This window comes from Domibacillus sp. 8LH (assembly GCF_038806185.1).
Classification (GTDB): domain Bacteria; phylum Bacillota; class Bacilli; order Bacillales; family Domibacillaceae; genus Domibacillus; species Domibacillus indicus_A.
On the sequence record NZ_JAVJNG010000005.1, the window covers coordinates 57,672 to 159,999 of the forward strand.

General features: G+C 38.7%; 97 protein-coding genes and 7 pseudogenes (1 of these 104 running past the window's edge). 28 read left to right on the forward strand and 76 right to left on the reverse strand.

The genetic code is table 11. The features are described 5' to 3' along the window. Together RG959_RS09660 and RG959_RS09665 are read right to left on the reverse strand one after the other, a co-directional pair. Window positions 1–551, reverse strand: partial view of an FAD-binding oxidoreductase gene (locus RG959_RS09660; RefSeq protein WP_342796919.1) — the 5' end (the start) only. The gene continues 859 nt to the left of window position 1, outside the view; the window shows 551 of its 1,410 coding nt (coding positions 1–551); its start codon is at window positions 549–551; the stop codon falls past the left edge of the window. A 19-nt stretch (window positions 552–570) separates the two neighbouring features. Beyond that, entirely contained in the window at window positions 571–1,278 is a 708-nt protein-coding gene (locus RG959_RS09665; protein WP_342796920.1) for a FadR/GntR family transcriptional regulator, read from the reverse strand. 428 nt (window positions 1,279–1,706) lie between these two features. Here RG959_RS09665 and RG959_RS09670 point away from each other — a divergent pair, with 428 nt between their 5' ends. From RG959_RS09670 to RG959_RS09680, 3 genes are all read left to right on the forward strand, one after another. Continuing rightward, window positions 1,707–3,041 carry an MFS transporter gene (locus tag RG959_RS09670; RefSeq protein ID WP_342796921.1) on the forward strand — a complete coding sequence of 445 codons (1,335 nt, stop codon included), beginning with the start codon at window positions 1,707–1,709 and terminating at the stop codon, window positions 3,039–3,041. A gap of 697 nt (window positions 3,042–3,738) precedes the next feature. Further along, window positions 3,739–4,293, forward strand: a complete 555-nt coding sequence (locus tag RG959_RS09675) for a hypothetical protein (protein WP_342796922.1) — start codon at window positions 3,739–3,741, stop codon at window positions 4,291–4,293. Between the two features lie 819 nt (window positions 4,294–5,112). Then, a complete protein-coding gene (locus RG959_RS09680) occupies window positions 5,113–5,853 on the forward strand; it encodes an alpha/beta hydrolase (protein ID WP_342796923.1) in 741 nt (246 codons plus the stop codon). A 249-nt stretch (window positions 5,854–6,102) separates the two neighbouring features. Here RG959_RS09680 and RG959_RS09685 read toward each other — a convergent pair whose 3' ends face one another. From RG959_RS09685 to RG959_RS09705, 5 genes are all read right to left on the reverse strand, one after another. Beyond that, on the reverse strand, window positions 6,103–6,366 hold the full coding sequence (locus tag RG959_RS09685) for an HPr family phosphocarrier protein (protein ID WP_342796924.1): 264 nt from the start codon (window positions 6,364–6,366) through the stop codon (window positions 6,103–6,105). 222 nt (window positions 6,367–6,588) lie between these two features. After that, window positions 6,589–10,038 carry a pyruvate carboxylase gene (gene pyc, locus RG959_RS09690; protein ID WP_342796925.1) on the reverse strand — a complete coding sequence of 1,150 codons (3,450 nt, stop codon included), beginning with the start codon at window positions 10,036–10,038 and terminating at the stop codon, window positions 6,589–6,591. A 285-nt stretch (window positions 10,039–10,323) separates the two neighbouring features. Continuing rightward, window positions 10,324–11,685 (reverse strand): MFS transporter, encoded by a 1,362-nt coding sequence (locus RG959_RS09695; protein ID WP_342796926.1) that lies wholly within the window; start codon window positions 11,683–11,685, stop codon window positions 10,324–10,326. 344 nt (window positions 11,686–12,029) lie between these two features. Beyond that, complete coding sequence (locus RG959_RS09700; RefSeq protein WP_342796927.1) at window positions 12,030–12,725, reverse strand: RraA family protein; 696 nt, start codon at window positions 12,723–12,725, stop codon at window positions 12,030–12,032. 199 nt (window positions 12,726–12,924) lie between these two features. After that, the gene (locus RG959_RS09705) at window positions 12,925–13,863 is read right to left on the reverse strand and encodes a hydroxyacid dehydrogenase (protein ID WP_342796928.1); all 939 of its coding nucleotides are present in this window, start codon (window positions 13,861–13,863) and stop codon (window positions 12,925–12,927) included. 319 nt (window positions 13,864–14,182) lie between these two features. Between RG959_RS09705 and RG959_RS09710 the strand changes: the two genes are divergently transcribed. Next, complete coding sequence (locus RG959_RS09710) at window positions 14,183–15,061, forward strand: LysR family transcriptional regulator (protein ID WP_342796929.1); 879 nt, start codon at window positions 14,183–14,185, stop codon at window positions 15,059–15,061. Between the two features lie 271 nt (window positions 15,062–15,332). Here the strand turns inward: RG959_RS09710 and pheA are convergent. The 7 genes and pseudogenes from pheA to RG959_RS09745 all read right to left on the reverse strand — a co-directional run bounded on the left by pheA (window position 15,333) and on the right by RG959_RS09745 (window position 20,563). Further along, window positions 15,333–16,202: pseudogene (gene pheA / locus RG959_RS09715) on the reverse strand (prephenate dehydratase). Window positions 16,203–16,455: 253 nt separating this feature from the next. Continuing rightward, window positions 16,456–17,964, reverse strand: coding sequence for a tripartite tricarboxylate transporter permease (locus RG959_RS09720; protein WP_342796930.1), 1,509 nt, complete (start codon window positions 17,962–17,964; stop codon window positions 16,456–16,458). A gap of 9 nt (window positions 17,965–17,973) precedes the next feature. Beyond that, window positions 17,974–18,423, reverse strand: coding sequence for a tripartite tricarboxylate transporter TctB family protein (locus tag RG959_RS09725; RefSeq protein WP_342796931.1), 450 nt, complete (start codon window positions 18,421–18,423; stop codon window positions 17,974–17,976). Window positions 18,424–18,551: 128 nt separating this feature from the next. Then, entirely contained in the window at window positions 18,552–19,556 is a 1,005-nt protein-coding gene (locus tag RG959_RS09730; protein WP_342796932.1) for a tripartite tricarboxylate transporter substrate binding protein, read from the reverse strand. An 89-nt stretch (window positions 19,557–19,645) separates the two neighbouring features. After that, the gene (locus tag RG959_RS09735) at window positions 19,646–20,002 is read right to left on the reverse strand and encodes a DUF1932 domain-containing protein (protein ID WP_342796933.1); all 357 of its coding nucleotides are present in this window, start codon (window positions 20,000–20,002) and stop codon (window positions 19,646–19,648) included. A gap of 88 nt (window positions 20,003–20,090) precedes the next feature. Further along, window positions 20,091–20,414, reverse strand: a complete 324-nt coding sequence (locus tag RG959_RS09740) for an NAD(P)-binding domain-containing protein (RefSeq protein WP_342796934.1) — start codon at window positions 20,412–20,414, stop codon at window positions 20,091–20,093. Then, complete coding sequence (locus RG959_RS09745; protein WP_342796935.1) at window positions 20,402–20,563, reverse strand: hypothetical protein; 162 nt, start codon at window positions 20,561–20,563, stop codon at window positions 20,402–20,404. Before RG959_RS09745 ends, RG959_RS09740 begins: the two co-directional genes overlap by 13 nt. 631 nt (window positions 20,564–21,194) lie before the next feature. Here RG959_RS09745 and RG959_RS09750 point away from each other — a divergent pair. Then, window positions 21,195–21,359, forward strand: coding sequence for a hypothetical protein (locus tag RG959_RS09750; protein ID WP_342796936.1), 165 nt, complete (start codon window positions 21,195–21,197; stop codon window positions 21,357–21,359). Between the two features lie 761 nt (window positions 21,360–22,120). Here the strand turns inward: RG959_RS09750 and RG959_RS09755 are convergent. From RG959_RS09755 to RG959_RS09765, 3 genes and pseudogenes are all read right to left on the reverse strand, one after another. Then, window positions 22,121–23,354 (reverse strand): annotated as a pseudogene (locus tag RG959_RS09755) (MFS transporter). Window positions 23,355–23,799: 445 nt separating this feature from the next. Further along, window positions 23,800–25,110: an MFS transporter gene (locus RG959_RS09760; protein ID WP_342796937.1), complete on the reverse strand. Its 1,311-nt coding sequence runs from the start codon at window positions 25,108–25,110 to the stop codon at window positions 23,800–23,802. Window positions 25,111–25,349: 239 nt separating this feature from the next. Then, window positions 25,350–26,108: an MBL fold metallo-hydrolase gene (locus tag RG959_RS09765; protein WP_342796938.1), complete on the reverse strand. Its 759-nt coding sequence runs from the start codon at window positions 26,106–26,108 to the stop codon at window positions 25,350–25,352. Window positions 26,109–26,240: 132 nt separating this feature from the next. Between RG959_RS09765 and RG959_RS09770 the strand changes: the two genes are divergently transcribed. After that, the gene (locus RG959_RS09770) at window positions 26,241–26,651 is read left to right on the forward strand and encodes an Lrp/AsnC family transcriptional regulator (protein ID WP_342796939.1); all 411 of its coding nucleotides are present in this window, start codon (window positions 26,241–26,243) and stop codon (window positions 26,649–26,651) included. A gap of 200 nt (window positions 26,652–26,851) precedes the next feature. Here RG959_RS09770 and RG959_RS09775 read toward each other — a convergent pair whose 3' ends face one another. The 5 genes from RG959_RS09775 to RG959_RS09795 all read right to left on the reverse strand — a co-directional run bounded on the left by RG959_RS09775 (window position 26,852) and on the right by RG959_RS09795 (window position 31,048). Beyond that, entirely contained in the window at window positions 26,852–27,250 is a 399-nt protein-coding gene (locus RG959_RS09775; protein ID WP_342796940.1) for a topoisomerase C-terminal repeat-containing protein, read from the reverse strand. A 454-nt stretch (window positions 27,251–27,704) separates the two neighbouring features. Beyond that, window positions 27,705–28,244 carry a chromate transporter gene (locus tag RG959_RS09780; protein WP_342796941.1) on the reverse strand — a complete coding sequence of 180 codons (540 nt, stop codon included), beginning with the start codon at window positions 28,242–28,244 and terminating at the stop codon, window positions 27,705–27,707. Between the two features lie 18 nt (window positions 28,245–28,262). After that, window positions 28,263–28,877 (reverse strand): chromate transporter, encoded by a 615-nt coding sequence (locus RG959_RS09785; RefSeq protein ID WP_342796942.1) that lies wholly within the window; start codon window positions 28,875–28,877, stop codon window positions 28,263–28,265. Window positions 28,878–29,571: 694 nt separating this feature from the next. Then, complete coding sequence (locus tag RG959_RS09790) at window positions 29,572–30,756, reverse strand: ROK family protein (protein ID WP_342796943.1); 1,185 nt, start codon at window positions 30,754–30,756, stop codon at window positions 29,572–29,574. A 133-nt stretch (window positions 30,757–30,889) separates the two neighbouring features. After that, the gene (locus RG959_RS09795; RefSeq protein ID WP_342796944.1) at window positions 30,890–31,048 is read right to left on the reverse strand and encodes a response regulator; all 159 of its coding nucleotides are present in this window, start codon (window positions 31,046–31,048) and stop codon (window positions 30,890–30,892) included. 110 nt (window positions 31,049–31,158) lie between these two features. Between RG959_RS09795 and RG959_RS09800 the strand changes: the two are divergent. After that, a pseudogene (locus RG959_RS09800) lies at window positions 31,159–31,333 on the forward strand (MBL fold metallo-hydrolase); the annotation flags it as partial. 255 nt (window positions 31,334–31,588) lie between these two features. On the opposite strand, the gene RG959_RS09805 reads toward RG959_RS09800, so the two are convergent. The 14 genes from RG959_RS09805 to RG959_RS09870 all read right to left on the reverse strand — a co-directional run bounded on the left by RG959_RS09805 (window position 31,589) and on the right by RG959_RS09870 (window position 44,086). Further along, window positions 31,589–33,037: an MFS transporter gene (locus RG959_RS09805; RefSeq protein WP_342796945.1), complete on the reverse strand. Its 1,449-nt coding sequence runs from the start codon at window positions 33,035–33,037 to the stop codon at window positions 31,589–31,591. Between the two features lie 144 nt (window positions 33,038–33,181). After that, window positions 33,182–33,751, reverse strand: coding sequence for a YdhK family protein (locus RG959_RS09810; protein ID WP_342796946.1), 570 nt, complete (start codon window positions 33,749–33,751; stop codon window positions 33,182–33,184). 59 nt (window positions 33,752–33,810) lie between these two features. Then, window positions 33,811–34,428: a nitrite reductase gene (locus RG959_RS09815; RefSeq protein WP_342796947.1), complete on the reverse strand. Its 618-nt coding sequence runs from the start codon at window positions 34,426–34,428 to the stop codon at window positions 33,811–33,813. Window positions 34,429–34,953: 525 nt separating this feature from the next. Beyond that, window positions 34,954–35,172, reverse strand: a complete 219-nt coding sequence (gene copZ / locus RG959_RS09820; RefSeq protein WP_342796948.1) for a copper chaperone CopZ — start codon at window positions 35,170–35,172, stop codon at window positions 34,954–34,956. 78 nt (window positions 35,173–35,250) lie between these two features. Beyond that, entirely contained in the window at window positions 35,251–35,580 is a 330-nt protein-coding gene (locus RG959_RS09825; RefSeq protein WP_342796949.1) for a metal-sensitive transcriptional regulator, read from the reverse strand. A gap of 1,044 nt (window positions 35,581–36,624) precedes the next feature. Next, window positions 36,625–37,008: a DoxX family protein gene (locus tag RG959_RS09830; protein WP_342796950.1), complete on the reverse strand. Its 384-nt coding sequence runs from the start codon at window positions 37,006–37,008 to the stop codon at window positions 36,625–36,627. Window positions 37,009–37,145: 137 nt separating this feature from the next. Beyond that, window positions 37,146–38,006 (reverse strand): alpha/beta fold hydrolase, encoded by an 861-nt coding sequence (locus RG959_RS09835; protein WP_342796951.1) that lies wholly within the window; start codon window positions 38,004–38,006, stop codon window positions 37,146–37,148. Window positions 38,007–38,351: 345 nt separating this feature from the next. Next, a complete protein-coding gene (locus RG959_RS09840; protein WP_342796952.1) occupies window positions 38,352–38,687 on the reverse strand; it encodes a thioredoxin family protein in 336 nt (111 codons plus the stop codon). 130 nt (window positions 38,688–38,817) lie between these two features. After that, window positions 38,818–39,066 carry a ferredoxin gene (locus RG959_RS09845; RefSeq protein ID WP_242236276.1) on the reverse strand — a complete coding sequence of 83 codons (249 nt, stop codon included), beginning with the start codon at window positions 39,064–39,066 and terminating at the stop codon, window positions 38,818–38,820. Window positions 39,067–39,632: 566 nt separating this feature from the next. Beyond that, window positions 39,633–40,469 carry a hypothetical protein gene (locus RG959_RS09850; RefSeq protein ID WP_342796953.1) on the reverse strand — a complete coding sequence of 279 codons (837 nt, stop codon included), beginning with the start codon at window positions 40,467–40,469 and terminating at the stop codon, window positions 39,633–39,635. A 24-nt stretch (window positions 40,470–40,493) separates the two neighbouring features. Next, window positions 40,494–42,911 carry a heavy metal translocating P-type ATPase gene (locus tag RG959_RS09855; RefSeq protein WP_342796954.1) on the reverse strand — a complete coding sequence of 806 codons (2,418 nt, stop codon included), beginning with the start codon at window positions 42,909–42,911 and terminating at the stop codon, window positions 40,494–40,496. Window positions 42,912–43,026: 115 nt separating this feature from the next. Further along, the gene (gene copZ / locus RG959_RS09860; protein ID WP_342796955.1) at window positions 43,027–43,242 is read right to left on the reverse strand and encodes a copper chaperone CopZ; all 216 of its coding nucleotides are present in this window, start codon (window positions 43,240–43,242) and stop codon (window positions 43,027–43,029) included. 109 nt (window positions 43,243–43,351) lie between these two features. Then, a complete protein-coding gene (locus tag RG959_RS09865) occupies window positions 43,352–43,516 on the reverse strand; it encodes a metal-sensing transcriptional repressor (RefSeq protein WP_342796956.1) in 165 nt (54 codons plus the stop codon). 267 nt (window positions 43,517–43,783) lie between these two features. After that, window positions 43,784–44,086: a metal-sensing transcriptional repressor gene (locus tag RG959_RS09870; protein WP_342796957.1), complete on the reverse strand. Its 303-nt coding sequence runs from the start codon at window positions 44,084–44,086 to the stop codon at window positions 43,784–43,786. Window positions 44,087–44,197: 111 nt separating this feature from the next. Between RG959_RS09870 and RG959_RS25590 the strand changes: the two genes are divergently transcribed. Further along, window positions 44,198–44,533 carry a four-helix bundle copper-binding protein gene (locus RG959_RS25590; RefSeq protein ID WP_483298873.1) on the forward strand — a complete coding sequence of 112 codons (336 nt, stop codon included), beginning with the start codon at window positions 44,198–44,200 and terminating at the stop codon, window positions 44,531–44,533. Window positions 44,534–44,929: 396 nt separating this feature from the next. Here RG959_RS25590 and RG959_RS09880 read toward each other — a convergent pair. The 3 genes and pseudogenes from RG959_RS09880 to RG959_RS09890 all read right to left on the reverse strand — a co-directional run. After that, window positions 44,930–45,334: pseudogene (locus tag RG959_RS09880) on the reverse strand (NAD(P)/FAD-dependent oxidoreductase); the annotation flags it as partial. Window positions 45,335–45,512: 178 nt separating this feature from the next. Next, window positions 45,513–46,373 carry an alpha/beta fold hydrolase gene (locus RG959_RS09885; RefSeq protein ID WP_342796958.1) on the reverse strand — a complete coding sequence of 287 codons (861 nt, stop codon included), beginning with the start codon at window positions 46,371–46,373 and terminating at the stop codon, window positions 45,513–45,515. Between the two features lie 414 nt (window positions 46,374–46,787). Then, the gene (locus tag RG959_RS09890) at window positions 46,788–47,243 is read right to left on the reverse strand and encodes an OsmC family protein (protein ID WP_342796959.1); all 456 of its coding nucleotides are present in this window, start codon (window positions 47,241–47,243) and stop codon (window positions 46,788–46,790) included. Between the two features lie 206 nt (window positions 47,244–47,449). On the opposite strand from RG959_RS09890, the gene RG959_RS09895 reads away from it, so the two are divergent. Together RG959_RS09895 and RG959_RS09900 are read left to right on the forward strand one after the other, a co-directional pair. After that, window positions 47,450–48,127, forward strand: coding sequence for a GntR family transcriptional regulator (locus RG959_RS09895; RefSeq protein ID WP_342796960.1), 678 nt, complete (start codon window positions 47,450–47,452; stop codon window positions 48,125–48,127). A 484-nt stretch (window positions 48,128–48,611) separates the two neighbouring features. Further along, on the forward strand, window positions 48,612–49,832 hold the full coding sequence (locus tag RG959_RS09900) for an IS110 family RNA-guided transposase (RefSeq protein WP_342796961.1): 1,221 nt from the start codon (window positions 48,612–48,614) through the stop codon (window positions 49,830–49,832). 288 nt (window positions 49,833–50,120) lie between these two features. Here RG959_RS09900 and RG959_RS09905 read toward each other — a convergent pair whose 3' ends face one another. The 6 genes from RG959_RS09905 to cspC all read right to left on the reverse strand — a co-directional run bounded on the left by RG959_RS09905 (window position 50,121) and on the right by cspC (window position 53,764). Beyond that, complete coding sequence (locus RG959_RS09905) at window positions 50,121–50,726, reverse strand: NADPH-dependent FMN reductase (RefSeq protein WP_342796962.1); 606 nt, start codon at window positions 50,724–50,726, stop codon at window positions 50,121–50,123. Between the two features lie 104 nt (window positions 50,727–50,830). Beyond that, entirely contained in the window at window positions 50,831–51,193 is a 363-nt protein-coding gene (locus RG959_RS09910; RefSeq protein ID WP_342796963.1) for a DoxX family protein, read from the reverse strand. A gap of 28 nt (window positions 51,194–51,221) precedes the next feature. Beyond that, on the reverse strand, window positions 51,222–51,674 hold the full coding sequence (locus tag RG959_RS09915; RefSeq protein WP_342796964.1) for a MarR family winged helix-turn-helix transcriptional regulator: 453 nt from the start codon (window positions 51,672–51,674) through the stop codon (window positions 51,222–51,224). A 44-nt stretch (window positions 51,675–51,718) separates the two neighbouring features. Then, window positions 51,719–52,486: a pirin family protein gene (locus tag RG959_RS09920; RefSeq protein WP_342796965.1), complete on the reverse strand. Its 768-nt coding sequence runs from the start codon at window positions 52,484–52,486 to the stop codon at window positions 51,719–51,721. A 28-nt stretch (window positions 52,487–52,514) separates the two neighbouring features. Continuing rightward, complete coding sequence (locus RG959_RS09925) at window positions 52,515–52,868, reverse strand: DoxX family protein (RefSeq protein ID WP_342796966.1); 354 nt, start codon at window positions 52,866–52,868, stop codon at window positions 52,515–52,517. A gap of 692 nt (window positions 52,869–53,560) precedes the next feature. Then, window positions 53,561–53,764, reverse strand: coding sequence for a cold shock protein CspC (gene cspC / locus RG959_RS09930; RefSeq protein ID WP_342796967.1), 204 nt, complete (start codon window positions 53,762–53,764; stop codon window positions 53,561–53,563). Window positions 53,765–53,942: 178 nt separating this feature from the next. Between cspC and RG959_RS09935 the strand changes: the two genes are divergently transcribed. Beyond that, on the forward strand, window positions 53,943–54,152 hold the full coding sequence (locus tag RG959_RS09935) for a DUF3889 domain-containing protein (protein WP_342796968.1): 210 nt from the start codon (window positions 53,943–53,945) through the stop codon (window positions 54,150–54,152). Window positions 54,153–54,193: 41 nt separating this feature from the next. Here the strand turns inward: RG959_RS09935 and RG959_RS09940 are convergent, their stop codons facing one another. Further along, on the reverse strand, window positions 54,194–55,552 hold the full coding sequence (locus tag RG959_RS09940; protein WP_342796969.1) for an RNA-guided endonuclease TnpB family protein: 1,359 nt from the start codon (window positions 55,550–55,552) through the stop codon (window positions 54,194–54,196). Window positions 55,553–55,892: 340 nt separating this feature from the next. Next, entirely contained in the window at window positions 55,893–56,744 is an 852-nt protein-coding gene (locus RG959_RS09945; protein ID WP_342796970.1) for an HAD-IIB family hydrolase, read from the reverse strand. Between the two features lie 81 nt (window positions 56,745–56,825). On the opposite strand from RG959_RS09945, the gene RG959_RS09950 reads away from it, so the two are divergent. Then, window positions 56,826–57,812 carry a LacI family DNA-binding transcriptional regulator gene (locus RG959_RS09950; protein WP_342796971.1) on the forward strand — a complete coding sequence of 329 codons (987 nt, stop codon included), beginning with the start codon at window positions 56,826–56,828 and terminating at the stop codon, window positions 57,810–57,812. Between the two features lie 139 nt (window positions 57,813–57,951). Here RG959_RS09950 and RG959_RS09955 read toward each other — a convergent pair. Beyond that, a pseudogene (locus RG959_RS09955) lies at window positions 57,952–58,092 on the reverse strand (transposase); the annotation flags it as partial. Between the two features lie 1,470 nt (window positions 58,093–59,562). Here RG959_RS09955 and RG959_RS09960 point away from each other — a divergent pair. After that, a complete protein-coding gene (locus RG959_RS09960) occupies window positions 59,563–60,549 on the forward strand; it encodes a helix-turn-helix domain-containing protein (RefSeq protein WP_342796972.1) in 987 nt (328 codons plus the stop codon). Window positions 60,550–60,581: 32 nt separating this feature from the next. Then, window positions 60,582–61,154, forward strand: coding sequence for a hypothetical protein (locus tag RG959_RS09965; RefSeq protein WP_342796973.1), 573 nt, complete (start codon window positions 60,582–60,584; stop codon window positions 61,152–61,154). A 142-nt stretch (window positions 61,155–61,296) separates the two neighbouring features. On the opposite strand, the gene RG959_RS09970 is transcribed toward RG959_RS09965, so the two are convergent. From RG959_RS09970 to RG959_RS09995, 6 genes and pseudogenes are all read right to left on the reverse strand, one after another. Beyond that, window positions 61,297–62,004 (reverse strand): IS6 family transposase, encoded by a 708-nt coding sequence (locus tag RG959_RS09970; RefSeq protein ID WP_342796974.1) that lies wholly within the window; start codon window positions 62,002–62,004, stop codon window positions 61,297–61,299. 97 nt (window positions 62,005–62,101) lie between these two features. Further along, complete coding sequence (locus tag RG959_RS09975) at window positions 62,102–62,926, reverse strand: STAS domain-containing protein (protein ID WP_342796975.1); 825 nt, start codon at window positions 62,924–62,926, stop codon at window positions 62,102–62,104. A gap of 809 nt (window positions 62,927–63,735) precedes the next feature. Beyond that, window positions 63,736–64,816 (reverse strand): annotated as a pseudogene (locus tag RG959_RS09980) (RNA-guided endonuclease InsQ/TnpB family protein). Between the two features lie 365 nt (window positions 64,817–65,181). Next, entirely contained in the window at window positions 65,182–65,742 is a 561-nt protein-coding gene (locus tag RG959_RS09985) for a DUF2238 domain-containing protein (RefSeq protein WP_342796976.1), read from the reverse strand. Window positions 65,743–66,945: 1,203 nt separating this feature from the next. Next, on the reverse strand, window positions 66,946–67,152 hold the full coding sequence (locus tag RG959_RS09990) for a hypothetical protein (RefSeq protein ID WP_342796977.1): 207 nt from the start codon (window positions 67,150–67,152) through the stop codon (window positions 66,946–66,948). Continuing rightward, window positions 67,149–67,547 carry a hypothetical protein gene (locus RG959_RS09995; RefSeq protein ID WP_342796978.1) on the reverse strand — a complete coding sequence of 133 codons (399 nt, stop codon included), beginning with the start codon at window positions 67,545–67,547 and terminating at the stop codon, window positions 67,149–67,151. The genes RG959_RS09990 and RG959_RS09995 overlap by 4 nt, the downstream gene beginning before the upstream one ends. A 320-nt stretch (window positions 67,548–67,867) precedes the next feature. Between RG959_RS09995 and RG959_RS10000 the strand changes: the two genes are divergently transcribed. Both RG959_RS10000 and RG959_RS10005 read left to right on the forward strand, forming a co-directional pair. Beyond that, window positions 67,868–68,086, forward strand: coding sequence for a hypothetical protein (locus RG959_RS10000; protein WP_342796979.1), 219 nt, complete (start codon window positions 67,868–67,870; stop codon window positions 68,084–68,086). A 292-nt stretch (window positions 68,087–68,378) separates the two neighbouring features. Continuing rightward, complete coding sequence (locus RG959_RS10005) at window positions 68,379–68,549, forward strand: hypothetical protein (RefSeq protein ID WP_342796980.1); 171 nt, start codon at window positions 68,379–68,381, stop codon at window positions 68,547–68,549. A gap of 169 nt (window positions 68,550–68,718) precedes the next feature. On the opposite strand, the gene RG959_RS10010 is transcribed toward RG959_RS10005, so the two are convergent. Both RG959_RS10010 and RG959_RS10015 read right to left on the reverse strand, forming a co-directional pair. Continuing rightward, complete coding sequence (locus RG959_RS10010) at window positions 68,719–69,021, reverse strand: hypothetical protein (RefSeq protein ID WP_342796981.1); 303 nt, start codon at window positions 69,019–69,021, stop codon at window positions 68,719–68,721. Continuing rightward, entirely contained in the window at window positions 69,000–69,317 is a 318-nt protein-coding gene (locus tag RG959_RS10015) for an IDEAL domain-containing protein (protein WP_342796982.1), read from the reverse strand. Before RG959_RS10015 ends, RG959_RS10010 begins: the two co-directional genes overlap by 22 nt. Before the next feature lie 540 nt (window positions 69,318–69,857). Here RG959_RS10015 and RG959_RS10020 point away from each other — a divergent pair. The 4 genes from RG959_RS10020 (at window position 69,858) to RG959_RS10030 (ending at window position 72,516) form a co-directional block, all read left to right on the forward strand. Next, window positions 69,858–70,049 (forward strand): hypothetical protein, encoded by a 192-nt coding sequence (locus RG959_RS10020; protein ID WP_342796983.1) that lies wholly within the window; start codon window positions 69,858–69,860, stop codon window positions 70,047–70,049. Between the two features lie 358 nt (window positions 70,050–70,407). Continuing rightward, entirely contained in the window at window positions 70,408–70,524 is a 117-nt protein-coding gene (gene sda / locus RG959_RS25150) for a sporulation histidine kinase inhibitor Sda (protein ID WP_369335179.1), read from the forward strand. A 181-nt stretch (window positions 70,525–70,705) separates the two neighbouring features. Then, window positions 70,706–71,887 carry an IS200/IS605 family accessory protein TnpB-related protein gene (locus tag RG959_RS10025; RefSeq protein WP_342796984.1) on the forward strand — a complete coding sequence of 394 codons (1,182 nt, stop codon included), beginning with the start codon at window positions 70,706–70,708 and terminating at the stop codon, window positions 71,885–71,887. Between the two features lie 293 nt (window positions 71,888–72,180). Next, window positions 72,181–72,516 (forward strand): ImmA/IrrE family metallo-endopeptidase, encoded by a 336-nt coding sequence (locus RG959_RS10030; protein ID WP_342796985.1) that lies wholly within the window; start codon window positions 72,181–72,183, stop codon window positions 72,514–72,516. Window positions 72,517–72,600: 84 nt separating this feature from the next. Here RG959_RS10030 and RG959_RS10035 read toward each other — a convergent pair whose 3' ends face one another. From RG959_RS10035 to spoIIP, 10 genes are all read right to left on the reverse strand, one after another. Next, entirely contained in the window at window positions 72,601–73,935 is a 1,335-nt protein-coding gene (locus tag RG959_RS10035) for a sensor histidine kinase (RefSeq protein WP_342796986.1), read from the reverse strand. 192 nt (window positions 73,936–74,127) lie between these two features. Further along, complete coding sequence (locus RG959_RS10040; protein ID WP_342796987.1) at window positions 74,128–74,649, reverse strand: GNAT family N-acetyltransferase; 522 nt, start codon at window positions 74,647–74,649, stop codon at window positions 74,128–74,130. Between the two features lie 354 nt (window positions 74,650–75,003). After that, window positions 75,004–75,765: an ABC transporter ATP-binding protein gene (locus tag RG959_RS10045; RefSeq protein ID WP_342796988.1), complete on the reverse strand. Its 762-nt coding sequence runs from the start codon at window positions 75,763–75,765 to the stop codon at window positions 75,004–75,006. Further along, window positions 75,762–76,562, reverse strand: a complete 801-nt coding sequence (locus tag RG959_RS10050) for an ABC transporter ATP-binding protein (RefSeq protein WP_342796989.1) — start codon at window positions 76,560–76,562, stop codon at window positions 75,762–75,764. The genes RG959_RS10045 and RG959_RS10050 overlap by 4 nt, the downstream gene beginning before the upstream one ends. Beyond that, window positions 76,562–77,407, reverse strand: a complete 846-nt coding sequence (gene nikC / locus RG959_RS10055) for a nickel transporter permease (protein ID WP_342797016.1) — start codon at window positions 77,405–77,407, stop codon at window positions 76,562–76,564. The genes RG959_RS10050 and nikC overlap by 1 nt, the downstream gene beginning before the upstream one ends. Beyond that, window positions 77,407–78,351, reverse strand: coding sequence for a nickel ABC transporter permease (nikB, locus tag RG959_RS10060; protein WP_342796990.1), 945 nt, complete (start codon window positions 78,349–78,351; stop codon window positions 77,407–77,409). The genes nikC and nikB overlap by 1 nt, the downstream gene beginning before the upstream one ends. Next, window positions 78,352–79,866, reverse strand: coding sequence for a nickel ABC transporter substrate-binding protein (gene nikA / locus RG959_RS10065; RefSeq protein ID WP_342797017.1), 1,515 nt, complete (start codon window positions 79,864–79,866; stop codon window positions 78,352–78,354). It abuts the gene before it with no gap. A gap of 325 nt (window positions 79,867–80,191) precedes the next feature. Then, a complete protein-coding gene (locus RG959_RS10070) occupies window positions 80,192–80,323 on the reverse strand; it encodes a hypothetical protein (protein ID WP_342796991.1) in 132 nt (43 codons plus the stop codon). Between the two features lie 629 nt (window positions 80,324–80,952). Then, a complete protein-coding gene (locus RG959_RS10075; protein WP_342796992.1) occupies window positions 80,953–81,435 on the reverse strand; it encodes an SMI1/KNR4 family protein in 483 nt (160 codons plus the stop codon). 189 nt (window positions 81,436–81,624) lie between these two features. After that, a complete protein-coding gene (spoIIP, locus tag RG959_RS10080) occupies window positions 81,625–82,356 on the reverse strand; it encodes a stage II sporulation protein P (protein ID WP_342796993.1) in 732 nt (243 codons plus the stop codon). 845 nt (window positions 82,357–83,201) lie between these two features. Here spoIIP and RG959_RS10085 point away from each other — a divergent pair. Then, complete coding sequence (locus tag RG959_RS10085) at window positions 83,202–83,567, forward strand: hypothetical protein (protein ID WP_342796994.1); 366 nt, start codon at window positions 83,202–83,204, stop codon at window positions 83,565–83,567. A 219-nt stretch (window positions 83,568–83,786) separates the two neighbouring features. Here RG959_RS10085 and RG959_RS10090 read toward each other — a convergent pair whose 3' ends face one another. Next, window positions 83,787–84,269 carry a topoisomerase C-terminal repeat-containing protein gene (locus RG959_RS10090; RefSeq protein WP_342796995.1) on the reverse strand — a complete coding sequence of 161 codons (483 nt, stop codon included), beginning with the start codon at window positions 84,267–84,269 and terminating at the stop codon, window positions 83,787–83,789. 95 nt (window positions 84,270–84,364) lie between these two features. On the opposite strand from RG959_RS10090, the gene RG959_RS10095 reads away from it, so the two are divergent. Next, the gene (locus RG959_RS10095; protein ID WP_342796996.1) at window positions 84,365–84,952 is read left to right on the forward strand and encodes a helix-turn-helix domain-containing protein; all 588 of its coding nucleotides are present in this window, start codon (window positions 84,365–84,367) and stop codon (window positions 84,950–84,952) included. Between the two features lie 414 nt (window positions 84,953–85,366). Here the strand turns inward: RG959_RS10095 and RG959_RS10100 are convergent, their stop codons facing one another. After that, the gene (locus RG959_RS10100; RefSeq protein ID WP_342796997.1) at window positions 85,367–85,777 is read right to left on the reverse strand and encodes a YndM family protein; all 411 of its coding nucleotides are present in this window, start codon (window positions 85,775–85,777) and stop codon (window positions 85,367–85,369) included. Window positions 85,778–86,136: 359 nt separating this feature from the next. On the opposite strand from RG959_RS10100, the gene RG959_RS10105 reads away from it, so the two are divergent. The 4 genes from RG959_RS10105 to RG959_RS10120 all read left to right on the forward strand — a co-directional run bounded on the left by RG959_RS10105 (window position 86,137) and on the right by RG959_RS10120 (window position 88,176). Continuing rightward, window positions 86,137–86,457, forward strand: coding sequence for a hypothetical protein (locus RG959_RS10105; RefSeq protein WP_342796998.1), 321 nt, complete (start codon window positions 86,137–86,139; stop codon window positions 86,455–86,457). Between the two features lie 415 nt (window positions 86,458–86,872). After that, window positions 86,873–87,085 carry a hypothetical protein gene (locus tag RG959_RS10110; protein WP_342796999.1) on the forward strand — a complete coding sequence of 71 codons (213 nt, stop codon included), beginning with the start codon at window positions 86,873–86,875 and terminating at the stop codon, window positions 87,083–87,085. Between the two features lie 453 nt (window positions 87,086–87,538). Beyond that, window positions 87,539–87,814 carry a ferritin family protein gene (locus RG959_RS10115; RefSeq protein ID WP_342797000.1) on the forward strand — a complete coding sequence of 92 codons (276 nt, stop codon included), beginning with the start codon at window positions 87,539–87,541 and terminating at the stop codon, window positions 87,812–87,814. 23 nt (window positions 87,815–87,837) lie between these two features. Beyond that, window positions 87,838–88,176 carry a spore coat protein gene (locus RG959_RS10120; protein ID WP_342797001.1) on the forward strand — a complete coding sequence of 113 codons (339 nt, stop codon included), beginning with the start codon at window positions 87,838–87,840 and terminating at the stop codon, window positions 88,174–88,176. Between the two features lie 769 nt (window positions 88,177–88,945). On the opposite strand, the gene RG959_RS10125 is transcribed toward RG959_RS10120, so the two are convergent. Continuing rightward, a complete protein-coding gene (locus RG959_RS10125) occupies window positions 88,946–89,827 on the reverse strand; it encodes an ATP-binding protein (RefSeq protein ID WP_342797002.1) in 882 nt (293 codons plus the stop codon). An 829-nt stretch (window positions 89,828–90,656) separates the two neighbouring features. Next, a complete protein-coding gene (locus RG959_RS10130; RefSeq protein ID WP_342797003.1) occupies window positions 90,657–91,223 on the reverse strand; it encodes a GNAT family N-acetyltransferase in 567 nt (188 codons plus the stop codon). Between the two features lie 367 nt (window positions 91,224–91,590). On the opposite strand from RG959_RS10130, the pseudogene RG959_RS10135 reads away from it, so the two are divergent. Next, window positions 91,591–91,692, forward strand: a pseudogene (locus tag RG959_RS10135) (alanine:cation symporter family protein); the annotation flags it as partial. 215 nt (window positions 91,693–91,907) lie between these two features. Further along, the gene (locus RG959_RS10140) at window positions 91,908–93,341 is read left to right on the forward strand and encodes a carbon starvation CstA family protein (RefSeq protein ID WP_342797004.1); all 1,434 of its coding nucleotides are present in this window, start codon (window positions 91,908–91,910) and stop codon (window positions 93,339–93,341) included. Window positions 93,342–94,227: 886 nt separating this feature from the next. On the opposite strand, the gene RG959_RS10145 is transcribed toward RG959_RS10140, so the two are convergent. From RG959_RS10145 to RG959_RS10170, 6 genes are all read right to left on the reverse strand, one after another. After that, the gene (locus RG959_RS10145) at window positions 94,228–95,727 is read right to left on the reverse strand and encodes a PTS transporter subunit EIIC (protein ID WP_342797005.1); all 1,500 of its coding nucleotides are present in this window, start codon (window positions 95,725–95,727) and stop codon (window positions 94,228–94,230) included. Next, window positions 95,720–97,312 (reverse strand): glycoside hydrolase family 13 protein, encoded by a 1,593-nt coding sequence (locus tag RG959_RS10150; RefSeq protein WP_342797018.1) that lies wholly within the window; start codon window positions 97,310–97,312, stop codon window positions 95,720–95,722. Before RG959_RS10150 ends, RG959_RS10145 begins: the two co-directional genes overlap by 8 nt. A gap of 103 nt (window positions 97,313–97,415) precedes the next feature. Continuing rightward, window positions 97,416–99,239 carry a reverse transcriptase/maturase family protein gene (locus RG959_RS10155; protein ID WP_342797006.1) on the reverse strand — a complete coding sequence of 608 codons (1,824 nt, stop codon included), beginning with the start codon at window positions 99,237–99,239 and terminating at the stop codon, window positions 97,416–97,418. A gap of 563 nt (window positions 99,240–99,802) precedes the next feature. Then, complete coding sequence (locus RG959_RS10160) at window positions 99,803–99,940, reverse strand: hypothetical protein (protein ID WP_342797007.1); 138 nt, start codon at window positions 99,938–99,940, stop codon at window positions 99,803–99,805. Window positions 99,941–100,316: 376 nt separating this feature from the next. Then, window positions 100,317–100,649: a zinc ribbon domain-containing protein gene (locus tag RG959_RS10165; RefSeq protein ID WP_342797008.1), complete on the reverse strand. Its 333-nt coding sequence runs from the start codon at window positions 100,647–100,649 to the stop codon at window positions 100,317–100,319. Between the two features lie 380 nt (window positions 100,650–101,029). After that, entirely contained in the window at window positions 101,030–102,022 is a 993-nt protein-coding gene (locus tag RG959_RS10170; protein WP_342797009.1) for a LacI family DNA-binding transcriptional regulator, read from the reverse strand. Window positions 102,023–102,328: the final 306 nt, after the last annotated feature.

The following is a 102,328-nucleotide window of genomic DNA, read 5'->3' on the forward strand; positions in this document are numbered from 1 at the left end:
GTTTTTCCACCTGTTTTGATAATCTCCCCTTCCGGCGTGATCACTTCCAACCCAATCACATAATCTTTGGTTACTCCGTACTTTAATCCTCTAGGTCCGCCTGAATTTTCGGCCAGATTGCCACCGATGGTAGATACATGAGAACTGCTTGGATCCGGGGGATACATAAGCCCTCTTTGTTCTGCTGCTTGATGGATGGCAGATGTCAGCACCCCTGGAGAAACAACGGCGACTAAGTCTTCTTCATAAATTTCAAGCACGTCATCCATAACTGATAAATCAAACACAAGTCCCCCTTTTACCGGAAGAGGCCCGCCGCTTAAAGAAGTGGACTGGCCGCGGGGATAAACCGGAATCTGCTCACGGTTTGCCAGTTTCACAAGAGCAGCCAATTCTTCTACACTTTTGGTCTGAATAACTGCATCCGGCAAAAACGTGCCGAAAGAGCCGTCAAATGAATAACTAAAACGATCGCTTTCCTCGATTAAGACTCTTCCTTCTTTCACAATGTTTTGAATCTCTTCAATGTGTTTTGCTTTAACCGTTTTCATTTTTCATCTCCCCTTTTCCCTATACCGTATAGTCTCTTAATAATAAGCTTAATTTCTTTTCTGCATTTTTAAGGTGAATCACACATTGAATCTTGGCCAGTTCTGGTTCTTCTGCTTCGATGGCCATCAAAATATTATGATGCTCTTTATAAACAGCTTCACGCCTTTGTCTAAGTTCTGCATTGGGCCGAAGGGTAATGTCTAAAGCTCTCTTATATAAAGAAGATAAGCTTTCCAATGTTTGAACCATAATAGGATTGTGTGTAGCCAAAATAACAGAACGGTGAAAATCGATATCTGCATCAATGGCACTCATTCCTTTTTGAAGCGACTCATCTTCCATTCTTTTTAATATTTGTTTCATTTGTTCAAGCTGTTCTGGTGTACGTCTGAGTGCTGCTAAATAGGCTCCTTCAGGCTCCAAAATTTTTCTCATTTCAAAGAGATGCTTAATACTTTCTACATCGTCACTTTCCATTCGTACGCGCTGCAGCAATGTTGGGTTGGTTGCTTCTTCTACATAGGTCCCCCCGCCCTGACGTGAAGAGATCATACCTGCTGCCCGGAGCATACTCAGCGCTTCACGTATAGGCACTCTGCTAACACCAAACTGGGCAGTCAGCTCCATTTCAGTGGGCAGCTTTGATCCGGGGGGGAATGTTCCATTTTCAATCAGGTTCAATAATTCACGAGAGATAACTTGCGAGATCTTTTCCTTTTTTGACATGTTTCGTTCCTTCCTCTCTCTTCATCCTAACAAGAAGTGTTGCTTTAGTTACAACAAATTTGTATAACAAATTTTATTTAATTTGTATACAAACAAATGCTTATTTTCTAAAAAATTGATTTACAAAGGCTCTTATAGCCTCTATAATAAATAAAAATGGTGAGTATTTCAACACAATTCATGAAATTTGTATAACAAATTTTCTTGGATCTCGGAAATTAGTTATACAAATTGACTGTTCATTATGCTGCTACTCTACAAATAGGGTTATCGAAAGATTTTACGTCTATTCACTAATGTAAACCCTTACAAATATGAACAGAATTCATTACTGGATGATGAGATTGTTTTGTTTTGTGGACTTATTTTATTGCTTGTTTAAGCAGAAATCCACGACCATTTCATTATGAACATTAGGAGGAATCAGAGTGAAAGATTATTCAAAAGATGTAGAAAAACGAACCATCAAAAAAGTAACCATGCGCCTTATCCCATTCCTTTTTATTTTGTACATCATATCTTATCTCGACAGAGCAAACATAGGATATGCGGCCTTGGACATGAATGCAGATCTTGGCATCACAAGTGAAGTATTTGGATTTATTTCTGGTATCTTCTTTATTGGTTATTTCTTATTTGAAGTACCAAGCAACATCTTACTGCAGCGTTATGGCTCAAGAGTATGGATTGCACGAATTTTGATTACCTGGGGGATTGTTTCTGTTGCTACGGCTTTTGCTCAAGATGCTTTTCATCTTTATATTATCCGTTTCTTGCTTGGTGTCGCGGAAGCCGGCTTTTTCCCCGGCATTATTCTTTACTTAAATTCCTGGTTTAGAAAAAAGGAACTTGCCCGTACCATCGCTATGTTTATGACAGCCATTCCCGTGTCTTATATTATCGGCGGTCCATTATCAACATGGATTATGGATAACATTGAGTGGCTTGGAATTTCAGGCTGGCGCTGGATGTTTATTTTAGAAGGCTCTCCAGCAGTCATTCTAGGGATTGTTACGTATTTTTATTTAACCAATAAACCTGAAGAAGCAAAATGGCTTTCTAAAGAAGAAAAAACATGGCTGATTGAAGAACTTCGCAAGGATAAAGAAGAGCATGAAGGAAAGAAAGAAGTCCAAAATAAAGATCATAAAAAAGCGCTTACTGATAAAAAAGTGTGGTATTTGGCGATCATTTATTTTGTTTATATTTCGGGAAGCCTTGGTGTTGGGTATTGGATGCCTCAAATTATCAAAGAACTATCAAGCTTTTTAAGCAATACTCAAATCGGTCTTATATCAACGATTCCTTTTATTGTGGCTACAATTGCCATGAATTACTGGGCAGTACGCTCTGATCGAACTGGAGAAAGAAAAATGCATTCGGCTATTCCACTGGTCATTGGAGCTATTGCTTTAATTGGAGCCGGGTTAACAAGCAATCCATTTTTTTCAATGTTCTTTCTCACCCTGTCTCTTGCCGGGATGTATTGCTTTAAAGGACCATTTTTCGCACTGCCGTCCATGTTGCTAGCTCCCTCCACAACAGTTGTAGGTGTTGCCGTAATTAACTCTATTGGAAATCTAGGTGGTTTTCTTGGACCGTATGCTGTAGGAATGCTGAAGGATGCAACAGGCTCTACAGGTGCAGGACTTATATTCCTTAGCGCTATGCTCCTGATTGGCTTCGTATTAGTATTGTTTATCAAAAGCAGTTCGGTACAAGCAAAAACGACTAGCCAGAAAATAATCAAAAAATCAGTTTAGTTTAAAAGATATTCCTGTAACACATGCTTTCATAACATGATAAAAACTCGTTTCTTCGGCAAGTTATTGCATGCGCTCACACAAAAAAACATAGGAGCAGAAAAATTAAATTTTTCTATTACGCTGAATGATTAAACCTTTATTTGTGTATGAAGGAAGTTGACTTTTCTGAAGCAGTGGTGTTCTGTACACCGCATTTATGCGATCCCCTTTAAATGTCTTATAGTAAGGACAGGTTCACAAAGCACTAAAAGAAAAGCAAACAGCCCAATTTTATGGAGCGGAGAACAAGGTAATCGAGCCTTGTTCTCTCTTTTATTTATAAGGGCTAATTGGATTGTCAACACTAAATCAAACAACTTTCTTAGAGGATAAGCAACCGAAAAAACACCCCAGATCTTTAAAATCCGGGGTGTGTCAAATACAACAAAATTGCATTTATGTTGTATTCTATTTTACTGGTCAACAGTAGACCAAATCTGTTGATGAAAAGGCAAACACGTCTTTAACTTCTAAAGGACAGGTAAAAGGGCGAACGATTCCTCTCATTAAAGAAAGCGACCTAAAAGAATTCAGAGAGCTGCACGAAAAGAAAATTTGGGAAGACCAGCTTTCACAGCGCCAGTATTACAATAAAAAAGCGAAAGAAGCGGTGTACCAGCGCTTTTCTTCCCCATCCATTCCGGAAGCAAGACTTATGCGCAAAGGTTTAGGTGACTGGTACTTTATTGTGCCGGGAACGGATGATACTTTCAGCTACATGGAAGGGATTTATACACACAGGTTAACACCCGACTATTCCATTGAGATGGGCAAACGCAGCACCAAGCCTGGATATACGGTGCTCAATCTGCCGGCAGTCTATTCCCTCACTTATCAAACGATGGATCTGCTTTATCAGCAGGTTCCTGTGGCCAATCTATATATGGAACGCTTAAAAGATCGATGGGTGATTCATATGAAAGATGCACGGTTAAATGGTGTTCCGGTTGAGTTAGCCGACTTTATTAAACGTGCGGCTAAACAAGGACGTGTTCGGTATGTTCCGGAGTATGAGGCGCTCAGCATTGAATCTCAGGAGGAATTGTTGTCGGTTTCGCTGTCTGTGGATATTAAGGATTGGCTTCGTAAGAAAGGTGAACAGACCGGCAAGAGTATGCAGGATATTGCGGCAGAGATCCTTGAGGAAGTGTATAGACGCGAGCAAGGTCAAAATAATGATTTTCAAGTACTCAATCAAAATCGTAGCTGAATTATCTGAGGCAACTAGTTCTTATTTCTTTATTAAATAAGTGAAAAACCTTCTTCAAAAGCTATGTGGAAGAAAACTACATAGCTTGTTAGTAATTAAGAGCTTTGTGTTTATCTTAAGTTTTCTACAAAAAGGCTATGCTCTGTTTGATTTGTATCAAAATAATAATCGAAGATCTTGAAGGTGAATGTGGCTCTAATTTTTTGTTCAACCATGAATTCGCCTCTTATATTGAATATTGTAACCATTAAGTCCACTACAGTAAAATTAAAAGTCGAGAACCCGATATAATACCAGACTCATGCCTAAACTGCTCAGCAAAATAACCTATCTAAATTTTGGGGCTCGCTTCAGGGAAAGATCGCTTTAGTGCATATTTAATCCAACTATTAGGCTTTCCTCTCGTGAAATTTCGTCGACTTCCGCTATGACGATTGATTTCCGAGATGTGGTTGATCCGTATAAACAACTAATGGAATGAGTTAGAAATTTTCGTTGGTGATGTCAATAATGCGGGTCAGTCCTTGGATAACCAGAAAAGTTCTTCTATATAAGTAGATAGGCATCCTTTCTAGCCTAATATCTTTTGAAAATGTAGTGTAAATTTGTTACCTTTTTAGTTTTAAAGAAAAATAGTTACAGCAGTGTAAAGCAGTAACAAAGACATTCCTAATCGAAATGACTTGTTGTATTAAATACTTTATTCTAGATCACTTTGCCAAAATAGAGTCAACAATATAATAAATATGCTTAAGGCTATTATAAAAGCCCTTCTATTATATGAAAGAATAAAAATCCTACATAAAAGGAGCTAGTACTATGAAAATCGCTGTACCTAAGTCGTTTACATATAAAGGCGGAGATAAAGCTGTTCTACTGTTACATGGATTTACTGGGAATACCCGGGATGTAAGAATGCTAGGGCGTTATCTAAATACACGAGGCTATACTTGCCATGCTCCTTTATACAGCGGACATGGATTAGAACCTGAAGAACTTATAAAGACAGGTCCAGAAACTTGGTGGCAAGATGCAGTCAACGGCTACTTTTTTCTAAAAAATGAAGGCTTCGGGAAAATTGCTGTGGCGGGTGTCTCCCTAGGAGGGACTTTTTCTTTGAAATTGGGAGCCGAATTACCAGTTCATGCAATCGTTTCGATGTGCGCTCCTGTGAAAAGCAAGAGCACAGATGATTTATATAAACGTGTCCTTCGCTATGCAGAAGGGTATAAAAAGTTTGAAGGGAAAAGCGAAGAACAAATTTTAAATGAAATAGAAAACTTAAAACAAGCAGGTATGCCCTCCCTAAAAGAACTACAGCAACTCATTGACAATACCGAAAAAAAGCTCAATTTAGTATCTTCTCCAACCCTCGTGTTACAAGGCCAGCTAGATGATACTATTTATAAAGAAAGCGCCAAAATTATATATCAAAAGATACAAACAGAACATAAAAACTTAAAGTGGTATGAAAATTCCGCACATATCATTACGTTAGATAAAGAACGTGAAACAGTATACGAAGATGTTTTTACGTTCTTGAACCGCTTAGACTGGTGATACATATAATGAGTTACTAAAAAACATCCTCCAGAATGGAAGGTGTTTTTGTTTGACTCACTCTATGGGGTCAGTCCCCGTTCAGCTAAACAAGGAAGTGTGCGGTATTCTCCAGAATTGAAGGCATTCGGCATTGACTCAGACTGATTCTCTTGCAGAAATAATGAATTTCCGAACGAATTACTACTATTCCCAATAAACTAAGGCGTTTCTTATAAAAGAAACGCCTTAGCCCTATAATCGTTTTATTTATTCATCAAATTTGTTAATAAGAATATCACCTAGTACATGAATTGCTTTTTCTTCATCCCGTCCATTTGTGATGAGCGTTACGCTGTCCCCTTGACGAATCGCTGACGCCATGATGCCCATAATGCTTTTCGCTGCTACCTTTTTTTCATTCTTTATCAGCAAAATGTCACTGTTGAAGGAAGAAGCTTTTTGGACAAAATGAGAGGCTGCTCTTGATTCAAGCCCAGGATCCAGCCCAATCACAATTTGTTTTTGAAGCATAGCTATCTCGCCTTTCTAAATTCACCAAGCGGTTATTATTCGGTTACTAATTTTCCTTAAACTTTTCAACTGCCATTTCTTGTTCTTTTGAATGCCAAACAAAACTTTGTAGGTCGCGACTTAATGCGGCTCGTCAAGATATTGGACGCTCTCCTTTTAAGTAACAAGGAGATTACTTGTATAAATGATAGCCGGAAAGTTTAGAATTACCTCATCTATTTTTCACTTCACTAATTCCACTAATAAATCTCCCGTGCTAATCGATTCACCATTCTGAATGTGAATACTTTTTATCGTTCCATCAAATGGCGCCTGTACCGTTGTCTCCATTTTCATCGCTTCGGTAATCATAAGATGATCCCCGCGCTTCACTTTATCGCCTTTTTCAAGGATAACTTTAATGACCGTACCCGGCATTGTGGCCGCAATATGACCCTCATTCTTAGGATCTGCTTTCACTTTCGCATTGACGGCTGATTTGATGCTTTCATCTTTAATCACCACATCACGCGGCTGGCCATTCAGCTCAAAAGTTAAAATGCGCGTTCCATCCGCCTGCGGGTGGCCGATCGAAACGAGTTTCACAATCAGTGTTTTTCCTGTTTCAATCTCAATTTCTTTTTCTTCACCGAGACGCATGCCGTACAGGAACGTTGGTGTATCGAGAACCGAAATATCGCCATACTGTGCTTTGACTTTTGCATAATCTGTAAACACTTTTGGATACAGGGCATACGCAATCACATCATGATCTGTTGGTTCTTCCCCGATTTCCTGCTCCAGCTCTTTACGTAGTGCATCGAAATCGACGTCTTCCAAAAGTTCACCCGGACGAACGGTAATCGGTGATTTTCCTTTTAAGATCACTTTCTGCAGCTGCTCTGGGAAGCCGCCAGCCGGCTGGCCAAGATAACCTTCAAACAGCTCAATGACAGAGTCAGGGAAATCAATTTTGTCGCCGCGAAGCAGTACTTCCTCTTCCGTTAGTTCATTTTGGACCATAAAGAGGGCCATATCCCCGACTACTTTAGAAGACGGTGTGACTTTAACAATATCGCCGAACATTAAATTCACACGGCGGTACATGTCTTTGACTTCATCCCAGCGGTCACCAAGACCGACGCCTTTTGCCTGCTGCTGAAGGTTTGAGTACTGGCCGCCCGGCATTTCATGCTCGTAAATTTCCGTATGCGGCGCAAGCATCCCGCTTTCGAACGGCGCATAAAACTTGCGGACATCTTCCCAGTAGTAAGAAACTTTTTCAAGCGCATCGATGCGGACAGACGGAGCCCGGTCTGTTCCTTCAAGTGCATAGTGAAGCGTGTTGGCGCTTGGCTGTGATGTAAGCCCCGCCATTGTGCTGAGAGCCGTATCGACAATATCCACACCTGCTTCAATGGCTTTCATGTACATCAGTACACCGTTGCCGCTCGTGTCGTGCGTATGCAGGTGAACCGGAATATCAACCGCTTCTTTCAATTCAGAAATCAGGCGGTAGGCAGCCTGCGGCTTAAGAAGTCCGGCCATATCTTTAATGCCCAGAATATGGGCACCCTGTGCTTCGAGCTCTTTCGCCATGTTTTTGTAGTATTCTACATTGTATTTCGCACGGGATGGATCATCGATATCTCCTGTATAACAAATCGCCGCTTCGGCGATTTTACCGGACTGGCGGACTGCATCGATGGCAACCTCCATGCCTTTCACCCAGTTTAAGCTGTCGAAAATACGGAATACATCAATACCGGACTCGGCAGACTGCTGGACAAACTCTTTAATGACGTTGTCCGGATAGTTTTTGTAGCCGACTGCATTCGATGCTCGAAGCAGCATTTGGAATAGAATATTCGGTACCTGCTTGCGAAGCGTTTCAAGACGCTTCCACGGATCTTCTTTCAAGAAACGGTACGCCACATCAAACGTCGCTCCTCCCCACATTTCCATTGAGAACAATTCTGGAAGAAGGCGGGCTGTTGCCGGTGCAATGTGTGTTAAATCTGTTGTACGAACCCGTGTTGCCAGCAAGGACTGATGGGCATCGCGCATTGTCGTATCCGTTAAGAGTACTTTTTTTTGTTCTTTTACCCAGTTTACAAGACCGTCCGCTCCCTGCTCGTCCAGGATCTGCTTCGTTCCGTGTGCCGGCTTTTCGGACAATTTCACTTTCGGGATGCGCGGTGTGTCAAACACAGGCTTTTTCTTCTGCTCCACACCCGGGAATCCATTCACGGTGACAGTACCGATATAATTGAGCATTTTTGTTCCGCGGTCTTTTCGTTTCGGGAAGACAAACAGCTCAGGTGATTTGTCAATAAAAGACGTATCATAGTTGCCTGAAATAAAATCTTCATGACGCATGACGTTTTCCAAAAACGGAATGTTTGTTTTAATTCCGCGGATCCGAAATTCCTGCAGATTACGCGCCATTTTCGAGACTGCCTGTTCAAATGTCATTGCATGAGTTGATACTTTTACGAGAAGCGAATCATAGTATGGCGTGATTACGGCCCCTTGGAAGCTATTCCCGGAGTCTAAGCGAACGCCGTAGCCGCCGCCGGAACGGTAAGCCATGATGCGGCCTGTATCCGGCATAAAGCCGTTTTCAGGGTCTTCTGTTGTAACGCGTGACTGGATCGCATACCCCATCGTGCGAATGTCTTTCTGCTCAGGAATGCCGACTTTGTCGCTGTGCAGGCCATGGCCTTCTGCCACAAGGATCTGTGTCTGTACAATATCGATTCCTGTAATCAGCTCGGTAATCGTATGTTCAACCTGGACGCGCGGATTCACTTCAATAAAGTAAAAGTCTTCACCTGCGGTTAAGAACTCCACGGTTCCAGCGTTCAAGTAGTCCACATTTTTCATCAGCTTCACAGCTGCTTCACAAATACGGTCACGCAGGTCTTCCGAAATCGAAACGGCTGGTGCAACCTCCACTACTTTTTGGTGGCGGCGCTGAACCGAACAGTCACGTTCATACAAGTGAACGACATTTCCTTCGTGGTCGCCGATAATCTGAACTTCAATGTGCTTTGGATTTTGAACAAATTTTTCTACATACACTTCATCGTTGCCAAAGGCTGCTTTGGCTTCAGACTTCGCACGGTCGTACGCCTCACGTACTTCTCCGAGGTTTTGAACAATCCGCATGCCGCGTCCGCCGCCGCCAAGGGCGGCTTTGATGATAATAGGGAAGCCATATTTTTTCCCGAATTCAATGACTTCATCTAAACTACCGACCGGTCCGTCTGTACCTGGAATAACGGAAATTTCCGCTTTTATTGCCTGTGTGCGTGCTTTTACTTTATCGCCAAACATATCAAGGTGAGCGGATTTTGGTCCAATAAAGATAATACCTTCCTCTTCACAGCGTCTCGCAAATTCGATATTTTCAGATAAAAATCCGTAGCCGGGATGAATGGCATCGACCTCTGCCTGCTTGGCAATTTCAATGATGCCCTCGATATCAAGATAAGCATCAATCGGTTTTTTTCCTTCTCCTACCAAGTACGCTTCGTCGGCTTTATAGCGATGATATGAACCTGAATCTTCCTTCGAGTAAACAGCTACTGTCCGGATATGTAGTTCTGTGCAGGCTCGGAATACGCGAATAGCAATTTCCCCACGATTTGCCACTAGAACTTTTTTGATTTTTTGGGTTGTCAAATCCATACTTAATCTGTCCCTTCACTAATAGCATTAATAGGAATAAAATAAACTGCTTCTCTTTTAAGAGAAACAGTTTACTTGTCTCATAAGAGGTCAATGAAAAAATGGTTAGATCTATTAACTTTTATATACAATATATCGATTCTTTTAGAGTCATAGCATCGACAAGTCCAACATTTTGATATAAATAACAGATACCTTAAACATTCATATCAAAATACAAGAATCGACTTAGATGAGCACATGCCCCATTAGAAAGCGATTACAATACGTTTTATATTAACTTAATTAGGGCATGGCTTTTTTATAACCTTCCTCTTCCATTTCTAGATCAAGCTTTTCCCTCGGTTCAATAATAGTGAAGAGAAGGATGAACGTCATTAAAGAGCAGGCTGATAAGAACATAAACACCGTATCCCAATTAAATGTATCTAAAATTAAACCTACTATGAATGGAGCAAAAGCACCGCCTAATGAGCCTCCTGTATTAACAATCGAAGCTGCAAGTGGTAATTTCTCTTTAGATGCGATTCCCATAGGATATGCCAAAAACGTAGAATATCCAAGGTTTAATAGGATACCAGTAACAAGAAGAAGGATACCTAAAAACATTGGGTCATTTGGTGCGTACAACAATGCATACATACTGAAAATAGTTGATGCTGCAGTCACGATCATAAGAGGCTTTCGACGTTTATTAAAGAGGTTATCTGAAAGCCATCCGCCAATTAGGTTTCCTAACATAGCCCCTATCCATGGAGCTGAAGCAACAAATCCCATCTCCATAATCGAATACTTTTTAACGTCTACCAAATAAGTAGGTATCCATGTCATAATGGCATAAACAATACCGACCATGAAAAAGTAACCTAGCGTACAACCCCATATATTCCATGAGAGAAAAACCTTCTTAGTTGTATCAAGAGAACCTACTTTCTTGGTACGAATAATTTTATCCAACCATTTCATGGAATATTTTTTCTTAGTTCCTTTTGATTTTACATCAAGAGTTGAAAGTTCCTCAGATCTGATATAATCTAGTTCCTCTTTTGAGCAGTACGGGCTTTCTTCTGGAGTATCCCTTACCAGCCAGAACCAAACTAGAGAGAATAATATACCCGGAATAGCAAATACATAGAAAACCTCACGCCAGCCAAAATGTAAAATAATAAACGCACACAACGGAGGAACGATCGCCGGAGCAAACTTGATGGCCGACATATAAATACCTGTCGCCGTCCCCTTCTCCTTCCCAGGGAACCATCGGTTAATAGTAGTAATAATTCCGACTGGAAGTGGTCCCTCTGCCACGCCTAGTAAAAGTCTTCCAATTTTAAGTTGGAGAGCTGAAGTAGCCGTACCCATAAAAAATGTTGCCACTGAAGTAACAATCATAGAGAAGGTAAATATTTTACGCGTTCCGAATTTACTATAGATAAACCCAGATGGAATCTGGATAAGAGCATATCCGAGATAAAAAAGACTAGCCATTGCACCAATATCAGTATTACTCAACTCAAATTCTTTTTGAAAATATGGAATAACCACACTTATATTAGCCCTGTCTGCCCCGGCAATCATGTAAGTTATAAAGATTACGGTCATGACTATCCAACGAAATCGAGTCTTTTTTTGTAATGAATTCTGCATTATGTTACTCTCCTTCTGATAAAGACTTCGCTGTAACATCGATTTCCTTCTAATTTATATAGTGAAAATTTCATCGTTATCATGTACTTCATTTGTAAGTTCCCTTAATATAAAGGTTTTCAAATGCCTTAAATCTAAAGAATGGAAAGCTCTAGTTTAACTTCCCAATCCCCTGATAAATGCCCGGGAAATTCTAGAGCAGTCCATAGAAAGCGGTTGCCATCAGCACTACTTAAATAGCTTACACTCTTGGAATAGTTGACGCCAGAATACGCAAGTTATCAAAACATAGCATACACCATAGTTAGTCTCAATAACCTTAATTCAAATTATTTAGACTAATTTCATTTTAAAGTGAATGACTTATCTGTAAACTCGCAGCCTCGGTCTTCAAGATTTTTATCAACCCATGTTCGGTCCCAATTCATATTACTGATAGCTTCCATTTCCTGTTGTTCTTTAAGCAGTTTAGCTTTAGATTTTTCTAGCAATTCATCCGTGTCCTTTGGATTAATGACCACAACACCGTCATCATCACCGACTAAAATATCGCCAGGTTGAACTACTACACCTCCACAAGAAATAGGAACATTAATTTCTCCAGGTCCGTCTTTATAGGGACCTCGCGGATTAACTCCTGCTGCGTAGATTGGGATGTCCATTTCTTTTAAAGCCCTTACATCGCGAATAGCACCATCAATTATGATCCCGCCTAATTCTCTTTTTTGAGCCCATAATGCCATTAATTCACCCATAATCGCATTCGTTAAATCACCCTGAGCATCCACAACTAATATATCGCCAGGTTGAGCGAGGTCAAGTGCTTTATGAAAAATTAGGTTGTCACCGGGACGTGTTTTAACTGTAAAAGCAGGCCCAAGTAAAGGCACATCATTAATTGGGCGAATTTTAGAATTCATGCAAAACATACGATTCATATTATCCGCAATTACAGAGACTGGCAAACCATTAAACTGCTTTATTACTTCTTTAGTTGGCCGATTAATATTTGAGTATACACGCATTCCAACATTAGACATAACTTAATTCCTCTTTTCTATTTTTATTTCATTTATTAAGTGTCAAACAGCAGGTGAAGTCGGTATCACTACATTGTCAGGCGTTGTTCCCTGCTTCGACTTTACTTATATTTTCAAAGGATACACGGAGTACAGTTTCTAACACATCTCTAGTCACGATCACAGGAAAGCGATTACAATTATTTCATATCTAACTTCATTAAGACATTACAACCCTGTTTAAAGATTCCTCATTACTCATCAGCCTAACGATTTCATCGACAGCCTCTGTTCCCATTCGAATAAGCGCATCTCTTGTATTCGCTCCATTATGCGGAGTTCCAATAAAGTTATTACATGTTAACAATGGATGCTCTTTTGAAACAGGTTCTTCGGCAAATGCGTCGATAGCTGCACCAAATAATTTGTTTTGCTGTAATGCATCATATAGATCCTTTTCATTGATCACTTTTCCTCTTGATGTATTAATTAGGACTGCATTTTCTTTCATCAAGGAGAGCTCACGTACGGAAATCAAATTCTCTGTATCCTTTGTCAAAGGTACTGAGACACTAACTATCTCACTTTCTTTTAGTACTTGATCTAAATGTTCGCACTTTACAAATCCTTCTTTTTCACAGATTGATTCGCTTGCGTACGGATCATATACAAGCACTTTCGTATTAAAAGCCGCTTTTAGTTTCGTACCTACTAATGTACCTATACGTCCCAGTCCAATTAATCCAACAGTTTTATTTTGCAGCTCAAAACCAGCCAATTCAAATGGAGAATTTTTTTCAATACCTTCTTTAACCATATTATGTGCCATGGTAACTTTCCTGGCACAGTTTAATGCTAGAGCAATAACAAATTCAGCAACTGAGTTCATATTCGCTTGAGGAGTATTTGTCACTATAATCCCTTTGCTCTTTGCATAATCCAAATCTATATTGTCTACTCCCACTCCATGCTTTGCGATTATTTTTAGGTTTGGCATTTGATCCATTATTTCTTTTGTCATTTTAAATGTCCGTACAATAACTGCTTCTGCAATAGGGTAGTCTTTACTCTCTACATTTCTCCAATCAACTATATCTAATCTCTCTATCGCGTATTCCAAGGCCTCTGAATCAATAGGGTCGAGAATTAAAGTTTTCATAAAATTCACCTCATATATAAAAGAATAAGATCCCGTAATTAAATATTTCACTTCATGTACTGCCTGCTCTTTTTCTACATCAATCAATTGAGCCTAGTATTTAACCTCTATGCCTGGACTTTTGAAGGCGTTTACTATTTATTGCATTACTTTGAATGCCCTTTCAAGATAAATGACTTTACAGTTCGATGTTATTTCTCTCCCCCATTCAATTAGACAAAATCTTTAATTAACTTTATATTAAATATTAATATAATGATTGTAAAACGAATAAATTACCTATTTAATAACATAAAAATTGCTATTCGGAGGCGGAATAATGGATTTTGATTCTATTGAAACTTTTCTCGCAGTTGTTCGAACAAAAACGATCAGCGGCGCAGCACAAGAATTACACGTAGCGCAAACGACTGTTAGTCAGCGAATTAAGGTACTTGAAAAAGAATTTGGGGTTCAATTAATTGAGCGTGGGAAAGGAATAAAACAAATCATGTTAACTCCTTTAGGTGAAGAATTTTATAAATTAGCAGAAGAATGGAGTCGTATAGAACAAGAAGCAAATCTGTTAAAAACTCAAGGTCCACGATTATCTTTAACCATTGGGGGAGTTGACAGCACTAATACCTTTGTTTTGCCAAGGGTCTTTAAAAAACTAAGTAACCATCAGCCTCCAATAAAGCTTCAAATCCATACTTTACATTCTGATATTTTATACTCAGAAGTCGAAAAAAGACATATTGATGTAGCCTACACCCTTAGAGAAAGAATTCATCCAAATGTGAATGTTGAAAAGTGCTTTATATCGCCTATGGTCGTTCTTAAGCCTTCTGATACGAGTGGCTATAGTTCAGAGAAACTTGACCCTAAAGAATTAGACTCTAATTACGAATTATTTATGCCGTGGGGGCTCGAATATCAATCCTGGCATCGCTATTGGTGGGATCCTTTGTCGATTTCCAGAACAAAATTAGACAGTACTCATTTACTTTTATATCTTCTCCAAGATCCCATGCAGTGGGCGATTGTCCCAAGCTGGATAGCTAATGAAGCAATTAAACGGGGGAATTACAAAATTTATGAGCTTACAGATTCCCCTCCAGATTATACAGTTTATAAACTTACTCACATAAAGCAAACACTGCTTAAGCAAAAGGCTTTAGAAACGTTGGATCATCTCTTTCAGGAAGAGTTTGGTTAAACGTTCCTGTCACCATTGGCAAGACTGGTGCTGGTATAAACCTAATAGCCTGCAGCAAATCAAACCAGTCAAATCCATTTAAAGGCGGCATCATAGAGGCTGCTAAATGGAAAGAACCGCTGATTTGCTATACTAGTGTATTTCATTTTTTTCCGGAGATGATTCGGGTAATGTAGGTAGAGAAACCAAATAACCAGCCGCCGGTTATACACCGGCAGCTGGCTGTTTAAAGGTCTTTTGATTCCTGTGCTAAAAATGACGGCAGTCTTTTTTATACTTTGCTTTCGGTTTGCCCAACTTCATACCCATAATAACTCCCAAGCACTTGTACCCGACAGCCGAGTGCTTCCATTTCAGCGAATGCACCAGGCACAAGCACATCATCCATACGCTGGGCAACATCTATAATGAAAAAGTAGTTGCCAAGACCGGTTTTAAGCGGCCGTGATTCGATTTTAGCAAGATTCAAGTTTCGCCAGGCAAAAGTTGCGAGGACTTGGTGCAGAGTGCCGGGCCGATCAGTCGGCAGTGTCACAATAATCGTCGTTTTGCCACCTATTTGAGGCAATGAAAATGTCAATTCTTCATGGGTTTTGGACAGCACCAGAAAACGGGTATGGTTAAAGTTGAAATCATGAATATCCGCCTGGGCCGTAAACAGTCCGTATTCTTCTGCCGATAATGAGTTGGCAATAGCGGCAATACACTGCTCTGGATGTTCTTTCACATATTTTGCGGCAGCGGCTGTTGATGTCATTTGCTGGACCGGAACACCATGAAATTCACGATGCAAAAATTTATGACACTGCGCAATGGCATGAGAATGCGACAATATACGCTCGGCCTTCGTCCAATGCAGGGCATGATTTGGATGAACGAGCAAGTGCTGCTGGATGGGTGCTGTTAACTCCCCTATAATTGTCAGATTAGCTTCATGAAAAAGATGATCGATGGTCATATTGACCGTGCCTTCAATTGTGTTTTCAATCGGCACAACAGCGAAATCCACCTGGTCCTACAGTACAAAATCCATACATTCCGGAATCGTAACACATGGAATGCGTTCATCATCCGGAAACGCACCTGAGACAACGCTATCAGTGAACGTTCCTGCCGGTCCTAAAAAAGCAATTTTTCTCAAGTCTTTCACTCCATTCCTATCATCCAAATAGTTTAAGTGTTCAACTGGGCTGTTTTGTTGGCTACTCCCTTTTTCTTTAAGTTTTTGAAAACTAGTATATAATTTTCCTTAGACTTTGACTGGCGTAATTGCCTTTTCATTTTTCAGAACTTTTATAACAGTAAAAGTTCCCAATCATTATCAGGAACTCTGTCATAGCTAGTTCACTTTTACAAGCTTCCTAGTAAGATTAGAAATTCATCAAAACTGATTATTACATTTCAACATCTTCTGTTACTAAACGTTTATTTTTTAATGATGAAATCATTGTAATAACAATAGCAATAATCGCAATGACCAAAATTGTTCCAGAGATAGGACGAATAAAGAATCCAAAAAAGTTTCCTTCAAAAATAGTCAATGACTGAAGTAATGTTTGTTCAAGCAGTTCACCTAGAACAAAAGCTAAAATAATAGGCGCCAGAGGAAAATCAGCTTTTTTAAGAAAATAGCCAATAATACCAAAGATCAACATTGCTCCCACATCAAATAAACTGTTATTTAAACTGTAAGTACCTACAAGAATAATCATAATGATGATCGGAAACAGTAACCGGAAAGGAATCATGGTGATTTTAGCCCATAAATTCGCCATTGGTAAATTCATAAATAACAGCATTACGTTTCCGATAAACATACTGGCAATAACTGCCCAGACAAAATCAGGCTCCTTTTGGAATAAGGTAGGTCCTGGAGTAAGTCCGTGCATTACAAACGCTCCTAATAAAACAGCAATAGTAGGAGAACTCGGTATGCCCAACGTAAATAAAGGAATTAAAGCGCCGCCGCTATATGAATTGTTTGCCGTCTCTGGTCCAGCAACTCCCTCTACTGCTCCATTACCAAATCGGGAAGGGTCCTTCGCGAGCTTTTTTTCCATAGAGTAGCTTAATATAGTAGGAATAACTGAATTTGTCCCTGGGATTAAACCGATAAAAAAGCCTAAGATACTACCTCTCCCTATTGATTTCATTGTAGGCTTCCACTCATCTCGTTTCGGAAAAAGCCCGCTCACTTTCGGCGGCTTTTGAGCATTTGCCCCCATTTGAGATTCAGCATTTAAAAACAGCTCTGATAAACCAAAGAGTCCCATCGCCACAGAAATAAAATCAATACCACTCATTAAGTGTGTCTGATCAAACGTAAAACGAAGGGCACCTGTACTCTGATCCATTCCAATAAACGCTAAAGTTAATCCAAATAGGGCACTGATTCCACCTTTGATTAATGATTTTCCCATTAGACCAAGCAGCAGTGCCATTCCCATAAACACTAATGCAAAAAATTCCGGAGGCCCAAATTGCAGTGCTACTCTTGCAAGAGCAGGACCAATTAACACAAGGCCTATGATTGAAACACAGCCGCCTAAAAACGAGCCAATAGCAGAAACTCCCAAGGCTACACCCGCTCGCCCCTGTTTTGCCAGAGGATGCCCATCAAAACAAGTGATTAGTGAAGCGGCCTCTCCCGGAGTGTTTATTAAAACAGACGTGATCGTCCCACCGTACATAGATCCATAGTATATACCTGAAAGCATAATAATCGCTGAAATAGGTTCAAGAGCAAAAGTCAGTGGAAGAAGTAGAGCCGTGCCAGCTGTGGGACCAAGCCCTGGCAATACACCAATAAACATGCCAAGAGAAACCCCGATCAAACAATAAAGCAAATTAGCCCATGTTAATGCTTCACCGAAACCTGATAATAGATAGCCTAGTGATTCCATTACATCCTCCTACCAACCGTATTTATTTACTGGCAACGGAATGCCGAGCAGACTTCCAAAAACCCAAAAAACTACACAAGCAACAACCGTAGACATTCCAAGTCCCCAGTACCACTTATAACCGCGACTGAATAACAGAGATAGCGTAAGAATGCTGCTTAAGAGAAAACCTGCATAGGGAACGATCACGATAAAAAGTAATAAAGACCCCATACTTGCTAGTAGACTTACCAAACCTGCACCTTTTGGTAAAACATTCTCAAATAGGATTTTTTCTTTTTTTAATGCAAGGAATATGTAGATCAGTGACAAAACAATGATAATTCCGCTTGTCCAAGCTGGAAGGAATCCAGGTCCTGGTCCATACTCGCTGTAATACTCAAGCGAGAGTGATTGCCAAAAAATAATTCCAGCGAAGACAAGGAAGAAAAGGCCTACGTAAAAGCTTAAGTTTTTCAAAAGACATCAGTCCTTTAGTATTTTTTCTACTATTATTTAGAGCACATTTAATAGAATTTAGTACGGAAATATAAGTGATAGGAAGAAAGAGCTTTCTCTTTCTCCCCCTAATTTACATAACTACTACTTTACCAATTCAATAGATCTTTAATTCCTTCAATTTCTTTTTCTTCTTTCTGTAAGGAAGCTTTATAAGCTTCAGGATCTTGATAGTTAACCTGCAATCCTGTCTCTTCCATTTTCTTAATATGCTCTTCATTTTGAATGGCTTTTTCAAATGCATCACGTAATACTTTCATTTTTTCCTCATCTACACCTTTTGGTGCAGCATATCCACGACTTGACGAAGAAACAACCCCTTCAAATCCTTCCTCTTCTAAAGTTGGGACATCAGGTAGAAGTGGTGAACGCTCTTTACTCATTACTGCAAGGACTTTGATTTCTTTATCATTGTACAATGTCGTCACATCACCAACATTTGCAAACAATACGTCTACATGGCCACCCAGTACAGCTGTTGTACTTTCACCTGTGCCACCGTTTTGAACAGCGTTAAATTTTGTACCAAAGGTTTTGTTCATTTTTAATGCTGCAATATGATCATCGCCCATAACACCTGTCGATGTAGTAGTAGTAGTCTTCTTCTTTGCATATTCCATTAGCTCTTCTAGAGAATTAAATCGATCTTCATCTTTCCTAATTGCAATTACTCCGGGATCAGTAATTTGATTTGCGATTAATTCAAAGTCGTCCAAGTTTTCGTCACGGCCTGCATTAGGGTCCATATAGCCCGTCGTTAAATTTGGTGTGTTAATAAGTGCAATCGTATTTCCATCTGGCTCAGAATTTAAAAGTTCTTCCCAGCCAACCCAGCCACCGCCGCCTGGTTTGTTTACTACAACTACTGGTACGCCAAGTTCTTTTTCTACATACTGCATAAGTGTACGTGTTCCAAGATCGGAACTTCCACCGGCTGAGTATGAAACGATTACCTCAATGGGATCAGAAGGATATGTCTCTGATGCGCTTCCACTTTTACTAACACTTTGTTTGTTCGAACAAGCTGATAAAACCAGAGTAAAACTCAAAAGCATAACACCAAGCATTTTAACTCTATTTATCTTTAAGAACATTTTAATACCCCCTTTTAAATTGTGAATTATATTTTGTTTTTCAAAACTTTTTAAACGATATCAGGCCAAGCCCTGTTGTGATTGCGCTTTTAAAAAGTATTTTCTTGCTGGCTTCTTGTATTTACTAATAAATAATGATCAAGAATTTTGCTGACACTCTTGGATTGAATTATCTCTTGGTCTATCTCGGTTTCCATCGAATTTGAGAAGAACGTTATTACTCCTTCTGTTACACAGGATTGGAGTTCAGCATTCTTAATTAATTCACAGCTGTCCAGAACTTCTTTATACCGACGGTTCTTATGAATGACATGGGTAGTAATAAGAGCCTCAGCAAAAGTACTAAAGTCATTATTGTTGATTGTTTTTGAAATGCTCTGCATGACTTTATCTGAAACTCCATAATGCTTAGAAGTAATCAGTGTTTCTAAGGTAAGCGCTTCCAACTGTTCGTAAAAATGCTTTTTAACAATTTAATACTGGCTGCTCTACCATTGGGATGATTTATAGCTTGAGCGTTAAATCCCACTGAGTTTAACAGTAATTCCACTTTTCCGAATGCTCTCCAGCTATCAGCAAGGGAACTCGCATCTGTTCTGTAGCCACAGTACCCATAATGGAAACGTCTACATAAATACCGTTATTAGATGCAATCAGCATTTCATTCTTTGTTTTTACTTGAGGAGTGCTTGTAGTAAGGTCTAAAAATATTGCACCCTTTTTTATTCCCTTGACCACTCCTTCCGCTACTGTTTGGGAAGCTGAACTGCTTACTAATGAAAAAATAACATCGCAATACTCTCCAATTTGTTCAATTCTTTCAGCGGCATTAACGCCTATTTTGCTTATTCTAACCAAAAAATACCATCGTTATTCTCTAATAAAATATCGTAAATCCATACTTGATTCTTACGTTCAATGAGTTCTTTGGCAAAAATTTGCCCTGCTTCTCCAAAACCGATAAGACCAATTTTTAGGTTTTTAATGTCATTAATTTCTAGATACATACAGACACCTTCCTATTTACATTATTGGCCGAGTGTTTGTATAAGAATGAGAAAATGAACAACTTTCCCGGCAACTGGCGAGAAGCAGAAACATACCTCTTGTTTTAAATTTTTCATTGTTTAAGAGCATGAATTCATGTTTCTTTTGATCTTTTGAAATAAAGGACTTTACAGTTCAAGGTCTTTTCTCCCCTTCCAGTAGACGAAATATTTAGATAACTTTATATTAAATATGCACTTAACTATTGTAAAACGATTTAATTACCTATTTAATATCATAAATATTGATATTTGAAGGCGAGAGAATTCATCCAAATGTGAATATTTAAAAGTGCTTTACATCATTTTCATTGAAGTGTGCAATCCCAGCACGAAGCCTGGGTATGCGGTGCTCAATTTTCCGACAGTCTATTCCCTGACCTATCAAGTGATGGATCTGCTTTAACAGCAGATCCCAGTGGCCAATCTGTATATGGAACGGTTAAAAGACCGGTGGATTATTCATATGAAAGATGCTCGGTTAAATGGTGTTTCCGTTGAGTTAGCCGACTTCATTAAACGCTCGGCTAAATAAGGGCGTGTAAGGTATGTTCCGGAATATGAGGCGCTTAGTATTGAATCGGAGGAGGAATTGCTGTCAGTTTCACTGTCAGTTGATATTAAAGACTGGCTGCGGAAAAAAGGAGAACAGACAGGCAAGAGTATGGAGGATATTGCCGCAGAAATCCTTGAACAATTGTATAAAAGTGAACAAGGACAAAGCGATAGTGTCGATCATATCCATGCATTCAATTAAAATCTCGGTTCATTCTCCTAAGCCAATTCTTTATTTTTATATTTTATAATTATTTTAGTTCCTGTTTCTTTATTAAATAAGTGAAAAACCTTCTCCAAAAGCTAGGTGGCTTCTCCACATAGCTTTTAGCAATTAAGCACTCTATATTTAACTTAAGATTTCTACAGAAAGGCTCCTCGCCAACTGCCAACTATGTTGGGATCTTTTTAAATAAATATGCTTTTGAATTTAACATACAGAATAAAAAACCAATACGTAGGATACGAGTGCATATATATGCAAAACGAATTACGATGATGTCAACATCATCTTGCTATTGATTACAAGTTATCACTACTTAGAAACGAAAAAGGTTCATAGGTACGAAGAGGTATTCTCACCTGTCTGTGATACGGGGAGCAAAGCACCTTTTAAACAGCCAGCTGCCGGTACGCCAACTGGCTACTTCTTTAACAGCCACTCCAGCTAGTCTCATCTGTGAGGCTTTCATTTTTATTTCTGCTGGATAACTCACTCTCATCTCCATAAAGAAAAACACCTCCAAGTTGTCTTTTTAGGTAATTACATACCCGCTTTTTCAACTTAAAGGTGTTTTTATTTGTCTCGCTTTATGAGGTCAGTTCCTTAATTCTGTCCCGTATGGACAAGGGGTTTTTGTTCAAATGTTCAAAGATAAGAGTATAGCTTTTCGAGTTAGATAGTTTTCTAACTCCACAAGGAAAGCTACTTTGTATGATCATCACAGGTACAATCTGGGCCTTTTATTGTTCCAAAGGTGCCTCGTGCTTTTCTAATTTTTTCTCTAAGCTTTCTCCCAATTGGTTTTCTTTCCACATAACTGTAATACCAAAGCCAATAACCATAATGACAGCAGCGAAAAGATAAGGATAATGGATGTTTACGTCAAATAATATTCCACCCATCGCTGGCCCACCGATATTACCTAAGCTTGTATAGGTTGAGTTCATTCCGGCAACAAATCCTTGCTCTTTCCCGGCAGCTTTTGATAAAAAAGTCGTCAATGCTGGGCGAAGCAAGTCAAATGCGAGGAAGATGAAGCAAGTTACCGCCAGCACTGCCAAAAAGCTAGAGATTACAGTGGACGCCACCGCCAATATTGCACCTATAATTAAACATAATTGGATCAGTTTCTTTTCACCCAGTATATCTACCATTTTTTCAAACATAAATACTTGCATAACAACTCCGAAGATTGAGCTGATTGTAATAATAGCTGCGATATCCTTCGGCGTGAAGCCAAATTTATGATCAGAAAATAGGCTGAAAACTGTTTCATATGCTGATAAACCGAAAGCAAGTACAAATACAATGATAAAGGCAGTAAAGTAACGCGGATTAAGTGATCTTTTGAACTCGCCTATAAAGTTTGTTTGCTTTGTATTAGCAGAAATTTCTGCAAGCTGTTCCTTTGTTAGCGGCTTTTAATATAAATATTGATGAAATGCATGCTAAAAAGGCAATAGCTGCCGCAAAGAAGAAGGGCATACGTATACCGTATTCTGCAATAAAGCCACCGATGCCAGGTCCGATAATAAAGCCAGTACTAATGGCGGCAGAAATATACCCTATCGCTTTTGACCGTTCCTGAACAGATGTAATATCTGCAATATATGCAGTAACACCTGGCATAATAAAGGCGGCACTAATTCCCCCTAGAATCCTTGATATATAAAGCACTGCTACATTTGTGCCTAAACCAAAGATAAGTTCTGAAACACCAAAAAGAAACAGGCCGATTATGATGATTTTCTTTCTACCATAGTGGTCAACCCATCGTCCTGCGAGCGGTGATATAAGTAGTTGTGCCACCGAAAGTACGGCGACAAGATAGCCCATCGTTTTTCCCGATAAATGCATAATATTCATAAAAGATGGCATAACGGGGACGATGAGACCTATACCTAGAAATGCAATGAATATATTGCTTAAAAGAATAATTAATACCAACTTTTGTTCTTTAATTGTTTTCTTCATATATAAACACCTCTTTCTGTATAATCATTGATGTGAAATACCTCTCCACAATACTGTCCAAGAGGCTTCTAATTTATCCTTCAACCATTTTTCATCATTACCGTATACAAGCTCTAGCATAATGGAATCGACTACACCTAAGAAGGCGAAGTTCGAAGTTTTTGCTACATCTCCGCTTATTACCTTAGCATCAATCCAATCCTAAAATTACTTTCCAATATCGCCTGCATCTTCACTTATAATTGGTACCTTGGATTTTACTGCAGTTAAAATTGTTCAAATAGGATTTCCCCTAATTGAACACGGGACGAAGAAATATGATAAAGGCAGCTTTCAACGTCTTACCGAAAGCTGCCTTTATTTATTAGGATATAATCGTATCTTGCTCGATAAAACTCTGTATTGATAGTCTAACTAATCAGAAGCTATTGCAAGTAGAAAAAATTTATATCAAATCTTTGCTCGGAGTCTTACGAGACCAAACAACTACAGGAATAAGCAATAGTGACAGAATTGCTCCAGAAAGAGATAGTGCCGCGTAGCTATAATGAGCGGCTACCACGCCTGATAACACACCACCTGAGGCACCCGATAATGCAAGCAGGACATCAACCGATCCCTGTGTTTTTGCCCGAACAGATGGGTGTGCTGCATCTATAATAAGAGCTGTGCCGCTTATTAAGCCAAAGTTCCAGCCAACACCAAGGAGTATCAGCGCGCAGATAAGCAGTGCCATTGAGTCTCCCGGCGCAAAAGCTGCCAGTATACCGGAGGCTAGAAGTGTAGCACCCGAAGCAACAGCCATTGCCGTGCGACCCACTTTATCTACCAGCAAGCCTGTCAAAGGAGAAGGCAGATACATGGCACCTATATGAAAACCGATGACCAGCCCAACCTCGCTTAAACTATGCCCATGGTGTCCCATATGAACGGGTGTCATGGTCATAATGGCTGTCATAACAAATTGAGTCAAAACCATAACAGCAGCGCCTACGACAATTCCTCTTTTGTTTATTACAGCACTTTCCTTATGTGATTCCTGCACTGTCCCATCTTTCTCCTGGGCATTTGCTATGGCTGTAGATACAACTAGAGGATCTGGCCGAAGAAAAAGTAAGAGAACCAGTCCGGCAAGGATAAAAGCAGCAGCCGCCAAGATGAAGGGACCAGCCAAAGCTGGAATCCCGATAGAACCTGCAAATTCCCCCATTACACCGACCAGGTTAGGGCCCGCTACTGCACCAAAAGTAGTCGAAACCATGGCCATGCTCACAGCTGTTGCCCGCTGTTTAGTTGTCGCCAGATCTGTACCGGCATATCGTGCCTGCAGATTTGCGGCGGTGCCAGCCCCATAAATAAGCAGGGAAGCGAATAAAAGCATAATGCTGTTGAGTAAGGCAGCGACGATAACGCCGATCGCACCCAGTCCGCCAGCAAGAAAACCGGCTGCAAGTCCTGTTCCGCGCCCAAAACGCTGTGAAAGCCTGCCTACAAGCAGGGCAGCCCCTGCAGATCCTAACGTAAGTAAGGCAACGGGAATCCCTGCTGCACTCTCTGTCCCCAGCATATCTTGTGCGAGAAGGGCGCCTACCGTTATACCGGCAGCAAGTCCTGCTCCTCCGAAGATTTGTGCAAGGATTACCACTCTTAATGTTTTCTTATAAAGTTGTTTTTGTTTTTCTGATGAATCAATATAACCTTGCAGCCAGGAAGGCTGCTGTTTTGCCCCTCTGGTGTCTTCTGTTTCCCTTATCATAAACTGCACTTCCTAACAAAATAAATTTCAGCTTTTTAAACTGTCTTTTGTCCATCCTCCTTTAGAAGGTCACCGTTTTATCAGCAGTTTGGTCAGCTGTTGACCAATAATTAAATAAATAAGAAGCTCGTGATTATATCATTGATAATCATGAGCTTCTTATATTTCGGAAGAGCAAATGAATGCTTAAAAATCAGACGAAATAAAAAGAAGACGACAGTGTCTGGACGTCTTTCAGTTTAAAATGTGTAAGATTCGCCGTCTTCTGGCACTAAAAGGCTCGCAGAGAATCCTTTTTCCTCAGTGAAGCTTTTTAATTCTTGTCTGGATAATGTCCAGTGGTTTACAGCTTCCATATGAACAGAAATGATTTTGGCGTGAGGGGCAGCTTTATGCACTTCATAGATATCATCTTTCCCCATTACGAGAGAACCGCCTTCTAGGAATTGATTGTCTCCGCCATTTACTACGATGATTTCCGGCTTATGGGCATCGAGCGCTTCCTGGATCGCTTCGTACCATACGGTATCTCCAGCTACATACAACGTTTTTTCGTCTTGATGCTTGAAAACAACACCGCACACAAGGCCAGCGAGCTTCAAGATTTCTCCTCTTCCATGCTCGCCTTTTGTTTTGATTAACTGGATTCCTTCAAAGGCAGTATCTTCCTGCAGTACCTCGACATTTTGGAAGCCGGCTTTTTTCACTTCTCCAGCATCTTCTTCATTTTGAACAAACATTTTGATCTCTTTTGGCAGTGCTTCTTTGGCTGCATCATCAAAGTGGTCTAGGTGCAGGTGAGTAACAATAACTGCATCCACGTTAATGATTTCTTCAATGGATGTGGGCAGGCTCACTAAAGGATTTTTTTGATCCTGTCTTAATGAATTAGGGAAAGGCGGGTAAGTCCCTTTTTCTGATAACATTGGATCGATTAAAAACTTCTTTCCCGCATATTCAACGACAATTGTTGCATTACGAATTTGATGTATATTCATATTTATTAACTCCTTTATCTTTTGAAATTTCTTCTGAACAATGTATAGTCTAAACTATGGACACATGACGGATACATAAATTAAGTAAAGTCTTTTGGCGGTTTGACTTTATTTATGAAAGGAGTTAAATAAATGTTAGATAACACAGATATGCATATCTTGAAGGAACTAACTAAGAACAGTCGGATTACAATGAAAGAATTGGGTGAAAAAGTCCATTTGACTGGACCAGCTACTTCAGCTAGATTGGCGAAATTAGAGGACAATGGAATTATTGAGGGGTACACCATTAAAGTGAATCAAGTAAAAATGGGGTATCTTGTTCACGCAATTATACATATTTATACGAAAAGCACGAATCATCAACCTTATCTGTCGTTTATAAAAGAACAAGATCAATACGTCATAAACAACTATAAAATCAGTGGAGAAAGTTGTTATCTTCTCGAATGCAAATTCCCATACAATGAAATATTAGATGAATTCTTAACAGGTTTGAGCAATTTGATGAGCTACAAATTATCCATTGTTATTAACAAGTAGTACATCCATAAACATGCGACATTGTGAAGGAATACACTTAAACAAACGGAGGCATTAATCCAAGATGAAACAATGCCCCCGCTAGCTTAAGTACAAGTTTTCACAAAGTCATTAAAGATAAAGAAAAGCTGAGTAGTAGCTTCACAGCATTACATTTTTCTACGGAATTCTCAAAAACCATTGCCGCGGCCGGTTCTTTTTTAACGGGTTTTTCTTTGTCTTAATTTCTTTGCTTTAGATGATTTAAAGCCTTTTATGACAGGAGTTATCCCTTTTTCTAGCAAGTCTTTAATGTTTTTCTCCGTCAATTTCTTGGAAGCAATGGTTTTTCCAATGGAAAACGTACATCCATTTGAATATTCCGAGCAGCCAATAAGCGTTTTCCGGTCTACCATGCGCCCTTTTTTACAAACTGGACATACGCAACTGGATTGCGCTTGTTGCTGTTGTACAGCCTTTTGAATCGTCGACCCATCCATTTTTTCGGGTATTGTTTCAATCAAATTCTGCACGAATTTTTTAATGTTCTGGATAAATGTTCCGGATGAACCAGAGCCTTCCCCGATCTTTCTAAAATAATATTCCCATTTTGCCGTCATAGAAGGACTGGATAACAAAGTCCCTTTAATTGCTTCATTAAGGATTGGCTTCGCAAGAAAGGTGAACAGGCAGGTAAAAGTATGCAGGATATTGCTGCGGAGATCCTTGAAGAAGGATACCAAAGAGAAAGGAACTTAAATAAACATATAGATTAAAATACACTGGAGTTGATCAAAAAAGGCAGCTCTGTAATTGTTTCTTTCACCAGTTTACTACAAGTATTGTGTTTGAATTTTATTTTTGAATTATACATATAGTTAATTATGTTAAAACCCTTTATCTTTAGTCTGCTTTAGCTAATTCTTATACAAATTTAGATACATATTCTCTTTTGTAAGAATTGCCAAAATAAAAACCTTTTCCTTCTATATTTTCAATTGGAAATATAGAAGGAAAAGATGACAAGACACAATATCCTTAATATTAATAACTGTTCGCTTCGTTATATACTTTTTATGAATAAAGTGCAATGCCAGCTAGGCCGGCAAAAAAGATAATGGAAGCAGGATGGGCCTTTAATTTTCCCAGTGCAACAAGAGAAATAAAGAAGATAATAATCAGGCTAATTGAGTGGATAGAAAGAGAGCCGATCATGTGGCTTGATAGAGCAAATTTAATCGCCGCATATGCGATTAACCCTACAACAATAGGGCGAAGCATGTAAAAAGCAGACTTAACAGTCCGGTTGTCATTTACTTTTGAGAAAAAGGCAGCTACGATTAAGATAATCGCTAGAGACGGAAGTACCATTGCTATGGCTGAAATAACCGCTCCTGCAATGCCAGATGTCTCATAGCCTACTACAATAGCACTGTTTGTCGCAATGGGTCCTGGCGACATACTGGCTACTGCAATAATATCTGTGAATTGGCGCGTTGACATCCATCCATACTTCACTACTTCCGCTTCAATTACTGGAATGATTGCATAGCCGCCTCCAAATGAAAGAAGCCCTGTTAAAAAAAATGTTTTAAACAATAACCATAGTGTCATCTCAAGCCCTCCCCTTTGTTATATATTAGCTCCCATAAAATAATCCAGCTTGTTCTCTCTGGCATCTATCGAAGTTTCCTTCCCTAACTTTGCTCTTATATTTACTAAAATGATCCCCAAAAAGGCAGATCCGATAATCAGAAGCATTGGATGAACCTGTAAAAAAAGCAGCAGGCAAACAGAAAGAATAAAAGCTATAGTCGTTGTTTTATCAATAAGAGCCGATCCTTTAATTTTGTACGCCGCAAAGGTAATCATCGCCACAACCGCCGGCCTAATGCCTTCAAAGGCTGCATCTACTTTGGGATTATCTTTAAAAGCAATATAGAAAATGCCCAGTAACAGCACAATTAAAAAGGTAGGAATCATCACACCAATCGTTGCTGCAAAAGCTCCTCTCACTCCCGCCACCCTATAGCCAGTAAACGTTGCTGAATTAATCGCAACAGCACCTGGTACAGAGCCGGCAAGGGCAAATACATCGGTTACATCCTTTTCTTCAAGCCACTGTTTTTTCGTTACGATTTCTCTCTCTATCACCGGAATCATGGCATAGCCCCCTCCGAATGTAACAGGAGCAATTTTGAAAAAGGTAATAAAGATATCCAACAGAAGTTTCCACTCCTTTTTCATTACGCCCTCTCCTTTTTTGAATTTTATAATCTCTTGCCTTTGGATTTATGTAGCTTATTAAGCTAAAATAAGACCTTTTTCGCTTCTATCTGCTTTTGAGTTGTTAAATAGCAGGAGCATTCATACTGACATCCTTTGTATAACTCTTATATTTAAATAAAATGTTAATTCTACAATTAACAAAAAACAAAGCATCAAGGAGATTTTTACTGGATAATTTCTTCTTTCTTAGCATACCACACTTTGTTCCAAAACGGGACAAAGTAGATGGACTTTTTCCCATTTTGGTATTAACTTTTGTAGAGCCCGCCAAATTTTATGTTTATTTTCCCTAAAAATAAAAGGCTAGAAAAGCTTCGGCCTTTTTTTGTTTCTTATTCAACAAATTTACCAATTTGTATTGAAGGTTCAGCCATCACTTGCCTATAATGGCATAAGCTAATTCAGTGGATTTAAACCAGTTTAAATCCACTGAAACCTTTATGTATCAAGAGTTAATGTAAAATCCATACAAAAAGTACATAACATTCCATTTATAATATGAAGGTTCTTCAACATTTCTCTTTTGGAATCTCAACTAATTTTTAAAACATTTATAGAAAAATATTGGTAGGCTATCAGTTGGGTTAGTTTAAAAAGGAAATCAATATTGTCCGTTAACGGAGCTCTTTTAAAATTAAGCTTATGCTTAAAATTAAAAGGATTGATCGTCAAACCATTCATAAAATACTTGCACTGCCGCCCCAATAGAGGCCGCATTTTCTCCCAGTGCTCCTTTTCTAATCACCACATGATCTTTTCGGGAGTATGTATACTGCTTAGCCGTTTGTATAACTTTATGATAGTAATCATCAGACTGATAAATTAACTTCCCGTGGAGTACTACTTCTGCTGGATGTAAAATATTGATCATATTTGCAATGCCAATCCCATAATAATAAGCGGCCTCCATTACAATATCTTGTATAGCAGAGTCCTGCTCTCTCAACCCTTTTAAAATAACTTCAGTAAGCTCAGATTGCGATTTGTTCGAGAAGCGTTCTCCTTCTAGTTTTTCAAAAATAGCATTTAGTGATGCATAAGCCGTCAAGCAGCCTTGGTTTCCGCACGCACATTTTCTGCCGCCTGGCTGAATAATCATATGGCCGTAAGAGTTGGAATCTCCTTCTTTGTTATTTAAAAAGCGGCCTTCACTTATATAACCGCAGCGAATTGCATAACCATTCATACAGTATAAGATATTGTCTTCATCTAACATCTGAAAATAGTATTCTGCCAGCGCAGCCATATCTGCTCCATTATTTAACGTGATCTTGCCCGAAAAAGTACGTGATAGGATTTCGTTAACAGGAACGTTCGTCCACCCATTCCCCAGAAATGCTTCAGGATTCAAAATAATACCCTTTTTACGGTCTAGTGGGCCAACTGCTCCAATCCCAATTCCAATTAAATCGTCTTTGGATAACTTTTGTTTTTCTTGAAAATCCTGAATGGTTTCCTCGATAAGCTTCATGGTCTTTTCGGGAGTGTATTCTTTCGTTAAAGAATAATTCCTCTGCATAATCATTTTGATCCTCATGTTAAATAAATTGATATTCATATGCGTCCGGGCTATTTCAATGCCAATTAAATACCCTGCATGAGGAACAATATCATAAAGAACAGGAGGGCGTCCTCCATTTGCTTCTCCATAACCCGATACTTGAATAAGACCCAACTGTTCGAGCTCATAAATCATTCGGGTTATTGTTGTTTTAGGTACTTGGAATTTTGTTAATAACTCTTTTTTTGAGATCGGACCTTGTTTATGAACTAATTTATATAATGATTTTTTAATTTCATTTTTTTTGGAAGTGTCTTCTAAAAACGCTCTTAACATTTTTACACCCTTCTTTCATTTCAACCATTCACTTTATTCTTATCTATGTTATAGGATTAATGGGTTTAAGACAACATCTAGAGCTTTAAATGTATACAGTTTATTCCGCCTTGAACTTCCCTTTAAATGAATATTAAGTCTGTAGATCCTCAATTTTTTCTTTTGATTCAAGTCCATTAATCGCTTCTATTGCTTCATATCCTGCTTTAACTAAATAAATTTTCACAAGGTTACGGATTTTTGTATCATCTTCTACAAGTAAAACCGATTTACCAATTAAACCATGTAGCATTAAAAGAAAATTCCTTTTCATAAGGTAAACAAATAAGAGATGGAATCCCAAATATCCTGTGCTTCTCTACTTCTTTTGTTTAACGATTAGAACATATATTGAGTAACGCGGCTGATATCTACGAAGTGCATAAAGCTGCCCCCCGACGCGCAAATTATTTCTGTCCATATGGAAGCTGTCAACCATTGGGCATTATCTAGAGAAGAACTAAAAAACTTCATTGAGGAAAAGGGCATTGCCTCTGCTGTTTTAGTACCAGATGACGGAGAAGCCTACTTATTTTAAGAGGGCAATCCTTTAGCCTTGTTGATTTAATAAAGAATTAACGATATCCTTAACAAACCTTTTACTTAATAGTAACCATCTACTGTTGTCCAAAAATTGGCTAAACCAGAAAGAGACTCATGATAATCAGCCAGTTTATCATGAGTCTCTTATATTTTTATTACACAAGATTAAGATTTACACCTGCTTATTTTATCTGCTTTTCCTGTAAACTACAGTATTCACCTATCCTATGAAAATAGACGAGAATAGTGATTACGACGTTGTAGACCCCTTTGATTTTGTTTCTCCTTCCGGTGAGCGAACAAATATAAGCGCCAATACAGCTCCTGCAAAAGCTACCATGCCGGACCAGAAGAATGCTTGTTGAAAGCCCTCGTTCAGAGCGACGACCGAGTCTCCTGCGGTACTGGAGGCCGTTGTCGCTGCAGCAATTACCACCATGATGGCTAGGCTAATCGCCGCACCGATCTGGGAAGTAGTATTGTATATGCCAGATACCAACCCTGACTCTTCCGGCTTGGCACCTGATATAGCGGCCGTTTGAGCTGGGATATAGGCTAGTCCCCTACCGAGAGAAGCCAATAGTAAAGCCAGTAGAACGTTAGCCAAATAATTTCCATCTACTGGTGTGTCGAAGGAAAACAAGAGCATGGAACCTCCAAGTGCGAGAAATCCAACAAATAGAACGGCTTTTAAACCGAATTTTTCAACCAATTTTCCAGCTATAAAAATCATAGTAATCGCTATTAGTATCGGCGCCGGAATTAAGGCCGCTCCGGCTTCGAAGGGAGAAAATTTCAATACCTGCTGTAAGTACAACATAATGAAATAATTGAATGGAATCCACATTCCATTTAGCATGATAAGCGCAATATTGCCCGCGGCCAAGTTAGGAATCTTAAAAATGCGAAGTGGCACGAGTGGCTCCTTCTTCTTGGCCTGAATAAAAATAAATATGATGAATAACAAGGCCCCCATAGTCAATGTCCATACAGCAGAGGGTGAACTCCATCCATTGTGTTCTGCGGTTACAATGCCGTAAACGAACAGGACTATAGCAGCCGTAACGGAGATAGCGCCAGTATAATCGATGCGGCCATTTCTACGTATACCTTTCTGTAGGAGCCCTAGGGACAAGACCAAAGCGAGAATACCGATGGGAACGTAGATCAGAAACGTCCACCGCCAGCCCAGCCACTCCGTAATGATGCCTCCAAGGAATACACCGGCCAATCCACCCGCCGCACCGGAAAGGCCCCAGAAAGCAAGCGCTTTATTCATTTCCTTCGGGTTTGCGGCAAACAGTTTCATTACACTGGACATTGCAGCCGGTGTAATTAAGGCGGAACCGGCACCCTGGAGTGCACGTGCGACGTTTAGCACCGAATCATTCCAAGCCAATCCTGCGAGTAAAGAAGCCAGGGTCAGGATTGAAAATCCCCACATGAATATGCGCCGTTGGCCGAACAAATCGCTCAACTTTCCTCCCAATAGCAGAAGTCCTCCGAAGAAAATAATATAGGCGTTCATCACCCATTGCAAACTCACCTGCGTATAGCCGAGCCCTTCTTTGATGGCTGGCAGGGCAACCTGCATGATCGTTGTATCCATGATAGTCAAGAAAAACGCAGTGCACAATAAAGCAAGTGCTTTCCAGCGCTTTGGATCAGGCTGTGCAAGCGTTTGTGGATTTGTTGACATAGTTCAATCTCCTTTAATCTTCAAATTTCATCGATTTTTTAAGTATAGGATACCTATGTATGGTATAAAAGACACGATTTTCTGCCCTTGGCAACAGCATGCATTCAAATAGTGCACATAATTCCCTAATGCTTTCTTGTACTCTTAATCAGCTGAGAGTTCACTTTCTGTGACCCATTTATGATTTGTCACTTTTTCTCCGTCAGTCGTTGATGAGTAATCAACCATATAAACTGTAGTTTGTTGAGCTGAGCCAATTATTGCCTTTGCCCCCTCCATGCCGTTCATGTGGTCTGCTTCTAAAACCACTTCATCTCCAGGTTCATATGGTTGGTCGCTGGCATCTTTAATCTCTTCATGGATAACCCATTTGTGGTTTGTTACTTTTTCTCCGCCAGTTACCGGTGTATATGAAACTGTATAAACTGTAGTGTCGAATGCACCGACAATCGTTGCTTCAGCACCTTCCATTCCTTCCATGTGATCAGAGTGAATCATCGCTTTACTTCCTACCTCAAACTTTGGATTTACTGCTTCTTTTAATCCCTTTGGCAGTTCACCAGAACTTGAATGATTCATATCATGCATCCCTTCATGGCTGTCATTGTGGTTCATATCAGCATGTTGATTTTCCTTATCTTCTTTGGAACAGGCTGCTAAAAATACGGTTAGGGTCAAGGCAAGAAGAAATAGGGTCGTGCGTTTAGTTTTCATCACGATCACTTCCTTTAACTTAATTATTTCACTGCCACGATAACATACAGAAACCTAGACTAACTTATTAGTTGGTCTCTGCCTATCCGTTTCAAAAATTTATAGAATGTCTCCCGTTTTTTACCCATTTGTGAATAGACCTCAATAACCTTTTCTACTGTCTTGTATAATTCTTCTGGTGTCAGATTTTCTGCCAGCAGGGAACCCACCTCAGCATCTTTCCCTTTTGCTTTTCCACCAACATATAAACTGTAATGATCTTTAATTTTCATAATCCCCAGGTCGCTTAACATTGGTTCACCGCAGCCTACAGGGCAACCTGTATAAGCAGCCTTTAAGGTAAATGGGACGGCTTTTCCTGCTATGCGGTGATTTAACTCTTTTGCCACAGGCATTCCTTCCTCTTTTTCCCCTTTGCAAAAATTGCAGGTTCTCAAGCTCTTTACGAAGTTCCCTACCGGATAGCAGGACAGCCCCGCTTCCTTAAATGTTTCTTTTACTGCTTCCACTTTACTTTCAGGAACCTCAATATAAAGCTGTTGGAAAGTGGTTAACTCCAATTCGTCACCCTCATTCATGTGCTCAGCAATCACAGTCAATTGTTTGGCATTTAGTTTTGCACCGAATGATATTCCACCGTTAACGGCCAGTTTTACTATTTTCTCTTTTTGATCCATTTATTATTCGCTCCTAGCCCTTTTTTCATTGGTTTAGAAAAAACCAACTATTTAAAGAATTTTCAGTTACTATACACTGGTAGGGTATTATTAGTGATTAAGCCTAAACCTACTCAGTAATATACTGTAGCAAATTTTAAAAACGCCAGCTGCCTATATTTAATATCTTCCTTATTTCATTTATATTTTGTTCAAACCCAATGAGGATTTTCGGTTTTCTCATCATCCTTATCAAAGATTGCTCTTTAAAAACAAATATTGGAACAATTCTTGTACCGGCTTGATGTGATAGCGTAAGTTCTTTAGCGTACTATCAGCAAAAACTTTATAGATATTATCTTTAAGCTCGACCTCTTACTCAAAAATCCAATTCCTTTTGTCTGTTGGATGTAAATGAAAATAGTTTTTTAGGTCTGCACTTAATTTAATAAGATTCATAATTTTCTCACGACTTACTTTTAGTTGAAGAACATTATTTTCGTTATCCTTAGATGATCTTGTTTCTTTTTATGGACAACTTTAATCTTAGCTTACTTGTTCCTCTACATCGTATCCCTGATCTTCAATAACATCTTTAATTTCTTTCAAGCTCACCACAGTTGAATCAAATGAAACATCTACTCTTCCTTTATCAAGATAGACCTTGACGGATTCAATACCACTTAGTTTGCCCACATTTCCTTCAATTGAGCTGATGCAATGTCCGCAAGACATTCCTTGTACTTTAAGTGTTATTTTTTGCATAAATGACTCCTCCTTAAGTGATTTCCTTAGCTTCTTTTATTGCCCTACCACTGTAGGGTATTTAATAAACATAAGAACTTATTTTGTTATTTTAGAAATGGTGGTTAAAAATTCTTTCACAACGGCCGGATCATCTTGTTTCAGCCGTTCAATCACGCACATGTTAATGTGACTCTCTAACAAAACCCGAGAAACAGAGTCTAATGCTGCCTGAGCTGCTGAGATTTGGTGCAAAATATCATCACAATAAGCTTTTTTCATCATCATATTTTTTATTCCTTTGACTTGTCCCTCTATCCTGTTCATTCTTTTAATGACCTTATTTTGCAAGTCATTGGAATAGTTTCCCTGTTCTTTTTTCTGGGTGCTGCAACATGTTTCCTTAGAAAGCACTGTAAAGTCTTCCAACTATCCCCGCCCCCTTAAAATACAACATCAACCGTTTGAACGATTATGTTAGCCTTAATTTATAATACCCCCTGTGGGTATGTCAACCTCTAAAGTATAATGCATATAAAAACAGCTGTGGTGTTGGTTACATATCCTCTTATTGCTTTCACAGTCATGTACGTTGTTATAATAACAAAAGAAATGAACAACATTTTTTATTTGTGCTATGCATTTAGTTATGTTTACGATTATGCAACGTATCCAACTCTATCCAAGTATTATGTAATAGAGATTTTTTAAGCACACTTTACATGTTCCACACATTATAGTGGCAGAAGTTAAAATAAAAAGCGAAATCAAAAAGGCTTGGAAGTCGCGTTTCCAAGGTCTTTATAAAGGGAATTTTCTCATTAATGAATGAAAAGGCTATTGTTGCACAAATGCTTCTTGGTCTCGTGAACCTCTCAACCTAAATCAAAGGCTTCCCTTATCTTGAATACGGTACGTCTTCACTTCAGTACCATACGGGGTTTATCTATTGCTCATGCGACTATTATGCGTTGGGTACATTAATATAGATCAAAACTAGATGAGCGAGTAAGACGACACCTTAAGCCGGCATACGGCTCTTGATGAGTAGGTGAGACATAATCAAAGTCAAAGTATAGGGGGGATGCCTTTGTATCGGACAGTTGATTCTGAAGGAGCATTCCCTCTATGAGATCAAAATCAATGGCTTTACTTCCTACATTAAACTTTGGATTCACAGCCTCACTTAGTCTTTTTGATACTCCGCCTAAGCCCTAGGATTCAAGTTATCCATTTCAGGATTTCATGAATCCTAGGGCTTGATAAAATAATAATAATCGAGTTTCATTGGAGTATTAAGAGAGAAATTAATATTTTAATACACTCTTTTGTTAATGATTCAAGAATAAAGCCATTTTAGACAAGTAACTTGTATTCATATTATAGAATCACTAGGATCTTTAAGACTCCAACTCAAATAAAAAATCTATGCTCTATCTACAATTTAATCCATCATTCCATGTTGTCTTATTATTATCCTTGATAACTTTGTTCTTTTTTTAGTGTTTTTGTTCGCCCGCCAATAAAAACGACTATCCCTAAAATCAAGAGAATTATTGAAGGTATTGTAACTCCAATACTTTGACCAGCATTTAAATGTGAAAACACGGCACCTGCCATAAGTAGCACTGACCCTCCAGAAGCCAGTAAAGTGAATTGTGATTTCCAAAACCCAATTAACAATCCAATCGCTCCTAGAATTTCAGATACGCCGACAATGTACATAAATTCTACTGAATAACTAAACGCTTCTGTAAACACCTGAACTTGTTGTTCATTACCAGTTACCTTCTTAACACCAGCAAGAATAAAAGCAATGGAAAAAAATCCTTGAATAATACGAAGCACCCATTTCATATAAGATCCCCTTTATATTTAATTTAATTCTTCAACGCTTAAAGTTGAAAAAACCAGCCGGACAGTAGCTAGTCGTCTCAACTCTTTTGTTCCACATCTCCGATAAAAAAAGCTATATAACTGACTACAGTGATTTACTACCTTAAACGTTCTCCTAAAAATTGTTTTATTAAATTCGTAATAACGTCTAAGTCCTCCTCTAAAGCAAAGTGTCCTGTATTTAATAAATGAACTTCACAATCTTTTAAATCTTTTTGGTAAGCGAGAGCTCCTTCTGGTCCAAAAAAAGGGTCATTTTTCCCCCATGCTACTAATGTCGGAGGCTGATGGATTCTAAAGTATTCCTGCCAGCTTGGATATTTTATGAGGTTATTTCGATAATCATAAAGTAATGAAATTTGTATTTCTTTGTTGTCCGTACGTTCCAAAACAAATTGATCCATATTCCATGCATCAGGACTAATTCGATCAGGGTGGCGAGTCCCGTGTGTATATAAATACTTTGTGGTATCTGCTGACAGGAGAGCGTATAAATTATTCTTATTTTCCTCGGTAGAATTCTCCCAATAAGCACGTACAGGATCCCAAGCAGACAATAACCCTTCTTCATACGCATTTCCATTTTGAGTAATAATAGTTTGGATTCGTTCAGGATGCTTGGCCGCTAATCTCAATCCTACTGGAGCGCCGTAATCTTGAATATAGAGACTAAATTTCTCTAGCTGCAGTTTTTCTACAAATTTGTTTATAAGAAGAGCCAGGTTATCAAAAGTATATTCGAATTCAGTCATTACAGGCTGATCGCTATTTCCGAAGCCTGGATAATCTGGTGCAATAACATGATATTCACCCATGAGTTTATTGATCAAATTTCGATACATATGAGAAGAAGACGGGAAACCATGAAGCAATAAAATGGTAGGATTACTTGTATTGCCGGCTTCTCGATAAAAAATATTAATACCATTAATACTTACTGTTTTGTATTGTACGAACATGCTTTCACCTCAAATTAGTTTATTATTTTGAGGACCTATTTTACAATATTTTGTAATATAAATAGCTTCTTTTACTATTAACAAATCTTAATGAGAATTCGTTATCAGAACCTGTCACAGATTTAATAGCAGCATCAGTACCAATCCCATTCGTTAATTCCATAATTGTTTCATATAATAACTTCTGCGTTTTCTAGTTGCGAAACAATAGCCTTAAGGTGTAGAAGCTGTTGTTTTAAGGTTGTAACTTTTAACCCTTACTCTTTGTGGATTTGTTACAATATTTTGTTCAATTTAACTTTCGTAATACCCATCTGAATTCATCGTTTTTTTAATATAAAGTGTTTACCGGGTATACATGTCGTAAATCTGATCTAGCTTTTTCTTTAATCGATCAAAACGAACAAACCGATCCTCTCGTATATATTCCTTTTGATCTATCATCAAAAGCATAATAGGAACTGTAAAAATCAAAAATTTTTCTGCTACTTCTTCTACCTTATTGGCATCAATATGCCCCAGGTGGATAAGTGGGTAATGACCCAGCAGTTCCCTCAGCTTATATAATATAGCGTGACACGTACTACACTCCGGTCTGGATATATACAAGAAGCTAAACTCATTATTTTCAAGAAACTCTTCCACCATCTTTAGCGTAGTTAGCTCATTTAGTTTTTCCATATTGATTCCCCATCTAAAGGTTTTCTAGATCCGCAAAATTGCCTTTCAGGTTCTGCTCCTGTAATTACAAGCGCCTTACCTATTTCCTTCTAATCTAAATTAATAAATGTTCTTTAACCAAAAGGTCTGTTTACTCGTATTTTAGAGAGTCACCGTCGAACGGGCTGCCTGCAACCTTAATAGAATCTGTAGGACATCCTTCAAACGCATCCATCATATCTTCATATAAGATTTCAGGAACTTCAGTCACCCCTTGGTTATCGTCTAATACAACAAACGCAATTCCTTCATCATCATAATCGTATATATCAGGAGCCGCCGCCCCACAAGCTCCACACGCAATACAAGTTTCTTTATCAACAATTGTATATTTGGACAATTAAATGAACTCCTTTCTATTTTCTATTGATTAATAATACAATACTAGGGGATGGTATCAAAATAGTTGGATATAACCTGCTGATCAATTCAGTAGCAGGATATATAATATCTCTATTTAACACCTTTCTTATTTTATTAATATTTTATTCAAATCCAATCAGGATTTTTGGTTTGTTCATAAACCCTAACAACAATTTATATTTAAGTTAAACACCATTTGTTCCTCGCTATTAATGGCTAACTTTCGACTGTTTTTTTCTTTTTTGATATAAGGCACCTGTCAGTGTAACGATAAATACTAAAGACCACCAAATCACTTTTAAAAGCTTCAATATGGTCCGCTCCTTTTTCTTTGGCTCTCACGTTTTTAAATACAAACGTCGGAACTATTCTCATATCAATTAATTTGATTATGTCCTCTTCTTTAGAAAGTTGTTTCGTTAAATCATTATTCAATATAAGATACGTTATTTTCGAAAAGAAACTCTTTCTTTGTCTGGCAATCTGAGCAGTTAGGTCTTGTATATAGCTCAAGTTGAACGTTTGTCATAAAAAATCCCTTTATTATTTTTTAACTTCTATAACGAATGGATAGACATTGACCTGTCCTCCAAATTTGAATTCAGCCCAAAGCTTATAAATACCTGGCTTAGCAAACTGCGTGCCAAATACAGTTTTATCATCCGCTACCGGGTGAACATGAATATATTTTTCTCCACCTTCATCTAAGATAACAACATGGCCTAAAGCGCCTAAATACCGGTCAGGCTTTGCGTCTTTCACATTAAAATTAAGAGTAATCTCCTTATTGACCTCAAATGAACGAGTGGTTAATTCAACTGTTTGGCCATTAATTGTCTTTGTAAATTCCATATCTGCCACAAGATCGTTTCCGCCATGTTCATGTGGAATATTACCAACATGCAGTTCAATCGGCTCAACTGAATAATTCAAGCCTTTTGGTTTGATGTCCACAAATACTTTATAAGAATTATCAGCTAAATTCACCTTCGTTTGATAAACTCCTGCGCTCTTTTTTTCAGGATGTAAATGATGATACTCTTGCAGGTCCGAACTGACCACTATTAAATGCATATTTTTTTCATGGGAAACTTCTAGTTCAGGAGCATGATTATTTTTGTCTTTTAACTCAATTATGATTTCTCCATTCACATAGGACACTGTGCGTGTAATCTCGCTAGGAGCGGCTGCACCATGACTGCCGTGACTGTCATGGTTGCTTTGATTATCCACAGCTTCCTCTTCTTGAACCGTCGCTGCTGTATGATCGGTGTGCTCATCCGCTTTTGGATTCATACTTGCATATACGCTGTATCCTGCGATAACAACTCCGAGATACAAAACAGCTGAAGCAGCCCAAACCATAATGCTTTTTTTCATAGGTACTTCCCCTTTCTACCCTATTTAACCCTTCAACTTAATCCGCTGCAGTCTTAGGGCATTGAGAACAACAGATACAGAGCTGAACGCCATCGCTGCACCGGCCAGCCATGGGGCTAGGAAGCCTGCCGCCGCAATTGGGACACCGAGGGCGTTATACGCAAGTGCCCAGAAAAGATTTTGCTTAATATTCGCGATCGTCTTCTTGCTCATGAAAATCGCATCTGCAATGCTCGTTAATTCACCACGGATGAGGGTAATGTCTGCAGCTTCCATGGCTACGTCGGTACCTGTGCCAATCGCCATCCCGATATCAGCCACAGCCAAGGCAGGAGCGTCGTTGATCCCATCGCCAACCATGGCTACTTTTTTGCCGGCCAGCTGAAGTTTTTTCACTTCTTCCGCTTTTCCTTCCGGCAAAACTTCTGCGATGACCTGCTTAATTCCAACCTGCTTTGCAATTGCCTGGGCTGTCTGGGTGTTGTCTCCTGTGATCATCACTACCTCTAAACCCATGTTCTGAAGACGGGCAATGGCCTCTTTTGAGGTTTCCTTAATGGTATCCGCAACGGCGACAATACCAGCATAGCGCCCATCAATAGCTGCTAACATAGCTGTTTTCCCTTGCTTCTCCAGGTTCTCCATTTTTGTTAATTCATCCTGCACATTGATGTTATACTTCGCCATCAATCTGCGGGTACCAATGAGTAATTGTCGGCCTTTTATCGTCGACTCGATACCAAAACCAGGAATAGCTTCGAACGTATCGGATGATCCCAGCTCAATGCCTTTTTCCTTAATGCCTTCAACAATCGCTTCGGCAAGGGGATGCTCTGAGTTTTTCTCCGCCGTGCCAACAAGGGCAAGAAATTCGTTTTCCTCAACACCTTCTGCCAGGATAACATCCGTTAAAGATGGCTTTCCCTTTGTAACCGTACCTGTTTTATCCAGGATGATCGTATCTAAACGGTGCGTTGTTTCAAGATGTTCTCCACCCTTAAATAAAATCCCAAATTCAGCTGCACGGCCTGAACCCGCCATAATAGAAGTTGGTGTCGCCAAGCCAAGTGCACAAGGGCAGGCAATAACCAATACGGCAATGAATTTTTCAAGAGCTTCCGCAAACTCTCCAGGGCTTACAGCGAAATACCACACAAGGAAGGTTACAATCGCTATGCCTACGACAATCGGCACGAAAATGCCGGAAATCACATCAGCCAGACGCTGGATCGGCGCTTTAGAACCTTGCGCTTCCTCGACTACTTTAATGATCTGGGCTAAAGCGGTATCTTTCCCCACTTTAGTCGCTTTGATTTTCAAGAAACCATTTTTATTAATGGTTGATCCAATCACATGGTCTCCAACCGTTTTATCAACTGGAATGCTTTCCCCGGTCAGCATGGATTCATCAAGCGCAGACCGGCCTTCCGCGATTTCTCCATCAACTGGTACTTTTTCACCCGGTTTCACAAAAACAATATCGCCTTGTAGAACGTCTTCAATTGGAATAATCATTTCCTGGCCATCACGAACGACTGTCGCATTTTTTGCCTGTAATCCCATGAGTTTCTTGATCGCCTCAGAGGACCGGCCTTTTGCCCTCGCCTCGAACAATTTGCCCAAAATAATTAACGTGATAAGGACAGCACTTGTTTCATAGTAAAGTTCAACTGTATGGGCATTTGATCCAATGGATACAATACTTAAATACAAGCTGTAGAAATAGGCGGCCGATGTGCCCAATGCCACAAGTACATCCATATTTGCACTTTTGTTTCTTAATGCTTTAAAAGCACCTACGTAAAACTGTCTTCCCACAATAAATTGAACAGGTGTTGCGAGGGCAAATTGTACCCAAGGATTCATAAACATATCAGGTAACCAAATGAAAGACGTAAATTCAAAATGGCTGACCATTGCCCATAATAAAGGAAAAGACAAAACGGCTGAGAAAATAAATTTACCTGTTTGCCGCTCGATTTCTTTCTGTCGGTGATCTACTTGTTCCCCTACTTTTTCTTGTTTTTGTTCAAGAGTATAGCCTAACTTTTTGATTGCCTCTTTCATATCAGCAATCGAGACTTGATCGGGGTTATATTCGACAAGAACCGATTCTAAAGCGAAGTTAACGGCTGCTTTATCAACGCCATCTAATTTGTTTAGCCTTTTTTCAATTTTATTGCCACAAGCAGCACAAGTCATTCCGGCAATATCAAATTCTACTTTATCCGTTACAATGGAATATCCTAAAGATTGAACTTTCTCCTTAAATTTCGTTATGTCTGTTTTATCTGGGTCGTATTTAATGTTTGTTTTCTCAAGAGCAAAATTCACGTTTGCTTCTTCTACACCCTCCACCTTTTTCAACCCTTTTTCAATTCTCGTTGCACAAGCGGCACAAGTCATTCCTGCTATTTGCAGGGTTGTTTCCTTCTGGCTCATATTTTACACTCCTATCCCTATATACTCCGTAGGGGTATATTTTTTCGAAAAATAAAACAAATCATGTCGAGAACGTCACGATCCGTTTTATTTTTGATGAATGATCAACTTACTCTTAAGCGGGCTGATCTACATCGTACCCCTGGTCTTCAATCACATCTGTAATTTCTTTCAAAGTGGTTGTATTTGAATCAAATGTAACGTCCACTTTTTTTTCATCAAGATGAACTTTAACAGAGTCAACACCGCTTATTTTACTTACATTTTCTTCAATTGATTTTACACAATGTCCACAAGACATTCCTTGTACATTAAGTGTCACTTGTTGCATAAAAAACTCCTCCTTAAATATTCATCTAATTTCCACATCTTTATCTTACCATACCCCAGTAGGGTAGCAAATAGAAATATAATTTATTTTGTTATTTTAGAAATAGTGGTTAACACTCTTTTACAATGTTTGGATCGTCTGTTTGCCTCAACTGTTTAATTACGCAAGTGTTGATGTGACTCTCTAAAAAAACTCGGGACACAGAATCTAATGCTGCTTGAACTGCTGAGATTTGGTGTGAATTATCATCATAGTAAGCTTTCCCTGTTCTCATTTTTTTATGCCTTTAATTTGACTTTCTATTCTGCTCATTCTTTTAATGAAAGTGACTTGCAAGTTTTTTGAATAGTGTCCACTTTCTTTTTTTGCTACGACATGTTTCATCAGAAAGCATTGCCAAGCCTCTCACTTGCATACCACATCTCAATAGAAAATAAACTACTTAAAATATTGGCTTGTTAATCAAATTAACCATACCCTCGTTGGGTATGCAAAAGTTTGAAGTGAAACGCCAGCACTAACATGACTGGCTTTATACTATTTAAGACTTTGAAAAACGTTCAAAGACCTCCATTAATTCTCTAATAGCTTCATCTGCATCTCCATCTTTTATGGCATCAGACACACAATGCTGTGTATGCTTTTCTAATAAATGAAGCCCTACTTTATTCATGGCTGCATTGATAGCAGAGATTTGTGTAAGAATATCCACACAATATCGGTCATTTTCAATCATATTTTGGATACCGCGTACTTGACCCTCTATTCGTTTTAATCGGGTAATTAACTGGTCTTTATCTTTTGTCGATCTATGTGTGGCCTTTGTCTCTTCAGAGGTGCTCATATAATTATCACCAACCTGCCTTTAAAATTTTCTATGCTAATCAAATATTCACCTATACATAACGGGGGTACCATATGATTGTAACATAAAATCTTTAGGAGGAATATGAAAATGAATGAGCAATTTAAAGAATGTATCAAGGAATGTCTTGCTTGCTTAACTGAATGTAATCATTGTTATGATTCATGCTTGAGAGAAGAAGACCTGAAAATGGTTGTAGAATGTATTCGACTTACCCGGGAGTGTGCTGATATTTGTGGTTATGCTGCCTCATCTATGTCTCGTGACAGTCAGTTTTCCGCTCAAATTTGTAAGCTATGTGCCGACATTTGTGAAGCATGTGCAAATGAATGCGCAAAACACGTTAACCATCACGAGAATTGTAAAAAATGTGCTGAAGCTTGCAGCAGATGTACAGATGTTTGTAGAAGTATGGCAGTTAGCTGATCAAGAAAAAAATTAAATTTTGGAGCATCTTTATAACAACTCAAAAGATCAAACAGGGTAAATCTTATTCGTTTAATCCTGTTTGATTTTTGATATACAAACATTCAATTTTCACTTTAAATACCTCCGATAATAGAAAAAAGCAAAACCCTACCTAATTTTAGGTAATTAGTTTTGCCTGATTAAACAGTTACAATCCGCCGCTTTATATGCTTATTTCATTTTAGCGAGTGCTTAATAAATTTTTACACCTATTCTGACAATTACTCGTAGGCAGTTGACGTCCCTAAATCCTTAACTGTAATACTCATATGGTCCATTCTTCCAGACATTGGGTAGCACGCTCATAACTGCAATCATACCTGCTGCCCAAATACCATCAATATTTGTTTTTCATTCTGGAGTTACATCAAGAATTGTTTTTAACTTCGGCTCAGTCCCCAATTTTGTGACTAATCCTGTTTTTTCAGCAATATCAACTAGCATGCCGGTGGCTACAATAACATGATTTTCTTCATATTCCTGTTGGTCAGCTTCAACTTTAAAACCATCTTCAGATTTAGTAATATTCGTTACTGTAGCCTCTACGATTTCAGCACCAAATTTGCGAATCTGGTCTTTACCTGCTTTGACTAAATTGGGACCGTTGATTTCTTTAACACCGTAATCATTTTCAATCCATGCTCGTTTGGTTACACTTTTATCATTATCAACGACTAGCGTTTACTTCCCGGCTTTTGCTGCAAATAAGGCTGCACTCGAACCAGCAGGGCCAGCGCCAATGATTACAACATCATGCATCTTAAAACCTCCAGTATTGAAATTTTAAAATCAATTGCTAATTGAGTTTTATCATCCAAGTACTTCTGTTCCATTAGCACCACGCGAATTTACAGCTTTAAGTAATTTGGATACAAACAATATTAACTTTTACCATGTCAATCTGTAACTCGCTGTCCCGATTTCTATCTTACAATTATTACTTTAGACGTTCTCCTAAAAATTGTTTTATCAGATTAGCACTAGTTTCTAATTCTTCTTCTAAAGGAAAATGTCCCGTATTTAATAAATGAACCTCACAATCTTTTAGATCTTTTTGGTAAGCCAAGGCTCCTTCTGATCCAAAGAAAATATCGTTTTTCCCCCATGCTACTAATGTAGGAGGCTGATATGTTCTAAAGTATTCCTGCCAGTTAGGATACTGTTTAAGGTTGTTTCGATAATCATAAAATAGTGCAAGTTGTATTTCTTTATTGTCGGGACGATCCAAAACGAATTGATCCATATTCCATGCATCAGGGCTAATCCGTTCAGGGTTACGAGTACCATTTGTATATTGATATTTTGTAAAGTCCGCAGATAAAAGAGCGTTTAAATTATTTTTATTTTCCTCAGTAGGCTTTTCCCAATAAGTCCGTATAGGATCCCAAGCAGGCAATAAGCCTTCCTCATAGGCATTTCCATTTTGAGTGATAATAGCTTGAATTCGTTCGGGATGTTTCGTTGCTATTCTGAATCCTACTGGTGCGCCGTAATCGTGAACATAGATACTAAATTTATCTAATTTTAATTTTTGTATAAAATCATTTAATAGTTGAGCTAAGCTATCAAAAGTATATTCAAATTCATCCATTTCGGGCTGATCACTATTTCCGAAACCTGGATAATCTGGCGCGATAATGTGATATTCATCCATCAATTTAGTTATCAAGTTTCGATACATATGAGAAGAAGACGGGAAACCATGAAGCAATAAAATTGTAGGATTACTTGTATTACCGGCTTCTCGATAAAAGATATTAATGTCATTAATACTTACTGTTTTGTATTGTACGAACATGCTTTCACCTCAAATTAGTTTATTATTTCGATGACCTATTTTACAATAATTTGTAATACTAATAGCTTCTTTTCATTTTAAAAATTATAATGAAAACCCGTTCTTACAACCTCTCGCAGATTTAACTGCTGCATTAGTACCAGATCTATTTGTTAATTTCCTAACTGTTTCATGCAATGACTTCTGAGTTTATCGATTAAATACACTTGCTGCTGTCAATCAGCTCTTCAGCTCTGACCAGATAAGCAATACTGTACTGAAGCACTAGTTGTCCGACCTATATTAGGCAAACACCCGTTACTCGCTTGCACCAATTGAATCTGAATTTTTGGTTTTCAATTCCTGTTTTGTTAGTAAGCCTTACAATTTCACCTTAATCTTTTTAGCAATATCCAATTTGCGGCTTCCGAGCATTTACTGATTTTCTTCTCCAGATGCTACAGATACTTTTCCCTCAAGATCTATTTGAACATCTGCTTTTTTTAACATATTTCCGATAGCACATCCTTTATCTGCAGCCAAAATTGTTCTATTAGCTGATTGGACCTGCTCTTCTGTTGCATTAGCAGAAAGAATAATATGCGGATAATGGATAATTTTAAATCCTTCTTCCTTTGAATTGGTTGCTTCTGAATCCATTGTCAATCCAGCTACAGGTAATTTTCTTGTTTCAAGCATGGCAACAAGAGTCATCGAATAACAGGCTGCCGCAGAGGTGACAAGTAATTCCTTTGGTTCTGTGCCTTCTCCACTGCCGCCTAAAGACTCCGGTATCGCGATGTTTGTTTCAAGATGAGCAGCTTTAACTTTTCCAGCACCTTTTGTATTTCCATTCCAAACAATCTTTAAATTCGTTTTTAAACCAACCATAAATGTCACTCCTAAATTATATATTTTTATGTTAACTAGTTAATTAGTTAACTGTACATAAATTCTATGTCTTAGCAGGATTGTTGTCAACTGCTCTTTATTAAACGGATGAAATATCCTGGAGGGGAACTTGATTTTTTAACATTTGTTCACTAAGCTAAACATATCTAGCTTGTTAGTTAACCCAGAAAGTTGGTTGTACAAATATGGAATATTCCAGCTCGCTTTTTAAAATTGATTCTCGGTCTCCTTTACCTATCAACGTGCAGATCAGAGAGCAGATCAAATGGTTAATCGGAAAAGATTTACTCAAACCGGGGGATACCCTTCCTTCGACCAATGAATTAGCGGAACAACTGTCCATTAACCGAAATACGATTCAGGGAGTCTATACTCAACTAAAAGAAGAGGGCCTTCTACTTATACAAAAAGGACGGGGAACACAAGTTGCCAGCGAGGAAGACATTGCGAGATTTAAAATCCAAAATCCTTATTTTTCTTTTGTAGAACAAACAATCAAGGATGCCTCTGAATTGGGTTTCAATATTGAAAATGTGCTGCTATCCAGCTTTGCCTACATGAAACTATTCGGTCAGGCTTCTAAAAAAAATTTGCGTTATCTCTTTGTTGAATGCAAATTAAGCTCGTGCATCTTTTATTTGGATGAAATAAAACGGATGACCTCTGCAGACATTCATACGATCGATGTGTCATCGTCAAGAGAAAATGCCCTTATTGAAGCCATTCATGATGCAGATGTGATTGTGACGAGAGCGGACCTTGCGGAGAAGGTAAAGAAATTTGCCAATGTCGCTCAAAAAACCGTTATCTCTGTGGGTTCCACAAATGATGTTTCACTTCTACTAAACATGATAAGACAGTAACATCCAGGAAGTATGGAGAAGATGCCCATCTTCCGACTTTGCTATAACCAAGCCGGGTCAGTCGCTCGAACGATTATAGGAAGATGACTCGCCACCCTTTACCCTGATCAAAGCTGGCGGGTCAAATACAATACCTGCTTCCGAAACATCAGATTATACTGAGCATGGATCATTTCATTGAGGAATTAGAAAGCTACATAACATACTACTATAGCCCAAACGCATTAAGGCAAAATTAAAACATACTAAGCTTAGTAGTACAGGCCAATACAATGGCTTGTGCTACTATTTTTTTATAGTAGAAGTGAAGAAGAGGTCGATCATGCCCTGGGACCTTGAGTTCGTAATTAAAACTGATCGCCTTCACTATCCTTATATAAATCAGTTTAGTATGTTGGATCCGTTGAGATCGTGTATAAGAAAAGGGATACGATAAGGAATTGTGAAGACTTCTATTACATTACATGATGAGGGAGAATCTATTATGCCACATGTACTTGCGTTCGATGTTAGTATGGGAAAAAGTTATTTCGTCATTTATGCCTCACAGAAGTCCTGTCTGTCAGAAGGAGAAATCCGTCATCAGCGCCTAGATTTTGATAAGCTTTATGAAATGATTGCACACTTGATAAAAGAAGCAGGTTCGTATCCAGAGATTGTATTTGAAGCAACGGGTGTGTATTCGGCACAGCTAGAACGCTTTATGAATGATCACGGTTTTCCCTATACTCTTCTAAGTCCCTTGGAATCCAAGCTTCAAATGGCTGGCATGCGTATTCATAAAACTGATAAAAGCGATGCACATCAAATCACACGCACACACTTTACAGCCGAGCGTCGCATAAAGTCATCACAGGACTCTTATTTCGAAGAAATGCGTGCCCTTTCCCGTTACTACGCTGAACTAGGAGAAGATTTATCAATTCTCCGCAACCGAATTCATGCGATGGTTCAGCTGAGTTTCCCCGAATTAGAAGCTTTATATAAAACAAAATCTGAACTGTACTACCAGTTACTCCTTCAATATCCACATCCTTTTTTTGTCCTCGCACAATCCAAAACGGTGCTCCGAAACCGTATTTTAAAAAGTACGGATCAAAACATGTCTGGAAAGAAAGCAGAAGAACGTGCAAGTGATTTGATGGAAGCTGCGAATGCCTGTTATCCAGCAATTTCAGAAACCGATCCCCGTCTTGACCAATTGCGGGATTATACAAAAAGGTATCTAGAACTTGTACATCAAAAAGAAGCCGTCATAAAGAAAATGGTAAACCTTTCAGAAGAGCGAAATGAATACAGGATTCTGACGTCTATTCCTGGTATCGGTGAGACTACAGCGGCCCGGCTCATCGCAGAAATAGGTGATATCAACCGATTTGATAATCATAAGCAGCTCAACGCGTACGCTGGCATTGATATTCGGCGCTTTGAATCCGGAACACTCTTTTACAAAGATAAAATTAATAAACGAGGTAATAAAGAATTGCGGAAAATCTTATTCAATATGGTTCAGAATATGATTAAAATGAGGCGTTTTGGAGGTAATCATTTTGTGGAGTATTACGACAGATTAAAAACCCAGCCCTATAACAAGTGTTATAAAGTGGCATCCATCGCATGTGTGAATCAGTTCTTGAAAGTGGCTTTTCACCTTATCACACACAAACTAGCCTACAACTATGAGACCGCTTCAACCTGCTTGTAATTAGCTAAAAAAGTGATAGCTTAAACAGCCTAGCGAAAAAAATGATAAGTCGTTAGGTGTATTTGATCTGCGCATATATATTTTTGAAGGAAGGGGTACCCCTTCCTTCAAAAATATATTAAAAAGATTGAGTAAAGTACTTGACTAGACGTAAGAAGGGCATGAGCCCGGTTCAATACCGGATTCATGCCCAGGAAGCTGCCTAATACTCGTGTCTAATTTTTTGGGTTCAGATCATGTTTTTCTGGCCCTTTGTTTTATTCCTTTTAGAATCCATTCGATTTTAAATTATTTTCTCAAGGTTTTTAATGCCCCGCTCCAAGCGATAACTTGATCAAGCATGGCATTTACATTATTAAGATGTAATTCAGCTGGCTTAAATGTAGTATAGTTTTCAAAGTCAGTAAATAAAGACAATGTAGGATGTACACGAACATCGGCAATCATCAATTCACCCATGATCCCGCGTAAATGTTCGGCTGCACGAGCACCGCCCGTTGAACCGTAACTTACGATACCGGCTGCTTTGTTATTCCAGGCTTCACGAGCTGAATCAAGGGCATTTTTCAGAGCTCCTGTTATGCTGTGATTGTATTCTTGAGCGATGAACACAAATCCATCCAGGCTGTTCAGCTTTTCATTCCAAGCTGCAATTCCTGGTTCTGTTCCATCCGTTGTTCCTACAAATGGCAGCTGGTAATCCGCAATATCTACGATTTCGTAGTTTGCATCTCCGCGTTGATCCGCAATATCTTTAATCCATTCTCCTACCTGCGGGCTAACCCGCCCTTGTCTTGTACTGCCTAGAATAATACCTACATTTAATTTCTCGTTTGTCATGGTTTCTGTCTCCTTTTTATATAAACTTCCAAATTTTTTGGATATAAACCCCATTTTAATTACCACCTATTATTTTTTACGTGTATTTGATTCGGAACTCTTGTTAACACAGGTGAAACCAGTACATAAAATTATAAGTTTCTTCCCTGTACCATTTTCTAATTTCTTAATTTGTCTGCTCTTTTCCCAAGAAAAACAACAAGGCTTAAGAGGAAGAAGACCAATGCAGGCATAGCTACTCCCATTCCCTGACCTGCCATAAGGTGTGAAATAGCAGCTCCAAGCATAAGTAATACAAGTCCTCCAGAAGCCAATACCGCTATGTTTTTCTTCCAAAATCCAGCCAAAAGCCCAAGAGTTCCTGCTATTTCACAGATCCCCACAAAATACATAAATCCTAATGGAAAACCTAACGCCTCAAAGGTTTGAACCTGCATTTCATTTCCTGTCAGCTTCATTAAACCAAAAGCGGCAAAACCAGCCACAAGTAAACCCTGAATAATCCGAATAACCCACTTCATTTTTGTTTCTCCTCTTGTCTTCTCTTTGTTATGGTTTTAAATTTTTTGCACCCAATCCTATTTGCTTTAATAAATGAGTAAGCTGCTCTTTCTCTTCGTTCGTAATAAATGAAAGGTTTTCTGAAATTGTTTCAACATGTTTTGGGAAGATCTCATCAAAAAGGGCTTTTCCTTCCTCGGTCAGAACGACAGTAGATGCCCGTCTGTCATTAGGGTTTAGCTCTCTTTTCACGAACCCTTTCTTTTCTAACTTATCTACGACATAGGTGATACTTCCACTAGGAATAGAGAGTGTCTCACTAATTTTTTGAACAGGATGAGGGCCTTTATTGTAGAGCAATTCAAGAATCATAAAATTCTCTATACTAATTCCGTGTCCTTTTATATCTTTTATGACATGATCAAAAATAACTTTACTTGCCTTCATCCAGACTCGGTAAAGCCGTAAATCAATCCGGCTTTGTTCATCTCCTTGATACATTCAACGAACCTCCTATTACGATAACTTTAAAATGACCATTTAAGTTATCTTGGTTTTCTGTATAGAGGATAATCTACTTCAACTGGCACCTCAATGAGAAATATTCGAAGGTCTTGGTCTGCAGCCTGAATGGCTATTTCTCCAGCCTGACCTGACTGCACGATCACAAAATCTTTATGTGCAAAATGGGCTGGTGCATGTGTGTCTAATGAAAAAGCGCCATTGCCTCTGATCGCTAAAGCAGCTAATGTCCGATTAGGTGAAAGAGCATATTTATAAGCTGCACCATTTCTAATTTCAACATCGTACATTTTAGCATCTGTCACGAGATTGATTGGTGAGTGTTCACCTAGTATCGTTTTAACCATTACACCGTTTTCTGAAGTAACTATGAAATCTTCATGAACGTATTTTGAGTAAGTAGGTGTTCGCTTTATGGCTTGACTTAAATGCGGCTCCAGCCAAATTTGAAACCCTTCATACGGCTCAAGAATAGATTCGGCATGATGCACACCTGAGCCAGTTTGCATCACTTGAACACCACCAGCACCTACTTCGCTAGTCGTACCAAGCGTATCCTGGTGACGACCTCTCCCCTTAATGACATAGGTTAATATCTCAAACCCCTGGTGGGGATGAAAGCCAATACCGCCTTCGCCTGTAGATTTTGCCCATGCCCAGTAAAATAATGGTCCCAGCCTATTTATTAGTGATCCTTCGCCAGAAAAACCAATCGGTTTTTGTTCTGTTATTTTTCCGTTATCGAATTCGCCATATGCCTGATCCTGCGGTTTAATCATTTTAATTTCCATGTTAATCCCCTCCTTTGTGTCAATAGGCTTAAATCAATGATCCAAAATTGATAAGTAATACAATGAGTCCAAGAATGAATAAAACGATCGGCATCATCATTTTGTTTGCAGGATCTTTCACTTTAATGTGTGTAAGAATAGCTCCCGCCATTGTTGCAACGATTAACAAACCACCCCATGCAGCCAGTTGAGTATTCCAAATGCCCAAAATGACTAATGCTGCCGCAATAATTTCAATCAGACCTGTAAATACCCTAAAACCTCCTGGAAGTCCATAACGCCCAAATTCATCTACCATTTGTTTGGAACCGAACTTCATAAAGCCAAACATTAGGAATCCTAATCCTAATAGGACTTGGAGAATGATCGACAAAATACTCATTAATTTTCTCTCCCTTTTTCGTCGTGCATTTTATCCTAATATTATTTATACTAACATTAGGATTAAATTTATCCTAACTATAGGATATTATTTTGTCAATAACATCTTAAATTTACTTTTTGAAAAGATTTTAGTCAGCTACTATCCCTAGAGAAAAAACAGGCGTCATGCTTTCATTAACAAGGGATGACGCCTGCTTTGGTTTGGATGCCGGTCTTTGAATGCAACATATTGGATCTTTATATTATATTTAATGTAACAAAATGAACGAAAAAGGAGGGATTTTTATGGTTGCCAGCAAGAGCAAAACAGCGTGATCCGATCTGAAGATTCTCTACCATAAAAAGTTTGTGAAATAATGTACTTAAAGTAACGGGGGCAAGAGTTTAAAAACCGGCTGCTGTTCCAGCCGGTCTTTTTTCTTCTTTAACTAAAGAGCAGGCTAGTGAAAAAAGAAAGAATAAAATGTAGTTGTATTCGAAAAGAAAAATGAATAACTTATATACATTCCACACATTGTCAATCCTGTATGTTATACTGTAAACAAACCTTTGAAGCTTTAAATCTTTTTCTATTACCTGTACCATCTCCCTACTCGAACGTTGAGTAGGGTTTTTTGTTGAGTATTTTATACAGAGAACATAAAAAAACAGGCCCTATATAAAGAGCCTGTTTGTATAAACGATTTAAGATTAAGCAGCTTTTTGAACGTTAGTTGCTTGAGCTCCACGAGCACCTTGCTCAACGTCAAACGTTACTTTTTGACCTTCGTCTAAAGATTTGAAACCGTCACTTTGGATTGCAGAGAAGTGGACGAATACATCGTCTCCATTTTCACGTTCGATAAAGCCAAAACCTTTTTCTGCATTAAACCATTTAACTGTACCTTTTTCCATTTTTGTTGCCTCCTAGTGCGTTACCACACATTGTATTACTATCCCTGCTCAAAGTATTTATCAAGACGAAAAGTCGATATTCATACTATCCTTTACACCGAACAAAAATAATTCTTCTTTATCATAGCAGGAAACGGAAATAATTGCAAATTAATATTATATTTAGCCATGGCATTATTTGTTAGTTCCGCCCCATGCAAGTTGGGGGAAACTTGCTATGGAAAAGGCAAAAGAACGTTACCCTAATTCTCAAGTTTATGATTATTTACATGTAGGAAGAGAAAAGCGCCTGAATTCTTCAGTTGAAACGTTCAAATTATGGATAAAGGAAAACAATAGAAAGTTTGAAGTGCTTGGTGAACCTCTCCACCTAAATCAAAGATTTTGATGGAGCATCCCTTATCTTGAATACAGTACAGCATCAGCGGATTAAGCTTCCTCCGGAAGCCCGAGTGCACGATGGAGACTAATGAACGAAGACAAGGTCTGTGATGTTCTTATTGCCAGCTCAGGAACTTTTGCCTGAAGAGACAACCATTTCGTTTCCGAAGTGGATTTTTGAAAAACCCGAATAAAATAACGGGCTCCGATATTATAAGAAGCGGATAAATCCGCATGATAGACTTTGCCGGTTGAAAATACGGCAAGATCTTTTTGGGGGTTCCGTTCTACTTTTCCAGAGCCGTCGAACGCCAGAGCACTGGTGTTTCGCGGATTGATCCGGGAAATGCGCATACCCAGGCAGTGCGCCATTTCTTCCACTTTGTTCTGAATACCTATTTTCCGCCACCTGTGAAGCTTGAAACGAAGTTTCCTGGCTCCATAAAACCCCTTTGGGATTTTCATTCTTCCCAAGTACTCGAATACGATAACGTCACAGCCATGTTTTGCCGCGAACTTTACAATTTCATGGCTTGTGTGGCGGACAATATGCTGCTGGTACCCATTGATCTGCCGCCAAAAATTCGGTGCATGAATACGGCCGCTTACCCGCTGGGCTTTCCGCAGTTTGTTCGTTAGCGTCTGCAGACGGTCTTTTTCTTTAGGCTGGTCAATAAATGTCCGGCCTAAGACAGTGCCTTTTGCATCGATAATTGAACAAACGGCAGAATTCGTCAGTCCGAGATCTACCGCACACACTTTTTGTTCTTGAATAGGCGTTTTTGTTAAAGCAACTTTGTTTTCATAGCTGACGGAGAGAAAGAATTTCTTTCCCCGCTTAATCAGCTTAGGATTGTTCTCTTTCCACTCCCAAACACCGCGTTTATAAAGGTCCTGCCCTTTAAATTCGATATCTGTCCATACCCAGTCATTCTGGTGGAACACCTTGATTTGCGCAGTCGTATCAGATGTTCTATTGAACATATTCCCTCGATAAAAAACAGGGAATTCTTTATGTTCTGCCTGCAGGCGCGGAGGCTGTTTCTTAAATCTTTTTCCTTCGGAAAGAGCATACTTCTGCTCTTCTTCCCAGTTTTGGTAGTTAGAGCGGAAGCTCTTTACTTTGCCGAAAGCAGACGCGATGGCACTTCTGCGGAAATAGGAAGGAAACTTGTAAAAACGCTCGTTAAACCCTTTGTATTTTGGAAGAGGGTTTGACTTGGTTGCGTGAATCAGTTTTTCCACTGCCGGCACAATCGACTTTGTTGTCAGGCGTTCAATATCATCAAATTCTTTGTCAATGACCTCAATTATATAAGCCAAAGCGTCATTGTAAATATCCAGCGTAGCATGGAAGATTTCCGTCTGGTTTGTAATTTTGTGCAGCAGCGACTTCGCAACTTTCATGATCAAACCCTCCTTTCCATTTTGTAGTCCTTATGATAGGTTGATCGTATCAAAGTGGAAATCAATTGTAAAACGAAAAGGGAATCAATATGAATGATGATAAGCAAGAAGAGGCAATGGGTCTAATATAAAAATATATAGCAGAATAGGAAGAATTAAGACCTTAGCGCCTAACCCCCGCTAAATCGGAGATTTTGAAGGGGAATGCGGTGCTAATTTTTTGTTCAACTATTTAGCAATGGCCTTACTAAAAAGTCATTTACCCTCCTCTTTAAAAAGAAGAGAAGGGTAAATGACTATATGCAAGAAAGCTCCATACTTTAAGAAGCAGGTAAAACGCTCATTCACGTGCTTTCTCAAAATTAAAAATAAGCTGGAGTGTTTCCATAATGCCTTTAGCGTAAGGAGAAGCAGTCACGTTAGAATGTAATTGTTTCGCTTCCGGTGTCGCATTTTTCACTAGATAACCATGCTGGACAGCTTTTAGCATATTAATATCATTTCCGCTGTCCCCAAATGCAATCGTCCATCTGATCGGCACATTATAATAATTGCTCATAAACTGAACCACTTCACTCTTGCCGGTACCAAGCGGGATAAAATCAACGTCAAAAGCATTTTCCGGATCGCCGGCTTTCGGATTGCATCGGTTAATATTCAAGCCAATCCCATTAATTCGGGCCAAATGCTTGATAATACTTAGATCGTACCGGCTTCTCGTTTCAGAACTTATAAAATAATAGTAGTTCCATTTGTACTTTTTTTGTCCGAACTGCGTCTGCTCGATCAGCTTAATTCCATATTGATGAAAAAGCTCACGCTCAAGCTCCACTATTTTCTTCCCGGAAAAGCCGGATTTTCTGATCTTTTTTTCCCACGACGAGTTGCTTTTTAACTGCCCTTGCTTATTAACCTCATACAGTTCTGTTCCAAGGTTACCTGCAATAAAGTGGGGGCTAAACGTCATTCGAGCTCGCTCCATCTTTTGAATAACTTCCGGTAGTCCGCTGCCCGTCACCCAGATAATTTTAATAAACTGCTCGCGTGCAAGCTCCTCAAGATACTCCTCCAGCTCGTAGACGTGTTCCAGTAGTTCCTGTGTACATGCATGCGGATAATACGTTTCATCAAAGTCAAAAAACAGGAGATGATCTGTTCTCTCATGGCCTGTAAAAGATCCTTTTACTCTCATACTTGACACTCCTTTCTACTCACTGTTAAAAAGATAATAAATGGGATCGATCCCATGTCAATACTTTATTTGAGGTGTTTTATGGTTAACATTTATGATATTGCCCGTCTAAGCGGCGTCTCAAAGTCAACGGTTTCAAGAGTAATCGCCAACCAACCGTATGTTTCAGAGGAAAAAAAGAACAAAGTAAATAAAGTGATAGAAGAGCTGAATTATAAACCTAATTCTCTCGCCAGGCAGTTCCGCAAAAAACAAACAAACTGTATCGGTATCCTTGTTCCCGATCTGGATCATCCGTATTTCAGCCAGCTGGTTGGCATGCTGTCACTGCGATGTCATGAAAAAGGATTTAAGCCTGTTGTGTATCAGACTTTTTTCAACGAGGAATTAGAAAAGGAGGTTTATGCAAAGCTTCAAAACAGAGAAATGGATGGGCTTATTTTAACCTCCACCCTTCTGACGGAAGAGGAGCTCTCCACGTACGTTGAGAATCATTTCGTAGCAGCCTGTAATGAAGATTTTGAGGGTAAGTACTTTAGTGTATTTTGCTTGAACGAGGAAAAAGCCATTTTTGATGCGACGATGTATCTTTTGAATAAAGGAGTCACAACGCTTGGGTTTTGTTCAGACAACTTACATACTCCTTCACAGCAAGCAAGGTTGAGAGGATTTATTTCAGCCCATGAGCAAAAAGGAATCGACTACAATGAAAACCTTGTGTTCAAACAAATCGCGACAATAGAAGATGGCATTCAATTAGGCCAATCTTTGTTTGAAGGTCCAGTGAGAATAGAAGGAATAATCGCCGGAAGTGATTTTGTGGCAGCTGGTATGCTTAAATCGTCCGCTGAAATGCATATACGTGTCCCAGCTAATTTCTCAATCATTGGGTTTGACGACCATCCGATCTCATTGGTCTCAACTCCTCCGCTTACAACAATTTGTAATCAGATGCAGGAGATGGGAAACGATTTGATCGACTGTATAACAAAAATGATTAAAGATCAGCAAGCCATTTACACGAAGAAAGTGTATGAAGGAAAGCTCATTCTCAGACAATCCACCTAGTTACCTGCATTTATTCGATTGATTACTAAAAGATTTTTTCTACACCCTAAACAAGGCGTTGACAGACTGTAGACAAAGTGGTTTTCAAATCTCCGATTTGAGGCCGCTTTGTCTTTTTTATTCATTTTAGCAGCTCTGTTCAAGCTGGCTGCACGGGTTTCCACGACCAGCTGGCCAGCTTTTTAAGGTTCATGGCAACGAAAGTAAGCATCGCCTGCATGGATAATTTCCCCAGACCCCTGAGGGTTGTCCATCGCATGCCATGCTTCTCTTTCGCATCCTTTTCACCTCTGATATTAACTATTATATTTTCTTAGGTTTGTATATTTATCAAGGAATTATATTATTAAGTTGCCGTTGCCCGGAAATTTAAATTTTATTTCTGATTATACATTGTATTGAAAAAGCCAACACGAAAGGAATCGTATGGACTCTCATTTTAACTGCCTCTTTGTTTTAATCATTACGGATAAATAAAAATAAATATGATAAATATTTAAAATAAAACAATAAAATTGTATATAATTATTTAAAATGATAAAATTATATTAATCAATAACATACAGAACAAAAAAATACATATTTAATTATTAGAATGAGAGAAGGAAAACATCAACATACATATGCTTCATGAAACAAGAAGAGATAAAGAAAAGAAACGGATGGACTCTTCCTTGAATATTTCAGTACGAGGAATGGGAAAAGGATGAAGCAGCATCCAGTCGTCAAAGTGCTCTTTTCGGATGGCCGCTGGCAGTTTGCGTTTTTTTTCTATAGGAAGTGTTGGTGAACCAATTTGGGAAGGAACATCATTTCACGATCAAGGAAGTTTTACTAGAAATGATTAGTGAAGTTGATTAACGCATGTTATTTGCGTAAACCTGTGTGGAAATTCGCTTAAATTAAAAAAACAGCCAGGCGAGTACCTGACTGCAAGAAACGTTTCGTCGTAGGAGTTGGGATGTAAATGCGAAACAGTACCAGTATAAACAGAAGAAAATTTTTTTATACCGTGAACATGCTCGAGCTTGTAAGTAACAATTCTAACCAGTAGTTGGCCGTAACTGTAACTGTTAACGAACCACATCTACAAAAAATAAAGTGGTTAGGCAAATGAAACATACTGGCTATTGTTCTTGCCGTTCGCAAAGTTCGATTGCTCTCTGTAAGAGTTGGATATCTATTTGGATTTGCTTTTTAAGAGTAATGTCTGGGCACCGCCTATGTTCGTCAGCTAAGAGGCATAATTCATTAGAAAAGATATTTACTACTTCTTTCATAGCAATAGCTCCGCTCTATAAGGGGGTAGTTGTTAATCTTTCTTGCAAAAGCAGCCATTAAAAAAACGGGAATGTATCCCGTTTTAGCTGAAGTATCTGAGATGTCATTCTAATGTTTATATACCCGATTTTTAGAAAAATATGCCAAAAAAAGAGCCCAAGAACCAAAGGATCTTCGGGAAAAAAGATGAGTTAACGTTAGATGGGGGTAGTACTTGATACTTTACTGATAATACCCCACAGAGCTGGAAAGCAAACCAATATTTCTCCTTGAAAAGCGGAACAGCCGTTTTATCAGCTATTCCGCTTTGGGAAGGACCTGATTGTATAGCTACCCGTTATAGGAACTTTCAAACAAATCAACGGCTGCTTGCGAATTTTACAATGATAAAGTGAGTTGAAAAGATACGTTTTAATCAACCATACGTCTATAAAGGTAAATTGTATTTTTGAAAGGATCTGTCAAACCCATGCAAACAAACCAAGAGAAATACTATTCAACAAAGGAAGTCGCAGAGATGATTGGCCGCTCTGTTTCTACAGTCCATGCTTATGTCCAAGAAGGAAAGCTAAAATCTGTGAAAGATCCGTGGGGAGGTCATCAAGGGCTTCTTTTTTCTAAGGAAGCAATTGAACAGCTCATTGAAATCATGCCGAAAACTCCGGAAGGTTTAACATTGAACCAAGCGGCGGAGTATCTGCAGACAAACCGGAATTTTATTGCCGCTTATATTAAAGAAGGGATTCTTCCTGCTTCTGAAGGACAAGTAAAAGGGCGAACAATTCCCCTTATTCAAGAAAGCGATCTAAAAGAATTCAGTGAGCTGCACGAAAAGAAAATCTGGGAAGACCGGCTTTCACAGCGGCAATACTACAACAAAAAAGCGAAAGAAGCCGTGTATCAGCGCTTTTCTTCTCCTTCCATTCCAGAAGCAAGACTGATGCGCAAAGGTTTAGGGGACTGGTACTTTATCGTGCCGGGAACGGATGACACTTTTAGCTATATGGAGGGCATTTATACACATAGGTTAACACCTGACTATTCCATTGAGATGGGTAAACGCAGCACGAAGCCTGGATATGCGGTGCTCAATCTGCCGGCAGTTTATTCCCTCACCTACCAAGTGATGGATCTACTTCATCAGCAGGTTCCGGTGGCCAACCTATATATGGAACGGTTAAAGGACCGCTGGATCATCCATATGAAAGATGCCCGATTAAATGGTGTCTCTGCTGAATTAGCCGATTTTATTAAACGTTCAGCTAAACAAGGGCGCGTTCGGTATGTTCCGGAATATGAGGCGCTCAGCATTGAATCGGAGGAGGAATTGCTGTCGGTTTCCTTGTCCGTGGATATTAAGGACTGGCTTCGGAAGAAAGGTGAACAGACAGGCAAGAGTATGCAGGATATTGCCGCAGAGATCTTGGAAGAAGTATATCAACGGGAAAGAAACTGAATTCAATCGGTGACAAGAAAGAGGAACAACTAATGTTTAAAATTAAAACCTTTTTAGAAAAACACTCATATGAACGTGCAAACTTAAGCAGTATTGGGAATACAAGAGAAGATTATATTGGATTAGAGGAATCATCCAAGTTAAAGGATTACTTTATTTATAGAGACTTTACTCCTGAATATATTCAGATGCTCGTGACCATTCAATACAAGGATAAAATAGTAGTAGGAATCGACGGATTAAATGGGTTAGATTTGTGGGAGCAAACTTATTTAACTGCGATTAAACAATATCTAGAAGCACGAAATGCTGAAACTATGTATGGTATTGATCCCGTAACACTGAAATTACAATCAATAGATAACACATTCTTGCACTTTATCGTTAAAAGCGATTGGGAACCAAAAGATGTTTATGCTGAAGGTGTACTTCCTGAAAAAGAATTTTTGGAAGCTTTGTTAATGGAAGCGGAGCATTTTTGGCAAGTGCTGCTTGAGCACAAAGTATTTGAAGGAGAAAATAAACGTGAAGATACCCCGAGTGACTATCCAGCACAAATGATAAAAGAAGTGAAAAAACTTCAAGAACAAGTTAAATTAATATAATAAAAAGAGAACGCTATGTTAAAGACATCTAAATATTAAGAGTAAAGATAGTAAGGTTTGAATATTCCTACTATCTTTTTGGTTCTGGTGCAAAGATTAGATTTGTTAAAAAAGCATATAGATTTCCTAACTGAATTTCTTCTTAAGCAGCGATTCCAAATAGTTTATGGATGATTTTCACTTGATTTTGGGCAGACTTGTCCTGTAAAACAAGTTGCCCTTTTTTAACCATACGTATCGCTTCTATTCCAGAAATCACGGCCTTTGCTGTTCGAAAGGATTTGAACCCTAACATCGTACGAACTCGCTTCTTGATAAACCGATGATCTTGTTCGACAATATTATTGAGATATTTAACTTGTCTTATTTGAATGCCTTCAGGAATCTTTTTCTCCTGTTTCAGTTGTTGAATGGCGACTGGATAGGCTGGGTTCTTATCAACTGTTATGACACGAGGCTTCGAAACATGAAAAGACCGCAAGGCTTTCTTGAAAAAGCGCTTTGCAGCCTTTTGATCTCTTGTTTTGCTTAGGTAAAAATCGATTGTGTTTCCTTCGGAATCCACTGCACGATACAGATACATCCATTGTCCTTTTACCTTGATATACGTTTCATCCACTCTCCACGAGTCATTGGTTTGTTTGAGATGACGACGGATCCGTTTGTCTAATTCAGGACCATACTGATGAACCCAACGCATGATCGTTGTATGAGCAGCGAATAGCCCCCGTTCTTCCATCATTTCCACTAAATCACGAAAACTGAGGCTATACCGTAGGTACCATCTTACCGTTAACAAAATAATGTCAGGCTGATAATGTTTCCATTTGAACAAATCTTCCTTTTCCATACCGATCACACACCTTTTTTAAGAGTAATAGTATCAGTATGTCCATGATTTAGAGCTTACTTGCAACTGTCTTGAAGTTTTTGCACCAGAACCCCCGCTAGCATATTAAATATTCTTTTAATGCTTGCTGCAGTGTGCCTAGTGTTTTTATATTTGGATCAAATGAGAGTCCCGTATGGATCATTTTTCGCACTACTTCTGCTCTCAATCCTGTAATAACCGTATTACATCCCATCAGGGAAGCACCATCAATAATTTTCGTTAAGTGATCAATGACCTGGGGTTCCATATCTGCAATTCCTGATAAATCCATAATCAAAGCCTGGATATGTGATGCCTCAATTTCGGTTAAAATCTTTTCCTCAAGAATAGATGTTCGAAACGTATCAACCGAACCAATCACAGGCAGGATACAGACAGAAGTGTTGATTGGGATAATAGGAACGGATAGATTTTCAACCAGCTTCCTTTGAGCTTTAATCAGAGAATCCTTATATGTAGAGTAACTAATAAAAAAGGCGTTTAGAAACGTATCAACTTGATTATTGATTTCTTTCTCCAAACGGAAGAAGTTAGACGTTACCTGTTCATTTGTCAAATCATTATACTGTTCTATGAAATTCCATATCGTTCTGCGGATGGCCTGCACCCACTCTAATTTGAAGGATAGGTCAATGGAATGAGTGGCCCATGCTATACCTTCCTGTTTTGCAAACAATTTAAGTTCTTTTTCTTGTCTATCGATAATATAAACAACCAGCTTATGGGCATTAGTGACAAGGTCAATATTGCCGATGGATAGAATTTCATCAATTTTGTCTTTTACATTTACAGCCTCTTTTAATAACTTCTGTTCAAATTTCTGGCTGTTTTTTCCGAAAAATTCTTTTAGTTTAAATGAATAACTAAATGCTTCGCCCATTTTGCTTTCCCCCTCTGTAGGTTGTTTCAAAAAAATATTGCTAATTTCTATTAAATCACAATACTAAGAAAATTAATATTTCATACCTCGATAGATTTTACCTTATGGAGTGTAGTATTAGTGTTTAACTGCTTTTTGTTCTTCAACTAATGGGAATGGGATGTTTAAGTTAAAGAAGGGGTAAAGCAAAGGGCCAAGAAATCGCGCCTCTTTTTCTTTTGATAAATTACTAACACTGTTGTTCAGCTGAGTTTAAATATTAAAAGTACAACAACTCAAATTGTTACTCAACAGTACGTCTAAAAAGGGAAATTGTATTTTTGAACAAAAAATTAACGCCGCATTCCCCTTCAAAATCTTCGATTTAGTGGGGGTGGGGGTTAGGCGCTAATTTTTTGTTCAATCACATGGGCTTTCAAGCAAAGAAGCATTGCGTTATAGTGAAGAGTTAAATAAGTTAATTATCCATGCCCAGCTCCAAAATCGAAAAGTTCCTTGTCGCACTTAACAAGGCTGCCTCAACTTTACATATTAATTTAAACAGTCAGATTCATTCGCTTGGCTGCTTTTTTGTTTTCAATTTCTATCACGCATATTCTTTCTTTTGACACTCCCACGGCTAAAGCCGCAAGCCCTTCACCTTGCGGTGAAACGGGTGGGATTCTGAAGTGCGAATGCGTTCACTGTCCATTTCTGTTTAGAACTCGCCTTCAGTTAAGGGCGGTGTCATCAGCCCGTCCCGCTTCGTTTTGTATGCCTTCGGCATACATGTACCTTACAGGCGGTCCTGCTGTTACCACAGGACTAGGTTAAGCTGCTTGCTTGTTTTTCTTTTTTGAAAGGCCGCTGATGGCTTTCGAAATATTAATGGCCGCATTTGCATCAGCATGAAGTGTATACTGACATTTGACACACGCAAACGTGTGTCTTTTTCTATTCTTTTTGTCTACATGGCCACATTTACATGTTTGAGAGGTATGATGTGGATTCACATATTCAACTTGAATCCCTGCCATTTTGGCTTTGTATTCAATAAACTGCTGAAGCTGATAATGTGTCCAAGAGTGCAGATTTCTGCCTGCGTCTTTTTTTGATTTGGCTTTATACGGCGAATGCCTGTCAAATCTTCCATTCGAATGCAGCGAACACCGTTCTCTGCAGCGAAATGAACGATTTGTCGGCTTATTTTATGGTTCAGATTTTTCATCCATTGGGATTCTTTATTTTTAGAGGCTTTAATAACAGAAAGAAGCTTATTTCTTCCTAAGGTTTTTCTCCTTGAAGAGAATGTTCTTCGAATAAAAGCAGCCTCATTTCCTTTGAAAAACAATGAATTTGTCCCTATTGAAGCAACAGCTAAATAATTTAGCCCTACGTCTACACCCATCACTTTAGAAGAAGAGGAAACAACCTTCGGTTCAAAAGAAATTGCCACAGACATATACCATTTCCCTTTTTTCTCATAAAGCTTGCCGGCACCCAATTTTGCTTCGCCGGACAATATTTTATCAAGCCAATGCTGCTGATAGAGCTCTGCCACAACGGGAACACCGACTCGTTTCTCTAATGTAGGAAAAGAGAGTTTGTATAAACCGTTTTCTTTTTCAACTTTTAAATTTTGGTTGTTAAAAGTACACCAAAAACGGCGAAAGGTTTTTGCTTTTTGATTTTTCTTTTGTGACTTCACTTCCCGGATGGTTTGGTTGACAATGGCCGAAGGCAATTTGTCCGCAGAAAAAGTTTGTAGACCTTCGAAGTGGCTTTTGAAAGTTCATCATACTGAAGAAGCCAATTGGAAAAGCCGGTGTTTAATTCGGTCATTTTGCAGTAAATCTGTTCTTTTGCATGGGTTGTCTTCATTAGTTCCAGCTTTAAAGAAATTGTTTCCATCCAATTCCTTCTTTCCGAAAAATTAGGTTGTACCAATTATACCAAACAAACGTTTTGTATACAAAAGAGATAAGCTAAAAGAAAAAAATCGAACCTTTGACATGTCTGAAGACATGCCCGGTTCGACCTCGCTATCATCCCACACCTGAAGGAGGGGGCTTTCCCGCTCGTAAGGTCTGTAATGAAATACACTTTATCAATGCTTACTCCAAGCAGGAACCTCTGTTCACTATGCTAACTCTAAACCCGGGCGTATCTCTGGATTTTTTTACGCAAATCCCAGGACTTCTTCGCTTCCTCTGCTGAGTAGTTTTTAATATCCATGCTGTCACATTCACATTCTCGCAAAACAAAACTTATTTGTTTCAGCTGGACTTTTTTCTAAGCCCTGCATATCTAGCTACGATTAGTGCTCCCGTTAAACCAGCCAACATATCTTTCATCGTATCCTTATTGCTTTCTCCTTGCAAAAAACCTATAACAGTCCCGGCAAACTCAGCGCTTTCCCACAGAACACTGATCGTTACTGAAAATGATAAAGCAAACAAAAAGATCATCCATCGCGAAACTCCTCTTTGTAACCTCTTTGGCAGAAGAAAATTGTAAATCGCTGTGCCAATGAAGCCTGAAAAGGAACCACCAAAGAAATGAAGCATTGTATCCCACCATAAAAAGCGATCATAAAATTTTAAGACGGCTCCCAAAAAAAGCGTAATAAATAAGAAAAGATAGTAGCTGATAATCAAAGGCAGGTTAAAAGGATGCTTTTTTAAAAATAAAAGGAAAATAGGCAGCGCACTGCAAAAAATCATACCAAGTCCGGCCGGCCAGGTAGAGAAATTTCCATTTAACATGTCTCGAATCACCACTACTGTTACTAGGACAGCAAATGTGATACTTAGAAACAAAATAACTTTCTTTTTCAAGCCATCACCATCTAAAAAGTTTTTGTTAGTATGTCCTATAAAGGCCGTCTCAACTCGATAATTAGAGCAGCTGCCCTTTTATGCAAATCCCCAATGCTTTTTGCATTCCTTCAGCCAGCCTGCCGGCAAATAAGGATAACGTTCGATAATATGCTGATCTGTCAGTCCTTGTTTCATAAAAGCATCAATTTGCCCTTTATTTGATCTGTCAGCAAGTACGGGCTCATTATTTTATTTTTTGCGTTAGAAAAGTGTTCGGAATCTTTTTCTTCTGCTTTTTTGAGGTAATCCGGCCGCTTTCCCGCAATCCGTTCTTCTCAATAAGCATCCATTTTTTCCTTTGGCCATGTCTGCGTTTCAACAGCATTTCGATAAGTCATGTTATTACCTACGTATTTTTTGTATAAGCATTTCTCAAACGGTTTATACTGGTATTAATCCTTTCAACTTCATACGGCTAAGAATCGCCTTCGTGTCTACAGTCAGGTTCTTGCCTGGCTGTTTTTTGTTCAAAGTTGATTAGTTTGTTTATTTGTAATTAAAATGGAAATGAATCAAGCAACCACTCCCTAGTGGTTTAGGCTTGTCTGTCTGAGAGTATTTGCTTTCAGGCTTATTTGTTTTCGACAAACTGTTAACTTACTTATGAGATTTTCATGAATAATTTCTCTAAAAACGGTCATCCTCATGCTAGTGAAATCTTTAGGAGGGGTTATTATTTTTTATTCACTCTTTTTACTTTTATATTTTGTGAATACATTAATTGTTCTAGCTTGGCTTCTATTTCAATATCAGGGTTACAGGTCTAACAGTAAACTTAACAGGCCTACGCCAGAAGATGAGAACAATGAGTTGAAAGATAAATGATGCCCTGCCTCTTTTACTGTTTCAATTTACTACTTATTAAAGTCTGCATTATATGGAATACAGGCATACGCTGAACTCGAGATTTATCTGTATTAAATTTTCTCAAACGATTCATAATAGTAACGCCAACTTCGATGCTAACTCCAAAGAAGCCCATGATTTTTGCAGTCAGGCCCCCTCGCCTGGCTGCTTTTTGTTTTATTTGCATAAAAGGCTCTACAATAACGTATAATAGTTATGCTTTATACAGTTTAGATTTTGCTTCTTAGGATGCATATGTCACATATGAAAAGTCACCCCTATTATTTGCAGTCAGTCGCCACCTGGCTGTCTTTTTTATGCAAATCCCCACCGCTTCTTTGCCTCCTGCAGCCACCCTATCGGCAAATGAGGATAACGGTTAATAATGTTTTCTTCGGTTAATCCTTGTTTAAGATATCGTTCGTATTGTTGCTTATTTGGTCTTGTCAGACACAGCTCATTTCTTTTGCGTTCACCATTTTTAGAAAAACGAAGAGCATCATTTTGTTCTGCTTTTTTCACATAAACCGGCCTCTTTGATTCAAACTTTTCTTTACAATAGGTTTTAGCTTCTTCTGGTGTCCATTGCTGTTTAATGACTGCTCCACGGTATCCCATTGTTGTTTTCTCCCTATCAATTCTTTAAACCATTGCTCATCCTTTGTTAAAAGTGCCAGGTCAATGAGTGCTGACTTATCCTGATGCTTGTCCCAAAAATCATCAATTGGTTCTAATTGCTCTTCTGTAAAGATGCCGGGTACTGGTTTTCTAAACTCAAATTCACCGTCTTTGATCCGTATTACTTTTGTGAGTTCGATCTCATATCCTTGAAACCCGCTTTGCACAATACTGCTCACATAACCAATTACCGTCATACCGCCAATTTGTACTTTCCTCCACTCTCCTACTTTCAACAAAGTTTTCACCCCCCTAGTTTTCTTACTTTCTTTATTTCACTTTTTCTCTGAATTTATTCCTTCTAAAAAATTAAGATACAAGAATATTCTTAACTGGGAACGCTTGTATAATTTGCTATCAGAAGTATTCGGAATAAGATAGAGTGGAGCTTTACCTAATCTCCCACCCTCGCCAAGGCTGCCACCCCTTTTATTTTATTTTTTGGACGTACTGTTGAGTAAAAAGTACTAAAATGTGTTATTCTAGAATGATAGGCATCTATTGGATTCTTTGAGACTTTTCTTAGTCACTTTCCTTTGATGGGAAAGGGGGTGATGAAATGTCCCTTGAAAGTATAAAGATGATGTTAGAGTTTATGCAGCATCATAGGAATACTGAAATCATTTATACTTTCAAAAATAACAACCATCCTGTAGCTTTAGTTTGCTTGAAAAACATTGGTATAATACAAATTGTATTTTCTCAACTGCCACATGAAATCAGCTACTACCATGATGTAGATGAAGCTGCATCTGTTATCGACAAACTAATAAATTAAAAGCTTTTTATATTAACTCCTTTGAAATTTCAGAGGAGTTTTTTAAATGCACAGTTTCGGTCAATTATTGAGGAGATCAAAGCTCCTCCCGCTTTGATCAAGCCGCGCCGTCCTGCTCCTTCATCTTTTGGCAGATATTCCTCTTCGAACTACTCTCCCAGTGTGATCAACAAGGTTTTCCATCTAAAAAAAGCCATTTTAGGTCTCCTTTTTCATAAACAAAAACGTTTATTCCCCCAAAAATTGGGTAACTTAAAATCGCGATATTTGTGTGTCTGGAGGTTTTCTCAATATGTCTTCAAATGAACTCTTTTTATGGTTATTTTTATCAATTTTAGAACTCGTTCTTATCTTTCCAATCATTTTAAGAATGATGAAGTTACAAGGCTTTTCGGAATCAAAAAATAAATTTTTGGATAAGAACATTCAAAAGCTTGAAAAAAAAGATAAATCATCTGATTAGGGTGCGTTCATATTTGTTTTACTTCTTAAACAGAAAAATGTACGAAATTGAACTTACTTTCCCATATTCATCAATTTTTTTGCATATTTCTCTACAACCACTGTTAAGAAGAAAGTACCCTCTGTACTAATTAATACCGTCCTGCTCGTCTCCTTTTTAAAATAACCCTTCATACAAATCCCAAACGCTTCTTTGCCGCCTGCAACCACCCTACCGGCAGATGAGGATATCGATTAATAATGTTTTCTTCAGTTAAACCCTGTTTCAGATACCGTTCGTATTGCTGCTTGTTTGGCCTTGTCAGGCACAGATCATTTCTTTTGCGCTCACCATTTTTCGAAAATCGCAGGGCATCTTCTTCCTCCGCCTTCTTTACAAATGTCGGACGCTTTGATTCAAATTTTTTTTCACAATAAGCTTGTACTTCTTCTGGGGTCCATTGTTGCACTATTACTGCTCCACGGTATGCCATTTTTGTTCTCCTCCCATCAATTCTTCAAACCACTGCTTATCGCCTGTTTGTAGCGCCAAATCAATCATTAACTGGCTTATTTCCATATGATCTTCTGGAGGCATTGTTATACCAGTCGCACTGACAAGGCTCTTATGGCATGTCGCTGGTAAAGGCTCGATCCAGACTGGCTGCCTTTTCGCTGATCTAGCGATTCTTGTTATATGGACTGTGTCACCATCAGATGAGAAGCTATCAATATAGCTGAGATACCAATTACGACCGACTCCTGCTAAAACCCAATCCCCCACTTGCATAGCAGCAACCCCCTTATTCAGTTTTTTAAGCGAACTACTGATTTATTTAATAAATAATTATCGTGAAAACAGCCATTATGTTAATAAAGAAACTTTTCGGGGGTGATTATTATCTTTACTCAAAACACTTTTTTTCTTTTGTTTTTTATTGTTTCTCTTGCTGCTATAACTTGGCTTGTATATCAAGGTTTCAGTCCCAACAGCAAACTTAATAGACCTGAACCAAAAGATGAGAGCAATCAATCGGAAGGTAACCAATCGAAAAAGCAGTAATTCATGCTTCCTGTACTGGTCAGGAGAGAAAGTCCCTTAAGCAGTTCCGTCCTGCTCGTCTCTTTTTCAAAACAATCCTTCATACTAATTCCTAGCTCTTATCAAAGCGATCACCTCTTTTTCTATTTTTAAATGTCTCTGCCGAATAAGTGTGAATTTCTACTTAATAGGGTATATATTTTCCTAGATTCTCTCGTTTGATCCTTTACACGAATTTTTCTCCACTCCTATACAGGACATAGAGAAATTTTGGTGGGAGGTGATGAAATGAGAAGAATCCAAGGAGTACAAAAACTAATTTCCTATCTGGATTCAGTAAAATATCCACTTGCTGAGGAGAAAATTTATGATCTAATCAAAAACAAGAAGCTTCCTCATAAAAAACTCATTAACAACATCATTATTTTTGATTTAGATCAAATTGACTGGTGGATAAAACAAAATCGATTAGAAAGTTAGTTTTGGGCCCCGCTTTAAAAGCGGGGCTCTACTATTTTCTAAGTAATAACTCTTATGGACAGAATGTATATAAACTTTCTGTCCATAAGAGTTATTACAAATATTCATTGTATGGATTGTGACGCCACCGACTGAAAAGCTGTCAATATAGCTGAGATATCAATTACGACAGGCCCCTGCCAAAACTCAATCTCCCACTTGCGCAGCAGCCACCTTTTTTATTCGATTTTTTGGTTGTTCTATTAATTGGAATTGAGGGAACGAAATGGAATAAGAATACTGGTTTTCAGCCAGTTTTCCTGGGAATATACAAACAGGAGGAAGTATGAAATTTTCTGTTCTATCAAACTAACAATTAATTCAAGCCTATAATCAGGCGAAAAAACTGAATTTGGATGAAGCACTTATCCAAATTCTCAAAAAAGAAATTGAACAAAAATTAGCGCCGCATTCCCCTTCAAAATCTTTGATTTAGTGGGGGTTAGGTGCTAAGGTCTTTATTCTCCCTGTTCTTGTATTATGTTTTTTCGTTACACCAATTGCCGTTTCTTACTTATAATCACTCATACTGATTTTCTTTTCCTTTTACAGGTGTTTTCCATTTTGATACGATCAACGTATTATAAGGACTAAGAAATGGAAAGGAGGGTTTGGTCATGAAAGTTGCGAAGTCGCTGCTGCACAAAATTACAAACCAGACGGAAATCTTCAATGCTACGCTGGATATGTACAATGATGCTCTGTCCTTCATCATCAGGGTTATCGACAAAGAGTTTGATCATACCGACGGCCTGACAACCAAATCGATTGTACCGGCAGTAGAAAAACTGATTCACGCAACCAAATCAAACCCTCTTCCAAAATACAAAGAGTTTAACGAACGTTTTTACAAGTTTCCTTCCTATTTCCGCAGAAGTGCCATTGCCTCTGCTTTCGGAAAGGTAAAGAGCTTCCGCTCTAACTATCAAAATTGGGAAGAAGAGCAGAAATACGTTCTTTCCGAAGGAATAAAGTTAAAAAAACAGCCGCCTTGTCTGCAAGCGGAACATAAAGAATTCCCTGTTTTTTATCGAGGGAATATGTTCAACAGAACATCTGATACATCCGCACAAATCAAGGTATTCCACAAGAATGACTGGGTATGGGCAGATATCGAATTTAAAGGGCAGGACCTTTATAAAAGGGGTGTCTGGGAATGGAAAGAAAACAACCCTAAGCTGATTAAGCGGGGAAAGAAATTCTTCCTTTCCATTAGCTATGAAAATAAAGTTACTTTAACAAAAACACCTATTCAGGAACAAAAAGTGTGTGCGGTAGACCTTGGGCTGACGAACTCTGCGGTTTGTTCGGTTATCGATGCAACAGGCACTGTCTTAGGCCGGACATTTATTAACCAGCCTAAAGAAAAAGACCGTCTGCAGACTTTAACCAACAAACTGCGTAAAGCACAGCGGGCAAGCGGCCGCATTCACGCACCAAATTTTTGGCGGCAGATCAATGGGTACCAGCAGCATATTGTCCGCCGCACCAGCCATGAAATTGTAAAATTCGCATCAAAGCATGACTGTGACGTTATCGTATTCGAATACCTGGGCAGAATAAAAACCCCAAAGGGGTTCTATGGAGCCAGGAAACTTCGCTTCAAGCTTCATAGGTGGCGGAAAATAGGCATCCAGAACAAAGTGGAAGAAATGGCGCACTGCTTGGGTATGCGCATTTCCCGGGTCAATCCTCGGAACACCAGCGCCCTGGCATTCGACGGCTCTGGAAAAGTGGAAAGGAACCCGAAAAAAGCATTCAGTAAAATGCTTTTTATTTTCTGCGTATATACTCAATAGGATTTGCAGACCAAAAAAATGGATCCGCGTTTCTGTTCTTTATAAAAAATGCCCTTGACTAAAACTTCTGATTAAATAAAAAAGCATGCAAAAGAAACCTTATCCATCTTCTTATGGCACATTTGGGAGCTCAATTGTCTGATCAGTAAAACGTATCTTACTTGCATAAAATCCACCTTATCAACTTCAAGCCGGGCAATAGCTTCTGAATCGAATTATCTAGAATATTATTAACTCTCAAGTTTTTACCTCCTGCGAAATCTGTCCCTTTATGAGACAGGTTTTTTTCTTTTATGCTGATTTTGCTTAATGAAAACTTATGTGAAGCAAAACAATTACAGGAATTTGCTCACGAGGTTTGTCATCTACTAAGACAATCAGGCAATCATACCGTGCTACCCTTCCCTTTTGTCCAGCTGCAAGAGTGGCAGGCTAAGACTTTCACCCTTCATTTCTGCATGCCGACTTTTATGCTTGAGAAATTGGATATGCCTTTTGATAAACGGTTGGCCGTTAATAAAGCTGCACATTTATTTAACGTAGAGTATTCTTTTGCAGAAGAACGGCTTTCGCTGTGGGAGATTCAAATGATGGGAGTCATGTACGGAAAATCTCCTTCTCTTTTATAATGTGGAGTGTCTTTTAATCTCAAAAAGAAAAATATATTTATAAAGTGAAAAGCCGTACCAGCATGACAGCTGATACGGCTTCTTTCATTTGGAAGGTAGTATTTTCCCCTTATTTATTGGAATTTCCACATGCACAACCGTCTGGTTTTTATTAGAGTCAATTGATATTTTCCCACCGTACCTATTTACTACTTCCTTAACGATAAATAGGCCTTGGCCCCTCACTTTTCCCTGTCGTATCTTTTTTGTGGAGAAACCACTTTTAAAAATGTGTTCTTTATCTTTTTCCTTAATCTCGGGTCCTGTATTACTTATTTCAAATATGTAGTTTTTTGAAACCACTTTACATACAATGTTCATTTTTCGTTCTTGCTCAGGCAGCTCTATTGCCGCCTCTATTGCATTATCTATTAAATTTGATAATAATTTAATTAAATCTGTGGTTTTTATTGTGTTAAATGAATCATGTAAGACATCAAAACAAACATCAATGTTATGATTTTGAGCCGAGAGCTTTTTGGTTTGCAAAAGCACAGATAACCCTGGATTACTCAAGTCTAATTTTATGGACTCAATTAAATGAACTTCCTTAGAAAGAATGGTTAAGTAATCAAGTGCTTTATCATACTCTCCCAGCTTGAGCAGGCCGTGAAGTACTTGAATATGATTTGAAAAATCATGTCGTAAAGATTGGACGGACGATATTAAAGATTGAAGCTCTAATTGATAGGTATCCTCCGTGTCACCTACTTCTTTTTTTAGTTCTTTCATATACCATTTTTGGAGAATAAAAAAAGAGGCAAGCATGAGGATGACAAACAAACCATTAAACACAAGGCTGGAAATGTTGATTTTTAATGCCTTTCCGCTGATATCGTTAATGATATCTGCACTAATATCAATTGCCAAATAGCCAATAATTCCACCCGACTGGTCCTCTATCGGTACTCCTATCGTTAAATAGTCTCCATAAAGTGGATCTGCAATAATGTCAGTTGAAAATATCAATCCCTTGTAAGCCATCTCGACCTGTTCTTCTGGAACTGTACATATTCCTCCGATTGGAAATTCTTCTCTTGTCCCTTCAGGCATGGCCACAATCATCGCTCTGGATACTTTAGGATTATCAACAGCAAGTGTATACACATATAAAGCGCCATTTTTTTCTCTTGCATCTTCTAGGTAACGTCTGATTTCCAGATACTCATTGTTCTTTACAGGATTCTCTAGAAATCGTTTATAACTCTCTATATCCATTGAGGCAGCTATTGATTTTGCAGCTTCTATATTCTGGTTGGCGATGGAATTTTCCGCTGTTTTTTTTATGCTAATATAAGAAGAAAACATATTAATCATCATAAAAATTACTAATAATAAAAGAGATAAAACAAAAATTGATTTCAACTTCTTATTTTTCATAGGTGTTTCCTCTTAATCCCGCTTTTCATCAACTTTTCAATCATTATTCTAATCTAAATGATTTTACTACATTTAAGGAGTTAATTATACGCAAATTCCAAATTAAATTTACTAGTAATCCACCCGTCTCACCGCAAGGTGAAGGGCTTGCGGCTTTAGCCGTGGGAGTGTCAAACTAGAAACAAATTATATTTAATTTTTTAATTTCTTATCCATGTGCAACGTTTTCCATATCGGATCAGTTTCTGCTAATCTATCTACAAAACCTTGAGCTCTCCAAAATGGAATAGCTCCAGGTAAAAACGGATGTGTGTGTAAATAAAGCATTTGATAACCTGCTTCATAACTAAAACTTGTCGCCTTTTCAAATAATGCAGTTCCAATCCCGAAACGCCGGTAGTTGGGATCCATATAGCATTTTACAATTTCTGCAGTTTTGGTTAAATCATAGTTTTCCTGTAACTGACTAAACCTTCCGTCATATGGACAAACACCAATAGTTCCCAACACTGTCCCATCCTCAGAAAAAGCAGCAAAAAAAGCAGCATTTTCACGCTGTGTATAATATCGTTCAAAATGAAGAAGATCCTGTGGAAGTGAATCTTGACATAACATAGGGAAGATTTCTTTTCGTATCTTCGTCACAAATTCGATGATATGATCATATTCAGATTTTTGAACCTCTTGAATTCTGTATGGTTGTACTTTTTTCATATCCTTTATATTCACCTCTTTAAATTAGTTAAGGTATATAATACTTTATATTTTTTCTACTAACTACATGGAATAAGCCGTTGTGGATTTAAGAAACAGTTCGTATTTCGTAGCTGTCATATTTAGTCACAAAAAAACTACACGTCCAATTATTAATTGTGCCTGACAATCGGGGTGTAGTTCATCCATTCATGAAGTCTTTCATGGAAGATGGTATAGTCATTTCACTTCATTATATAGCTTGTACCACTGTTTTAATAAACCAATCACTATCCTTATTCAGTAGTTTCAGTTTACTACTTCATATGGCTTCTTTCGTTTTTACAAAAAATCAACAGTGACTTTTAACATTACTTAAAAAATAGAGATAAGCTCTTTTGTATAAGGATGGCGCTCTTCCGCAAACAAATACTCACTTTGAAACTGATCGACAAGCTTTCCTTCTTTCATCACCATAATGCGCTGGCTCATTTGATGTACAGCAGCAAGATCATGGGAAATAAATAAGTAAGACAAATTTAACGTTTTACGAAGCTCTGTGAGTAATGCCAAAACGGCCCCTTGTGAGATTACATCCAGGCTTGCGGTTGGCTCATCTAGCACAAGAAGTTCAGGTTCAATACTGATAGCACGAGCGATCGTGACACGCTGTCGCTGCCCGCCGCTTAGCTCATGCGGGTATTGATTGGCGACAATCGATGGCAGTTCAACGGCTTCCAGAAGCTGTTTGACAAAAGCTTCTTTTGAGGTATAGGAAAAATGGCTAAGCTTCAGTTCCTTCCGATACTGAGCGTACGGATCAATCAGGGAATCCTTTATTTTCAGTTTGGGATTTAAAGCAGCTGTCGGATTCTGAAAGACAATTTGAATTTTTTTCCGGTAAGGATGCAGCTGGCGCTCCTTAAGCCGTTCAATGGCTTCATTTTGAAACAAAATGGAGCCGCTGTCGATCGGTTCAACACGCAGTAAGCAGCGGGCCAGTGTACTTTTACCGCAGCCGCTTTCACCGACAAGACCGAGACATTCTCCTTCCTTTAGATCAAAGGAAACATCATTTATGGCCATCTTTCCTGATTGATATGATTTTGTTAGGTGTTTTACGGTAAGCAAGCTCATCTGTCTTCTATCTCCTGTAATCCCGATGCAAGCCTCCGCCCGAGTATAGGCGCAGCTTGGATTAGTTGTTTTGTATAGTCGTGCTGAGGGTGATCCAGTATTCTATGTTTCCCGCCAGATTCAATAATCTGTCCCTCTTTCATGACTGCTAAGCGGGTTGCGTAACGCCTGACATGACGCCAATCATGAGTAATAAATAAAATTGCGCAGCCGGTTTCTTTTTGCCGTTTCGCAAGCAATTCTAAAATTCGATGCCCGGAAACACTGTCAAGGGCTGTCGTAATTTCATCCGCAATTACTAAATCAGGAGAAAGTAAAAGTGCCAGCGCAATCGAAGCACGCTGAAGCTGCCCGCCGCTTAATTGAAACGGGTACCGGCCGTATAAACCTTCGTCTAACCCGACTGAGTTTAAAGCCTCAATGGCCTGCTTCTTCCTCTCTTTGGCATTTCTCATTCCATGAGCTTTTTGATATTCTTCGAAATGCTGGCCAATGGTTTTAAACGGGGTGAAAGAGCCTTGGTAATCCTGAAAAATATAAGATAATTTCCGTCCGCGAATCGCCCGCATCTGCTTGTGTGATGAGGAAAGTAGGTCTTCTCCTTTAAAGAGAATTTTCCCTTCTACTTGCAACTGTGGTGAGAGCATTCGCCCGATTGCCTGGGAGAGCAAGGTTTTGCCGCTGCCGCTTTGGCCAACCAGTGCATACCATTCTCCTTCTCGAACGGAAAGTGACACATCATCTACAATTCTTTTTTCTTTGCTACTAATTGAAACTTGCTCTATCGATAAAATCATTACCGCACCTCTTTCTTTACATCAAAATGATCGCGCAAATAATCGCCGAGCATATTGGTCAGCAGTACCACCCCGACAATGGCCAAGCCAGGGTAAATCATTAATTCAGGTTTGGAATGAAAATAAGGGCGTGAGTCGTTTAGCATTGCACCCCATTCCGGAGCAGGTGGCTGTGCGCCAAGACCAATGTAAGAAAAAGCAGAGATAAGCAAAATAATTTTGCCGAGATCTAGACTTGCCAGCACAAGAACATGCCCTATAATATGGGGAAATAAATGTTTGCGCATAATTTGATCTGACGACAGACCATTGATACGGGCAATGAGAACATACTCTTTTTGCGATTCTGATAATACGGTGCTTCGAACGAGCCGGGCATAGCTCACCCACTTGACCATCACGATCGCCAGCACAAGATTGGTGATGCCAGGACCTAGTAGTCCACTAAGAACAATAGCAACGATTGTATCTGGAAAAGCTAAAAACCCATCTGCAATTCTCATAAATACCCGGTCTAAAAATCCGCGTTTATATCCGGAAATCAAACCAAAGGGAACACCAATGATAAGGGCTACAACCAGTGCCAGTAAGCTGTAGCCAATGGTTTGTTGACCGCCTAGCAGTAGCCTGGTCAGGACATCTCGGCCGAGCTGATCGGTTCCAAGCGGATGCTGAAGGCTCATTCCCTGGAGTCGTTCATTTAAATTTGTTAGTGTTGGATCATACCGCAAATAAAAAAAAGCATAGACAGCAGCAGCCAACACAAAGACGACGCATATCAGCGCCATCATTGCCTGCCAGCTATGCTTTCTTCCCTTCGGCAATCGTATAGACAATCCTTTCATCACCGATTCTCTCTTTCTTTTAGTTTCATTTCAGGATTTAAATACCGATAAGAAATATCAACAACTGTATTCACAATAAACACAATAACGGCCATGATCAGAATATATCCTTGTATCAAGGGATAATCACGTTGGCGGATCGCATCTACAACGAGTTTCCCTGTTCCTGGATACGAAAATAACACTTCGATTACCACGACTCCGCCTATCAAGCTGCCTAAACTGACGCCAAATACAGTAATGACAGGAGGAAGGCTATGCCGAAAGGCATGCACGAAAAAAATCCTCCATTCGGATATTCCGCGGGCTCTGGCAGCACGGATAAATTCCTGGCTGAGCGATTCCAGCAAACTGGAACGAAGCAGCCGGACATATACACTGGAAATAGCCAGCCCTAATGTCAAAGAAGGCAAAATTAACGAAATAAAGCCATCTCTCCCCATTGTCGGAAGCCAGTTAAGGCGCGCGCCAAATAAATCGATTAAAAGCAAGCCCAGCCAAAAGCTTGGGACAGCTGCTCCAAGAATAGAGAGAACTCTGCTTACTTGATCAATCCAGCTATCCCGGTAAAGCGCTGAAAGCGAACCTAAAGAAACGGAGATAACCAGCATGACAATCAATGAACCAGCAGCCAATTCCATTGTGGCAGGCAGCGCCGTTAAAATCATCTCCATAACCGGTTGACCCGTAACATATGACTCTCCGAAATCAAGCTGGATAAAGTTAAACAGCCAAAGCCCGTATTGAACGAGCAATGGCTTGTTAAACCCCATTTCTTCTCTTAATGCTTCTACTTGATCATGACTTACGGACAGCTCATCCACATTCAAAATGGTTAAAACAGGATCGCCGGGTGCAAGTCGAACAAATAAAAAACTGACAAAGGTAATAAAGAGTACAAAGAAGAACACTTCAAAGAACTTCCGAGACAAAATTCGAACCATTTACTTCACATCCAATTGATTTGTAATCATATAATATTCACTTCGCGTTGTGACCCAATTTTCCACTTTGTTTTCGTTATACGCAACAATGGTTGAAGGATGCAAAATAAATGAATTGATCATATTCTTGTGAACATAATCCGCAGCCTGCTCCGCCAGTACAGCTCGTTCATCTTGGCTGACCGTTTGATTAAGCTTGTCAATAATGGCTGTCAGTTGAGGCTCCTCTGCACCGCTGAAGTTAAGAGCGCCCGTTGGGTGATACGTTGCATTTAAGTAGTAGCCTGCATCTCCGCGCGGAGCGGTTAGATTACTATATGTCGCTAAATCCCAATCACGGTTTGATGCCATGTATTCCTCAGGGATATCGATCTGACGAATGTCAACATCAATCCCAATTTGTTTAGCATCCGATTGAAAAACTTGAGCAATCAATGGTAGATCAGCTCTTGCGCTATAGGTGAGAAGCCTAAAGGTAAGCGGCACTCCATCTTTTTGCATTTTTCCATCTTTGAGTGAATACCCTGCTTTCTTTAAATACTTAACAGCGGCATCCGATCCTGTTTCGCTCTTTTCGTAAGAAGGAGCAAACGGCAGGGACGGTAAAAATGGGCCAACAGCTGGTTCAGCATATCCTAACAGAATGGTATCAGCAATCTTTTGACGATCGATCAATGCATCCACAGCGCGGCGTACATTAACATCCTGCAAGCTTTTACGTTCCATATTCATAGTCATTTGATGGACACGGAAAGTCTCAGTAGACTCTACTTTAATTCCATCTTGTGTCTGTAATGAATCCAAGCTTTCTACCTCAGGACGATATACGATATCAACTTGCCCCGATTGAAGTGCAAGCGAACGGGCATTAGCATCCTCATTAAAAGCAAATGTGACTGAATCAAGATTTGAAGCACCATCCCAATAATCAGCATAGCGCTCAAGTTCAAGCTTGCTTCCTGGTGAGAATGATTTCAATGCAAAAGGGCCTGTACCAATGGGCTTGTTGATAATATCCTTTTCCGTCACATCAATTATGGAAACGTTAGGGTTTACCAGCTCTGAAATGAATTCCGGAAACGGTTGCGTCGTTGTAATATGCAAGGTATAGCCATCTGCTTCAATTTGATCGATTTTCAGTGCATTTTGAACAGCAACACTTTCTCTCAGCGCTCGTTCTAAGGATGCTTTAACGGCTTTCCCATCCATTTTCTTTCCATTTTGGAACGTAACGTCTTCCCGGAGGTTAATTGTCCAGTGCTGTCCATCCTCCCCTTCCCAACTTTCAGCGAGCCACGGTGCAATAGTTAAGTTCTCTTCATCTAGTCGCACTAATGTTTCTGTGATCCCTGCTCTTAGAGGTACATAACTTGAATCAACATGGGGATCTAAAGAATTGGTAGAAAAATTGTAAAGAAAACTAATATGCTTATCCTCTGCATTTTCCTGATCAGTACTTTGCGAGGATGGTGTACAGGCACTAACCAAACTTACACACGCCAATAAAAGACCCATTTTAAAAAAGGGCTTTTTTATGTATACAGGTAATCTTTTAAAAATCATACTGTCTTGCCAATGATTGTTTTGAAAGGCATTCATCATAAATACTCCTTTTTCGTAATTATTCCGATTTATATCATATCGTAATTATTCTGATTTAGCAAAGGGATAATGTATATTATTATTTTGTCAACTCGATGGCTTGGAGTACTTTTTAAAAAATGATATACTCCTTTCTCTTCTTCAGCGTAAAGTGTCATAATAATAAAATCATGCTTAGTAAAAGGGTCGAGCTGATACTTGTTATAACTTGCTTGCCGGCTAACTCCCCCGCTTCCTTTCAGGATAATTCCTTTGCGATTTTCAGCAGCGTGACGAGACAGGTCGAAAAAGTGCTGGATATATAAACAGCCAGCAGAAGCTGCAGCATCGTTAGGCTGGAAAGCAGTTCACCTCCGCCTTCATTTAACAATAAAATACCATCCTTTCTGAAAATACTGGCTATAAAAGCCGGTACAGCTGCACCATTTGCTTTTTGAACTCGGGCGTGAATGTGCGGCGTTCTCGCTTTGTCATGTTTGGGCTCCTGATCTGTTTTAGGTCAAGTGTACTTGACCTTAATTTTTCTGTCCAGATAAGTGTAGACGTTCCACTTTTCGAATCATATCTAAGATGATCTCCTGTGTAGATGATCGGCCCAGCTTGCTGCACTTGTCTCCTTCTTTTTTTAGAACAGGCATCGAACCTGCCCTAAAAACCTGGCGCTCACCCGTCATGGGTTTCCCCTTCTTCTCTCAATTGTAGCAAGCCGGTCAGACGAAAAATCAAGGAGCTTCCTTCGATTTCAAAAAAGGTGTTTAAGATAAATAAAGATAACTTGTTTTTGATAAAAGAAAAAACAGGTTTTTAGCCTGTTTTCGTGTATTGCTAGTTTCTTATCAAAAACGGTCGTTTTTGATAAAGGTATATAAGAACAATAAAGTTGTTTAAAAAGGAAAAAGGCTTATGATTATTTCGTTCATAATCGCAAGCCTTTTTCTTAATTTATTTAATTAAACGTTAATCGTTGACTAATACTGTTGAGTAAGAAACTCGGTTAAATTAGTCGACTAGACGAAAAAGCTGTTTTAGGAAATCATCAAAGGTATTTGCCATTTTGATGTAGTACCAAGTCATTTCTTCTGTTGAATAATCTTCACAAATAAATTGAATAGAAGGATTTTCTTTTGTAAAGCGATAATCCATAACAAGCCAGTTATGAAAATCCCACCACAATACAATCAAATCCTTCGGCAAGTTTGCTTCTTCTAATAAATCCTCTGATGATACAATGCTCGTATCATCTTCCTCAAAATGAATAGGGTCAATATCTACCTTGCACTTTCCATATCTGCTAGGCAACATAAAATACGGATATGTAAGTTGACCACCATTTTGTTCCTTCATTAACTGTTTAAACGTTTCTGGAAATTTAATATTTAATTTAGATTCTGCTTTTTGAATGATATCATCATTGATTGGGTATTGATCACGCCAAGTATTCTCTTTATCCCAAAAGTTTTTTCCGTTATAATACTCCTTCATATTTGTATCCTCCTATGGTTACGGCATATTTCGTTTATTTTCATATCATTAATTTATAGTAGAACAGCAGCGCCTATTTAATCAACAGTACGTACAAACAGCTCACTAAATAAAAAGAAAATCATAAATGGTCTATTTAAGGTCATAAAAAAAAACAGCTCATATAAAAAAGAGGCTGTTTTTAAATTTCTAATTATTTTTTGCAACATCAGCAATCACATCTGCTAAAAGATCAGCTGCACGATATGCTTCCACAAATGTGTTTTCTTTTCCACCTACTTGTACTAAAACAGACTGCGGAGAAAGATCCTGATTCCAGCTCTTTATAGCTTTTTTCTCAGTGATGCCTCCAAAAACACCAGGATAGTGATTTTCTAATGTTTTGCTTAGTCTCTTAGCAAAATCTAAATTCATTTTCCAGTTTGGATGGCTTTGATCTACAACAAAGTAAATTTTAGCTGTATTTTTCTCATTTATCTTAACAGTCGTCTGTTCTTTAGGACGACTAGTATTTTGAATATCGAATACCATGCTTACTTCTGGATTTTTCTTTAATGCATCTTTTACAGACTTTCTTGATAAATCATATAATCCAGCGTAGCTGCCGTTATTCATATCGTAATAGTCTTCTTTTGATTGAGCCACGTTTATTCCTTTTTCCCCAAGTGCTGCAGCTAAGTAAGCACCAACGAGTGTCACGTTATCTTGAGCGTCCAGCGTCGCGCCAAGTTGAGGCTGTTTCTCGGTAAGGTTCGATGAAGAATAGGTTTCACGGTTGTGAGTGGAATAAATGAAGACGGACTCATTAGAACTTTTTGTTTTTTGACTTATAGCTTTTCCTTGCATGTCAAAGCCATATCCGCCTGCCAGTAAAAGCATAATCATCATTATAGATAAGAATTTAAATTTGCTCCCAATCATGCTTAAACCTCCGTTCTTTATGGGAAAATTACGGTGATAGATACCCTACCAATAAGAATATGTTTTAGCTGATTGTATTATCCCAAGAAACGGAAGAAATCCTTACTCAACAGTTCGTCGATATAAATGAGCAACACTATTCGCGATTGGAGTTTGGCCGAGCTGGTTACACTCCTTTTTCGTGTCGCTCGCTTCGCCTTGCTCCATCCTTTTTTAGAGTAGGCATCGAGCCAACTCTAAAAAACTGGTGTTCACATGGAGATAGCAAAAGTAATCGTGCTCATGACAAAAGAGGTTGTGACGATCTTGTCGATGGTTTTCACAACGTTCTTCGCATTCAAGACGTATCAAAACAACATGAAAAAAGCTTCGAGGAAAAAGAAATCCTCGAAGCGCCGTAAGCAGTATAGCAGCAGATAGCATCTGCAACAGGTAAGGAGGTAGCCGCCTTCTTACCTGTTTTTTATTATATCATGATCTGAAAAAAAGACACAAAACCATTATTAGAAAAAGGGCAGCATAGATGAATAAGCCGGAAGGTAAAACCCTCAAAAACCTTGATAAATCAACGTTTATTTCGACTACATGTAGTCGATGAAGCGTACCTTTTTAAAACAAAGTTTTGTTGAATGGTAATTAATGTGTTATCCTTAAATTACCTCTGTTTGGGAATCTCTGCTTTTTAAACTTCTTTAATTGGTTAGTTTAGCGACCGGTCAGTTAAAGGAGTAGCGCAGGGATTTTATTAGGACATAAAAAGGTTTGAAAGGCTTAAAAAAGCATTCTAGTATTTGTGAGGGTGCTTTAATTGCCAGGAAATGATAAAATTAACTGAGATGTACAAATTGAAAGAGTTGAAAGAAGGAATGATATTGTCAGATTTCACCATAAATAAAGCTGGTGCCAAAATTTATAAAGATACTGAAAAACATAAAATGCTTGAACTGCCCGTGCTATCCAACATTGAAGAACAAGGTGCTATTCATGAAGTTCTTTCTATAGGATTTTTAGGTGGTCAATTAGGTGATAAAAGAGAGATCATAGCGAATATCAAGGCGTTAAGCGGATATTCTATAGCGTATCGTTTACCAGAAGGTTTGCGTGTATGGGCTGAAAAATCCATGATAATGAAGCTGCAAGGCATTGATCTTTTTCCTGAAAAAGTTGAATTTGGCATATTAAATAACAAACCATTTGCAGATATCATATAAAAAGCGGAGGAATTGTAGCCCCGACTTTTTGTAGTCAACTAACTACATGTAGTCAGTTCCAAAGCGCAATAAAGAACAAAAAGACAAGTCCAGTAAGATATAATAATATCGTGTCAATCATAGTTAAGCTCCCTTTAGATATTTTCCAAACTATACACTAACTGGAATATTTGTAAACGTCAACACAAAAAGAAGTGCAGCTATGAGCCGCACTTCTTTTTATTTATTGCTAAAAGCAAACCCGATTTTCTTATCTTCGATTTTCAATTTAGCTTCAAATGATTTCTTTGTTTTAGATGATTTAAAACCTTTTATGACAGGTGTTATCCCTTTTTCTAGCAAATCTTTAATGTTTTTCTCCGTTATTTTTTTGGAAGCAATGGTTTTTCCGATTGAAAACGTACAGCCATTTGAATATTCCGAGCAGCTAATAAGTGTTTTCCGGTCTACCAGACGCCCTTTTTTACAAACCGGACATACACCGTAACTGGATTGTGTTTGTTGCTGTTCTACAGCCTTTTGAATAGTGGAGCCATCCATTTTTTCGGGCATCGTTTCAATTAAATTCTGTATGAATTTTTTAATGTTCTGGACAAATGTTTCAGATGAACCAGAGCCTTCCCCGATCTTTCTTAAATAGGATTCCCATTTTGCGGTCATAGATGGACTGGATAACAAAGTCCCTTTAATGGCTTCACACAAGATTTCGGCTTTTTTTGTGCTGAATACAATGTTTTTCCTGTGGCCATCAAGGACTGCTTTTTTCTAAAGAAGAAATTGAACAGCTCATTGAAACCATGCCTAAAACGCCGGAAGGCTTAACCTTAAACCAAGCATCAGAGTACCTGCAGACAAATCGGAATTTCATTGCGGCCTATATTAAAGAAGGGATTCTTCCTGCTTCAGAAGGACAAGTTAAAGGGCGCACCATTCTCCTTATTACAGAAAGCGACCTTAAAGAATTCAGTGAGCTGCACGAAAAGAAAATTTGGGAAGACCGGCTTTCACAGCGGCAATACTACAACAAAAAAGCCAAGGAAGCAGTGTACCAGCGCTTTTCTTCTCCTTCCATTCCGGAAGCAATACTTATGCGCAAAGTTTTAGGGGATTGGTACTTCATCGTACCGGGAACGAATGATACATTCAGCTACATGGAAGGGGTCTATACACATAGGTTAACACCTAACTACTCCATTGAAGTGGGCAAGCGCAGCACGAATCCGGCATATGCGGTGCTCAATCTGTCTGCATTCTACTCCCCTTACTTATCAAGTGATGGATTTGCTTTATCAGCAGGTTCCAGTGGCCAATCTATATATGGAACGATTAAAGGACCGTTGGATCATTTATATAAAAGACGCACGGTTAACTGGTGTTTCGGTTGAATTAGCTGACTTCATTAAATGTTCGGTTAAACAGGGGCGTGTATATTATGGTTCAGAATATAACGCACTCAGCATTGAATCGGAGAAAGAACTGCTATCTGTTTCACTATCCGTGGATATTAAGGAAGGGCTGCGAAAAAGAGAAGAACAGGGAGAATTAAGACCTTAGCGCCTAACCCCCCACAAACTCGAAGACTTTGAAGAAGAATACGGTGCTAATTTTTTGTTCAAAACCAATATCTGAACCCGTGTTTGAAAAAGATTAACAGCAAGACCAGTGAAAAAGCCCGTCGAAAGTTCTCGAACGGGCTACTTCGTTGTTCTATTTAGATTTTTATTCATTAGATTGTAAAATAAAAGAATAGAATCTCTTATGATAATGCGTACCGTCATAAGAATCCCCTGCTTTACATGTTATTTAACACGGGAGTGAGCATGTTTTTCATCAAAAACATGTCCATCAAGATATTTATGGAAGAACCATTCACCAACTGCAATAGCAATTGCTGAGATAAAAGAAGCTGCTAGAACATCTCCATCATTGATAAATAGTGATTTACCCATAAGCCAAACGACAAAGAACGTTAATACCGCATCTGATACAGTCGCAATACCATTTCTCTTGGAGTGATCTGCATTACGCTCACGATCGTCACCTGCTTTACGGAATACAAGTAAATCCCCAACTACATAAGCGAGAATGGTAAGAACAGCACTGATAAGAAGCGTATCACTGAACTCTCCATCGTACATTCCAGTAAGTACAATCCCAAGTACGACTGCGACCATCACAAATTTAATAATAAGTGCTTTTACATGATCCATATTCATTTCCTCCTTTTTTCTTTGATGCTCAATTAATACCCCAAATAAAAATAATAAACACCTACTTTATTTTTTAACATCCGTCATGGTATAGAAAAATCGTTCTAGTTAACTGTAGTTTTAATTTTTGTATTTTGAATTTTGCACAATTTGAATTATATTTTTTTATAAACTATTGATCACAAAAAATTATTCTCATTGAATACTACGATCGTGAATACAATAGTGAAAGTGTGAATGAAGCATACAGTATAAATGGAATCGAAAATACATCCATATTAGGTTTTACTGCCCCTTTGATGAGGGAATCCGTACAATAGGTGCAGGCAATTAAGAATGGATTAAATGAGGGGAATACTATGAAGAAGATAATCCTGTGGACGGGAGCAATTCTAATTTTTACTGCCGGCTGCAGTTACGATAAAAAAAGTTATAGTATAAGAACATTAAACAATATGACATATGTAAAGAAAACAGAGTTTAAGAATGACATGATTTTTGTTTTTACGCAGCCTAATGGTGTGAGACGAGAACTTTACTGGGAAGGCTATAAAGATTCTTTTCTTGTGAAAGATAAGAAATATGATATCGATTTTATGGCTGGCGACAAGAAAACGCCTGACCGGATTGTACACATTGAATTGTCTGATTCCACAAAAGAGGAAAAGCCAAATGATTAAGTTTATGTTCCTCTTATTCGTTGCTGCAACCGTGTTTCAGCTCTACCGCATTATGGTGCATTAAATACAACAACAATTTACGGCCTTCTAATGTTGAAAAGCAGTACAAGAATACGAGAAGACAAGTGCTCACATGAAGTATTTTTACCTTAGAACAAGAAGCGGAATATAATGCTTTTCCTCTCTTTCTATGAATAGCTAGTGTGTAAAGGTCTAGGCAGGAGATTCTTGCTTTAATTTACTTCGAATTGATGACACTTTCAGCTACACGGAAGGGACTACACACATAGATTAACACCTGACTATTCCACTGAAATGGGCAAATGCTGTCCAAAGCCTAGATATACAATCATCAATTTTCCGGCAGTCTATCCCCTTTCTATCAAGTGATAGATCTTCTTTATCAGCAGTTCAAATGGCCAATCTATATATGGAACGCTTAAGGGACCGATATGTCATTCACATGAAAGATGCCCGGTTAAACAGTGTTTCGGTTGAAATAGCCGACTTCATTAAACGTTTGGCCAAGCAAGGGCGTGTGCGGTATGTTCCGGAATACGAGGCTCTCAGCATTGAATCGGAGGAGGAATTGTTGTTGGTTTCTCTTTCCGTGGATATTAAGGACTAGCTGAGGAAAAAAGGTGAACAGACAGGCAAAAGTATGCAGGATATTGCAGCGGAGATTCTTGCAGGTGTGTATAAACGTGAGCAAAGTCAAAACAAGGGTCATATCAATCATTTTAAAGAATTCAATCAAAATCGAAGCTGACTCACCTAATTCAGTTCTATACTTTTATATCTCACGACTGTGATTATTTACTTCCTGTTTCTTTGTTAAATAAGTTAAAAACCTTCAACGAAAGCTATGTGGATAAAAATACATATCTTTTTAGCAATTAAATGCTCTATATTTAACTCAAGTTTTTTGCAAAAAGGCTACGCGTAACATCTAATCGCCTGTAAGCTATGTTCCCCTTTAATAAGAGCATTTAACAGTGAGTTATCCATTTTCTTGCATAATAAGCCACCTATTTGTTCATTTTATACTTGTGATATCCAATAAAATGAAAGGAGCTTTTTAATGCAGAAAAATCAAGCACCTATTCCATATCCGCCTAGAGCTCTCTCCACAAAAGACTTACTCTATTTAAAGGATGCACTATCATGGGAACTTCTAGCATTGAAAAAATTTCATTTCTTTGCCCAACAGGTGAGCAATTCAGAAATCAAACAAGCACTTGAAAAAGCAGGAAAAATGCACCAAGATCACTTTCAGAAGTTGCTTGCCCACCTGCAAGTCGATAACAATGCTGCATTGGCCAGCCTGCCTAATCAGCAACAGGGGCAGCAGTCGTAATGAACTAAACGGAGGTGGAATGAATGTCAAACCAGCAAAACCAAAATCAAATTGCCAATCCCCAAACAGGACAATTACCTAAAGTAAAAGGTCCGGATATGAACGACCGGGATTTTATTAATGATGGTCTCAGTACATGCAAATATTTAACTGACAGCTTAAACATTGCTGTACGCGAAGCAAGCCACGAACAGTTGTATTCAGACATGCTTCAAATTCTTACAGAAACACATCAAAGCTGCCGTGAGCTTTATAACTTGATGTTTCAAAACGGTTGGTACAAGCTTGAGGCCGAGGAACAACAAAAAATTGATAAAGCTTATAAGCAATTTAATAATTATTCTTCACAATTTCCTTATTAACATTAACAGCCCGGTCGGTTTTCACACTAGGCTGTTAATTTTCCCACTAAAATGGGCCAATGCCTGAATATGGGGTGCTCGATCTGCCACCGTTTATTCCCTTACCTATCAAGTAAGGGATCTGCTTTACCAGCGGGTTCCAGTGGCCCATCGGTACATGGAATAGTTAAAGGATTGGTGGATCATTTATATAAAAGATGCCCGATAAAATGGTGTTTCGGTTGAATCAGCTGACTTCATTAAGCGTTCTGCCGAACAAGGGCACGTGCGGTATGTACCGGAATATAACGTACTCAGCATTGAATCGGCAGAAGAACTGCCTATGACTTGAAAGCATTTCTTTGACCAGGTTCTTCATCTGGTCTTTTTTGTATTTCTGATATATTTTCATTTGAGCTGTTTCCTAAGACTCGTCAGTATTTACTCCAATTTTTATTTTGCTGAATTGATTATCACCTTAAAGCTCACGACCTCACTCACCATACTTAATTGAATTCACCATGATCGTTTGACCGTACTATACTACCGATTAGACAGGAATACATTGATATTTAGCGCAACATATCAAAGACTAAAATATATTATAAAGGCCGACAAAGAGAATTAATATTCTCGTATATCTTTTCTACTGATAAAATTTTGGGTATATAGAAAAAGACAGGATCTATCTCTTGATTAAAAACCGGCCCTGTTTTTTGCTATAAATCTGAATACAATATAATTAGATGTATGTTAAATTAAAAATGAAACTGCTATGTATTTTGTCCAATCAGCTTGTTCTCTGCTTATTAAAAGGGAGAACGACCTTCCAACAGGTTCCTTTCCCCACCTCGCTTTCTACGCTTATTTTCCCATTCAACTCATTTAGAATTCTAAACGAAACCAGCATACCAAGCCCTGTTCCATTTTCTTTTGTAGTAAAGTATGGCTTCCCAAGACAATTGATTTGCGCTTCTGTCATGCCTATCCCTTCATCCCTAATATCGATCTGCACAGCAGTTGTACAATCAGTAAGTTTGATATGTAATCTGCCCCCGTCCGGCATGGCTTCAATACTATTTTTTATAATATTAAGCAAAAATTGCCCGAACTTTCTCCCTTCATTCCAAATGAAAGAATCTTTATTTTTTTCAAAGGAAAAGCTTATTTGGACATTGTTCATATTCGCTAAAGGAGTCAGAACATTAATGACACGCTGGACTTCTTTGAAAACAATCACTTTTTCCTTTTTATCAATTTCTGTCCTTGCAAAGCTCAAATAGTCAGTAAGGATTTCCGAAGCGCGGTCTAACTCTTCAATTGCCGTATTTAAGTAGCAGCTTCTATCTGCTGAAGACAGATTATCATCTAAGGAAAGCTGCATAAATCCTTTAACTACAGTTAACGGGTTTCTTACCTCATGAGAAATGCTTGCCGCAAGATGACTGATCATTTCTAACTTTTCTATATTTATTAACTTTTGGATTAAAACCCCGTTACATGGTATCACAGACACAGAAAGCAGCGGTTGAGATTCTTTACAACCGGACTTGCCACTAGAGACAGCAGAGCTGTGACCGTCCGGACTATTTTTTTCTAATTGTTCAATAAGATTAGTCTGGTATTCGATAATAGCAATCAAATCTTCTTTTGAAAGCGTTCTCAAAGGCATAAGTTTCACTTCCTCTTCAAATGCTATCTAGCCTCATTTCGATAATATACATTTCAATAAAAATTTTATATTTTATTTTAAAAAAACATGCTAACTACCTTTAGAATAGGTAAATTGTAATAAACACGTTATATTTTTTGATTTATCCATGTTCCATTTCTTTTGTATTTTTGATCTATATTCTACGTAAATATCTGGTCTACTTAAATTAATATCTTTTTATATATTACTGTGTTTTTAAACTTAGAATAATTTGTTTTATAATGTTTTGCTATTGATTCATGTTTGTTTATTCACTTATTTTGTATAAATATAAAAAACACTTTGCGCAGGCAAAGTGTCGATAGGTATGATTCTTCCCACTTTCCCTACGCTGGCATTACCCAACAGGTTATCACGGTCTACAACAGGTTAGTTGTACTCTCAGCCTGATCCCACAGGCTCCCGACGGCTTATTTGATTCAAATTCTACTCTTTATTCCTTTATAATGCAACGAGATTTTTTACGAAGAAAAAACGATCCTTTTTCTGTGCGTTTCTTTAACTATTTTTAAACTGACAAAGCGTTTATCCAAGAACAAATTAATTGTTGGAGTTAGTATGGTTTTGTGTCCAAATTATTGACTCAAATCCAAACCTTTATCTTAAGTATTGCTATCGATCTGTATGAAAAGACGCATATGTATAGATTGGTTCTGCAGTTCCCTTTAAATCAATATTAAGATAGCACTTTGTTTTCTAATGTTTTGCTATTAAGGTCATACTGTAGGTATGAAGGAGACCTATGTTTTTTCAATTGGACAATTGCTGCCAGCCATTTGATATTAAATTACTCAGCTTGGCTGAAAACATGTTCTTTTAAAATCAATACCTTTTGAATAGCTTGCGGCGGTGTATTGTACAGGCTCTCAGACTGATAGGTATGAACTTCTTTATAGACAGCTGCCATCTTTTCTATTGTCCATCCTTCAGACTTCAAAACAGGGGACCAGTAATAAATCTCCATTTCATTCAATTCCTTTGTAATAGGGTGTATACGCGTATATTGAATTGTATCTATGTGCCTAAATCCCACTTTTTCATAAAAACGAACTCTTTTCCTTGTATCGGGTTCATGAATCGAGATCGGTTCCACTTCAAGAATAATAGGCTTGTTTTTGCGTTTTAACTGGTTAATAACTTTACTGCCAATACCCCCACTTCGATTCTTGCTATGTACTAACATATAGTCAACAAACAGAAAGTCATCTTCTTCGAAATAAACTAATACATACTCAGGTCCTTCTTCAACTTTATAAAGGGATCCTTTGTCTTTTAAAAGCAAATCAAAGTGCTCTTTAGACTTCATTTCATTTGCGGGAAAGTATTCCTTTAAGGCTGTATACCATGTACTCATCTGATCCAATCACTCCTTAAATTTTTTTCAATCTAGTACTAACCTTATTCATTACCTTCAATAAACAGTGATTAAGCTAAATATTCTATAAATATTATATATTCTGATAAAATGGGTAATTTCGGCTGTGCTTATTACTTTGAGTGAAGGATGGGAAAAAGAAATGGGAACACACAAAGCATTAAAAATTAACAGCTCTTCTTAGATGGAGCCTGCCTGTAACTAAAGCGGTTAATAAACTGGATCCGTCTTTTTCGGTAGTGGTTCCTCCTCGATTTGAACCGTTTACTAAGGAAAGTAGCGTTCAATTTGTCAGCTTGCAATTTAAACGGCAAAATGAAAAATCAGGTGAATTATATGAACAAGAGGACAGGGCGCCGTATTTTGGATATGGGTGATTGCGGTCATCAGCATGTCCGTTAAATTTCCAGAAAGTGTATTAGCTGTTCATTATAGAGAGAAACAGGAGCATTTGCCGGCGGCAAACAAGCAACCATAAAACCTTCTTCAGCCGTTTGCTGAAGAAGGTTTTATGGTTGCTATTGTAAAATAAAATGCAAAAATAGTTTTATAAATAAAAAAAGCAAGATAAATAAACAGATTATTTTTAAAAAAGGTTGTATTTTAATTTTTCAGAATATAGAATAATGAAATAGTTCTTGTTTACATCAGGAGGTTTCATCAATGATTACATTTTTATCATCTATTATTCTTCTTTTATGCGGGTATCTTTTTTATGCAAAATTCGTTGAGCGTGTGTTTGTGATCAATGATGCACAGCAAACGCCGGCTTATGAAAAAACGGACGGTCTTGATTACGTTCCAATGTCATGGTGGAAAGGCTGGTTTATTCAGCTGTTAAATATCGCCGGACTCGGACCCATTTTCGGTGCAGTATCAGGCGCATTATATGGCCCGGTCGCTTTTATCTGGATCGTAGCCGGTTGTATTTTTGCAGGGGCCGTGCACGATTACTTTTCAGGTATGCTGTCATTACGCCATGGCGGTGCTCAGTTTCCAGCTTTAGTAGCAAAATATTTAGGCAATGCTGTGAAATCAGCGGTCAACGTCATCTCTCTCATTTTAATGATTTTAGTAGCGGCTGCTTTTACAGCAGGACCGGCGCAGCTGCTGACACAATTAACACCGCTTAGTTTTATGACTGCTCTTATTATTGTTTTTGCGTACTTTTTATTAGCAGCTGTACTGCCCGTTAATCAAATCATTGGAAAAGTTTATCCGATTTTTGGTGTTGTTTTAGTTGTCATGGCTTTGGCGATTGGTGTAGCGCTTTTATTTGGCGGCAAACCAATTCCTGAACTGACTCTTGCAAATCTTCATCCAGCTGAGCTGCCTATTTGGCCGCTGATTATGGTAACTATCTCATGCGGTGCGATTTCTGGATTCCATTCTACGCAAAGTCCGATTATTTCACGGACATTGAAAAAGGAATCGGAAGGACGCAAAGTGTTTTACGGAGCAATGATTGGAGAAGGTGTAATTGCCCTAATTTGGGCGGCGGCCGGCATGACATTCTTTGGCGGTACAGCTGGTCTTCAAGAAGCATTAGCGGCCGGTGGTCCTGCCGGAGTTGTAAATGAAATTTCTGTTTCACTGCTTGGCACATTTGGCGGCATTCTAGCGATTCTTGGTGTTATTATTCTGCCCATTACAACAGGCGACACGGCACTTCGTTCATCCCGGATGATTTTATCTGACTGGCTTTCCGGTTTTGTGAATATGGACCGGAAAGGAATGGTGCTGATTATGACGCTTGTGGTCAGCGTGCCTACTTTTTACTTATCAACTATTGACTATTCATTCTTATGGCGGTATGTCGGATGGAGCAATCAAGTTGTGGCGGCCGTGATGCTTTGGACGGCAGTTTCGTACTTGCTGAAAGAAGGGAAAAACCACTGGATTGCCGGAGTACCCGCTGTGTTTATGACCGGTGTCGTCTGCACGTATATTTTTTACGCGCCAGAAGGATTTGGTTTGGCATATGGAGTTTCGATGGCTATCGGTTTTACGCTTGCTTCGGTCGTGATTGCACTGTATGTAAGGCAGATTTTGCGATATAAACGAATTGAATCCGATTTGCACGTTTCAGCTTCATGAAACGGGAAAGCATTCTGCATTTGCAGAATGCTTTTTTGTTATTTTTTATAACAGCCTTTGATGAATGGACCGGCAGCTAATTGGAACTGACCTCCATTTTTTAGACAGAGATCAAAACACCTTTTAAACAGCGAGCTGCCGATATTGGACCCGCAGCTGGTTTTCTAATCTGGTCCTCAATGGATCTTGGTGTTTGATAACCAATATTGCTATGAATTTTCTTTCGGTTATACTAAAAAGCCAAATGAAAGGGATCTAAACCCACAGGTTAACACCTGACTATTCCATTGAAATGGGCAAGCGCAGCACCAAGCCTGGATGTGCAGTACTTAATCTGCCGTCAATCTATTCCCTCACCTACCAAGTGATGAATCTGCTTTACCAGCAAGTTCCGGTGGCCAATCTCTACATATATAGAATGGTTAAAGGACCGGTGGATCATTAAACATAAAAGATGTCCGGTTAAACGGTGTTTCGGTTAAATTAGCGTACTTCATTAAACGGTCGGCTAAACAAGGGCGTGTACGGTGTATTCCGGAATATGACGCACTCAGCATTGAATCGGAGGAGGAATTGTTATCGGTTTTGCTATCCGTAGATATTAAGGGTTGGCTCAGGAAAAAGGGAGAATAGACAGGCAAGAGTATGCAGGATATTGCTGTGGAGATCTTTGAAGAAATTTATTAACGAGACAAATAATGAATCAACAACAGTGGTTATATTCATCCTGACATTTAAGATGAGTGTCACACTACCCCGTTTTACTTCTGCAGTTTATTTAAATTTTATTTGAAAGGCCCGTTTCCCTTGAAGGAAACGGGCCTTTCAAACGATATAAGATATTTTTAATTCCTTTTTCTTCTTTAAAACTATATATTGAGCAGTCTCAATTTTGCTGGGCCTTCTTTTGCAGTGGATTAGACACCTGGGCTCTCTTTTGTGAATATTTAGCATTACTTTCTTTTCCACTCTGATCTTCTATCATAACTTCTTTTGGCACTGCAAATAAGTAGGTAATCACAAAGGCAGCCACAAAAATTAGAATAGAGACTATGATATATACGAGCAGCTGATTCCATTCGTAAATGTACATTAGAGGAGAAAGGACAACAGCCAACCCATATGAATTCGCTTTAATATTTAACAAGGATAAGATAGCACCACCTGCAGTTGAACAGGCAATCATTACATAAAGCGGTTTCAAACTATATCGCATCACAACACCAAACAAAGCCGGTTCACTGACACCCAGCAGCTGCGTGAGGGCTGCACTCATACCTGTTACCTTTACCGTCTGTTTTTTCGCTTTAATCGTAATCCCTAAGCATGTGCCGGCATTTGCAAACCCGTACATGGCACAAAGCGTAATAAGAGGGTTAAAACCTGTATTGGCCAGTAGTGTTGTCTCAATCATAATAAATAAATGATGCATTCCCGTCATAACGGCTAAAGGATATAAGAAGCCGATCAACAGTCCGCCTATTCCGAGAGGAGCCTGTATAAGCTGAGTTATTACTGTGACTAAGCCTGATTCTAGAATATGCAATAATGGACCTAAGATCAGCAGACCTGTAATCATCATCGCTAGTAAAACAAAGAACGGAGTAAAAATTAAATCTAACGCATTTGGCATGACAGCCCGCAATTTCTTCTCTAATTTTGCTCCAAGGATTCCTACAACAAGCGCTGTCAGCACACTGCCTTGATACCCAACAACTGGAATGAAACCGAAAGCCATAATAGGTTCCACTCCACTATTGATATCTGCCACTGCATAAGCATTCGGAAGAGCTGGAGAAACCAGCATCAGTCCAATAACAAAACCGATAATCGGCATGCCACCAAAATTTCTAAAAGCAGACCAGCAGATTAGGGCTGGCAAAAACGCAAAAGCGGTATCTGTAAGCACAGAGATAAGCGTCTGCAAATAAGCGGGAATATCCTTGATAGTCATTCCCATTACGCCTAGAACGGTATCATTAAACAGCACACCTTTTAAACCCAGGAATAAACCGGTTGCTGCGATGATTGGAATTATCGGAATAAAGATATCGGCTAGCGTGCGGATCGCTCTTTTAATTCCTTTCTCTCTTGGACTGGAAGATACATTCTGATCCAATTTATCATCTTGTTCAGGCTGGTTTCCTTTTAAGGCAGCGTATACTTTGTTGACAGTACCAGTTCCTAAAATGACCTGGTACTGTCCCGCATTGAAAAAGACGCCTTTTACCTCATCGATGTTTTCAATCGCTTCATCGTCAATTTTTGTGCGGTCTTTAACCGAAAAGCGCAGCCTAGTTGCACAGTGAACAAAGGATTCAATATTATCTTCACCAATGACCTGGACAATTTCTTTTCCTATGCGTTCATATTTATTTTCACTCATGAAAGCACCCTTCTTTCTTTAAAAGGATTAATGCCTGATACGGCTGTAAAGAATTCGCTGTTTCTTCTTTGTAATTATTTAGTAGGACTGTGTAGTTTTCAGGGTCCCAATTCAGCTCTTGCTTTTCAGAAGAAAAATTGAAATAACACACCACTTCTTCTGCATTCAATTTTCGCTTATAAGCGATAATGACGGGATGATCTTCTAAAATAGGTTCAACCTTTCCGTATATTAAGCATTCACTTGCCTCACTAGACTGTCTGACTCCAATCATCTTTCTGTAAAAATTCAAGATGGAATCCGGGTCCTGCTCTTGCTGCTCCACATTAATGCTTGTGAAGTTCTCATTCATGCCAAGCCATGGTTTCACCTTTGAAAACCCACCATACTCATCAGCATTCCAATGAAAAGGTGTTCTTGAATTATCACGGCTCCTTAAATTGATAAAGTACAGGGCTTCCTCTTCGCTGAACCCTTCATTCATGGAGCGATAATATTGATCGATACTTGAAATATCATCAAACTCTTCAATACTTTTGCGGGTGAAATTGGTCATCCCTATTTCTTGGCCCTGGTAAATAAACGGTGTGCCTCTAAGATAGAAAAACATAGCGCCGAGCATGGTCGCTGAATAGAAGTTTTGATCTTCTTCTTTTATATACTTGCTTAGTGATCGATTTTGGTCGTGGTTCTCTAAAAAGTTAGCTCCCCACCCTACTTTTTGGATCTCCTTTTGGCTGGTGAAAATTAATTTTTTGAGATCTAAAACCGTCCAATCAAGTCTTCTGAACCATTCACTTCCAGATGCAACATCAAGGTCTGCATATCTAAAATCAAAAATCATTGAAAAGTAACCGTTTTCTCCAATATAATCACCAAATTGCTCATATACAACGCCCGGTGCTTCACCAATGGTCACACAATCATATTTAGAAAATGTTTTTTCGTTTAATTCATGTAAAAATACTTCAATGCCTGGCTGATTACGAGTCTTCTTTGTGCACTTTACAAGCCCGTCTGCTCCGTCAGCTGGAAGATCGCTAAACGTTTGGTCTTTTTTTATAAAAGTAATCGCATCAACTCGAAATCCTGCAATCCCCTTTTCCAGCCAATAATTGACCATCTTATACAACTCTTCGCGCACTTCTTCATTTTCCCAATTTAAATCCGGCTGCTTAACGTCAAAAGAATGAAAATAATACTCATCTGAGTTCGGCAGAGGTTCCCATACACTGCCGCCAAACACTGAGCGCCAGTTTGTCGGAGGCTGGCCATCTTTGCCGGATTTCAACACATAGTAGTCTCTATATTTGCTGGTTGGATTCTTTAAAATGTCCTGGAACCATGGATGTTCATCTGAGGTATGATTAATGACTAAATCTAGAACAATCTTGATCCCTTTTTCCTTTGCTTTTTCAATTAACTCGTCTAAATCCTTCATTTCACCAAATTCCGGATTTAACTGATAGTAATCTGAGATATCGTATCCGTTATCAGCCATTGGCGACTTGTAAATAGGACAAATCCATATCATCGTAATGCCTAAAGACTGCAGGTAATCGAGTTTCTCGGTAATCCCGTTTATATCGTAGGATAAGTGTTCAGCGCCTTATCATATTTCTATGACAGGTTTCCAGACACTCTCCCCCAAACCGTACGTACACCTCTCGATGTATACGGCTTTCCATCTATCCGTCTAGTTTCCCAGCGTGTAAATCTTTGTGACACTTCCTGCATAACGCCATTGTTTTACGATTTCTAGCAATCATAAATTTTTCCCAAGCTTTTTTTCCTTTCAGGTCTTTTAGCTTTCTGATGTGATGAATTTGAATGGAAGAGTTTTTATTTCCGCACCATTCGCACTCATCGGCTAATAGCCTTTCGATTAAGCTGGTTCTGACGGTATACATTTCTGTGTTAGGAATGTCATCGACTGGTTTTTTTGTATTAATCGTCCTATTCTTGTGGTATGTTTTCTCATTGAATAATGCAATCTTTTCACCTTTTTTGGTTTTGTATTTAACCCCGAACCTTCCGTTTATCTGATACTTATTCCATATTTTATTTGTAGATGTCTTGTATTTGTTGGCGAAAGTTTTAAGCATACTCATTTCCATGATATAATGGAATTTATTTAGGACGCTTACATTGTTGGCTAATTTGTAGTAGTTATAGAAGCCAGTGAGTTCTGCATTATACTTTCTTATAATTTCCAAGTCATCACAATTGCTTAAATATGGTCTGTGAAGGGCTTTCCATGAGTTGTCTTCTTTTATTTTCAGAATTTTGAACTCTTGAAGTTTGCCGATCCATTTTTCTTTGGGTACGTATAGAACCACTTGCAGGCTGTGTTTTGCCTTAATCATTCTTCCATGAAACTGTTTTGTAACTACATGTTCTGTCCTGTTGATAGCAATATCATAACCTAGAAATCTGGCGAATTTTTTTGTGTTGGTTATAAGTGTTTTTTCTTGGGAGAGTTCTAACTTTAGTTTTTCCGCAAGGAAAACTGTGAGATCATCTTTGATCTTGATAGCGTCAGCCTTTGTCCCAATGATCCCAATTAGAAAATCATCTGCGTACCTTACATATTGCATGTTCCTAAAGGAACTATCCATGATTTTCTTACTGGGGACACTCATAGCTTTTCTTTTCAATTCTTTGTATTCACGTATAATTTCAGCTTTCTTTTGTTCATCATATTGATCCCATTTGCTTTTATTTTTGTCCCTAAGCCACTGGCTCTTTTTCTGCCATTTCGTATACTCCGGGTTGGTTTCTCTTCCTATTCCTATCTTGAATTTCTCCATATATTCAGCCACGTATGAATCCAGTTCGTTTAGATATATGTTTGATAGGATAGGGCTTATTATTCCACCTTGCGGAGTACCACTATATGTTTTATGATACTTCCAATCTTGGAGGTATCCAGCTTTTAGGAATTTCCATATGAGATTGATAAACTTTTCATCATCAATGTACTTTCGAAGAATCCCTATGAGAACATGGTGGTCAATGTTGTCGAAGAATCCTTTGATATCTCCTTCCACGAACCATCTTGTTGCTCTAAATTCTCTTTGTACTTGCATTAGGGCAGTATGACAGCTTTTATCGGGTCTAAACCCATGTGAGTTTCTGCTGAATTTTTTTTCGTGAATACTTTCTAGGATACTCCTTACTACTTCTTGGACAAGCTTGTCATCGAAGGATGGGATACCGAGTGGTCTATCTTTCCCATTTGTTTTCTTAATGTATGTTCTTTTAGATGGGTTCGGTTGATAGGTTTGATCCTTTAATTTTTCAATGAGTTTTTTAATTCTTTCCATACTCATACCGTCGATCGTTTTACCATCAGTTCCTTTTGTCATGTTGCCCTCATTGGCGTATATTTTTGAATATGCCATGAGGAAAAATTCTTCATTATAAAGGTTCCGATATAATCTTTGGTATTTGTACTCATCCACCGTAGATTTGGACGCTAGACTGTCTAATACTACTTTTGGATTTCTCATAGTGTCTCACACACCTTTCCAATTTTGTATTACACGGGATAAACTGTTCCCCTTCGCCATGTACTAGGCTTTCCCTAGCTCGGACTACTACGAGAACTCCGTTACCATGCTGAATATTCAGGTCTCGATAGACCATAGCCCCTTTCATAGTTGTGGGCGCTTCAGGTTAGGTAATCTCCATTTAGTACGATTAGAAATAGCGTGTCGCAGTATCGGAGTGCCTTTCATCTTTTCACTCTTATCGAGCGTGGGCGAGTGTGTGACATTCGGTTCGGCACGTAGGCGAAATGCTTCCCTCTACACTCGTATAACGTTTGTAGTTTCCTTCCGTTATAGATGACGCTATATCCCCTCAGATTAGCATTCAAGCAGTTTAGCTTTCATCCTTGTCTGCAACGTTTTACCTCTCCCTTCAGTTGCGGTCTGGAAACTGATCGACTTAGGGATTCGACACCATGCTACAGTCCCCACAAGAGTTTCCCCTTGTAAGTAAGGTGTTGGTAATAGGTAGTATTGATGTCCTCGTACCTACAGCTTTGCTAGAGCTGAATTTCTAACCGCCCTTATGGACGCACACCTATTCCGTCATTGTTCGAATCGTAAAAACTTTTAGGGTAAATCTGATAAATAACTTCTTTCTGCCACCATTTTTGCTTCATGCCTGCTTCTCCAAGATGGTATTCATGTAAAGTTTGCTGCATGGCTATTCCTCCAAATTCGTATTTATTTAAAGAAGAATTTCGACTGATTTGTGGGAACGGTTCCACACCACTTTAAAAAAATAAATGAATGCTCTGGGCTAGTATTTCTAACAAATAATATGTACGGACTATATGCATTCATCTAATGTGGGAACGGTTCCACAATCATTTAAAAAAATAGAAATTGATTTATACTTGGTTACAGTTTTAGAACCGGTTCCATGAATTAGATTATACGCGTCCTCATTTTATTTTGTCAACGCTTTCTCTTTTAAAAATTTCAAATTTTAAAATTATGCCCTTGTGAACCTCTCCAACTAATTGCTGCGCAATTTGATGGAGCATCCTTATCTTGATACGGTACAGCATCAGCTGGTTAAGCTCCCTTCGGAAGCCCGAATGCATGATGGAGACAGACAGTCTGGGATGTTCTTATTGCCAGCTCAGGAACTTCTGCCTGAAGAGACAACCATTTCGTTTCCGAAGTGGATTTTTGAAAAGCCCGAATGAAATAAAGGGCACCGATATTATAAGAAGCAGATAAATCCGCATGATAGACTTTGCCAGTTGAAAACGTGGCAAGGTCTTTTTTCTGATTCCGTTCCACTTTTCCAGAGCCGTCGAACGCCAGGGCGCTGGTGTTTCGCGGATTGATCCAGGAAATGCGCATGCCGAGGCAGTGCGCCATTTCTTCTACTTTGTTCTGCATGCCTATTTTCCGCCAGCCGTGAAGCTTGAAACGAAGTTTCCTGGCTCCATAGAATCCTTTTGGAATTTTCATTCTGCCTAAGTATTCGAATACGATGACATCACAGCCATACTTTGCCGCGAATTTTATAATTTCACGGCTTGTGTGGCGGACAATATGCTGCTCGTACCCATTGATCTGCCGCCAAAAATTGGGCGCATGAATGCGGCCGCTTGCCCGCTGGGCTTTCCGCAGTGTGTTCGTTAACGTCTGCAGCCGATCTCTTTCTTTAGGCTGAAAGCATTATAAAATGCTTTCTTACTTTTCAAAAATTGTTCTAGTATTCATGTAATCGATTTCAATTACTTATTAGAAATTGTGAGAGTCTTTATCTCACAATTTTAAGTAGATTGACGAATAATCAATTCAATGGGAAGCTCATAATACTCATCAAGTGATTCGACATTATTTAACTTTTCAATGATGATTTCTACTGCTTTTTCTCCTAACTGATCGACCGGCTGCTTAATGGTTGTTAGTTTTGGACTTACGACCCGTGCGATCGGCTGGTCATCAAACCCCATAATGGCAAGGTCATCTGGAATCCGGATCCCGTGGGCACTCGCTTCTGCAATCATTCCACTGGCAACTTCATCACTACCGGTAAACACAGCTGTTGGTCTTTCTTTCATCTCTAAAATTTTCCGGAGTAATTGCTGTCCATCTTCAATGCTGTGCTGGTTGATGAAAACCCAATTCGGGTTAATCAAAATACCTGCTTCTTCCAAGGCTTTTTGATAGCCTTGATTGCGCTCTTTGCCTTTCCCTTCTTTCTTAAAGAATCCCCCTGTACAATAGGCAATTCTCCTGTGTCCTCTTTCAATTAAGTGTTTTATGCCATCGTAAGTCCCTTTGTATTGGTTAAGACGGACTGTTGGGACTTTTGATTTGTCGATATACACGTTACAAAGCACAATCGGCCCGTGCTTTATAAACGATTTGACTTTAGACCACTGGTTTTCAACAGCCGTCATAATAACTCCATCCACTTGTTTTGTTTTAAGCAAATTTAGAAACGCCAGCTCTTTTTTTGGATCCTCATTACTTTGGAAAATCAACACTTGATAGCCTTTTTCATAAGCTGCTTCTTCAATGGCATCTACCAAGTAGGAAAAGAAAGGATTGGTTATCTTCGGGACTATAACTCCAATTGTTGTAGTTAGCTGCCCCCTTAGCCTGCGGGCAGAAAGGTTGGGGTGATATTCTAGCTCTTCCATTGCTTTTAAAACGAGGGCCTTTTTTTCTTCGGATACATATCCTTTATTATTAATAACACGAGATACTGTAGTTTTTGATATTCCTGATAATTGAGCCACGTCTTTTATCGTCGGCATTCTTTTCATCCCTTTGTATTGCAATTTGTGGAACCGATTTCACATATTGTACCCTACAAAGAAGTTCTGTTTCAATATTTATTCTTGGATTAATCTTTTTGAATGGTCCCTAATATTGATCAGTATTTAGTTTGTAAGGAGGATATACTCTCCTTTAAAGAGATGAATTATCGTTTCGTAAAAGTGTACTTATGTAGAAGATTGGCTTATATGCAGAGGTTTAGGGAACGAGAGCGTAAAATATTTTGTGTAAATGAGTAAATAGAAAAAGGAAGACCTTTTCTTGTAGAATTGAATCACCACAAC

What these genes read in the sequence shown, in the direction of transcription:
- RG959_RS09665 (WP_342796920.1), bottom strand. Translation starts at nt 1,278, where the DNA reads ATGTCAAAAAAGGAAAAGATCTCGCAAGTTATCTCTCGTGAATTATTG.
- RG959_RS09675 (WP_342796922.1), top strand. Translation starts at nt 3,739, where the DNA reads ATGCGCAAAGGTTTAGGTGACTGGTACTTTATTGTGCCGGGAACGGAT.
- RG959_RS09680 (WP_342796923.1), top strand. Translation starts at nt 5,113, where the DNA reads ATGAAAATCGCTGTACCTAAGTCGTTTACATATAAAGGCGGAGATAAA.
- RG959_RS09685 (WP_342796924.1), bottom strand. Translation starts at nt 6,366, where the DNA reads ATGCTTCAAAAACAAATTGTGATTGGGCTGGATCCTGGGCTTGAATCA.
- pyc (WP_342796925.1), bottom strand. Translation starts at nt 10,038, where the DNA reads ATGGATTTGACAACCCAAAAAATCAAAAAAGTTCTAGTGGCAAATCGT.
- RG959_RS09695 (WP_342796926.1), bottom strand. Translation starts at nt 11,685, where the DNA reads ATGCAGAATTCATTACAAAAAAAGACTCGATTTCGTTGGATAGTCATG.
- RG959_RS09700 (WP_342796927.1), bottom strand. Translation starts at nt 12,725, where the DNA reads ATGTCTAATGTTGGAATGCGTGTATACTCAAATATTAATCGGCCAACT.
- RG959_RS09705 (WP_342796928.1), bottom strand. Translation starts at nt 13,863, where the DNA reads ATGAAAACTTTAATTCTCGACCCTATTGATTCAGAGGCCTTGGAATAC.
- RG959_RS09710 (WP_342796929.1), top strand. Translation starts at nt 14,183, where the DNA reads ATGGATTTTGATTCTATTGAAACTTTTCTCGCAGTTGTTCGAACAAAA.
- RG959_RS09720 (WP_342796930.1), bottom strand. Translation starts at nt 17,964, where the DNA reads ATGGAATCACTAGGCTATCTATTATCAGGTTTCGGTGAAGCATTAACA.
- RG959_RS09730 (WP_342796932.1), bottom strand. Translation starts at nt 19,556, where the DNA reads ATGTTCTTAAAGATAAATAGAGTTAAAATGCTTGGTGTTATGCTTTTG.
- RG959_RS09745 (WP_342796935.1), bottom strand. Translation starts at nt 20,563, where the DNA reads ATGTATCTAGAAATTAATGACATTAAAAACCTAAAAATTGGTCTTATC.
- RG959_RS09760 (WP_342796937.1), bottom strand. Translation starts at nt 25,110, where the DNA reads ATGATAAGGGAAACAGAAGACACCAGAGGGGCAAAACAGCAGCCTTCC.
- RG959_RS09765 (WP_342796938.1), bottom strand. Translation starts at nt 26,108, where the DNA reads ATGAATATACATCAAATTCGTAATGCAACAATTGTCGTTGAATATGCG.
- RG959_RS09770 (WP_342796939.1), top strand. Translation starts at nt 26,241, where the DNA reads ATGTTAGATAACACAGATATGCATATCTTGAAGGAACTAACTAAGAAC.
- RG959_RS09775 (WP_342796940.1), bottom strand. Translation starts at nt 27,250, where the DNA reads ATGACGGCAAAATGGGAATATTATTTTAGAAAGATCGGGGAAGGCTCT.
- RG959_RS09780 (WP_342796941.1), bottom strand. Translation starts at nt 28,244, where the DNA reads ATGACACTATGGTTATTGTTTAAAACATTTTTTTTAACAGGGCTTCTT.
- RG959_RS09785 (WP_342796942.1), bottom strand. Translation starts at nt 28,877, where the DNA reads ATGAAAAAGGAGTGGAAACTTCTGTTGGATATCTTTATTACCTTTTTC.
- RG959_RS09790 (WP_342796943.1), bottom strand. Translation starts at nt 30,756, where the DNA reads ATGTTAAGAGCGTTTTTAGAAGACACTTCCAAAAAAAATGAAATTAAA.
- RG959_RS09795 (WP_342796944.1), bottom strand. Translation starts at nt 31,048, where the DNA reads ATGCTACATGGTTTAATTGGTAAATCGGTTTTACTTGTAGAAGATGAT.
- RG959_RS09805 (WP_342796945.1), bottom strand. Translation starts at nt 33,037, where the DNA reads ATGTCAACAAATCCACAAACGCTTGCACAGCCTGATCCAAAGCGCTGG.
- RG959_RS09810 (WP_342796946.1), bottom strand. Translation starts at nt 33,751, where the DNA reads ATGAAAACTAAACGCACGACCCTATTTCTTCTTGCCTTGACCCTAACC.
- RG959_RS09815 (WP_342796947.1), bottom strand. Translation starts at nt 34,428, where the DNA reads ATGGATCAAAAAGAGAAAATAGTAAAACTGGCCGTTAACGGTGGAATA.
- copZ (WP_342796948.1), bottom strand. Translation starts at nt 35,172, where the DNA reads ATGCAAAAAATAACACTTAAAGTACAAGGAATGTCTTGCGGACATTGC.
- RG959_RS09830 (WP_342796950.1), bottom strand. Translation starts at nt 37,008, where the DNA reads ATGAAATGGGTGCTTCGTATTATTCAAGGATTTTTTTCCATTGCTTTT.
- RG959_RS09835 (WP_342796951.1), bottom strand. Translation starts at nt 38,006, where the DNA reads ATGTTCGTACAATACAAAACAGTAAGTATTAATGGTATTAATATTTTT.
- RG959_RS09840 (WP_342796952.1), bottom strand. Translation starts at nt 38,687, where the DNA reads ATGGAAAAACTAAATGAGCTAACTACGCTAAAGATGGTGGAAGAGTTT.
- RG959_RS09850 (WP_342796953.1), bottom strand. Translation starts at nt 40,469, where the DNA reads ATGAAAAAAAGCATTATGGTTTGGGCTGCTTCAGCTGTTTTGTATCTC.
- RG959_RS09855 (WP_342796954.1), bottom strand. Translation starts at nt 42,911, where the DNA reads ATGAGCCAGAAGGAAACAACCCTGCAAATAGCAGGAATGACTTGTGCC.
- copZ (WP_342796955.1), bottom strand. Translation starts at nt 43,242, where the DNA reads ATGCAACAAGTGACACTTAATGTACAAGGAATGTCTTGTGGACATTGT.
- RG959_RS09865 (WP_342796956.1), bottom strand. Translation starts at nt 43,516, where the DNA reads ATGAGAACAGGGAAAGCTTACTATGATGATAATTCACACCAAATCTCA.
- RG959_RS09870 (WP_342796957.1), bottom strand. Translation starts at nt 44,086, where the DNA reads ATGAGCACCTCTGAAGAGACAAAGGCCACACATAGATCGACAAAAGAT.
- RG959_RS25590 (WP_483298873.1), top strand. Translation starts at nt 44,198, where the DNA reads ATGAATGAGCAATTTAAAGAATGTATCAAGGAATGTCTTGCTTGCTTA.
- RG959_RS09885 (WP_342796958.1), bottom strand. Translation starts at nt 46,373, where the DNA reads ATGTTCGTACAATACAAAACAGTAAGTATTAATGACATTAATATCTTT.
- RG959_RS09890 (WP_342796959.1), bottom strand. Translation starts at nt 47,243, where the DNA reads ATGGTTGGTTTAAAAACGAATTTAAAGATTGTTTGGAATGGAAATACA.
- RG959_RS09895 (WP_342796960.1), top strand. Translation starts at nt 47,450, where the DNA reads ATGGAATATTCCAGCTCGCTTTTTAAAATTGATTCTCGGTCTCCTTTA.
- RG959_RS09900 (WP_342796961.1), top strand. Translation starts at nt 48,612, where the DNA reads ATGCCACATGTACTTGCGTTCGATGTTAGTATGGGAAAAAGTTATTTC.
- RG959_RS09905 (WP_342796962.1), bottom strand. Translation starts at nt 50,726, where the DNA reads ATGGGGTTTATATCCAAAAAATTTGGAAGTTTATATAAAAAGGAGACA.
- RG959_RS09910 (WP_342796963.1), bottom strand. Translation starts at nt 51,193, where the DNA reads ATGAAGTGGGTTATTCGGATTATTCAGGGTTTACTTGTGGCTGGTTTT.
- RG959_RS09915 (WP_342796964.1), bottom strand. Translation starts at nt 51,674, where the DNA reads ATGTATCAAGGAGATGAACAAAGCCGGATTGATTTACGGCTTTACCGA.
- RG959_RS09920 (WP_342796965.1), bottom strand. Translation starts at nt 52,486, where the DNA reads ATGGAAATTAAAATGATTAAACCGCAGGATCAGGCATATGGCGAATTC.
- RG959_RS09925 (WP_342796966.1), bottom strand. Translation starts at nt 52,868, where the DNA reads ATGAGTATTTTGTCGATCATTCTCCAAGTCCTATTAGGATTAGGATTC.
- cspC (WP_342796967.1), bottom strand. Translation starts at nt 53,764, where the DNA reads ATGGAAAAAGGTACAGTTAAATGGTTTAATGCAGAAAAAGGTTTTGGC.
- RG959_RS09940 (WP_342796969.1), bottom strand. Translation starts at nt 55,552, where the DNA reads ATGAAAGTTGCGAAGTCGCTGCTGCACAAAATTACAAACCAGACGGAA.
- RG959_RS09945 (WP_342796970.1), bottom strand. Translation starts at nt 56,744, where the DNA reads ATGAGAGTAAAAGGATCTTTTACAGGCCATGAGAGAACAGATCATCTC.
- RG959_RS09950 (WP_342796971.1), top strand. Translation starts at nt 56,826, where the DNA reads ATGGTTAACATTTATGATATTGCCCGTCTAAGCGGCGTCTCAAAGTCA.
- RG959_RS09960 (WP_342796972.1), top strand. Translation starts at nt 59,563, where the DNA reads ATGCAAACAAACCAAGAGAAATACTATTCAACAAAGGAAGTCGCAGAG.
- RG959_RS09965 (WP_342796973.1), top strand. Translation starts at nt 60,582, where the DNA reads ATGTTTAAAATTAAAACCTTTTTAGAAAAACACTCATATGAACGTGCA.
- RG959_RS09970 (WP_342796974.1), bottom strand. Translation starts at nt 62,004, where the DNA reads ATGGAAAAGGAAGATTTGTTCAAATGGAAACATTATCAGCCTGACATT.
- RG959_RS09975 (WP_342796975.1), bottom strand. Translation starts at nt 62,926, where the DNA reads ATGGGCGAAGCATTTAGTTATTCATTTAAACTAAAAGAATTTTTCGGA.
- RG959_RS10000 (WP_342796979.1), top strand. Translation starts at nt 67,868, where the DNA reads ATGTCCCTTGAAAGTATAAAGATGATGTTAGAGTTTATGCAGCATCAT.
- RG959_RS10005 (WP_342796980.1), top strand. Translation starts at nt 68,379, where the DNA reads ATGTCTTCAAATGAACTCTTTTTATGGTTATTTTTATCAATTTTAGAA.
- RG959_RS10010 (WP_342796981.1), bottom strand. Translation starts at nt 69,021, where the DNA reads ATGGCATACCGTGGAGCAGTAATAGTGCAACAATGGACCCCAGAAGAA.
- RG959_RS10015 (WP_342796982.1), bottom strand. Translation starts at nt 69,317, where the DNA reads ATGCAAGTGGGGGATTGGGTTTTAGCAGGAGTCGGTCGTAATTGGTAT.
- RG959_RS10020 (WP_342796983.1), top strand. Translation starts at nt 69,858, where the DNA reads ATGAGAAGAATCCAAGGAGTACAAAAACTAATTTCCTATCTGGATTCA.
- RG959_RS10025 (WP_342796984.1), top strand. Translation starts at nt 70,706, where the DNA reads ATGAAAGTTGCGAAGTCGCTGCTGCACAAAATTACAAACCAGACGGAA.
- RG959_RS10030 (WP_342796985.1), top strand. Translation starts at nt 72,181, where the DNA reads ATGCTGATTTTGCTTAATGAAAACTTATGTGAAGCAAAACAATTACAG.
- RG959_RS10035 (WP_342796986.1), bottom strand. Translation starts at nt 73,935, where the DNA reads ATGAAAAATAAGAAGTTGAAATCAATTTTTGTTTTATCTCTTTTATTA.
- RG959_RS10040 (WP_342796987.1), bottom strand. Translation starts at nt 74,649, where the DNA reads ATGAAAAAAGTACAACCATACAGAATTCAAGAGGTTCAAAAATCTGAA.
- RG959_RS10045 (WP_342796988.1), bottom strand. Translation starts at nt 75,765, where the DNA reads ATGAGCTTGCTTACCGTAAAACACCTAACAAAATCATATCAATCAGGA.
- RG959_RS10050 (WP_342796989.1), bottom strand. Translation starts at nt 76,562, where the DNA reads ATGATTTTATCGATAGAGCAAGTTTCAATTAGTAGCAAAGAAAAAAGA.
- nikC (WP_342797016.1), bottom strand. Translation starts at nt 77,407, where the DNA reads ATGAAAGGATTGTCTATACGATTGCCGAAGGGAAGAAAGCATAGCTGG.
- nikB (WP_342796990.1), bottom strand. Translation starts at nt 78,351, where the DNA reads ATGGTTCGAATTTTGTCTCGGAAGTTCTTTGAAGTGTTCTTCTTTGTA.
- nikA (WP_342797017.1), bottom strand. Translation starts at nt 79,866, where the DNA reads ATGGGTCTTTTATTGGCGTGTGTAAGTTTGGTTAGTGCCTGTACACCA.
- RG959_RS10075 (WP_342796992.1), bottom strand. Translation starts at nt 81,435, where the DNA reads ATGAAGGAGTATTATAACGGAAAAAACTTTTGGGATAAAGAGAATACT.
- spoIIP (WP_342796993.1), bottom strand. Translation starts at nt 82,356, where the DNA reads ATGATTGGGAGCAAATTTAAATTCTTATCTATAATGATGATTATGCTT.
- RG959_RS10095 (WP_342796996.1), top strand. Translation starts at nt 84,365, where the DNA reads ATGCCTAAAACGCCGGAAGGCTTAACCTTAAACCAAGCATCAGAGTAC.
- RG959_RS10100 (WP_342796997.1), bottom strand. Translation starts at nt 85,777, where the DNA reads ATGGATCATGTAAAAGCACTTATTATTAAATTTGTGATGGTCGCAGTC.
- RG959_RS10105 (WP_342796998.1), top strand. Translation starts at nt 86,137, where the DNA reads ATGAAGAAGATAATCCTGTGGACGGGAGCAATTCTAATTTTTACTGCC.
- RG959_RS10110 (WP_342796999.1), top strand. Translation starts at nt 86,873, where the DNA reads ATGGCCAATCTATATATGGAACGCTTAAGGGACCGATATGTCATTCAC.
- RG959_RS10115 (WP_342797000.1), top strand. Translation starts at nt 87,539, where the DNA reads ATGCAGAAAAATCAAGCACCTATTCCATATCCGCCTAGAGCTCTCTCC.
- RG959_RS10120 (WP_342797001.1), top strand. Translation starts at nt 87,838, where the DNA reads ATGTCAAACCAGCAAAACCAAAATCAAATTGCCAATCCCCAAACAGGA.
- RG959_RS10125 (WP_342797002.1), bottom strand. Translation starts at nt 89,827, where the DNA reads ATGCCTTTGAGAACGCTTTCAAAAGAAGATTTGATTGCTATTATCGAA.
- RG959_RS10130 (WP_342797003.1), bottom strand. Translation starts at nt 91,223, where the DNA reads ATGAGTACATGGTATACAGCCTTAAAGGAATACTTTCCCGCAAATGAA.
- RG959_RS10140 (WP_342797004.1), top strand. Translation starts at nt 91,908, where the DNA reads ATGATTACATTTTTATCATCTATTATTCTTCTTTTATGCGGGTATCTT.
- RG959_RS10145 (WP_342797005.1), bottom strand. Translation starts at nt 95,727, where the DNA reads ATGAGTGAAAATAAATATGAACGCATAGGAAAAGAAATTGTCCAGGTC.
- RG959_RS10155 (WP_342797006.1), bottom strand. Translation starts at nt 99,239, where the DNA reads ATGAGAAATCCAAAAGTAGTATTAGACAGTCTAGCGTCCAAATCTACG.
- RG959_RS10160 (WP_342797007.1), bottom strand. Translation starts at nt 99,940, where the DNA reads ATGCAGCAAACTTTACATGAATACCATCTTGGAGAAGCAGGCATGAAG.
- RG959_RS10165 (WP_342797008.1), bottom strand. Translation starts at nt 100,649, where the DNA reads ATGCAGAACAAAGTAGAAGAAATGGCGCACTGCCTCGGCATGCGCATT.
- RG959_RS10170 (WP_342797009.1), bottom strand. Translation starts at nt 102,022, where the DNA reads ATGCCGACGATAAAAGACGTGGCTCAATTATCAGGAATATCAAAAACT.